Source organism: Chitinophaga sp. 01L420, from assembly GCF_056399985.1.
In genome coordinates, this window is record NZ_JBFTSK010000005.1 from 115,344 (window position 1) to 230,686 (window position 115,343).

Here is a 115,343-nt window from a genome sequence, read left to right on the forward strand (position 1 = left end):
ATACCAGCCACCTACCTGGAAGCCTATCTGATGATGGGAGAACTATCGCTGGACGGTACCATACAGCCCATTAAAGGTGCTTTGCCTATGGCTATGCAGGCACAAAAAGACGGCTTCCAGGGATGCATACTTCCCAAACAAAATGCACAGGAAGCCGCAATGGTGAATGGATTGAAAGTATATGGCATTTCACATATTTCAGAAGCCATTAACTTTTTCAATGATCCCAACACCTTGCAGCCGGTAGTACCGGCAAGGGATGAGTTTTATATTACGCAGGACCAGTTTGATGTAGACTTCAGCGAAGTAAAAGGACAGCACCAGATAAAACGTGCACTGGAAATAGCCGCTGCCGGTGGACATAATGCTATTTTAATTGGTCCGCCGGGCGCCGGAAAAACCATGCTGGCCAAACGTTTGCCTACGATCCTGCCCCCACTTACTCTGCTGGAAGCACTGGAAACCACTAAAATACATTCGGTCGCCGGCAAGCTCCCACAACATGCTTCACTGATTGTACACCGGCCGTTTCGTTCGCCACACCATACCATCAGCGATGCCGCGCTGGTAGGTGGAGGCAGTATTCCACAGCCCGGAGAAATTTCGCTGGCGCATAATGGTGTATTATTCCTGGATGAGTTGCCGGAATTTAAACGCAAAGTGCTGGAGGTAATGCGACAACCGGTAGAAGAAAGAAAGGTCACCATTTCCAGGGCCAGAATGGCGATTGACTTCCCGGCGAGCTTTATGCTCCTGGCGTCTATGAATCCCTGTCCATGCGGGTATTTCAACCATCCGGATAAGGAATGTTCCTGCATGCCCGGACAGGTACAGCAATACCTTAATAAAGTATCCGGACCTTTGCTGGATCGTATAGACTTACACGTAGAAGTTACACCCGTTAAGTTTTCTGATCTGTCATCGGTTCATGCCACTGAGAAAAGTGCGTGTATCCGTGACCGTGTTATTGCTGCACGTGGCATACAGGCAGATAGATTTGCCGGCTATCCGGGTATTCATTGTAATGCGCAAATGCATAGTAAATTACTGTCGGCGGTATGTGTGATCAGTGATCAATGCAGGGCGCAACTGGGGCAGGCAATGCAGAAATTAAAATTGTCGGCGCGGGCTTATGACAGGATACTGAAGGTAAGTCGCACGATTGCTGACCTGGAAGGGAGCAGGAGTGTAGAACCTGCACATATGGCGGAGGCCATACAGTTCAGGAGCCTGGACAGGGAAGGATGGGGTAATTAAATACTCAGATCCTCCTTATAGCTTTCACTTAATTTTTTCTGCATTTCTGCGGGTACCGGCGCATATTCTGCAAACTGGGATTTCAGTTTTGCCTTGCCTTGTGTCACGTTACGCAGAGCAGCGAAGAGCTTATCTATTTCCGCCTGGGGGGTGCGTGCTTTAATGACCTGGTAGCCATTCAGTGTATCCATCCCCGTTATGATGCTGCGATGTGTTTGCAGTTCACTCATAATATCCCCCATCATTACATCGGGAGCGATAGCTTCCAGGTCATATACCGGCTCCAGCAACTGCGGGGCCGCCTGGTGGAAGGCCTCACGGAAAGCCATCATACCGGCTATTTTAAAGGATATATCATTGCTGTCTACCGGGTGCATTTTTCCATCGTATACGCTTACCCGTATATCGCGCACATACGATCCCGTTAGTGGCCCCTCCTGCATTTTTTCCATTACGCCTTTGAGAATGGAAGRCAGGAAACGATTGTCGATGGCTCCACCTACAATGCAGTTATTGAACACCAGTTTGCCTCCCCAGTTGAGTGCTATTTCTTCTGTGTCACGCACCGTATGCTCTTTATACGGTGGTATACCCTCATACCAGGGCTCTATTTTCATATATACTTCTCCAAACTGTCCGGCGCCGCCGGATTGCTTTTTATGGCGATAGGAAGCCTGTGCGGGCTTTTGTATGGTTTCGCGGTAGGGGATTTTGGCGGTATGGAAGGCGATCTGCATTTTATAGATGTTTTCCAGCCGCCATTTGGTGACGAGTAAATGCAGTTCTCCTTGTCCATGGAGAATCACCTGTTTCAGTTCCCGGTTGAATTCTATCAGCAGGGTAGGATCTTCCATGTGGATTTCCGCTAATACTTCGCTGAGTTTTTCATCATCTCCCTTATTCTTTGCTTCAATGGCTACACGCACTTTAGGGGAGGGAAAGTCGATGGGGGCAATTTCTCCGGGGAAATTCTTTTCTGCCAGGGTATGGTTGGTGAAGGTGTTTTTCATTTTAAGGGTGCAGCCGATATCTCCTGCCTGCAGGCGTTCTATGTTGTTACGGTTTTTACCGTCTGCAATAAACAGCTGGCTGATACGCTCCGTCGTGTTTTCCTGCGCATTGATGAGTTCCATACCGCCTTTCACTTCTCCCGACATTACTTTAAAATAGGTGAGCCTGCCTATGTGTGGCTCCTGTAATGTTTTGAATACAAACAGCGCAGCAGGGCCGGCAGCATCGCAGGGAACGGATTTTCCATTGGTAGTGGTTTCTGCGGGCATTTCTACCGCAGAAGGGGCCACATTGTCTATAAAGCCCATCAGGCGGCCACTACCCATGTTCATTTTTGCGGATAAGCAGAACAGGGGGAATACCTGGTGATTGAGCATGCCTATTTTGATGCCTTTTCTCAGTTCATCCTCATCCAGGCTACCTTTTTCGAAATACAGCTCCATGAGCTGATCATCATTTTCGGCGGCTTTTTCCACCAGCTCGTTGTGCAGTTGGTCGGCGCGCTCCTTTTCACTGTCTGGAATGGGGAGTTTTTCGGGTTTACCGCCATTTTCGGGGAAACGGTACATGGTCATTTTCAGGAGATCGATGATGGCATTGAATCCCGGGCCCTGATTGACGGGATACTGCATTACCGTAACAGGGTGTCTGAGTATGCGGACGGCATCTTCCACTGTTTTATTGAAATTGGCTAATTCGGCGTCCAGTTGGTTAACCGCCAGGATGGTGGGTTTCCGGTACTTATCCACATAATCCCATACCAGCTCGGTGCCTACTTCCACGCCATATTGGGCATTAAGCAACAGGACGGCCGTATCTGAGACGCGGATGGCCGCAATAACTTCGCCTATAAAGTCTTCCAGGCCAGGGGTATCAATAATATTGATTTTATAGTCTTTCCATTCTGTGTGCATCAGGGTCGCATATACGGAGTTTCCGCGTTCATGCTCAATTTCATGGTAGTCAGAAATTGTATTTTTTTCTTCTACAGTACCGCGTTTACTGATGATGCCGGCTTCGAATAACATGGTTTCAGAGAGGGTCGTTTTGCCGCTTTTGGGTGCACCTAACAGTACGATGTTTTTGATGTGTTTTTCATCATACGTTTTCATATGTGGAGATTTATTTAGATAATCCTTTATCACCTATGCCTTAAAAAGAACTTACTATTAAGTTAACGTTTTTTGGCTAAAATAGCCAGTACTTTTCCCCGCAATATGTGGCAACATGCAGTAACTTTGCACCTCAGGAAATCGGACATATGAAACTATTACTGCATTATTTAAAGAGATATAAATGGTTGGTCGTATTAGCAATGGCTTTGGCCAGTATTAACCAGCTTTTCTCACTGATGGACCCGATGATCTTTGGATGGATCATTGACAGGTTTGCATCTCATCCCCAGGCAACTACCAGAGGGGGAACTATATTCAGGCCGGAAAACGACTATTTATGGGGCGTACTGCTGTTGGTGGGCGCTGCCATAGGTGTGGCCATGGTATCCAGGATCGCCAAAGCATTCCAGGATTATTTTGTGAACGTAATTGTTCAGAAATTCGGGGCACAGGTGTATACAGACGGCCTTAAGCACTCACTGCGACTGCCTTATCAGCAGTTTGAAGATCAGCGCAGCGGTGAAACGCTGGCTATTCTGCAAAAAGTAAGGGTAGACTGTGAAAAGTTTATTACTGCTTTTGTGAATGTGTTGTTTGTATCCATGATCGGCGTTGTGTTTGTAATGGTGTACGCAGCTACCGTGCACTGGACGCTGCCTTTCGTGTACCTGACTGGTTGTATTTTACTGACGATCCTCATGAGTTTACTGAGCAGGAAAATTAAGGTGATACAGAAGACGATTGTAAAAGAAACCACCGCACTGGCAGGATCTACTACCGAATCGCTCCGTAACATTGAGCTGGTAAAGAGTTTGGGGTTAACCAACCAGGAAATACGGCGGTTAAATTCCACTACCCTGAAAATTTTAATGCTGGAACTGAAAAAAGTGCGGAGCATCCGCAGTATCAGTTTTGTGCAGGGTACTTTTGTGAACCTGATGCGCTCCAGCATCTTGTTCCTGTTGTTATTTTACATTTATCACGGCACCGTGAGCATAGGCCAGCTGATGACATTGCAGTTGTACTCCTTCTTCATCTTTGGCCCGTTACAGGAGTTGGGTAATATCATTCTCAACTACCGTGAGGCGCAGGTATCACTATTAAACTTCCAGGGCATTCTGAGTACGCCGGTAGAAGAAATGCCGGCGAACCCGGTAAAGGTGAACCATATCAATGAACTGATGTTTAAGCAGGTAGGGTTTAAACACCTGACTGCGGCGACCAAGGCGCTTGATCAGGTAAACTTCTCTGTAAAAGTGGGCGAAACAATTGCCTTCGTAGGACCTTCCGGATCCGGAAAAACCACGCTGGTAAAGATGCTGGTAGGGTTATACAAAGCGAACGAAGGGCATATTTACTATAACGGCGTAGATGCCAATGAAGTGGATATGGAAGAACTCCGTCACCAGGTGGGCTTTGTAACGCAGGATACACAACTGTTTGCAGGTACTATCAAGGAAAACCTGTTATTTGTAAATCCAGGTGCCAGCGATGCAGAGGTAATGGAAGCACTGGACAAAGCGTCCTGTTATTCTTTACTGGCGCGGGCTGACAAAGGTCTTGAAACAGTGATTGGAGAAGGTGGTATTAAAATCTCCGGTGGAGAGAAGCAACGCTTATCCATTGCCAGGGCGCTGTTGCGCAAACCACGTTTGCTGGTATTTGACGAAGCTACATCTGCGCTGGACTCTATTACAGAGGAAGAAATTACGACTACTGTTCGCGAGGTGACTTCTACCAAGCAGCATATCACGGTGATGATTGCGCATCGTTTGAGTACAATCATGCACGCCGATCGCATTTATGTGCTGGAAAAAGGCCGTATCGTGGAAGTTGGCAAGCATGAAGATCTTGTAGATGAAAAGGGCCTGTATTACGCCATGTGGAGACAACAAATTGGTGAGCGGAAAGTAGAAGCAGTATAAAGTACGAAGCGGAAAGGCTGGCGGGGGTAGCTTCGCCAGCCGGTTCCTGATTGTAATTGATTAATTTTGTAACATGAGTACACAACAGCCCAGGCGCCCTAACTATTTTGTCAGCATGCTGACAATGAAATGTCCGAGATGCAGGAAAGGAGATATGTTCAAAGATCAGAACCCATTTCAAATCAAGTTTTCGAAGATCTTTAACATGTATGATAACTGCCCTGTATGCGGACAAAAGTATGAGCTGGRAACCGGCTTCTGGTTTGGAACTGGCTATGTAAGCTATGCGTTATCAGTAGCTTTCAGTGTATTTAACCTGATCTGGTATGCGGTGTTTTTTGGTATTACCTGGAGAGATAACAGCATATTTATATGGCTTGGTATAAATGGCGTGTTGCTGGTACTTATTCAGCCCTGGCTGATGCGATTGTCGCGGGCTATCTATCTTTACTTCTTTGTGTATTATGACGAGGATACGGCAGCATTGGAAAAACCGGTTCATCATCATCAGAAATAGTTAAAAAAGTATGGGGCTGTAAAAACAGCCCCTTTCTTTTTCAACCAAAATCTGAACCAATGGTGGTCAGAAAAATCTTAATAATACAAAAACCAATTTTTTTTGAAAGCTGAGGGAATCTGTTTTTTCTTCCTGGCAGGACATTCAGTATGACACTTACATAACGAGGCTCAAAACTACAAAATCTATACTTATTTTACTTAATTATTTACATCAATGGTAAATAGCCCAATCAATTGTACCACTAAAACGATTTTATTTATCAAGCCCGTCTGGTATGGATCTTCATCAGCTAAGGCAAATTTATATAAATTATAAAAACAAATAATGTTAAATAATTAAATAATGTATAAGTAAGCGTTATATATGAATTCGCCCAGATGAACAGATCCATAAAAATTCGATAGCTTTATCTTTCCAAACATCAACTTATCGTGTACAGAACTTTACTATTGATACCTATTTTATTGTTGAGCTGCCAGCAGTCTACTCCCGGAGAAGCTGCCAAAACAAACAGCATTGCGAAACCGGCGGAAAAAACGAAGCCCATCCCATTTAAACTGATCAGTGGAAATACGGAGAGTGACAGTGCAGTATTTGAAGCAAAAGGAATTACGGCCACTATTGTTAATTCATCGGCAGGGATGCAAACGATTCATATCACGCAAAATGGCAAGCGGCTGATCAACTATATGCGCGCAGTTGACTCCAGCGCCAAGGCCATACCGTTACCTGAACTGCTTATTACAGCAACGGATACTGCTGTAGGGTTTAACATTCCATCGCCATCTGCCAGGAAATTCTTCTTCAAAATAAAAAATAACAAGGCCACCTATACGAAAATAACAGATGCACCGGCGGGCCCGGACAGCATAAAAAAAGCCCCTGCTGACGCAGGAGCCTTTTAAAAAAGCAACCTATATTTATTTAAAGTCAATCGGAATCACCAGCTTGAGGCTGAAGTTCCGGCCTACATTATATACGCCGGATCTGCCGGTGACTTCATTGATGGGCGCATATTTCAGCCTGCTGAGGTGATTCTGGTAAGCCACATCTGTAAAGTTATTCACTGCAAAATGCAGGGAGAACAATGTTTTGTTTTTCTTATTCACGAAATCAGATCCCAGCCCTGCGTTAAATAAGGTATAACCTGGAGTAGTGGTTTCAGTTTCATATGCCGTGAATGCATTGTTTTGTGCGAAGTTCACATCCATTTGTACTCCTATGTAAGCATTCTGTAAAGGACTTTTACCTACTTTCTTAAACTTCCCTTTCAACTCGGATAACCAACGGGTAGCCGGAATATTGGGCAGGTATTTCGTAGAGTCGGTACCGTTACTGGTAGTCGCCCTTACGTAAGAAACCGTGTTTTCAAAGTGCAGCCAGTCTATCGGATGCGGATGTATATCCAGCATCAGTTCACCACCATAAAGGTTCGCATCTGTTTGCTGATATTTAAAAGCGGAATATCCTTCTTCGTTATCTGTAGCCGGGATAGAGTCGGAACCTGCCTGGTTAAAGAGTTTACGGGAGAAGATGAAGTTATTGATATGATTGTAAAAGAGACTGGCGTTTAAGGAGATATGCTGCGTATTGAAGTCTACACCAGCATCTACCTGTGTGCTTACTTCCGGCTTCAGGTCCTGGTTACCATATTCATATTTGATGGTGCCTTCGTGTACGCCGTTGGCAGAGAGTTCTGCAATATTAGGCGCCCGAAAACCTCTGGCAGCATTGAGTTTCAATACTACACGATCGCTGGCTTCATAGCTCAAACCCACGCTACCGGATACATTGGAGAAGTTGCGTTTAAACGCATCAAACTTTGCATCCCCGCTACCTGAGGGTTTGCCGGAGGCGTCCAGGAACAGGGCCTTGGAATTCATGGACCGGTTATCATACCGCACACCACCACTGAGGGTCAGCTTATTGAAGGTTTTGCTGGTTACTGCGAAGGCGCCAAAGTCGAACAGGTCATATGCCGGGATGAGGAATTCCTCGCCTTTATTTTCGTTGGTTTGCTGCATACCATTCACACCTACTGTTGTTTGCCAGCCATTCATTTCAGGCAGGTAATATTTCAGGGCGTAGTTGAATGTTTGCAGGTGCAGGTACAACCCGGGGGTATTGGGATTCAGCGGATCCCCGAATTCACGGCGCTGGTTAAGCTGATAACCCAGGGTAAGTCCTAAACGACCGCCATTATTCAGGTACAGGTTATTATCCCATACTATTTTCTGGTGATTGATCTGCTGCTTAGGCACCGTCATGCGATACGACTTGTTGTCGCTGCTGGTCACAGGCGCTTCATCTGCCACCCCATTATTGTTGATGGGCTTTACAAAACCGCCGGTGCTGTCGCGGTCACCTTCTACGAGTCCCAGGTGCTGATTAAAGGAAGAAAAGCTCAGGTGAGAATATCCCCATTGTTTATTGATACCGATAGTAGCACCATAGTTGGTGTTATTAAAGCGGGAATTAAAGACGTAGTTATCGTACTTGTTTTTATAATCGTGTGCCTGTTTCTGCGTAACGTAAGCGCCCCAGCTGAAACCATTATTATTCCCGGCGATATCTGCATGATACGCCATCAGCCCACTATTGGTTTGATAGTTGGCTTCTACATTTCCTTTTATTTTTCCAAGTGGCAGTGGTGCAGGCGGCACAATGTTGACTACCCCCGCCAGTGCATCTGATCCATAGATGAGGGAAGCAGGTCCTTTCAGGACTTCTATCCGGCTCACATTATAATCATCTATTTCAATACCATGTTCATCGCCCCATTGCTGGCCTTCCTGGCGGATACCATCTCCCACTACCACTACACGGTTGTAGCCGAGACCACGGATAAAAGGTTTGGAAATAGCCGGGCCGGTAGAGAGTTGCGTAACACCGGGTACTTTGGCAATAGCATCTATGATGTTGGTCGAGATATTATCGTCCAGATAATCACGACGGATTACACTGATCGGCGTAGGTGTTTTCTTTACAGAAGTGGCCAGGTTAGCGCCGGTAATGACTACTTCATTTTTTTCTATCAGCGTTTCTGCCAGCACAAAATCCCTGGTGGTAGCACCGGATATAGTTACTGGTTCAGTGTAAGCAGCATAACCGATATAGTGAACATCCACCAGGAATTTTCCTTTAGGAAGATTTTTGATCGTGTAATTTCCCTGTGCATCGGCAGCAGCACCTACGCGGAGATCCGGCAGGTAAACCGTAGCGCCGGGTAAAGGTGTTTGTGTTAATTTATCCACCACCTTACCCGATAATGAGTTTGAATATACCCCTTCTTCAGGGTTAACGCCGGCATAGGCAGCAGGCAATGCCAGTAAGATTACACTCCAGAGTCCGAGTATAAATACACGCAAATAATGCATATCTGAAAATATATAGAATCAGTAAAGATTGGACAGTCGCCAATATTGAATAGCAAACGCGCACAGATTGTTCACGCTGCAATAAAAAGAGGATTATGCAACGACTATCGGAGGTGCCCTGGGAGTGAGGTTATAATAAGCAGTATGCGTGGTTTCCGGTATGGACAGCGGGTAAAATACCCAAATTACTTTTTGAACCGAAGCTATATAATAAGTGACAAATGGCTCATACGGCTCTATGCCTATTTGCAGGAAATCGCAGTGACGGTGGTGTTCAGAAATGGTAGCACCATCGTGCTGGTGTACCACATCCACCGTGTCGTGATGGCCTGAAAATTCGTGTATAAACTCCCTTGGGATGGTATTTATCGCAAATACACCCAGGAGAATAATAGCTAATATTTTATGGAGATAGCTTTTGTACACGAAGGCAAAGGTAGCAAAATCCATCTATTTGCAACAGCGTTGCACGATTATTAATGAAATTATAAGGTCATTTTACTTTGAGCATAGGCCATACCTGCTGTATTGAACCATTTTGGAAACGGGCATAATAAATACCAGCGGGCAATTGCCGGCCATCGAATGTAATTTTATAGGTACCCGGTGTATGCACACTATTTACCGGTACGCTGATGAGGCGGCCGGTGGTATCAAAGATCTGGATCATGGTATTGCCACTGCCGGTGATATAGGTAATATACGTATAGTCAGCAAAGGGATTGGGTGCGTTATAGATGAGCTTTTTACCATCTGTGCTCAGATCCGGTAAACCGGTGATTGTACCGCAAGCCACGCCACTGACCAGGGGCAGGCGTTGGTAATCTTTCCCCATAATTTTTTGCAACGCGGTTTGATCCACACAAAACCATTGCTCCAGGATAGAAGCGTAGATGGATCTGAAATCGTATTGCATGGGGATATTATCAATCACAGAGGAAGTATCCGGCAGAGCAGGTGAGTTACCCAGCACGCCCTGATTGACGTAATCTCCAAAAATGATCATGGGAGCCGCGGCGCCATGGTCGGTACCCATGCTATAGTTGGACTTGATACGGCGGCCGAATTCAGAGAAGGTCATCCCTACTACTCTACGGGAAGCGTGCAATCCTTTAAGATCATCCATGAAAGCCTTGATGGCATCGGACACACCGCCCAGCAGGTTGGCGTGACCACCTTTGCTGGTATCGCCTCCTTCTGTTTGATTGGCATGTGTATCAAAACCACCGGTGCTGACCATATAAAGCCTTGTTTTGAGTCCACCGGCTACCAATCGTGCTACTATCTTCAACTGCTCCGCCAGGTTGTTATTGGCGGGATAAGCACCCTGTGCTGTCACTTTTTTAGCGGCAGCCAGGATAGCCGTTTCATAGGCGTTAGTTTGTTTGGCAATGAGGCGGATATATGCCAGTTCCTTACCTGCTTTGGTATTGGGAACGGGATCTGTCACCCCATCAATCAGGTTATAAAAATCGTCTGCGCTCGTAATGGCAATACCCATGCTGGCATTAGGTCCCTGGAAAGCAGGCGACACGATAGATCCTATCTGTATGGCCAATGGGTCCGGTGCTTCTGCATTCGGGTATCCATCGGGAAAATTATCGTATTGTGTATCGAGGTAGCGGCCTCCCCAGCCGGTAGTCAGTACTTCGTTGGAATCGGAGCCGGTGAGCCATATATCGGTGGCGCGGAAATGCGAGTAGTTGGGAGAAGGGTATCCCACACTTTGCACAATGCTGACCTTACCATCGTTGTATAGTTGCTGAATACCTTTCATCGATGGATGCAGCCCGGATTTGATGTAATTATCCAGGCGGAGTACTTTACTTTCCTGAATGGCAATATTGGTACGTGCTGCCTGGTATTTACCATATACATCGAGTGGTATCACCATGTTCAGCCCATCGTTTCCTCCTGTCATCTGGATCATTACCAGCACGTGATCATTATCTGTTGAAGCGCTGCTCAGCGCGTTCAGCATAGGAGAGGAAGCGAAGGCTTTAATGGAAAAGCCGTTAATTAAAGTAGGCAGGATAGCAGCTGGCGCTGTATATTTAAGGAAGTCTCTTCTTTTCATAAAAAGGTTTTTCAGCTATCAGGCTAATTGATATTCCGATAGGTCCATGATGTATTTATACAGTGCTTTGAGGCGGCTTTCCACGTTGTCTTTTAAGGCTGCATCTCCGGGAGATGCTTTATAGGCGTTCCAGGCATCGGTCCAGTAAAAGTTACTGTTAGGACTTTGGCCGAAGAGGATAATGCTGTTTTTCAGGAAAGCTTTCGTAGCATCGGAAACGCCTACACGATATAATATATCCAGGGAATCGCTCACCAGTGCTACCGGGTCTTCCGGGTGTGGAAGCTGGCTGGCAAAGGCGATGGTATCTATATGGAGACCGCCGAAGCCGCCCGTGCTGACGAGGGCATCACTTAGTTTGTTGCGTTTAGGGAGTGTATCTGTGTTGATCCACAATTCATGAAAGGAAGGTGCCTGGTAATAGGCATCCCATCCGGCTACCAGTGGAGGGTCACCGAAATCCTGCAGCATGGTAGCAGCTCTTCCGTGAATGGCAGTCCAGACGTTGTAACGGCTTGGATAGTCAGCAGGAAAAGTGATGCCGTATTCGCGACAAATACCAATACAAAAATCTGCCGGGCTTTTAATGAGGCAGGCCATGTTTAACGGATCAAAAAAATGTTCGCTGGTAAACAGGGCGTTGAGTGTGGTTTTTATATCGTATTGACTGCTGCGGAATATTTCCGCGAGTGGCGCTATCACGTTGGTTTCTGTGGCCTGGTCTATATCATAATAAACAAAGAAGCGGTATAGTTTCCGGCAGATAAATTTTGCAACTTCCGGTTGTGCAAAAATGATATCGAGCAGGTTATCTACTTCAGTAGCGCCATCCTGGCCGGTTTTTCCGGAGATGACTTTATTGAGATAGAAACCTGAAAATTGTTTATTGGTGAGATCATGCTGGGTGGTATCGAAGAGGCTCACGATGTTTGTTCTGTCGACCCGAAACCCGGTGAGGACGCGGGCAGTGGCTCTTACGTCATCTTCCGTATAATGGGAATCCGGTCCTTTTCCTACGGTAAAAAGTTCGTGCAATTCGCGCGCATAGTTTTCATCGGCGGCTCCTTTTGAGTTGAGATAACCGTTGAGATACACGAGCATGGCGGGATCGAGCGTGATAGCTTTTGTGAGATCCTTAAAATTGCCGAGGGCATGTTTGCGTAGGGTGAGGTTGTACTGGTAAATAAAGCGGCTGTCACCTACCATACCAGTTTCCGTAACAAAATGATTATGCCAGAAAAGCACCATTTTTTCGTGTATGCTTGCGGGTTGGTTTATCATTTGTCCGGTCCACCAGGCTTTATAGGAAGCTATTCTTTTCCTTTCCAGCATTTCATCGCCGAGCGCGGCTCTTACCCAGGTAGCGCCGGGAGCAACGCCGGTAGCATCGATACCGTAGTTATTTACGGGTGGTGCGGGATCTGCCTGTGCGGTGAGCAGGGTATCTACTGCCTGCTGCATATTCATGCTTTTAAAGGCATTGACATTAGCGGGCGAAACACCGAATAAGGTACGTTTCAGCAGGTGTATCAGTTGTAATGATTCCCAGTTGCCGGTATAGGGCGCCATGCCAGTGTCGGTACGTGCCGAAGCGACAGCATTCCGCGTATTGCTGCGATCAGGCGATAAGGTTAGGAATTGTCTGCGATCCATAAATGTGATATGGTTGATGGCTTAGGGGGCCGATTATGGAGCCAAATTAACAAAAAGTTTAATCTAATTAAAGAGAAAGACATATTATATTATAAAGAAGTATCAAAAAGATTCTTCTACTATCATTTTAAAACCAGAATTATCATTTTAACACTCTAATAATCATTCATTTACGAATAAATTTATTTGTGTACGCATTATAAAATGTCTAACTTTGGAAAATGTCTGTCGATATACAGACATGCCAAAAGGGAGCTGCCGGTTCCTGGAAAGAAAGACAGTCCCTTTGGCTTTTTCTGTTGTTACACAAAAAAAGAATTCAAAATGATTAAGTTAAAAACGGCGATTCGCCAGTTTGTATTCCGGTCCGGATGTTTTGCAAATTCCCTCACTCATCAACCACCCGATTTTTTTAACAGTCGTTAGTACCTGAAAAACGGTAGCTGATGTTTTCCCGTTTTTTACCGTCGTTGACGGTAACGGGTAGCTTTTGCTCAAAATGAAATTCTCTTTATCAAAAAAATGTCGCTCATATCAATTTAATTCAATTAATATCAACGAATTACATATTACAATACAAATATAGTCATTTATTGTTACAGCGACACAAATTTGTTACAATTTTAATCATAACGACCCATGTATCCTTACAATAAACGCTTCATTAAATTGATCCGTAAAGAACTAAAACTTACACAACATGAAATGAGTAATCTTCTTGGCATATCACGCGGGAGCTTTGTTACCTACGAATCAGGAAGATCAAAAGGAAGTCATTTTTTCCATGAAAGAATGGTCGCACTATTTGGGATCGACCTTCGGCAGCCGGCAGACTTTCACGGCATTGTGTTTAAAGATCCCCGCAAAATAAAGGCAGCCTCGTTCGCACACCTCCATCAGCTGAAAGTATACGATCAAACATAAAAAAAGGAGCCCGTGGGCTCCTTTTTCCGTTATAAAGATGAGTTGACCGTATTAACTGATATTTTCTATGATACCTGCAATGCCTTGTCCACCGCCTACACAAGCGGTTACGATACCATATTTTTTATTGAGTCGCTTTAAATCGCCCAGCAACTGAACGGTTAATTTCGCACCGGTACATCCCAGCGGATGTCCCAGTGCAATAGCACCACCATTGATATTCACAATATCCGGATTGATACCCAGCTCGCGGACAACAGCGATAGCCTGAGAAGCAAATGCTTCATTCAACTCCACCAAATCGATGTCCTGTAAGGTTTTGCCGGTACGCTGCAATACTTTCGGAATAGCTGCAACCGGGCCCACACCCATAATACGCGGATGTACACCTGCAGAAACACAACCCACCAAACGGCCGATAGGCTTCAATCCCAGCTCATTGACCATACGCTCACTCATTACTACCACGAAAGCTGCACCATCAGAAGTCTGTGAAGAGTTACCCGCTGTAACAGAACCACCTGCAGCAAAAACAGGTTTCAGTTTACCCAGCGCCTCCAGTGAAGTATCCGCGCGCGGCCCTTCATCAGTGTCCACCACATAAGAACGTTTCTGCCTCTTCCCATTACCATCTACATACACTTCTTCTACATTAATGGGCAAAATGCCTGGCTTGAAATAGCCATTCTGAATAGCATTCAATGCCTTCTGATGCGACTTAAATGAGAACTCATCCTGGTCCTGGCGGCTTACTTTGAATTCATTAGCCACTGCTTCAGCGGTGAGTCCCATGCCAATATAATAATCGGGATTAGTACTGGCCACAGTATAATTAGGAACTGTTTTCCATCCTGCCACCGGTACAAGGCTCATGCTCTCGGTACCACCGGCAATGATGCAATCTGCCATCCCTGTCTGGATTTTAGCCGTTGCTATTGCAATGGTTTCCAGTCCGGAAGCACAATAACGATTTACCGTCATGCCCGGAACATCAATACCTAATGCCCTTACAGAAATCATTCTACCAATCTGTAAACCCTGTTCTGCTTCGGGTACCGCATTCCCTACAATCAAATCGTCTACCCGCTTAGGATCCAGTTGTGGCAAGGATTGCAACAACCCGGTGATTACATCTACAGCCAGGTCATCTGGTCTGTAAAAGCGAAATCCCCCTCTTTTGGACTTGCCCACCGCGGTGCGGTATCCGGCTACTATATAAGCTTCCTGCATGAAAAAATTTTTTATAATGAGCTAACGGTTAGATTATCAACATAATGGGTATTTATCCACATTTCGTCCTTCTTATCAAATTTAATTAAATAAAGTACACGAATATTCAGAAGAACCGTTAAATTTGCACTCACGTTTTTTAACAGGAAACGTTGGAATGACTCCTTAGCTCAGTTGGTTAGAGCTACTGACTCTTAATCAGTAGGTCCAGGGTTCGAGCCCCTGAGGGGTCACCTTAAAGGACATTTCGGTATTATTACTGGAATGTCCTTTTTTTATTTCTTCAAAAGCCTCGCCCGAACTACAGATCAAACGAACGGCTTTATTGATACAAGGAGTTCGATAATTAAAAGTCAATTTTTCCGGATAGATCGAACTTACGATCAGGCGCTTTTCTAATACCGTTGACGAAATTCTTATTTCCAGGTAGCGGGCAATATACACGCTTTGTTCTCTTTTTAATCCATTATTGACACCGGAAAAACTTCATTGATTTTATGGGTCCCTTCCTTAATCAAAACCTCGTTTCCATTATCCCCAATTTTAAAATTAATCAGGTATTTATTAATCTTCGATAGCATATTAAACTCGATTTCAAATTCATTGGAGGCTTTCCAATATCCTCTTAACGCATATAGATGACCTGAACCGGCATCTTGATAAAATTTATATGCGGCACCAATTCCCAAAGGATAGATGATGGTTTGTTCCCCGGTTTGCTTTAACATAAGAGATAGACTCCCTTTCTTCCATATAATTTCGGCGCTTTTAATAGCTAAGCTGTTTGTTGGGAAAATGATCGTCTTATTAAACAACTTCCCTTTTTCTGTAGCATTGGAAATGTACCCGGGCGAATCGATAATCACTTTTGCCGCCTGAAGTTCCATTTTTTTAAAGCTATTAAAGGCTACAGGATCACTTTTCAATTTTTTATCAGAGTGAAGCGAATGACCAATAATATCACCAATCCATTCCTTCTCATCATCACCAAGTCCCCCTGCCGTGACTACGACAATTGCATTGTGTATGGAATCGATATGTAGCCTTTGTGTGCCCCTGCCTTCTGCATTGTAGCTATGATCCTTGTCGATCCAAAAACCATAGCCGTAGCCATTTCCGTTTGAAAATACCGTGTTCATCGATTTGGATTTTTTTACCCAGTCCGCGGAAATAATGGATTTATTATTCCACTTGCCACCGTCTAACAGTAGTTGGCCAATTTTAGCAAGATCATGTGATTTTAGGGCAAGATCTCCCCAACCGTAATTAATACCATGATTATTTTTCGACCAATAAAAGGACTTTATCCCTAAATCATTAAAGAGATATTTTTTAGCAAAATCTTCAGGGGATAATCCAGTTGCCCGATAAATGATTTCGGCCAATAAGTAATAATTGCAACTGCAATAAGAGAATTGGTGGCCGGGACTAGCTACAAAAGGAATATCGAAAATAAATCCGGGCCAATTGTCTGATGGAAATAATTCATTGAACAGACTATCTTCATTTGAAAAGCCACAATCAAAACCCGACCTCATGGTGAGCAGGTTTTTGATTGATAATGTTTCAAAACCCTTTCCCGTCAATTTGATCTCTGGGAAAAATGATGAAACCAATTGATCTTCACTCTTTATATAGCCTTTATCTATAGCTATGCCAATAAGTATGGATGTTATTGATTTTGTGCAAGATGCTATGTCATGCCGTAAATCTGAGCGAAAAGGATAAAAATAGGTATCAAGTACGATCTTCTTATTCCGTACGATTAAAAGGCTGTGAATATTTATTTTGTTTTCTTTCACATAAGTAAATATATCACTTAAGCCTTTTGAGGACAGCCCTTCGTCTTCCGGTGCGGAGAAAGAAAATGCTTCATCCGGGATCGCAGGTTTAGGAACTTTTGTTATTTGAGAAAAAATAAGCACTGTTTTAAACAGCAACAGTAGCAATAAAGTAATCCTTTTATGGTGGGAGCTATGCATAAATGGAAATTAATATATATGGGCGAAAATAAAAAATTGCCCTGTCAACTGATTTATCTCAGGTATTGGACGTCATACCAAGCCTGATTATCAATGCAGCGAACCGAAAACATACATCCAACCGTTACCATAAGCGTTTACCCCTACAGATTCGCTTAGTGAGCCTATTGTACAGCTACTGCAATGGACTCCGTGAGGTCTGCGAGAGGATGTTGGCCTTTGAAGGCTAGTTGTCCCATCTGAGAAACCTATACCAGGAAAAAGAGGCATTAAGGGATTGTTTTTTCAATAAAAAATAAATAATACATTTAGAAAATTTGTCAACAATTTAAACGCCCGCAATGAATTATCCGGCTACTGGTTCTAAAAAGCAACTTGAAAAAGTTTTAGATGGATTATCACTCATGATTATATTTACCATAGTATGGGTAATAATCGGCGAGGTAACATTGCATGGCCGTGATTATTGGCTTATAGGAGTTGTGTTTACCCTGATAGTTTTATCGTTTTTAGCTTTTTATGCAAAGTTCTATGCGATAGCCAAAAGATTACCCGAAGACCCAGTTGTTGTTAATGAGGATAAGAAAACGAAGAGCAAAAGATTCATTATTATTTTCATTGCCGAAGGTGTTGGCATATTGGTAATTAAAAATGTTTTGGTAAATACCGGCCACGACAACTGGTTTATCCCAGGTATTGCATTAATTGTTGGCTTACATTTTTTCCCTTTAGCCAAAGTATTCAACCGTACGTTTGATTATTTTGCGGGGGCATTTGTTTGCCTGATTGCTATAATAGGGTTTGTATTGATCAGTAAAGGATTTCCTGCTTATGTAACAACACCGGTCATCAGCACCGGATGCGCACTTGCAACGTCCGCCTATGGTACAATGATGATTCTTAAAGGAAAGAAAATACAGTCCTGATAGCAGGCTACTATTATTGCTGCTCTGCAATAGATAGTGTTATTTCAAATTGATCTATTCCTTCTATAGCAGCGCTGCTTCAATACCAGGCGATAGCTGCGGAAAGAGATATACTATTCGAAGTAAGCAGGTATAAAGGGTTTATTCAAAAGACCGGATGCAAAAGCGCATATCAGCACCTTTGCCCGCATTACTTATGAGGCATGAAGCCGCTTTGATTAACTGAATATTTTCTGCTTTTGGAGCCAGATTTGTTTATATTTCTCTTTACTTACCTCATCTAAAAAAGATGCAGTAATTAACGCTTCAACCTTATCATTCATTGAAGCAAACTTCCTAAATGTATTGTTCCTTACTTTCTCCAGGATATTTAAACTGTCTGCGAGCGTTATAAAATCTGTTAATTTGATTTTTTTCTTTTTCGCATTCAGTGTTAAGGCCAGATCCTCATCGTCAGCCGGATTAACCATATTTACATTTAGTAAATCATAGGCCGGACACAAAACTATTTCTGAATCGAGGTGAAGTACTGAAAAATTTTTCAAATGCATATCATTATTTCCTGTGAGGTATGAAAATAACACCACTTCAAAATAATTCAATAAGTCRAGTCCTTTGTTGGTGCAATATTTAGCAATCAACTTACCAATTTTCTCGTAGGAGCCTTTGTACTTGTTCTCTGTCAGAAACTCTGACAACTGGCAAAAATCCTCCATGTGAATTTTCTGTCCGTTCTTCCTGTCAAGCCTTTTTGCAATGTAAACCATACTTCCATCAGTAGCTTTCAGCAAAGTATGCTCACATACCTGTATTTTAAAAAGAGAAGCAAGATGCATGGTTAAATCTTCGTTCTCAGGCATCAGATGATATGACTGATGCTGCGGTTTGAGAATATACTCTCCCCACAACCCTACGATTGTTAGCCTGGTATCCTGCGTATTATCATCAACGCCTTCCAATGCAACAGATAACTTAGGCTGCACACCTGTAACAGCAATTCTCTGATTAATGGTTTTTTCCGCCAACTCTTTCAATAATTGCTTATCCAACAACAATTCAGGTGCTTTTTTCTTGTCGAAAAAAGTTTCACAACACTTAGTATGATACTGTTTCTCGCCTGCATCTTTATAACAAAACCAACAATTTGCCATCGTGTTAATTATTATCGTCAGGAATTATACTTACTGCCCCTATTGCATCTCTACATGTTTGCAACAATAATTCAAACCTGTCATTGGATTTTATCTTCCAATGCGTTGTGGCTATATCCAATAACCAGCCTTCCGGTATTAAGCCATCAAAGAATGCAAACAAAACCTTGCTTAAATATGCACCATCTGTTAAAGGCAACGTAAGACTAACCGGCTTTGCATTATTGCAGCTCAGGTATGTCCTATCATAAAGGAAAACATAACCGTCATCCGTTTCAGATATAATACCTGCTAGTTTTTCACCGTAAAAAACTTTTCCTTTCTTACTCATTGTGATATGTTTTAGATGCAGGAACCAATTCCATTCCGAATAGTGCAAGCAGCTGATTTACTTTATCCATCCTCATGGTTGTTTTTCCCTGTTCAATTTCTCTGATCAACCGTAACCCCAAACCTGATTTAAGTGCAAGATCATATTGCGTCATACCATGTTGCTTACGTTTGAGTTTAACTAATTCAGATAGGTTATTCATTGTATACCCTTTAGGGTATAAAGATAATAAATAAAACATTGCTATACCCCAAAGGGTATAGTTTAATTTCATACACTAGATTTTATACCCTTTAGGGTATAAATAAATTTAAAAACAGGTTACCAAATTAAAATGCAGCTCAATAAAAGCAGATTTGCAGCTCATTTTGAACTCCATTTCAATGGCGCAGGAGCTTTATTTAGCCAATAGATGGTTGATGGCAGAAAGTATTACAACCTAAGGGTGTCCTTCAACAAAACTTTCAACATTAAAAAAATTTCATTAAATTAGATAGAGGTACTAATCCCAACTTAATTAACCCAATAAAGTCAAAAGCCCGTTTATAGTTTTCCTTGGCATTGATCGCTTCACCTTATACATCACCTGTAATAAATAAGCTTAAGTATTATTAGCACATTGATTACATGCTGAACAACCGCTCCATGATGGCATTGCCCTTAGGCTAAAGACAGGAGAGGACTATTCATTAAATGTTTTCCACCATGAAACAGAACGCAACACCCAAAAAACTCCAGTTGGCGAAAGTGAAAATTGCTACTCTAAATCCACCCAAAGAGAAAGGAGCTGTTTGTCTGACATCCCTGGCGCAAACCACCTGCCCCCATTGCAATTTGTAAATGATTGCATTGAGCAAGTACGTGATAAACAATGTCAAAGGCCATCACAAAGTGTCGTTGACATTGTTTGTCCTTTAGTCTGGTTCATTTTGAGAATATCACCTTAAATCACGTCTATTCCCGCATCTGTACGACAAACTACAAATACTTCCCAATCACCACATTCTTCCTCACCCAATACCTCCCCCACCAACTCATACCAACTGCAAAAAAGAAAGTGATAAAAACTTCACCATGCCGGCAAATTAAAATCCAGCAACAAAAGCTGATACCATACCACAAAAATATAATGCACTAAATAAATGCCGTAAGCATTCGCAGCCGACGATTTCCACCAACGTTCTGTTTTATTGAATACACTTTTAAACGTAGTCAAAATGTGATACCACCTTCAAGAAAATTTCGCGTACACGTACCCGGATATTTTATATCTGTCCGGATCAGGAATTGGACAACGGTTTTCCTGCCCGGTTAAATTTCGATCCGATTCAGATAGAACAGTGGATGGTTATGGGAAGGCAGACAGCGAAGTGGATAACTATGAATAATCCCGGAGGAAATTTTTGATACCAGAAATGGATGTACGAAAATAAAAATTAACATACCGGGAAACCATTTTTGATCGTAATTCAGAATAATATATATATTGTGTCTGATAAGTCTGGACTGATAAAAAATGTACAACAACAACCTGTTCTGTGCTGGTTATATTTACTCCAGTCTCATGTTCCCTATAAACACCGAAACTCCATTAATCCATGTTACAACAAAATGTTTCCCTATTGCCATTTAATCTCCGTTCAGGTGGATGGTAAGTAGTTATATCTGTAAATACTCCGACAGATAAACACATTTGTCTTTTATTTATTCCTGTTAAAATTATTGGTTCCTATATGAAATTGCTATTGAAGTTAAGATCAGTATCACTACTGGTATGTATTTGCGTATTGCCTTTAATATTGGGCTTGCCCGGAAAGACCTACGCTCAGGCAGATAATAAGCAGGTGCTGGATTTACCGAGAATTATTCCTGCCTCTCCGGACGCCGCATCTCTGGGAAGATACGGGGACATACCGGTGGGAAAGTATACTGGTACTATTAATATCGGTATTCCGTTGCATACTTTAACACTCGGAAAGTTTTCGCTGCCTGTTTCATTAAACTATTTTTCTTCTGGATTGAAAGTGGAGGAATTATCTGGCTGGATAGGGCTTGGCTGGTCACTGAATGCAGGCGGAGTGATCACAAGATCCGTACAGGGAAAGCCTGATGAAAAAACAAACGGTTACTGGAATTACGGGCTTTTAAGTAATGATGCACTATTACATTTAGATAACTCTCCTATCAAGTCCCTTTTATGGCAGGGATACTATGATCTGGAGCCGGATATGTTCTATTATAATTTTGCCGGCAGGTCCGGGAAATTTGTTATTGATGCTACTCCTGCGCACAACGTGCATTGCATTCCTTATCAGAATATAAAAATACAGCACGATGCTGATTTGTCTGGTTTTACAATTACTGATGAAGCAGGCAACCAATACAAGTTTGAAACATTAGAGAATACCAGCGCAGAACCCAGTACATATACTTCTGCCTGGTTTCTGTCCAAAATTATCACTACATCCGGGAATATTGATTTTACTTACGGTAGTGAACTGGAATATACGAACAGGGTGCAGGTATCTTATGCAGACTATACGCGACTTGATCTCCTGGTGGGGGAGAAAGACCCTGATGTATCTATTCAGGAAATATCGATTGTGAGTAAGGTACTTCGTAAAATAACCACACCTGCTCAGACAATAGACTTCTATGCTTCCCGTAACAGGAAAGACCTGAGCATGTGTTCCATCCTTGATTCTATTGTGATCAGAGATTATGATGGTGTGAGACGAAAGAAATTCAGTCTCTCCCACAGTTATTTCGGTGACTATACGAATGTGATTGCAGATAAGGTAAGACTAAAGCTGGATACCCTGAAGGAGCATTCCGTTACTGATAATGCGGTGAAATTCCATACGTTTGAATATTACAATCCGCAGAGTGTGCCATCAATAAAATCCAATGCGCAGGATTACTGGGGGTATTATAATGGAAAAACTAATAATAGCCTGCTTCCAAAGGTAACCTGGAGTGAATATTCCTTCAGCACCATTGAACTGGATGGAGCAGATAGAACCCCCAGTGCCGATTATGCAATTAATGGCATGCTTAAAAATATAACGTATCCTACCGGCGGGAGTTCCACCTTCAACTATGAAGGGAACGATTACGGATATACGAATACTTCTCCGATTAATGATAGTGTGCTTGTTCCGGCAATAACAGAAGTGGGAGCGCAAAAGTCAGCCACCATTACAGTTTGGTCTACAACGAAGGAGTTTACCATTACTTCCTCGCAAAGAGTGGGTGTTTTTGTGAGTGCCAAAGGTCCCGACCAGGCGCCATTGGAAAACGGCCCAACCGTATACCTGGATAGGGTGAACGCCAACGGAACGTTGACTAATATTTTTTCCTGGTATGCCGTATTTAGTAACATAGATACCTATAAAGACCTGGCGCCAGGTACCTATCGGGCCAAGGCGATTGTAGATGGGGAAAACCAACGGATTTCCCTGGCACTCAGGTATACCACGAAAGGTCCCCCACTCAAAATTAAGCCCATAGGAGGATTGCGGATCAGGGAAATTGTAAACAGTGATATGATGGGAAAATATACGCGATTGTTCTATACGTATAGAAGTACGGAAGATACCGCCCGTTCCTCCGGGAGTATTATGTCTGATTACAGGAATGTAGAAATAAAGTATGGATATCTTATCAGAAGTTCTTACCCGGTTGGTCATCTCGGCACAACACAGGGTGCTTATGCAGGATATCAGACAGTAACGGAATTTACTTCTACTGATGCTCGTACTAACCCCCTGGGGAAGAAAGAATATTATTACAATGTTTATCCTGCAGATCAGTACGCCACTTTTTACCAATATATTACCCCGTTTGAATATCAGGGGACCACGGAAGGATTAACGATGGGCTCTTTCGCTCCTGACGGAAAATCGTTGAAAATGGCTTCCAACCTTGATATGTTCCGTGGATTGCTGATGAAGGAAATAGTTTATAATGCTGCAGATATGGTTGTCAAAAGTTCAGTCTATCAGTATAACCTGGAAGATGGTCTGAATCAACGCGGGCCGAATTATCTCAGGTTAAGTGCAAGGAGACCATTTGGTTTTACAAAGTGTAAGCCTAATTGTATTCCCTGTTACTTTGGCAACCCTGGAGCAGGCTGCAATGGATCGTGGCTTTTCGTGACCATGGTCGGCGCAGATGTTATCAGTCCCTGGGTCTACAAAAAAGCTGAATCCGAAACCATCTACGATGATTCCGGCAACAACCCGATCACAACGAATATCAGCTACTATTATGAAAACCCGTCTCATGCACAGGTAACGAAAACAGAAACACTGAACAGTACCCTGGATACTATTCGGGTTATCACAAAATATCCCGGAGACCGTAGTAACATAAGTGGCTTGTCATCCACTGCCAGTGCTGCATTAACTGAACTGGACGCCAACAATAATATTGCCCCGGCAATAGAAGTATCCAGATATAAGAATAATACATTACTGCATTTGCAGCGCACAGATTACCGGATCTGGGATGCCGCTAGAGATATTGTTGAACCAGAACATGTGTTGTATCAGTCCGGCACTAACCCATTGGAAAACCGGCTGGACTTTTTCAATTATGACACCACCGCTAATATCCTGGAGCAGGCGAAAGCCAATGATGTGCATACGGTATTTCTGTGGGGATATAATAACCAGTATCCGGTGGCAAAGGTAACCGGCAGCAGCTATGCAGCTGTTCTGGCTTTGGTGAGTAATAATAATATTTTAAAGCACCCTGTGAGCGACCAGCAACTGCGCGATGAAATCAATAGAATCCGTACAGGGCTTGCAGGAACAAAGGCGCTGGTTACCACCTATACTTACCTGCCACTAATTGGTCTGAGCAGTGAAACTGATCCCACCGGTAAAACAATCTATTATGAATATAATAGCTTCGGGCAGTTGAGATTGATCAAAGATCAGCAAGGTAAAATCCTGAAGCTATTCGATTACCAATACCAAACCCCTGTTACCCTTTAATCAAATAGTTATGTTTAAGCGAAACAGAATAGCATTGTTATTATGCCTGGTGCTGATTACGATACAATTGCGTGCACAGCAACCAGGAGGCACCACACGGCCTCTGGCTGCCCCCGTAACGGCTCCCTCCGGGTACACGAATACAAAGATCAATTATGTGCGGACCTGGCAACCCAGTATGCCTACCGGCGATACTGCCATCGTAACATCAGGTAGTCGTAAAATAGCAGAAGTAAAAGAAGTAACACAATATTTTGATGGACTGGGAAGGCCGCTGCAAACCGTATCCAAACAGCTAAGTTCGGCCGGCAATGACCAGGTGGCTGCTTTTGTATATGATGATTTTGGCAGAGAACAATTTAAGTACCTGCCTTATGTACCACAGAGTGGCAATAAGGCAGATGGTAAATTCAAGACAGATCCTTTTAATGCACAGCAAAACTTTTACCAGAACGGCCCCTTACCGGATACAAAGGCTGAAAGTGTGTATTACAACCGGATTGACATGGAACCTTCCCCGATTGGCCGTGTATTAAAAACATACGCACCTGGAAACAGCTGGGCGAAAAATGATCCGCTAACAACAGAACGGGGAGGGAACCATCCACTTGAACAACGATACCAGGCAAATACAAATACCGATTCCGTAAGAATCTGGGAGATGCCTGCTACCTCCCTTACGCCGGTCAATACAGGAGGAAAAATATATGCTTCAGGCCAGCTTTATAAAAGCATACTGATTGATGAAGCAGGCAAGCAATCCGTTGAGTATAAAGACAAGGAAGGGCGGCTGGTATTGAAGAAGATACAGGTGAGTAATAGTCCGGGAACGGCGCACATGGGATGGCTATGCACCTATTATGTATACGATGATCAGGGAAACCTGCGCTTTGTCCTATCCCCCAAAGCGGTAGCAGCTATCACGGCTAACTGGATTATCAATACGGCTGTTGCAGACGGTTTATGCTTTATTTACCGCTATGATGAGAGAAACAGGATGATCATGAAAAAAGTGCCCGGCGCCGATTCCACAGAGATGGTGTATGATGTTCGCGACCGGATGGTATTTTCAAGAGATGGGAATCTGAAATCAAAGAGTAACTGGCTCAGCACTTTTTATGATGAATTAAACAGGCCCGTTATGACGGCTATTTATAGCGCGCCCTGGAAAAGCCGTAGCGACCTGGCAGTGTCTATGAATACAGCGATTGGTAATTCCACCTCTCTTTCCTATGATTTCCCTGGCACAACTGATCTGGTGATGAATAGCTATGACGGAAAACCAATGTATGAAGCTACCAGCAGCATCACATTAGTAGCCCCATTTGAAACAGGAATCAGTACAGAAACATCCCTTCAGATTAATACAGCAGCAAAAAACGGAAACACTACTTTTGCCGCTGTTAATCTGCTTCCGAATATTCCCATGAGTGCATTGTCTCCTTTAACCTACACTTATTATGATAATTACAATTTTCCGGGAAAACAAGATTACATAAACAGTGATGTTAATAAGCCACAAGCCGGCAGCAATCCTTACGCAGAAACATTGCCCGGTGCTCCTTCCAGTGCTGTTAATGGGATGCTTACCGGTACAAAGGTAAGGGTATTGGGAACTGATCAATGGCTTACAGCTACCGTTTATTATAACGATAAAAGAAGAAAAATCCAGGCGATAACAGACAATCTCAGTGGAGGTACGGATATCACCACCCTGCTTTATGATTTTAATGGAAAAATACTCAGTGGTTATCTGCGTCACAGAAACCAGCGGAGCACTCTCACTCCACAGATTACCCTACTCACAATGATGCATTATGATGCAGCGGGCAGAGTGGATACCGTCACAAAAAAGCTGAATGACCTGGATTCATTGAAACGGGTGATTGCAGTGAATAACTATAATGAATTAGGGCAGTTGCTACAAAAACGTTTAGGCGTCACCGATATCGGGCAGCTGGAAACACTTAATTACAACTATAATATCCGTGGATGGCTGACAGGTATTAATAAAGATTTTGTTAATACTTCCAACAGTACCCAAAATTGGTTCGGACAAGAGCTGAGTTATGATTTCGGATTTTCGCAAAGTCAGTTTAACGGAAATATTGCCGGCTCAAAATGGAAGAGCGGAGGAGATGGTATAGCACGGGCATATGGTTATTCCTATGATATCACCAATCGCCTCACGCTCGCTGATTTCAGTCAGCAGAACGGTTCCGGCTGGAGCAAGCCTGCTATCGATTATACCACCAGCGGCCTCACGTATGATGAAAATGGAAATATTCTTTTCATGCAGCAAAAAGGGCAAAATGGTCCTCTCGATGATTTAAAGTATGGCTACATTTCTAACACAAATAAATTATTATTTGTAACAGACAGGGCTAATAATCCGCAAAGCACACTGGGAGATTTCAAGGAAATCAACAATAATGAGTCACCGGATTATGCTTACGACAACAATGGCAACCAGACGCAGGACCTGAACCGGCAACTGACAGTTAACCACTATAATCATCTGAATCTTCCGGATAGCATCATCTTATCGAACAAAGGATACATAACATATACCTACGATGCCAATGGCAACAGGCTGAGAAAGAAAGTAACGGACATCACTGGTACCGGGAAAATAACGGTCACCGATTACACCGGTGAGTTTGTTTACATCAATGATACGCTCAGTCTCATTGGGCACGAAGAAGGTCGGATCCGCACGCTGGTGAAAGCAGGCGCCCCGGTGAATTATAAGTATGATTATTTTGTAAAAGATCATCTGGGTAATATCCGCGCAGTACTCACGGAACAAAGAGATTTCAGCATGTATACTGCCACTATGGAAGCAGTCAATGCACCCGTAGAAACGGCACTGTTCAGCAATGTAGATGAAACCCGTGTGAATAAACCAGTAGGATATCCACAGGATGAAAATGATTCCAGAAATGCTTTTGTAGCGAAACTGAATGCAGCCTCCGGGGGTAAAAAAATTGGCCCTTCACTGGTGTTGCGTGTAATGACAGGAGATACTGTTCAGATCAATGCCCGCGCATTCTATAAGTCACAAAAACCGGTGAAGAGCAATACACCACCACCCGTAGAGGATATGCTGGCAAATCTGGTACAGGTTTTCAGCGGTGCCGCCCAACAGGGAACGCAACATGGTCAGGCAGCCGGTAATAACAATACCCCTTTTAACAGTAATTTTTATAATAACGATTACCAACGGTTAAAGCAGCATAACAACGACCAGCAGCTAACCAACAAGCCCAAGGCCTATCTTAATTTTGTATTGTTCGATGATCAGTTTAAATTAGTTGACCAGAATAGCGGTGTTAAACAGGTGACAGGTGAAGCAGATCAGCTGCAAACCCTGGGAACCGATAAAATGACTGTAAAGAAAAGCGGCTTTCTGTATGTATATACCAGCAATGAAAGCCCTCAGGATGTGTTCTTTGACGATGTAGTGATAACGCAGGCCTCAGGGCCATTGCTGGAGGAAACACATTATTATCCGTTCGGACTGACGATAGCGGGGCTTAGTTCTAATGCGCTCAAAGGATCGAATTATCCGGAGAACCTGATGAAGTACAATGGCAAAGAATTGCAGCATAAGGAGTTCGCCGACAGATCAGGACTTGAACAATACGACTATGGCGCGAGAATGCAAGACCCGCAATTAGGACGGTTTAAGCAAATAGATCCTAAATGTGAAATTTCCTCTCATGTTACACCTTACAATTACTGCTTTAATAATCCTATCCTGTTTATTGATCCGGATGGTATGCTGGCGCAGTATAATTGGGGGGATGGTAAATATTATGATGAAGGACAAGAGGTTAGCTGGGATGAAACCCAGAAACAGTACAATATTGGACAGTATGCGGGCAATACCAGTGTGATGCTGGCACCGGAATATGAAGATGCTTCTAAAAAAGCTCTTAAGAAAGATTTTGGAGGTGTTGCTTTAAAAACCATTGTAGAAGAAGCTTACAAAACAGGAAATATTAAAGTGCTGCATGTTAGCAATGCTGATGATGCTGCAGATCAAATAGAAGGCATTACATCATTAATCAATAATTTGTTTATTGTGAGCCATGGTAATTCTAAAAACCGTCCATTTGAGGCATATTTTGCTATTGGAGAACAAAATTTCCAACTAAAAGATATAGCTGGTTCATCTGCATTGGACAGGATAGCCAGTAAGCTTGCCAGTACACCAGGACCATTGCCGAGTGCCGCCCAGGTGTTGGTTTTTGCATGTGGTGTAGGTGGTAAGTACAATGGAGGTACCGATTTGTTGATGGCGTTGGCTAAAAAGCTGCATGCTACCGTATTTGGAAATCAAAGTTTATCAGCTTCCAGGGTAGGCATCTTTAATGGAGCCTCATTGTCTTTCACACAAAATACCTGGCCGGATAAGCATGATCCAGCCGGTCTCTTCTCGAATTCTTATAATAATGCAGGTAATTGGACAAGAGCATATATGCTGGGAAGTTCACAGGCGAATGAAACGGTACATAGCGTTACATTGGATGCCTTCGGAAAAATACATTATGAACAATAAATATCTATAATTTTATGGAGAAGAAACTTATTGCAATTATCCTTCTAGTCCTATTTTTCACAGGTATTCATCATATAAATGCGAATGGCCATCAGGGAAGTGAAGTAACCAATTTTTCAGATATGGACATGTTTTCTTTACAAGGTATAAGGAAGTTAGGACCCAATCCTGCTTATCCGTATGTAACAATCCTTGCTGAAACCAGCAATAGCAAAAAAATAAGTTATTGTGTTAACAGTAAATTAAAGATTGAAAAGACCTATAAAAAAATTAAGAATTATTGGACGACAACCTATATTGAAAAAGGAGACACCTCTACAGAGAAAGTCTTTGAATATGTACTTCCAGACAAAATAATAAAGCTTAATTATTTAATTAGTGATGAAGATCAGATTTCTTATATAAGAGAAGTAACAGTTTTTGAAAACTGGAATGAAACAATGTATCTGATTGATAGTGACCGGAAAGTAGCGCCGGGTATCCATGTCCCGGATGTAGTAATGTCTCACGCCCGGATCACCCATAAGAAGAAAATAATTATTAAAAACGGGGTATTGACTTTATCCGAACAAACGTATGAGGCAGGTAAAAAATTAGTTGCCAATAGAAAAACCTGTTATCCAGTTGGTAGTAAGTCCTACTTTCAGTGGCTTCGTTTAAATCTTGAAAAGAAAGAAATTACATGCAATTAAAGGTTTGGGCGTACAGCGGAATATCTACTGTTAGTAAAACTGCTTCGTACTGATAATAGCGAAATATTTCTAAGCAAAATCCACGGGTAATTCCTGTGGATTTTGCATTTTAGGAATGGCTGGAAAGTAAGACGATATAACTGTTGCAGTCCCCCCAACTTAATCAATAGTCCGATAAGCAATAAAGTGAATGACTACAAATACCTCCCAATCACCGCATTCTTCCGCACCCAAAACGTCACCCACCAACTCATACCAACTGCAAAGAAGAAAGTAACAAAAAACTTCACCAACGCCGGCAAATTAAAATCCAGCAACAAAAACTGGCACCACACCACAAAAATATAATGCACTAAATAAATGCCGTAAGCATTCGCAGCCAGCGATTTCCACCAACGCCCTGTTTTATTGAATATACTTTTAAACATAGTCAAAAATGCAATACTGCTCAGCGTGCAGGATAATACCCATACCGATCTGTAGATCAGCATCCCCTGCACTTCGCTTAACTGATGCTGTTGCACCATTGCTGTTAATGGTGCCGCAATAAACATCAGCAATACAAATACGGCTACACAAGCCAGCAACCATACCGGCCAACGTTTTACCCATACTGCTTCACCCGCAAATATTCCATTGCTTAATCCTGGTGCACCTATTAATATGCCAAGCAGAAAATAACCGAAATACAAAAGGAATCTGCTTATCTGAAAATCAAATGGGCCGATGCCCGTCCATGCATCGGGAGATACTAACAGTATAATGGGAACGTATATTATCCAGGTGAAAACATACCACAATAGCAGCAACTTAAAGGGTCGTTGCTTTTGCAGCGCGAGCCATTCCCCGAACTTGCTGATACCATTCTTCACAAACGGATAGCATAAAGCAAAAAGCACGTTAAACAGAAATAATACCCAGATAAACCAGGGAGGGCCAACAGGCCAGGCTTCTACCGTAAAAAAGTCACCTACGTAATCTTTTATATTAGTTTTTCCATACGCCAGGTAAAAAGCAGGATAGTAAGCTAACAACATCAGCAACGTAACACCAATAACAAACGGAATAAATAAGCGAAAAAACCTATCTCTGATAAATATTTTAACCTGTTTATTTTGAAGACTATGCATCACAAAAATGCCACTGATTAAAAACATCAATGACATAAAAAAAACGTCATTAAAAATCACCAATATATCCAGTTCTTTGGATCTTACAGCATCTACTACCGGATGCGTGGATGCGATGTATGCTGTTTTATTAAACCAGGAAAAGGTGGTGTAGGCAAGTGCCGCGTGATGAGCCACCACTAAAATGGTGATGAAAGAGCGTAAGTTATCTACCCAACTATTTCTCGTAACATTCTTTTCCATATTGTTAATACGATTAATGAGGAGCAGGTGCTCAGGGTGGTGCTACAACTAAGTTACCAGTAATTTAAGTGGTTGTGTGACAAAAACCACAATAAATTACATGATTGGTATTTCTTAGATCATCTGCTGATAAAAAAGTAATTTGCAACAGCAACACTAAACTTTTGGCAAATGAAAATAGCTATTCCGGATGACTACCAAAATATTATCAGGAGTCTTGACTGTTTCAAATTGTTAGCATCCCAGGATGTGATCATTCTCCATCAAACAGAAAAAGACCCTGCATTGCTGGCGGAAAAACTGAAAGACGCAGATATCCTTGTATTGACCAGAGAAAGAACAAAAATAAATGAAGTGTTGTTGGAAAAACTGCCTAACCTGAAACTGATCAGTCAGACCGGCAAAATAGCTGCACACCTGGATCTGGCAGCCTGTACAAAATACAAAGTGGCTGTAGCAGAAGGGATTGGTTCACCCGTAGCACCCGCAGAACTAACCTGGATACTGATTATGAATACACTCAGGCAAATTCCTRCCGCCATAGAAGGGATGAAACATGGGAAGTGGCAAATAAACATCGGCTCCACCGTTCATGGTAAAACGATTGGTATTTGGGGATATGGAAAAATCGGTAAAATGATAGCCGGTTATGCAAAAGCATTTGGCGCCAGGGTACTGGTATGGGGAAGCGATGCCTCCAGAGAAAATGCAGTCAGAGATGGATATGAAAAAGCCGTAACAAGAGAGGACTTCTTCCAAAACGCTGATGTTATTTCGCTGCATCTTCGTTTGAATGACAGCACTACCGGCATTGTGAAAGAGACAGATTTAAGTTTGATGAAACCCAGTGCTGTACTGATTAATACCTCCAGAGCTGAACTCGTTGAAAAGGGGGCATTATTAAAATGTCTCAAAAAAGGAAGACCCGGATTTGCAGGCATTGATGTATATGAAGAAGAACCTGTGCACGATACTGCATTTGAATGGCTCCATATGCCCAATGTCGTATGCACACCACACCTCGGGTATGTGGAAAAAGATAGTTACGAATTATATTTCGGCAAAGCATTTGAAAACGTGGTGAGCTTTATTAATGGGCACCCAATCAACATCGCTAACCCGTCTGTTTTGTAATCAAGAAAAGTTGATTAGTAACAACATTATGCCTATTACAGGAGTTTCCAGGTATTACAATTCCTGGTTACAATAAATTGCTGTATACTTACTAATAAGAATTCGCCATCTATGAGCAAAAAAATGAGAATAATTACCGCAGTACTGCTAGTATGTTTTGCCGTTAGTTTCTATCACAAGTTTAATCACACCATTTATGCAAGCAGGGCTATGATACTGGGAGGCATTTCCATATTGGGGCTGCAGGTTATTTTCATTATGTCTGTGATAAGGATGTTTATTGCCTGGAGACAACGATAGTAGCAGCTATTCCTGCGGCATTACACACATAGGCAGGTAAAAAAGCACCTTTACTTTTTTACCCTGCTGTCTACCTGGCTTCCACGCGGGCATCATTTTCACTGCGCGTATTACTTCCTCCTCCAATGCGTATGTACTTCTCGTGGTATCCACTAGTTTTATGTCATTTGTACACCCGAAAGTATCTATTACGAACTGGACATGGACAGAAAACCGCCCCTCATCCAGCGCCCTCTCAGTTAATCTGACATTCTTTATCAAATATTTAGATAACCCCATTTCACCACCGGGAAAAGAAGGAGGCACTTCTGCAAAAGAATAAATGCTATCCATTAGTGTAATGGCCTGCCTTTGTTGACCAGCAAGCAATAAAGGCATCGATAAAAAAATAAAAAGCAGAAATAGCTTTAATGGCATACGATAAATTTACACGCACTACCTAACCACTCTAATCAACGCCAGATCATCAGTATGATCTATACTTGTATCGCACAAAACAGGATATTTTACTTGATTTTCTTTCACAAAATTAGGATAAAAGGCATCTCTCCCCTAATAATTAATCCCTTATAAACAAAAATGGTTGCCGCGAAACGCGGCAACCATTTTTATTATTCATTCAACCGCATCAAAATGTTGGATCCGGTGGCGTATTAGGATTATCATTCCGCTCAACAAACGGATACGGGAAATAATTCCTTTTCCGCTCTGACTGAGGCCTTCCAAACCGGCGGCTATCTTCCAGCTCCTGTGCACCCATAAACAACTCTATCCGGCGATGCTGATAAATTAAATTCAGCAGCTCGGGTTCTGTAGTGGCAACAACGGGAGGCAACTGCGCACCTACTCCAAAAGGATCTCTGGAAACTTGCTTGGTAAGCACTTTATTTAATTCTATCAAACCATTGGGCACATCATGCTGACGGGCAAAACACTCCGCCTTTATCAGCATTATTTCTCCCGGCAGGTAAATAGGAACAATATTAACGTTACCCTTGAAAAAACCATTAATAATAAAACGCGGTTTCTGTGATGCGGGTCTGAGTATATAAAACGGTACCCGCTGATCTGCGAGATTCGGCTGGATGGCCACCGGTAGCCCCATAGAAGAGTCGATGACGTTATAGATATTGTTGGTGGCCGTCACTAAAGTAAAGATCGGGTTAGTGATCTGAGGATTGAAAGCATGAAAGGACCTTACACTCAGATCTACTTTGTTAGCTGCAGCCATAGCGGTAGCATAATCTCCGGCATACAGAGCATACCTCGCTTTCAGCGCATACAGCGTGTTGATGATGTTGACGCTGTCCGGTACACTCGCTGTAAAATTACTACCTATAGGCGTAGCCGTTATTGTATTGATGGCATTGTCCAGGGTAACCACTGCCAGGGTGTATCCCTGCTTGCCAGGGATGAACTTTACGTCTGTAGTAGTGGTGTCTGGCCTGCCGGTATTGGCCGGCACATGTTCCCAGAAATTAGCCTGCACACCTATTGCCAGTGCTTTAAAGATAGAAGCATAGCCAATGATACCGCTGGCAAAACCTTTATCTGTAACAATTGTATTCGTGCGACGTAAGATACTGTCTGCTTCATAGCGGATCTTATTACTAACGGCCCACATACCGGTCACTACTGCATTGGTGTTTAAGATACTGCTGCCACCGGCACCTATTTGTGCTTCATCTGTATTACCCGGATTGGTGACAAAGGTTTCCCCGGTGAGTAAACTACCGGAGGTAACGGTGGTATATAACAATCCCGTCCTGTCTTTTRCATACCATGCCCGTAGCCCTACTGCGTCACTTGCCAGCGTAGTAGGCGAACTGTATGCCTCTTCTGAAGATGGGCCGGAAGGGTCCCGGTAATCCTTTTTACAGGCGGCGATGGTGGAGAAAAATGCGGCGCTTAATAAGCTATATCGGATATATCTTTTCATGATGGATCTTGTTTAATGGGTTTAAAATTTTGCGCGAACAGACAGGTTATAACTTCTGGGAATAGGTACTGAACCAAAATCAATCCCACGCAGTACGGTACTTTGTCCTGCGGCATTTAATTCCGGATCGTATCCTTTGTAGTTATCCCAGGAAATAAGATTCCTGCCTCCCAGGCTGATGGACAAATCACTTAACCCTTTCAGCTTACCAAAGTCGTAGGTAAATGATACTTCCCGCAATTTTACAAAGGAGCCATCATCTATTCTCCATTCCTGTATGTTATAGTTACCCGCAATAAAACCACGTGGTACCTGCCCTTTATCTTCCATTTCGGCTACTTTACCATTGTCTACGCCTTGTCTTGTTCTCCAGTCCGCATTAAATACATCCACTCCCTGAACCGCATCCAGCTGTATATGTAGTCCCAGTTTTTTGTACTGAAAATCTGTGGTGATGGTACCCGTATATTTGGGATTAGGATCTCCGATTTTAGTATTTAACGCCGGCAATTTAGTATCTGGCAATCCGGTGGCCGGATCACGGTTAACCACATACGTAAGTGGTGATGTTTGTGTTCCTCTTTCTGTAACTGGAATGCCGGCTGGTGTTTTCAGGATATTTCCGTTGTTATCACGTGCAAAGAAGGTACCGTAGAAAAAGCCGATAGGCTCTCCGTTAGCGATGCCTATTGGTGCACCACCTACCGTGTTATAAAGAATCAGTGATTGTCCGATATCCACTGCTTTATTCTTATTACGGTTGTAGATGRCCGTCAGATTCCAGGTGAAGTCTTTCGTTTTCACCGGCGTAACGTTCAATACTACTTCAACACCGCTATTCTGTAAAGTACCGATATTGTCCAGATAGAAGGAATAACCATTGGTAGGTGCAATAGCACGACTGATCAACAGATCTTCCACCCGTTTTTTGTAGTAGTTAACAGATAAGGATATACGATTATCCCAGAATGCCATGTCTGTTCCAAGTTCCAGCTCCTTTTGTTTTTCCGGTTTCACGTTTGGATTGGTGTAAGTACCGGGTGACTGAAAAGAAGAAGCTCCAATAAAAGCGGTGGCGTTATAGGTATTATAACGGCCATAGGCGGGTATACCAGTCAGGTTGCCGGATTCACCATAAGCCGCGCGGAATTTCAGCAGGTTCCACCATTTGGAAATGGATGATTTTTCCCAATAATCCGTTCCTGATAATACGTAGCTACCACTTAATTTGGTGTAGAGCTGATTTCTTTCATCTACTCCAAATACAGAAGATCCATCTACCCTAAGTGCACCGGTAATAAACAASTGGTTACGGTATTTAAAATTCTGCTGAATATATTCTCCGGAAATAGATATCTCTGTCCGCTGATCGGCACCAGGTATGATAGTAGTTGTTCTGTCTGATGTTTGTACAAAAGGCGGTAAGCCTCTGCCCTGCTCCAGTGTATAGTGCATACGCTGGTATTGCACAGAATATCCTACCTGTGTAACAGAACTGAATTTGTCATTGATATCCCAGTTATAGGTAGCATTCAGGTCATGATTGATCATGAAAGAATTATTATTACCTGCGCTGGCATATCCATTCTGGGACGGATCCAGGTTAGGTCCACCACCATAAAATCCAGGGCTTACAAAATAAGCAAAGGCAGGCATGAGTGTAGTACCTTCCTGGTTATAATTATCTATGCCTAAGCGATAGTCTACGGTCAGGTTTTTAATAGGCCGAAGCTTGATCCCTGCGCCGGCAATCACTCTGCCTACATGTTGCTGTTGTTGAAAATCTTCAATAACAGATACCGGATTTACACGTCCACGTTCTCCTACTTTCAACAACTGTCCTAAACTGTTACGCTGCTGTATATCATAGTAGTTACCGATAATAGTAACCGCATTCATAGGCGAATAGAAAGTATTACCATCAGGCTTTTCATTTGATTTACTGTACACGTAGTTCAAGCTGGCATTCAAGCTGATCCAGTTATTCAGTTCCTGGTCGAGGTTAATTCGGAAACTATATCGACTGAAATCTGTATTCTTAATGATACCCTGGTTATAAAAATAACTGGCAGAAGCAAAATATTTCGTTTTGTCTTTACCTCCTGCTACAGAAATATTATTGTCGCTACCAACGCCTGTACGAAAAATGTAATCCTGGTAATCGTATCGGTTTACCGCGGTGGTGCTGACAACTGCCGGGGTGAGTATGTTTTGTGTAGAGTCATTTGGAGAGCCTCCAAACTTAAGCGGCGCCTCATTTACATCCAACTTCTTGCGAAGCTGGTTAACAGAAAAAGTGGTAGAGAAATTAACGACCGGCGCACCGGTGCTTCCTCTTTTAGTGAAAATCTGTACTACCCCGGCATTGGCGCGGGATCCATAGATCGCGGCGGCGGCAGCACCATTCAGCACTTCTATTCTTTCTATATCTGCCGGGTTTATATCCGACATGCGGTTTTGTCCTACACTACCAACAAAATTATCACCTGAAGAACTGGTTCCATAACTGGGATCTGCATTGGTAACGCGGGTGGTGGAGTTATCAATGATCACTCCATCGATAATATACAAAGGTTCTGTTGACCCTGATATAGTACTGATACCACGGAGTTTTACAGAGATACCACTCGAAGGGTCACCGGAATTCTGCGTGATCTGCGCACCGGCGGTTTTGCCTTGCAGTGCTGCCAGCACATTTCCCGTACCACCTTTGTTTAACTCATCGGCTTTCACCGTACTGATGTAGTTACCTAGTTGACGCCGGGTCGTTCCTTCTGAAGTACCTGTTACCACTATTTCGTCCAGTTTGGAAACAGAGGTGGTCAATTGTATATTTTGCGTATAAGTGCCTGCAGCATCACTTACTACGAGCACACTTTCTTTTGGTGAATAGCCAATACCGGAATAAGCCAGTGTATAGTTACCGGGTTGCAGATTTGCACTGAGGATATAGCGTCCATCAACATCTGTTTTAGTACCCAGCTTTGTGTTTTTGATAACCACTGTCATACCTGGCAGCGGCGAGTTTTGTTCGTCAGTGATCCGGCCGGAAATCTTCACTTGTCCGAATGCAGCAAAGGCAAGGAAGTTCATGAATAACAACAGCACAAGGGACCGGCCTTTGGCCATTTTCGTTACTAAAAATAGGTGCATAAAAAAGTTTTAATGAGATGTGTTGGTTGATTACAGATAATGGATTCTAAGCAAAAACAATCCATACTATTGAGTTTAGGCCGATTCAGTGTTCATATCGTTTTTTTTAATGAGTGTATCAATGTGGGTAACAAAACAGGCAGACAAAAGTTTAAATAACGTTTTTTCTCATCCGGGCATTATTTCATTTCAAAAAACAGGCAAAAAAACTTACTTACTCTAATACTTTTTCAAGTGTGTCGAAATGATATCCTTTCTTTTTAAGTGTGGCAATAAGTAAAGACAATCTGTTATAAAATTTGTCGGTGCGGCGTGGATCCGTGCCGATATGTACCAGCAACAAAAAACCATTTAACCCACCGGGGTGGCTACTTTCATATTGAATAACGGCATTGTAAATCGCCTCGGATGACCGGTACTTCTTGCCCATTTCAGGATAAGTATAATCCGCATTTGAACTCGTTCCCGGTGTAAAATTAACCAGTCTTATTCCTGCTGCAGAAGTCCACGCTGCAATGCTATCGTTATACCATTCATAAGCAGGCAAAAACCAGGTTGCCGATTTTTTGGATATACCGGCAGCTTCCATACTTTTATAATTGGCAGCCAGATCCTCCTGGAATTGTGTTTTAGTCACCAGCAAACTATCGCGCTGCTGCCAGTCACAATATAATAAATGCTGATCACCATGTGGGCCGAGATAGTGCCCGTCTGCTTTTAATTGTTGAATCAATTGCTGTGTAGCAGGCTCACGATAAAATTTCCCGGTAAAGAAAAAGGAAGCAGGTATCTGTTGTTGCCGCAGTGTAGCACGTATTACCGGCCCACCGTCTGCGAATTCATCTCCCGTAAAAACAAGTGCCAGCTGCTTGCGGCTACTATCACCACGGATGATACCTCCATGATCGTATTGCCGTTTCCCGGCCCCTTCCTGCGCCTTGGCCGCCAACAGGTATACCAGAGAAGCCGTGCCGTCCATAGTGGGCTCATTGGTGCTGTAATCACCTACATCGTCATGATACACGGCCAGATCACTCTGAAAAGCGGCATACTCATCCGGCTTTGATAAACGTATACCAATCAGATTTTTGTAGATATTGGTATACACAGGTCCATCCACTAATCCTCCATCTACCGGATAATGACCGATGGCAGAAAATGCGGAATGTGGATCTTCGGGTGTATCGCCATTAGCAGGTAAACCGTATACCATACCGGTGCCCCATGGATTGCAGCCAAACAACCAGTCGATATTTGCCTGTTCCAATGCAGCAAAATCATTGTTTCCACTTAATTGCCGGTACCAGTAACATTGTATGGCAAATGCAGCTGTCAGATTATTACTACACCAGATGAATGGCACGCCACGATAAAATGCGTTGTGCTTTGCGCGGTTCCATACTTTTTCAATACCTGTTTTATAGTAGCTGATCAGCTGTTGCTTTTCCGTACCGGAAGTTTGTTGGGCCAGTGCATAATGCCCCAGGTTAATAAAAGGATACCATTGGTAGTGATTGGCGGTATCTGCTCCCAGCCAGGGCGTTACCTTTTCCTGCTGTGCATAATCCCATGCTGCGCGTTGATACTTTTTCTCCTGCGTCATGTGATGTAAGGTGGCTGCGGCCAGTTCCATATCATCGGTCCAGTTGTCTTCTGCGTAAATATAAGGGGAGAGTGTAGAGGCGGTTTGACAAACACCGGGTTGCTTCAACCCCATACTATAGGCCGATAGCGCTCTTTTTTTCAGCAACTGCGCATAGGCGGTATCCGTTACCTTAAATAAAGAATATCCCAATGCAAAAGCACTGGAAAATTTGCCCGCCGTAGAGGCGACACCGGTAGTCTTATTTTTATATTTCCCGAGGCCCTGCGGCTGTCCGGTACAAAAATATACCGGGCGTTCGAAGCCTTTGCCATAAAAATTATCTTCACCAGGCAAGCGCATACCATGATGATCACGGTCGTCTGCTATCTGGTTAAACATAAGGTGATCACCGGGATGCATTTTCAGCAGCCAGTCCAGGCCCCACCTGGCTTCATCCAGCACATCTTTCACATGATTAGCCCCCGGTAAGCCGTTAGCAGCATATTGATCACCAAATACGCCCGGGAAATCCCGGTAAGCTGCCAGCAAATGAAATGCTGCATTAGCGGAAGTAGTGACGTATTGCAGGTAATCGCTGGCATCATGCCAGCCCCCCGCTACGTTGATATGCGTGCTGTCCGACATAGGTCCATACATGGTATAGCCATCATGCGTGTGGCAGGAGTCTTTCAAAAAAGGGTTAAATCCACTTCTTTGCTGCCGCATATAACGTAATAAAAAATCAGGTGCGCCGGCATATACGTTGTCGCCTATACGAAAAACAGGGGAAACAGTTGTTCCGGCCTTCAGGTAATATTCACCGACATCTCCAAAAGTAGTAAAATCCAATCGGCAGSTTTGACGAAAGGGACCATAAGCGCCGAATGAAGCGCCCGTATTACCGGTATACATCACCTTGTGTGAAACCGCCGCTATCAGCTGAAAGCTTTGTGGCTGCTCATTTTCCTTACTAACCCATACGGCTACTTTAACTCCACCGGGAAGATAGCCAAGCTGATTGATGCGTATCCATGCTGTGGGCTGCTGCGCCTGGCCGGGAGCTGCCAGCGACAATAAACAAAACAGATGCAATACTAAAATCGTACTATTTTTCATCATGCCAGATCCGGTTGAAATCCTACATAATAAAAATAACTTTTTTACCGGAGAGCTGGAAGAAATACTTTACTCAATCGTTTTCGTTGTTGCTAATTTTTCGTCCAGGCTCCAACGGTAGTAAGGCATAGTAGCCAGCAACAAAGCGGAAGTACAATCAACCCATACAGCATATGTCAGAGCAGAGAGTGCACCAAAAGAATAAGTCATCGACAAAGCGAATATCAACGTGAGTATAGCAGCTCCCAGTGCCACCCAACGGGTTTTGTAACCCACCAGTAGTAAAATGGCAAAAATGATTTCAAGGGCAGTAGCTGATACCGCCAGAAAAGGTATGATGGCTGCCGGTGCAAAGGAATTTACTTTTCCGGTGTAGATTACAAACTCTGCCCAGTTACCCTTTTCAGCGCCCCAAAGACCAAAGCGGATAGCTACCGCCGACAAAAAATTAACGGCAGTGGCTACCCGTAGTAGCAGCACTGCCAGATCCTGGTACTTTTTCATACCATAAAATTAACAGCTATCGGGGCGCTGCCGGTAGTCCAGATAGCGGATGCCAGGTAGTCCAGCTGCTTTTATTCCGCGCGTAAACTTTTTACCGGATTAGCCATGGCTGCTTTAGCTGCCTGATAGCTCACGGTTGCCAACGCTATCAGCAAAGCACCCGCTCCTGTTACCGCAAAAATCTCCCATACGATGGTGGTATGGTAATAATACTGCATCAACCATTTATGCAAACAATACCAGGCTACCGGGATAGCCAGACAGCAAGAGATGCTCACCAGTATGACAAAATCTTTGGATAACATCTGCCATAGCTGGAATACAGATGCTCCCAGCGCTTTGCGGATACCTATTTCTTTGGTTCGTTGCTCTGCTAAAAAAGAAGCCAGCCCAAATAGTCCGAGGCAGCTGATCATAATGGCCAGTACCGCAAAGAAAGTAGACAATTGCCCGATACGTTCTTCTTCGCTGAACTTCTTGGCATATTCCTGGTCGGCAAATTTGTATTCAAAAGGAGCAGCAGGATTATACTTTCTCATCACCTGTTCAATCGCTGTCAAAGCCTTCGTGGTGCTCATTTGCGGATTAACCCGCATATTAATAAAATTACCTCCCTCTTTCAGCAGATAATAAATGCCCGGACGCACCGGCTCATAAGGAGACGTCATGATCATATTTTTCACAACCCCTAGTACGTGATAGTCCATACTATCTTTCCTGATAATTTCACCCACCGGATTTTCCAGGCCCATATATTTTGCGGCAGCTTCATTTAGTATCAGCCCCATCGAGTCTGTTGCAAACTGTTCCGAAAAATCACGACCAGCCACAAAGCGCCAGTCTACCACTTTGCCGTAGCCGAACTTTGCGCCAATAACAGAAAACCCCTGCTGCTGATCCGGCTTACGCCCTTTCCACTCAAATCCGCCTGCACTGGACCATATATCGGTTACAGGTCCCTGCGACTCCGACATTTCTGTAATAGCACCGGTGCTCCGCAATTCAGTACGGATAATATTATAGTTGCTATAGATTTCCGGTGTTGTCATTTGTATAGAAAGCAACCCGTTCCGGGTATATCCAACAGGCAAATCCTTTGCAAACTGTATCTGTCGATAGATGACAATAGTGCCGATAATCAAAATAATAGATACCGTGAATTGTACTACTATCAATGTTTTGCGGGGAACAGCTGCCAAACGGCCTACACGGAAAGTTCCTTTCAACACTTTCAACGGCTGAAAAGAAGACAAATAAAGCGCAGGATAGCTCCCCGCCAGCAAACCGGTGAACAGGCTGAAACCAATACCACATAACCAGAAACCAGGACTGCTCCACAGGATACCAATGTGTTTATCAGCCACCTGGTTAAACCAGGGCAATACTATTAACACCAGCAATAAAGACAATACAAATGAAAAGCCTGCCACCAGTACGGATTCACTTAAAAACTGTGAGATCAGCTGTCTGCGCATAGATCCGATAGCTTTGCGGATACCCACTTCTTTGGCGCGTTTTTCTGAGCGGGCAGTACTCAGGTTCATAAAATTGATACAGGCCAGCAACAACACAAATATGCCAATCATACCAAACAATCTCACATAACGGATTTGTCCGCCTGTATTCACCCCATTTTCAAAGGTGGAATAGAGATGCCACTTACCCATTGGATGTAAGAAAAGGTCTACCTTAAAACCCGGCTCCGGCTTGGCATGTATGGTTTTAACATCCTTTATCTTCAGGGAAACTTTATCGAGATCTGTATTATCTGCCAGCTGTACAAAAACCCGCATCGAATTAAAGGACCAGTTGTCTTTTGAATTCTTCACCCAATCCCACTTGGAAACAAACAGCTCCCAGGGAATAATATAGTTCATGCCTGCTAACGTGGTATTATCCGGTAAATCCTCATATACACCAGTTACCTTGATATTCAGCTGACTGTTATTATCCAGTTTGATCAGCTGATCCATCGGATCTTTATCTCCAAAGAGAGATCTGGCAAAAGAAGCTGACAACAACACACTCCCTGGTTCTTTCAGGGCTGCCTGGCTGCCTTTCAATATTTTCAGGGAAAACAGTGCGGGACCACCACTTTCCATAAAAGCACCCATACTGGTAAACTTCTTATCCCCAAATGATACCGTATGTGTACCGAGAGAGGCGAGTACTACCTGCTTAAAATCATTGGCATAAGAGGATCTCAATTCTGCTGCCAGAGGTATGGGCATGGCATTATAGGCATCTGATTGCTCACCTGTTGTTTCCCGCTGCCAGACCTGGGCAATCCGGTCGTAATGCACATGGTATTTATCGTAAGACAGTTCATTCCATATCCAGAGTCCTATCAGCATAGTAACGGCCATGCCGGCAGATAAACCAAAGATGTTGATAAATGAAATTCCTTTGTTCTTAAACAGATTCCTGATAGCAATTTTCAGGTAGTTCTTTACCATGGCAGCTGGATTTAGAGATGGATATGGTAAAGACACAAGAAAATTGCCATAGTTGCATGACCTGCCTGATAAAGGTTTACCTGCCGCCTGTTATGGCCGTTTGTTCATAAGTGAACAGGAAACGACCGGAAATGAACAATCAGGATACAAGTTCTGTGAGCTCTTCAGCAATCATATCAAAGGTATGTTCTCCGATTCCGTCCCTGGTCAGGTGGATTATTTTTTCCCGGCCGTTGTATAAGTCGATGTAAGGAATAAATCTTTTGCCTTCTTTGCCGGTTTTATACCTGACATCTATGAGCGGGATATGTTGTGTTTTTTCTTTAGTGAATAGGGTAACAGTAGTAATCTCCATTACCTGTAACTGGTAATCAAAACAGATCCACACCAGCATTTTATCAAGTACTGTTTTCACTAAAAAGTAAACCGCCAGCAAGCCAAAGCAGGTCCAGGTAATTACATCATCATTAAATTTACGGGACCCAAGAAAGCCTGCCACTCCCAGTACCAGGAACAGCAAAGCAAAAAAACCTGCCAGTCTGGTTATTCTTTCGGAAGGGCTCCGTAGTTTTTCATTGTACAGTTTCTGTGATACTTTAATCATATAGGATAGATAACCATTAAATACGATCTTATTCCGGTTGCTGTATAATCACGCACACGTCTTCACTGTCTCTGAGGGCAAACTCCAGGGCTCCCCAGGGTTGTGGGCGAACTTCCGGTAAATTAGGGTGCAGCAGTTCCGGATGAGCTGCTTTTACCTGTGCATAGGCGGCTTCAATATCATCTGTTTCCAGCCGTATTTCAGGCCGGTCTTTAATCGCCCATTCATGGCTTTCTATCAGGTGAATCACCAGGGTGTCCCGTTTGATGATACAGAAAGGCTGTTCTCCGCTATCATCTCTGTAAGCGATTATAAAACCAAGTGTGTCTACAAAAAGTTGCAAACCCACATTCATATCCGAATAAAATATATTTGGGATCAGTTTGGTAAATTGCATACACTCAATTTTTATAGAAAAGTAAATAATAATTCATCAATTCAGTAGCTTTGAAACCATGAAAGATTATAAAAAACATTTTATACTGTCTGCTCCGCCGGAAGAAGTATACGCCGCCCTCACCAATCCCGCTACCATTCAGCTGTGGACAGGTGAAGTAGCAGAAATGTCTACAGAACCCGGTTCTGAGTTTGCTTTATGGGAAGCAAGTATTGTAGGCAAAAACCTGGAATTTGAGCAGGACAAGAAAATTGTGCAGCAATGGTATTTCGGGGAAGATGAAGAAGAGGAAGCAGAAAATCCTTCTATTGTTACCATTAAACTGCATCCATCGCCCAAAGGCACCGATGTGGAATTAAAGCATACCAATATTCCGGATGAGGCTTATGATGATATTACTTCCGGCTGGAATGAACAGTATTTTGGATCACTGATTGATTTTTATAAAGAGTAGATATCATAAGAAAGCCGCTATGAGAGCGGCTTTCTTATGATATTATTATCCTTTCACCTGGTAAGGAAAACTGCTATCCAACCATTCGAAATTCATTTCCTTCTCTACGATTTCATGTAAGGCTACATTGGTGAGCCTTCCAAAATCATATACCGCCTCAATAATCTGCGCCTGATGGGACGTAAGATAGGGAGCATGGGTACGCAGAAAGTTCGCGCAATTCTCTTTCATATTACCATGAACGATCAGGGATGGATATTTAGGATCCAGGTCTGTTACCGCTTCCAGCATTTGAAGAAATATAAAGTCCTGCAGGTTTTTAGCCAGTATACAGGCTTCATTCACATCATGAAATACCTGTACAATGGGCACATCATCGCCATCCTGCAAATTGAAGTAAAACGCGAACCAGTCGCCGGCACCACTCATAGCAAAAGGAACAAACTTATGAACAGGATCGGCAAACAGCAGTCCTTCATCCATTTCTTCATCCACTGTTGTCAGCGCCATCATTTCAAGATCATTGGCATAGAGCAGTAAGGGCGGAGCTGTTTTTATTGCTGGATATACCTTGTCCAGCCACTCTTCACCAAACTCTCCCCAGTCCAGCATTCCATCTTTATATAATTGTTTATAGAGCGTTGGATAGGTAAATCCATAGTCTTTTTCAAGTTCCTCCAGCATAGTTTTTCTTTTAGCATCCCGAATGTACCGGCAAAATAGCTAAACTTTCGGAAATACGCGTTCGTTCTGGCGCGTAAGCGGGTTCATGATAAAGGAGAGGAGGCTGCCATCTTCCTTTAATTCCACTACGCGAAAGCCGTGATAGCCTACACCCCAGCTACCGCCAATATGTCCGTCGAATAGGAAAGGTATTTTGGAGTCATCCAGCATTTTCACACTATCCTGGTCATGGTCATGTCCGTYAAAGATGGCCCTGATATTCGGGTATTTTTTAATCAGCGCCTGAAATTCGGTGCAATCCAGCCCGTTATCGGTCCATTTTACCGGGGTGATATGTAAGAAGATGAATATATTGGTGGCGTYCTTGTATTGCTCCAATTTACGGGCAAACCAGGGCACATCGGGACATAGGTACTTCCCTTTCTCATCTGCCGTGTTTCCCAGCAAAATCACCTGCTTTCCTACTACCACATCGTGATTCAGGGAATAGCCCCAGGCTTGTTCCCAGTCGGCAGCCGTTACCATGTCATGATTACCATGGGTAACAAACAATTTTGGATGCAATTGCTTTAATTTGGCGGCAGCAGGCAACAGGAGGGCGGGATCATTGTGGATAATGTCTCCGTTGAGCACAAAAAATTCGCAGGGATACTGTTGCTGGTACTGGTTAAAAGCATCTTGCAGGTCCTGGAAATATTGCTCCGACGGCGTTTTGGGTTCTCCAAAATGCCAGTCAGACCCTACCGCAAAGCGGAAAATTGTTTTGCTGTCGAAATGCCGGTGAGTAACGGCGGATACTATTTTACCACAGGCAGATATGACTACGGCAGCGGATATTCCCTTAAAAAATGCACGTCTGTTCATCATAAAATAAAAATAATATTTCCCGGCAGTCAATTATTTAATTACCAGATGCTTAACCAAAATATAAAATTATATATACTTCTCCATGCATTCAAAACTTTCAATCCGTTCAGAAAGAATTGTAATAGTATTGTTAAAGTGTAGCAAACGAGCAATTTAATCACCCTGCATAATTGTTTTGATTGTAACTTTGCACCTCGAATAAAAATGGGGTTATGTTTAGAAGCAAGAGTACAGCTGGAACAGGTCCGGATGTGGTTTTAATCGGCGCCGGAATTATGAGCGCCACACTGGGAATGCTCCTGAAAGAGCTGGAACCTGAGTTAACCATTGCAATTTTTGAACGACTGGATGTGGCTGCAGCAGAGAGTTCCGATGCATGGAACAATGCCGGTACCGGTCACTCTGCATTTTGCGAGTTGAACTACACGCCACAGAAACAGGATGGATCAGTAGACATTAAAAAAGCGGTGAACATTGCAGAGCAATTTGAAGTGTCCCGTCAATTCTGGTCCTACCTGGTAGAAAATAACATCATTTCCAATCCGCACAACTTTATACAAAGTATTCCCCACATGAGTTTTGTTTGGGGAGAAGAGAATGTGGATTATCTCAAAAAAAGATACAAAGCCCTGCAGCAGTGTCATCTTTTCAAAACAATGGAGTATTCGGAAGATCCCGAAAAGCTGAATAGCTGGATGCCCCTGGTGATGAAAGGTCGTGATGCGACTCAAAAAGTAGCGGCTACCCATATGGAAATGGGGACAGACGTGAACTTTGGGGCTTTGAGCCGCGCCCTGTTTAACCACCTGGAAAAACTGGACGGCGTATCCCTTCACTTCAATCATGACGTACGTGATTTCAAAAAAGAAGCGGATGGCAGCTGGGTGATCAGGGTGAAAAACCGTGAAACCCGCGAAAAACAAAGTGTCAAAACAAAATTCGTATTTATTGGTGCTGGTGGCGGTTCTCTGCCATTACTGGAAAAGTCAGACATTCCGGAAGGAAAAGGTTTTGGCGGTTTCCCGGTAAGCGGACAATGGCTGCGTTGCAACAATCCGGAAATAATTGAACAACACCGCGCAAAAGTATATGGCAAAGCCTCTGTAGGTGCGCCTCCTATGTCGGTGCCTCACCTCGATACCCGCATGATTGACGGACAAAAAGCCCTGCTGTTTGGACCTTATGCCGGGTTCTCCACCAAGTTCCTGAAAAACGGTTCTTTCATGGACCTGCCTTTATCTATCAAAGCCAATAACATACGCCCTATGGTGTCTGCCGGCCTGGATAATATTCCGCTGACCAAATACCTGATTGCACAGGTAAGACAGAAGCCGGAAGACAGACTGGAAGCGCTGCGCGAATATTTCCCGGAAGCTAAGATGGAAGACTGGGAACTGGAAATTGCCGGACAACGTGTACAGGTGATCAAAAAAGATCCTGAACATGGTGGCATCCTGGAATTCGGTACAGAAGTAGTGAGTGCAGCCGATGGCTCCATTGCTGCGCTGCTGGGAGCATCTCCTGGTGCATCTACCGCCGTTTCTATCATGCTCAACCTGCTGAAACGCTGCTTCAAGGAAGAAGTGGAAACAGAAGCATGGCAGATCAAACTGAAAAAAATGATCCCTTCCTACGGACAGTCCCTGCTGAACAACCCTGCACTGGTAGATGAACTGCGTGTATGGACCACCCAGATGCTGGAACTGCGTGAAGTAGAAATGGCCTGATGATAACTATATTTATGTAGATATTTTGTTTTTGAAGCACAAATCTTCCCAAACAAAATATCTACATAAAAAAATATTAGCTTCTGGTAAAATCAGTCCATTCTGGTCCGTTTTTTTTATAGACATTAGTAGGTAATTAGGAAGATAAGAGCGCCCTGCGCTTATTTTTTACCCGTATCATGCAAACGATTGCATAATATGCAACATCCACATTATGTTTATGAAAAAAGGGATTCTGTTCCTGGTGGCGCTGCTGATTCCGGCATCCATCCTATTCGCACAAAATACACTGACCCATGATCAGCGCATGCAATGGTGGCGCAATGCCCGTTTCGGCATGTTCATTCACTGGGGCGACTATGCCCAGCTGGCCGGCAACTATAAAGGACAGCAGGTAGCCCGCGGCGGCGAATGGATTATGAACCGCGCCAAAATACCCGTTACTGAATATCAGCAGTTTGCCAAACAATTTAACCCTGTTAAATATGATGCAGACGCCTGGGTGAAAACAGCCAAGGATGCAGGTATGAAATACATCGTAATCACAGCCAAACACCACGATGGATTTGCTATGTTTAAATCCAACGCCAGCAAATGGAATATCGCAGATGCCACCCCATACGGCAAAGATGTGCTGAAGCCACTGGCAGCTGCCTGCAAAAAATATGGTATTAAACTGGGCTTCTACTATTCACAGGCACAGGACTGGAATAACCCCGGTGGCGCTGTTGCCCGCAAAGTAGCGACTGAAGGCTGGCCTAATCCGGATTCCGCACAAATAGATGCTTACACACAAGCACACAGCGGTCATTGGGATCCACTGCAAACCAGTGCTACCATGTCCGATTACATTGATAAAGTAGCAGTACCACAGGTAAAGGAACTGCTGACCAACTACGGCGAAGTAGCTGTATTATGGTGGGATACCCCTACCAATATGACAGATGAATATGCACAAAAGCTGCAGGATGTACTCGCACTGCAACCCAATATCATCACCAACGACCGCCTGAAACGCCCCAACTTCGCAGGCGACTATAAAACACCGGAACAAAAAATCCCTAACCAGTCAGAACTGGACGGACGTGACTGGGAAACCTGCATGACCATGAATGGCACCTGGGGATATAAAAGTTTTGATAATAAATGGAAAAGCACGGAAACGCTTATACGTAACCTGGTAGACATCGCCTCCAAAAACGGTAACTACCTGCTGAATGTAGGCCCCGATGCCAGCGGTCAATTCCCCGAAGGCAGTCTCACTGCACTGAAAGGCATAGGCCAGTGGATGAAGGTAAATGGAGAAGCCATTTATGCCACACAAGGCAGCCCGCTACCAGCCATAGACTGGGGTCGTTGCACCCAGAAGAGAAATGGTAACAATACCACGCTGTACCTGCATGTGTTCAACTGGCCTGCCAATGGTCAATTGCATGTACCTGGCGTAAAAGGAAAAGTAAACAGTGCGAAGTTACTCGCAAACGGTAAAAAGCTCATCACTACCACCGGTACAGATGACCTGTTGATCAACGTGCCTGAGCAGGCGCCTGATGCGATATCTACCGTCATAAAACTGGAAATTTCTAATGCCGGATAATTAAAACAGCCGTTGGCTGTTAGTGTTTCAGATAAGCAATGCTATCTGAAACTACTAACAGTTAACGGCTAATTAAGAAAGGCTATCCCGCCAATCCTCCCAACATACTGAATAAAATAATCCCCAGCACGATCAACGTAATCACCACATACAGGTAATCTTTCTCTATGAGGAAGGCTATAACAGAAAAGGCTATACGAATAATAGGGGTAGCAATCAGTAATACTACTCCCAGCTGAATGATATTCATTCCTCTGTTTTCCATCACGCCCTGCCAGATACCCGGCAGATTGGTCAATCCTTCCCGCACCCCGGTAAAATCGCCATAGGAGGGCTGTTCGTGCCCATGACGGATCAGGTAAATGATGCCACCAATAAATACAATGATACTGGAAGCGATCACGCCCACGCGTAATTGTTTTCCTATCAACTGCTGAATATCCTTGTCCCGGAAATAATTTGAAAGTTGTTTCATCGTTTATAATTTTCCGGTAACACCATTAAAGATCATCTGCAGCGCCAGGAAACCGATTACAACGCTAAAGACTATACGCAACCACTTCACATTGGCACGGGTCAGCAATTTAGAGCCGGCAAAAGCTCCTGCCAGCACGCCCAGTACCACCGGCATACATAATCCGGGAGAGATGTAACCCCGCTGCAGATACACGACCGCACTGGCAGCTGCTGTTACCCCAATCATAAAATTGCTGGTAGTTGTAGATACTTTAAATGGGATACGCATGATGTTATCCATGGCCAGTACTTTTAACGCGCCGGAACCAATCCCCAGCAGGCCCGACATCACGCCGGCAAAAGTCATCATGAAATAACCGCCCGGCACATGGTGTACCTCGTAGTTAACCGTTCCTTCTGCAGTAGGGTAGCTACTGTTAAGCCGCAGCTGTGCCGCCAGTTTACTCTGTTGTTCCCCGGTAGGTACGGCTATCTTTTTGCGGAAAGACATCAGCGAGGAGAAAATGAGTACCAGCCCAAAAATAATCGCTACCACATTGGTAGGCATGTATACCGCTATCAGCGCCCCCACCACAGCACCTGTGGTAGTGGCAATTTCGAGGAACATGCCTAGTCGGATGTTGGTAATTCCTTCTTTTACATAGGCAGAAGCCGATCCGGAAGAAGTGGCAATAGAAGCCACTAACGCAGTACCAATGGCATAGCGGATGTCTGCATGAAATACAAGGGTCAGCAAGGGTATGATCACTACGCCGCCACCTAAACCGGTCAGCGACCCCAGCAGTCCAGCCATAAAGGCTCCGCATAGGAGGATCAGGGTGAATGATAAAATCGTCATAAGATGGTTTGGTTGGTTTAGATCAGTCATTCCGGAATTACAGTACTCACTGAATAGCTGATGATTACAAAAGTAAGGAGAATATGATTCTCGCAATCCGGCAATCTATAAGTAACTTGCACCCTGACAATTAATCGAATTTTTATGATAAAGGTGGGTGAATACAACCAGTTAAGGGTAAAAAAGGAAGCTGACTTTGGTGTATACCTGGAAGGAGTAGATCAGGAAATCCTGCTCCCTACAAGGTTTGTACCAGCAGGTACACGGGTGGGCGATGAGCTCGAAGTGTTCCTGTATCATGATTCTGAAAACCGCCTTATTGCTACCACCCAGCGTCCTTTCGGTATTGTAGGGGATATTGTACTGCTGAAAACCGTGAGCGTCACCAAACAAGGTGCATTTCTCGACTGGGGACTCATGAAAGACCTTTTTGTTGCCACCTCTCAGCAATTGACCCGTATGGCACCAGGACAGGAATACCTGGTGAAAATATACATCGATGAGCAAACCGGTCGCCTGGCAGCCACCGAAAAGCTGGATAGGTTCCTCAGCAATGAAAACCTCACTGTAAAAGAAAAAGACCCCGTAGACCTGGTCATCTATCGCCGCACCGACATCGGCTTTGTTGCCATCATCAATAATCTGCACACTGGAATCCTGCACCACAACGAAATTTTCCGTTCCCTGGAAATTGGCGACAAAATGAAAGGCTTTATCCGTCAGATCAAAGAAGATAAAATAGACCTGATCATCGGCAAGCCAGGATTTGAAAGGGTAGAAGATGAAGCAGAGAAAGTACTGCGGCTCCTGCAGGAAAATGATGGCTACCTGCCATACCATGATAAATCATCTCCGGAAGAAATTCAGGAGTTCTTTGGTATGAGTAAAAAAACATTTAAAATGACTATCGGCAACCTGTACAAACAACGCAAAATCATCTTTACACAAACAGGTATTAAGGCAGAAGAAAATATATAAACCTATTTATAAAGCAAGAACGGCGGCCTGCATAAGGTCGCCGTTTTTTTTATGACTGTTTTTCTTCTATCGGGAAACTAATCAGGAAACTGGTACCTTCTCCCAAAGCACTGTCTACTGTAATGCTGCCATGATGCTGCAAAATAATATTCTGGGTGGCAGTAAGTCCAAGCCCTGTACCTTTCGTTTTATTGGTAAAAAATGGTTCAAATAATTTAGCCAGGTTCTGCTCAGATATACCACTACCGTTGTCGGATATACGAATAAATACACGTTCTGCGTCCTGCCAGGAATGAATACCCAGGCGGCCTTCGCCCGCCTTCATGGCTTCAATACCATTGATAATAATATTCAGAAATGCAATAAGGATTTTGTCTTCATCCGCCAGGATCTTACAATCCGGCTCGCAGAGTTCCTTTACCACCGAAATATTATTCAGTTGCAACCGGTCGGCCGCCAGGTGCAATGCCTTTTCCACGAGTATATTCAGCCCCAGTGGCAGCATGTTTAACTCAGACATGCGGGTAGACTGTAACAGCTCTGTTACCAGGTGATTTATACGATGACAGTTGCGTTCCATGATATCCAGGTACAACTGTGCATCTTCGGTTTCGGCCAGCGGTTCCATTTTAATCTGGGAAACCGCCAGTAAAATATTGGTGAGCGGATTGCGTACTTCGTGGGCTATTAAGCGGGCTATACGACCGGTTATCGCAAACTTTTCCTGTTGCTGTTTCTCCCGTTCCTTGCGTTTACGGGCAGTAATGTCCTGGATGATACATAAATACAGCTGTTTTTTCTCATCTAACAAAGATGCATTGATCATTACATCCAGCTGCTGGCCTGATTTTCCGCGAAAAACATATTCCTTTTGCACCACCCCCTCTTCAGAACAAATCTGTTCCAGAAAATCCTTAATCACCAGTTCTTCCGCAAACAAACCCTGGAGATGGCTGTTGTACAGCTCCTCTTCATTATAGTTCAACACATGAAGGGCAGCAGGATTGGCCGCCACAATTTTGTGTTCACAGTCTGCCAGCAGAATAAGATCATTGGATTTTTCGAAAATGCTGAAGTAGCGTTTTTCACTTTTTTCAATGGCGAGGAGGTGATTAAACTTATCCAGGGTGTAACGAATAGCTCTTTCCAACAAGGCGGCATTGATTTCGCTTTTCACGAGATAATCTGCCGCACCGGCCTGCATAGCTTCCTTATCTATGTGATAATCCCCTTTTCCGGTGAACAGGATTACAGGGGCTTTATATCCCAGATTGCGGAAATGATGCAACACATCAATCCCTGTATGCGATCCCAGGCGGTAGTCTACCAGGTAAAGATCGTGTGAGCGTGCTTCTATTGCCAGCAAACCTTCTTTATAGGAAGATACCCATTGCAATACATATTGATCCGGTGAAATATCCTGTAGCAAAGAATTTACAAGGAAAAAATCATCTTCATCATCATCAATCATCAGGATATGCTTCTTACCAATTGTTGCCATAAGTACCGAAAAAGTTCACCGATATTAACCAATAATCATGCAGTAAAAAAATCAGGTATCTATATGCGCATCGGTATCTTTTAACACCACATTTCTACGGGGCAGGAACCAGGCTGGGATCAGGGTTACCAACAATATGATCAGGGAAATATGAAATCCTTCCCGCAACGCTAGGTGATGCGCAGGCATGTTGGACATACCGGCCAATACATGCTTATTATAAGCCGCCTGTGTAATAATGGCCAGTACTGCAATACCAATGGCACCGCCCACCTGCTGCATCAGCGTACTGATGGAAGAGGCCATCGTTACCTCGCTGGGCCTCACCGCACTCAGGGTAGCGGCATTCAACGGCGCGAGTAATAGTCCCATACCAAGTCCCCGTACCACCATCGCAGTAATGACGCCGCTGATACTGCTTCCCCGGTCCAATATGGAAAACAGGTACATAGAAACAGCCAGCAAGGTGATGCCCAAGATAGAAATTTCCCTGGAGCCATGCTTATCGGACCAACGGCCCGCAAAAGGCATCAATGCTGCCATAAAAACGGAATTGGGCAATATGAGCAACCCGGATATACCTTCAGAAAAGCCCATTTGTTCCTGTAGCAGGAAAGGCATCAGAAAGAGGCCGCCAAACAAGGCCGCAGACCGGGAAATAGTGACGAGGATACAACTCACAAATGAGTAATTGGTAAACAGTGCCAGGTCCATAATCGGATCCTTTTTCTGTTTGTCTATCCATATAAAAAATGCAAATGCCAGCAGCGACACTCCCAGTGTAGCCAATATTTCGGGAGAAGTAATTCCCACCACTTCCGCCCTGGCAATACCGTACTGCAAACATACCAGGAAGATGGTAAGCGCTACAAAACCGGTCAGGTCAAAGGGTAGCTTGAGCTTGGGCTGTTTACGTAATACGCCCAGGTACCGGAAAGCCAGGACTACCGTTATTATACCTATAGGCAGATTAATATAAAAGATAGAAGGCCAGCCGAATTTCTCCGTAAGAATCCCCCCTAAAGTAGGTCCCAGCGCAGGCCCTACGAGATTACCCAATCCCCACCAACCTAATACAGTGCCGCGCACCCTGGCTGGAAATACATAAGAAATGATGGCCATGGACGTGGGCGCCATAGCACCGCCTCCCAGCGCCTGTACCACCCGTGCGGTCAGCAGGGAATCCAGGTTGGTAGACAGGGCGCACATCAGCGAGCCTAATGTAAAAAGAGAGATGGCGCCGATATAAAGATTAAAAAAACCTATCCTGTTTTTCAGCCAGTTGGTCAATGGCATTAATACAGAAAAACTAAGCATGTATACTGTAATCACCCATTCTATTTCCGACAGCGTACAGTTAAACTGCTTGCTCATAACGGGAAGGGATATATTTACAATACTGGAATCTATTCCGGCCATGGTAGTGCCCATAATAACCACTATCAGGATACCGGTACGGTTGATATCTCTCATACTCGGTCTTTCATCATAAAGATCAGTTGTGCTTTAGCCACAAAAGGATTCAATGGATTACAATTGATCATAAACAGGTAAGTCGCCAGTTCTGATAATTGCCAGTCCGTGGTTAGTTCACCGTCTTTAAAACAAAATACTTTCTTGAAATTAAAGTCCACCGGGATATTCAATGCAGCACAGGCGTGCATTGCCCTGTCCAGTGGCTCCTGTTCCATTCCGGACTGGCCATAGCCCAGTTCCTGCATGATTTCGCTGGCGGTATATAACAGCTTGGGGTTGTTCGGCTGTGAAATCCGCTCAGTAGATATGACTTCTTCCAGGTAATCAAAAAGTTTAAGCATCGCCATTCTCATTTAATTGTGAAAGTTGCTGAAACAGTTCTTTTTCCTTTTCGGAAAGGTTTTTTGGTATATGTACCATTGCTTTGATATATAGATCTCCCGCCGTTCCGCTGTTATCGTAGGCTGGCATTCCTTTACCCTTTAAACGAAACACTTTCCCACTGTCTGTGCCTGCCGGAATATTCATATTCAGGTCGGCGCCGGGTGTATATACGATCGTTTTACCACCCAATACAGCGGTATACAAAGGCAAGGCCAGATCTGTATAAATATCCTGTCCTTTCAGTTCAAATTTAGGATGTGGCGCCAGATGAATGCTGATCAGCAGATCGCCGTTTTCTCCGCCTTTGCGGCCGGGATTACCTTTCCCTTTCAACCGGATCACCTGACCTTCGTATAAACCAGGCTTCAGCTTAATGTTCAGCCGGCTGCCATTTACTTCTACCTGCCGGGTAGCACCGGCATAAGCATCTTCCAGCGATACTTCCATAGTGGCCTGCACATCCCGGCCGCGGCCAGGTCCCTGTTGTTGCCGGCGCCCTCCGCCACCGCCGGAAAAACGGCTACCAAAAAGTTGTTCAAAGAAATCAGAGAAATTACCCTCCCCTCCGCCAAACATATCATCCATATTGCCACTGCTATAGGAACGCGTGCGGCCCTGTCCGCCACCACCGCCATATTGCGACCAGTCATAATCTTCCGGCCGGCCACCATGCTGTTCGTAATATTTATAATTTTCCCCGAACTGATCATATTTCTTACGCTTCTCTGCGTCGCTCAACACTTCGTAGGCTTCATTAATCTCTTTAAATTTATCCTCCGCGGCTTTATTATCGGGATTCTTATCCGGATGATACTTCACCGCCAGTTTACGGTAGGCCTTCTTAATCTGTTCAGCTGTTGCCGCTTTCTCGACTCCCAGTACCTTATAATAATCCTTGACATCCATAGCTCTAAAACATGTTAATGTGATAACTTGTTTTATGAATTTACGAATTAACCTCGAAAAATAATTGGTGAACAGCCACCGGAACTCCCGGTACTGTTCACCAAATTTGCCATACAGAGATGATAATTATTTCCCTACATACACATTGGCTTCCAGCTTATCGGAAATATATTTGATCGCTTGCTGGGCACGTACGCTATTACCGGCTTTATCCAGTGGAGGAGAAAAAACAGCAACCGCAAACCTGCCGGGCACTACGGATATAATACCACCCCCAACACCGCTTTTACTGGGTAACCCTACCTTAAACATCCAGTCGCCCGTAGTTTCATATAATCCTGTTGTCCCCATAATGGCCAGTACTTTGGGAACATATTTTTCGCGGATCAACCGTTCTTTGGTGATAGGATTCACACCACCATTTGCCAGCGTGCCCGCCATAATACCCAAATCCCGGGTATTTACGCCATAAGAACATTGTTTGGTATAAAAATCACAGGCATATATAGGATCATCATACATATATCCATATGATTTCAGCAACATCGCAATAGCCTGATTATGCTGATTGGTAGCGGCTTCTGATTTATACAGCTCATCCAGCACGGTTAGATTACGACCAGCAAACCTGGCGAAATATGCATTCACCTTATCCCAGGCATCCGCATGACCAAAGTGACTGGTGAGCAAACTGGAAGTAGCCATGGCGCCTGCATTTACCAGGGGATTTGATGGCTTTTGTCCATTCAGTTCTATAGCTGGTACGGAGTTAAAAGGCAAACCCGTTTGATCAGCGCCCACTTTTTGCAGGATTACGGAATCGCCCACAATTTCCATCGCCATACAAAGTGTAAATACTTTTTCTATCGACTCAATACCAAATTCAAACTTTGTTTCTCCTACCTGGTACACTTGTCCTTCCGTAGTCACCAGCACAATGCCATACATGTCGGAATCTACTTTGTCGAGGTAAGGAATATAATCTGCATTCTTTCCTCCCTTTTCATTTTTATATAAATTAAATGCCTCGTTAATGACAGCATTGTAATCAACTGGTTTCGCACGCTTCTGGGAATAAGCATCTGTAACACCCAGTGTCAGCAGCATGACTAATCCAATTATAATTTTCATGGTGTATGATTTTATGCAGATGATCAGAATTTGAAGAACGCACTGAACTGCGCACGGACATCTTCTCCGTAGGTATTATCCCTGTTCTCCCTTTTCCCATACAATACTTCTCCTGCTATTTTAAAGAAGGTGGTGAAGTAATAAGTGGTATTGAAAGACGCATAGTGTGTGGCTTTAATGGCCGCATCGGGTAATGCCAGATCCGGGGTATTCAGGCGAAGATAGCCATATCCGATAGTAGATCCCAGACTTTTAGTCCAGAAGTGATCAAAGTACAACCAGGTGGCGAGCATATTGATATTTTTGATGCTCTTATCATTCATACCTGCAAACCCATCATATCCCTGTCCACTGATATCTTCACTGTATTTCGCATAGCCGCTACCGTAGGCAAACTGGAATTTCACGTCATCATTTTTACCCAGATCAATATTACCGGACAGGTTAAAAGCGCCACCTATATTGGTTTTGTTGTCTTTGTCTGCGTTTTTGTAATCCATCGGATGCATCAAACCGGATAAGCGTACATGACTGCCATTATTTTTGCCAAAATTCTTTTGAAAAGCGGCCGTTACATCCGGGAAGTTCGTTCTGCTTTTCCAGATATCTGGTATAGACAAATCTCCTCCCGGCTGTTCTGCAGATACAGAAAATTTCATGGAAGTACTGATCTGTTGTGTAAACCGCAACTGTATCTGTCGCGTCCATACGTAGGAGTTAGGGCCCCAGTAGTCCATGATGTTAGGCCAGTTATCATCATCCATGAAGTTGCTCCAGTATTGTCCGAAGGTCCATTTGCCGTGTTGTATATAAGCGTGGCGCAACCTGGGTGCGCCGGAAAGACTACCCCATAGATCAAATTCGAGTACGGCTTTTAATGCGCGTCCTTTTGCATCGGGTGCTCCAAAAGCCGTAAAGGCAAAGCGTGACTGGCGAACCGTAAAGGCGGTGTTGCCTTCTGTAACCGTAGGTACCGTAATCGTAGAAGGCTGCATCGCATGTATGTTGCTGATCTGCATAAAGTCGTGGATATAATCTGCCTGCACATAGCCACTGAATTGCAACCGGATGCCTTTTACATCGGTGAACAGGAAGCCCTGATACTTTCCACCTTCAATCATATTACGGGTCAGACCTTTACCATTCTCTGTAGTATCCTTTTGCGCCAGGGCATACGAAGATGCCACAGACATACATATAACGCAAATGAATACACGTAAATAACGGGTAGATTTTGCTATCACGATATATTTCATTTATGATGAATAGTTTTCACTACGGATTTAAGTCATCAGTATCACAATCACTACTCCCCAGATGATCAGGAGCGTATTTCCTACTGCGTATGTGATAGTATATCCCAGCGAAGGAAGGTTACTCTGTACCTCATCCTGTATAGCAGAAAGCGCCGCAGTAGTTGTTCTGGCGCCGGCGGTACATCCCAGGATCAATGCAGGATGAAATTTAAAAATATATTTAGCCATTAACACGCCCACAATCAGCGGAATACTCGTAGCAGCAATACCAACTAAAAACAATCCCCAGCCCACTTCTTTGAAACCAGCCACAAAGCTGGGTCCCGCGGTAATACCCACCACAGCAATAAAGGTATTCAGTCCCACATTATTCATCACCCACAAAGCTGGTTCAGGAATTCTGCCAAAGGCCGGGTGCCGGGAACGTAACCAGCCAAACACCAGTCCCATGATCAACGCGCCACCACTGGTACTTAAGCTGAGCGGCACTCCTCCCACACGAATACTCATCGCACCAATCAAGCCACCCAATACAATACCCAGCCCCACAAAAATCATATCTGTTTTGTCGGTAGGAATATCGGCGTAACCAATATGTGCGACCGCTCTGTCCATATCTCTTTTATACCCCACCAACTGTATATTATCACCTCTTTCCAACACCGCTTCAGGATATACAAGCATCGCGATACCCGCACGCCGTATACTTTGTACCGGTATGCCGTGCATATAATCCATTGCGCGTAGTTCCCTGATCGTTTTGCCAATCGCTTCTTTATTAATCACAAATACCATTACATTCTCCACCGGAAAATTCAGCAGGTCTAGATCTATAATTTCTTTACCAATATTTTCTTCTTCGCCCAGGATAAACTCTCTGCGGCCACTGAGTACAATTTCATCACCGGCTTTAATCACGTATTCAGGAGTGGGCTCCGTTATTTTCTTATCTGCTGTCTGACGTATACGTTCTACAAACAACCGGTGTTCACGTCCCATTAACTCATCTTCCAGTTGCTTTACAGACTTCCCCGCAGCAATAGATTTTTCGCTGATAAGATAAGCCCGGAAGGTGACGGAAATAAATGCGGAGCGCATACCCGGGTCCTGGGAAGGATCTCCGGCCCCCATTGTTTTTTCCAGCTCCTTGCAGGCCGCCCTTACTTTGTCAATACCACCCAGCATCATAGGCGCCACACTTGACAGCAACCATGCGGAACCCGCAGTACCAAAAATGTAAGTCACCGCATAACAAACCGGCATTGCATTTATCATCAACTGTTTCTGATCAGGGGAAAGATTTACCTGGTTAATGGTATCTGCGGCCACACCCATTACAGCAGATATGGTTTGTGAACCGGCAATCAAACCGGCCGCCTGTCCTACGTTATAGCCCATCAGGATAGACAATAACCAGGGAGCAATCAGGCATACCACACACATGAGCACTGCAAACAATACCTGCGGCAATCCATCTTTTTTGAGGCCACGGAAAAACTGCGGACCTACGGCATACCCTACTGTAAACAGGAACATCAGGAAAAAAACTGATTTCACGTTGGCAGATACCTGTATATCCATCTGCCCCACCAGTACACCCATCAGCAATACACCTGTTACGGATCCTAACGAAAATTTACCGATCTTGATACTGCCTATAAAATAGCCCGCTGCCAATGTGAGGAACACGGCTAACTCAGGATACTCCTGGAATGTATGATGTAACCAGTTCATTTATATCTGTATTATAAGAAGAAGAAAATGGTCATAATTTAGGTCGTAATAGGTAACACAGGTCATTCCCCATTTGTTCAGTGAAATTCAATTTATATAGCATCCGCGCTATTTTTCTATTGATAGCTGAACAAGTGTTCCATCACGTTGTTAGACATCAAAAGAATTTCTAACAATTAAGCCCATATTGTTATGCCATTATTCACCAAGAAAAAAGAGAATGAAAATTCCCGTTTAGGGTTGTACGCATCTGCAGACAGCATGGAAAGCATTCCTAAATACAAGATACCTGGTGAGGCGCAGGACATGCGTACAGTGTATCACCTGGTACATGATGAATTAATGCTGGATGGCAATTCCAGGATGAACCTCGCTACTTTTTGTCAGACGTGGCTGGACGAATATGTACATAAATTAATGGATGAATGCCTGGATAAAAACATGATCGACAAGGATGAATATCCGCAGACTGCCGAGATTGAAGACAGGTGTGTACATATTTTAGCTGATTTGTTCAATGCTCCGGAAAGTGCCATCACTATGGGTTGCAGCACTACAGGATCCAGCGAAGCAGCTATGTTGGGCGGCCTCGCATTGAAATGGCAATGGCGCAAAAGAAGAGAGAAAGAAGGTAAATCTACTGATAAACCCAATCTTATTTGTGGTGCGGTACAGGTGTGCTGGCATAAGTTTGCCAGATATTTTGATGTAGAACTGCGTGAAGTAGGAATGGAACATGGCCGTTATAATTTAACGCCGGAAAAAGTACTGGAACTGGTAGATGAAAATACGATTGGTGTAGTGCCTACTTTCGGTGTTACATTCACGCTGATGTATGAGCCGGTATTAGACATTGCGAATGCACTGGATAAACTGCAGCAGGAAAAAGGCTGGGACATTCCTATCCATGTGGATGCTGCCAGTGGCGCTTTTATATCACCATTTGTTTCGCCAGACCTGGTGTGGGATTTCCGTATTCCACGTGTAAAGTCTATTAATGCATCTGGTCATAAATATGGGCTGAGTCCATTAGGTGTGGGTTGGGTTATCTGGCGTGAAAAAGAAGATCTGCCGGAAGAATTGATTTTCCGGGTAGATTATCTGGGCGGCGACATGCCTACTTTTGCGTTGAATTTTTCGAGACCAGGTGGACAAATAGTAGCACAATACTATAATCTCCTGCGTCACGGCAGAGAGGGATATAAAAAGTTACAACAAGCTTGTCTGGACCATGCTTCCTACATAGCAGAAGCCATAGAAAAACTGGGGCATTTCGATATCCTCTACAATGGTAAAGGAGGATTACCAGGCGCCTGCTGGACATTAAAGCCGGGCGATCATGGGTTTACGCTCTATGACATTACTGATAAAATCCGCTCACGTGGGTGGCAGATCGCATCCTATCCCCTCACCGGTGATGCCAGAGACATAGTGGTGCAACGTGTATTAATACGCCATGGATTTAGCCGGGATATGGCAGATATGCTTATCCAGGATTACACCCGTTGTGTAAAATACTTCGAAGAAAATCCGGTAAGAAAACCACTGACGCAGAAAGAAGGCGGTGGCTTCCATCACTAATCGGCACTAAGGAATCCGGAAGATGTTTCCAGGATATCATACGTGTGCAGCAACGCCTGCACTTCCGCTGTCATATTCGCCAGGGTGCATATTTCAGCGGGAGTTACCAGCATCATTACATGATCAGCTGGCAAAGGCAAACAAATCATCTTTTCATTTTCTGTTGAATAACAATGGTCATCCGCCAGTCGGGTGACCATCTTTTTGAAGCACTCAAACTCTGTAATATCAAGGTTAACAACCGTGGTACCAAAAGCAAGCTGAATTCCTTTACAATGGGGGCAACGGATAACATATCCTGCCGAACCGTGATACAATGTCTGGTAATTACACATGGGCCTATGGGTTTGTGCCTCCAGCGGCCGCATAACGGCCGCTGTCAGGACTTAATTCATCACTCTTAACTATCTATCTGAATATTGTGGTGCAAACAACGGATGTATTTTTTAGCTATAAATTACTCCGGGGTATTATTTACATGGCACAAAAGTAAAGCAGGAAAAATGGGGACAATGCTCGGATCAGGAAAACGAGTTACGCAAAAGGGAAAAGTATTGAAACAGCTATTAGGCATTAGCTTTTAGCTTTTAGCAAAATGCAGCGAAGATATTAGCGTGACTCGTGTTAAAGCTTTGCTAATAAATGCCTTGCCCTAACGCAGGAAATATTTATCAGCCAAATTGGGATGCAAACCAAGCCAGGAAAACTGGTTTCCTTTACTCTGGCTGTTATCATAAGGGAGGGCCAGGATTGCCCTCTCTTCAGTGTCAACGAGCCATAGTCATATAGTTCAAATCCGGGAAATCTATGATAAATCGGGGAAATCTAAAAAAAATTAGTTCGTGGTGCAACTAAATCGATTTCTACGTGTTTATAACTGCAATAAAATTATTTTTCATGGATTGGGAAGAGTTACTGGACCCACTATCGCCAATGTATAAAGATACTATGCAGGAACAAATCAGAATTGTAAACTTACAGGATGGACTCATTGAAGCTGCTAAAAAGCTCGCAGCGGAAAACTATCCGACGCTCAGCACTGCCACACCAGGCATTCACAAAGCTTTAAACAGCGTAATTATCAAGCATTCCATTACGATGTCTGTAGACATTAACAACGCCATCGCAGGAGGAGAGGCGGAGGATTTCCAGTTTTAATAACTATGCCATTTTATCATGTATCGCTGATGTAATGCGGGGCTTCACTTGTTCAACAGCTATTCAACCTTAAACAACATTTTTCTTGTATTGATGCCACCTACAATGCCGTAGCCATTCGTGACATTGGTAAAGACGCGTATGGGGTTGCCAATCGCGACATTGCCGCCTTCCTTTTGTGCAGTAATGGTACTGAAATATTCATAGGAAGCACGGGTGAGGGTACTAACTTCCACCGTCACCTGGCTCAGTGCGGCGATAGGTTCTGCTGTTTGCAATACAAAGTTGACTTCCTTGCCATCGAAGCGTTCATCACTCATTACAAGGCTGTTATAACTGCTTTTGGTGAAGAAATCCACCAGGTTATTATTGAAGGCAGGATCTAACCGGAAAAGCCGGAAAGCTCCCTGCCCACCAATATCATCCGTTACATAGATCCGTATCCGGTAATAGTCTCCCGCGCCACGGCCATCTTTTAATGTAAACTGTACGCGGTTGCTATTTCTTTGTGCACCGGCATTTTTCACATCAGGTGCTACCGGTAGTGTATCCGTAGCCGTTACTGAGGTGAGTCCTGGTGCAGCCACCTGTACTGTGTATTGTTTGCCTCTCACGGCTTTCTGCTCAGATACAAAATAGGAAAAGCCATTGATCTGCTGTACGCGTAATGGGGTAAGCGACACGCCATCAGCCGATAACGTTACTGTACTGCCGGGAATATCTTTATAGCCGTTGTCATCCAATACATTGGATGGTATACTACGGGTTACGCGGATATATACCACACTATCCGGTTGGATAAGTGTGTTCACCACTATTTTGTCGCCTTCATAAGGCAACTTAATTTCTACTCTTTTGGAACATGCACTCAAAAGCATGACAAACAATACCGTACCTACGGAAAAATGTTTCCTGCACATCTCTTTAAAATTTAATAGCGTATGTGACACTGGGCAATATGGGCAAAATAGTAGCCTGCGAAAGATATCTCTTCTGCTCTGATGCATCATCCATCATTGTATAAAAGAACGGGTTCTTCCGGTTATACACATTAAATATGCTCAGGTTCCAGCTTCGGCTCCAATGCTTCTTCTGTTTGGTATGCGTAATTCCTATATCCAACCGATGGATATCTGCGCCGCGATAATTATTCCAGTTGTCATAACGATCAATGGAAGTATGACCACCACCGGGATCCCACGGCGACGCACCGCCAACACCGGTATAACTGGAAACAGGAATAGTGATGGGCGTACCGGAGTTATAATGCCAGGACGCAGAGAATTCCCAATGTTTACCTAAACGTTGCATCAGTACCAGCTCAAGGTCGTGACGGTGATCATATTTATAAGGATAAATTTCATCGTTGTTCACACCTGGGAAACGGCGTGTAGACCACGACAACGTATATCCAATCCAACCGGTAGTAGTTCCTTTACGTTTCTGCAACATCACTTCTGCACCATAGCTCCAGCCTTTTCCTACTGTCACATTTTCATCCCAGCGTGGCACCAACTGGTTAACAATATTATTGCTCTCCTTATTTTCAATCATGTTGTGCATGGATTTGAAATAGCCTTCCAGCGTACATTCGTACATGTTGTTGGCCGATGTTTTAGCTACACCCAACGTCACCTGTTTCGAAAACATAGGCGCTACACGCTGGGTAGAAGGCACCCAGATATCTGTAGGTAACGAAGTTCCATTACTCGACAACAGGTGAATATACTGGTTCATATGGGTATAGGCCGCCTTTACCGCCCAATTGCGTGGCAGCACGTAACGCAGTCCCAGTCTGGGTTGTACGGAGTAGTAAAAGCGCCCTTGCACCAGGAAGGCAGAAGCATGCACACCAATATTGGTGAACAGGTTTGGCCGCAGCTGCCAGTCATCCTCTGCGTACATCGACAATTCGGCACCCGTTACCCGCAGCACCGACTGTAATGTATCCAGCGGTTTTACCGGGCTGCCCTTATCTTGAAAAGAGGAGTTCCCGGGCTTAAAATAGTGCATGGTAGTAATGGCGCCAAACCGGAAAGAATGCTTAGGATTAGGGCGGAAATCAAAATCAATTCTTCCTCCACTGTTCTCCATCATGGAGCTATATTTTCCATATACATCCGACAGCTCCGCGGAAGGAGATACTACTGACTTATTTTCATACTGTGTGAAGAAAGAATACTGCGAATAGTTCACAGTAATATTCGAAAATAAGCGGGGGCCGTAAATATGATTCCAGCGTAAAGCGGCAATCGTATTACCCCAGCCTAACTGAAATTTTGAACTTTCCCCACTTTTCGCAGGGTCGTTTGCCAACACACTGTCGGAGGGTGTCTCTTTCAGCAAAAGATTATCTTCTCCTTTATAAAAACTAAGGAACACCCGGTCTTTGGGAGAAAAAATATGATTCACTTTTGCATTGATATCATAAAAATAAGCCCTGAAATCACCACCGCTTCCCAGCGCATTTTCCGRCTTCATCGCTGCATTCAGCAGCAGATCCGGATAAGAGCGGCGGGCAGATAACATAAAAGAAGTTTTACCCTTAACAATAGGACCTTCTACATTGAATTTGGCCGCAATCAACCCTATAGATATATCACCGTGATAATTGTTCATATCCCCTTCCTTCATGGCAATATCCACCACAGAAGATAAGCGCCCGCCAAAACGTGCCGGGAACGCGCCTTTATACAGGTCAGTCGTTTTTACCACATTGGCATTTACCAAAGAGTACACACCAAAAAAATGGGAAAAATTAAATATCGGTGTTCCATCCATCAGCACCAGGTTCTGATCCGGGCTACCTCCTCTTACATACAATCCTCCGGCACCATCCATACCACCACTTACTCCTGGCATCGACTGCAGTGTGCGCATTACATCTACCTCTCCCAGCAGCCTCGGCATGGCCTGCAATTCCGAAGTGGAAAGGGTCACCTTGCTCATCTGGGTTTGTTCCTGTAGCTTACTTTTTTCTCTGCCACTGATCACCACTTCTTTTAAACTGCCCACTGGCTTTAAGGAGATATTAAGCAGCTGATCTCCCTTCTGGGGAACAGGCTGTAAACGGGGAGCATAGCCAATATAGGAGATGATCAGGCTATTGGAATCCTTTACGGTAGTGAAACTAAAAAAACCATATTGATTAGTGGTAGTACCCTGTTTTAATGCAGGCGAATATATAGTGGCGCCAATCAGGTTTTCACCACTCACCGCGTCTTTTATATAACCGCTGATCGTGCATGTAGTGCGCTGGTCCGGCAATAGCACCACCTGGTCACCCACACGGGCAAACCTGATACCATCGGGGGCAAATAGTTCTTCCAGTACTTTTCTAAGGCGCTGGTTATGGGCTGTTAACGTAACTTTCCGTGACAAGTTGACAAGTTCCCTGCTATATGAAAAATGAATACCATACTCTCTTTCCAATAATCCACATATCATTTCTATCGGCTGGTCCTTTACTACTACGGTTACTCTTGTTTGCCAGTCCCACCCAAAAACGTTTAGTGGGAAACATAGTATAAATATTCCCGTCAGCAGTTTTACGGCTAACGACATAGTATAGTTAAATTGAAAGGGTGACAGTAAGCAGCCATTAGCCGTTAGCTTTTAGCTTTTAGAAAATGCCGTGTGGACCATTTGTGATCTTCACGGCATTTTCTAAAAGCTAAAAGCTAACGGCTAATGGCTATTTCAATTTGTATTGTCTATCGTTCGTTTTTTCGTACCCCGCATTCAGCATCAGTGCCAGCGTTTTAATCACATCATCCGTAGACTCTCCTGTAAAGTCAGCACGAACCGGCAATTTAAGCAGGTCGGTGTTCATGACTTCTACTTTTATGTCGTACACTTCTGTAATGGTATGTAATACTTCTTCCAGTGGTGTATCATAAAATGACAGTGATCTTTTTCCCATGTCAGTAACGTGGGAAGCTATACGAAATGCGGGTCTTTCATTATCTTTCTGTAACAGCATACCATCTGTGAGAATAACGCTATCCTCTTTATCATGATCTATCACCATTACTTTACCACTGCTTACATGTACTTTCAACATGGCGGTGCCAGGCTGATAATTGATCATGAACCGGGTACCCAGTACTTTCACTTCTGTGCGGCCCAATGTAATTACAAATGGGTTGGCAGCACTGCCGCTTACATCAAATGTGGCGGTACCGGTGAGGCTTACTTTCCTGTTACGGTCATTAAAGCCCCTGGCTACTTCCAGCCTGGAAGCAGCCGATAACTGCACACTGCTGCCATCCTGCAGCGTAGCCTTTACAGGGCCTGAATATGTTTGTTGTGGATGATTACCTGCCAGGAACCACCATCCGGCGCCAAATACCACCAACAATACCGCAGCAATTTTCAGCCAGATAAAGCGGCTTTTAGACCTGATGGCAATTAATACCGGTTTGTCATCCATTTTTTCACTCAGCTGAGACCAGGCGAATTCGGTATCTGCTGCCACCACTTTTTCGTTGGCTGCTGCAGTATCCAATACTTTAGCCAGTGAGGTAAGCAGGGCCTGGTTACCAGGATCCGTTCCTTTCCATGCTTCCACCCACGCATGCTCTTCCGTATCCGCTTCATTCAGCAGGTACTTGCAGAGCAAGGTATACAGTGCCTCATCAGGCATTGCCTCATTGGGAAAAGATGGTGTCATTAGTTGTTGTAAGTTTTTACAGTCTGCGCCTTAAGGCGATTATACAATAATAAGACGCATGGGAAATATCAATGCCCCCATGCGACCCGAAATTTTTTTAAAACAAAAAACCTGTCAGCAAGGGCAGGTATTCCTTCAGCTCCTGATGCAGGATCTTTAATGCTTTCCCCATCTGATTTTCTACCGTTTTCACGGAAATATTCATGGCAGCCGCTATTTCTGCATATTTCATGTTCTGCTGCCGGCTGAGCACAAATACTTCCCGGCAACGTTCCGGTAACCGTTCCAATGCCTGCCGGTAAAGTCTTTCCAGCTCCTTCACCTCTTCCCCTGCACCAATCGTTGTTTCTGATACCTTCCCATAACCGGTTTCCTTTTCCGTACGCACAACATCCTTCCGCCATTGACTAATGGCGGTATTACGAATAGCAGAAAACAAATATGCTTTCACGGGTCCCGTAATGGTAATGGTTTCCCGTTTCTCCCACAAACGCAGGAATACCTGTTGTACAATCTCCTCCGCTACATGGGAATCTCCCGTGTAGTGAGTGGCAAATGCCAGGCAATGAGCATGGTTTTCCCTGAATAATGCTTCAAATGTTTGCAGCTCCAGCATGATGAGCAGCAAATATAGTTATGATTTATTTGATTTCTACCATTCTGCACATGGGTAAAAATCTTTACGTACAAATACTGAAAAATGCCATCTACAGCCATTATATGAAATTTGAATAGGGGGGAAATACCACTTTCTGCGTCAGGAGAATCACCAAAATCACATAAATCCTGATTATCTTTGTCCCCGCAATGTACAACCTGATCAAAAATTTCCTTTTCCGCTATCCGCCGGAAAACATTCACCACAGCGTAATGCGTGGTATGAAAACAATATATTCTTTGCCCCTGGGCAAAACCGTGCTGAACGCCTTCTGCGGTGTAAAAACCAAAGGACTGGAACGTGAACTGTTTGGACTGAGGTTTTCCAATCCCGTAGGACTGGCAGCCGGTTTTGACAAAGATGCAAAGTACATTGACGAACTGGCCTGTCTGGGCTTTGGCTTTGTAGAAATAGGCACGGTGACTCCACAGCCACAACCAGGTAATGAACAGCCAAGACTATTCCGCCTGCCGGCAGATAAAGCCCTCATTAACCGTATGGGCTTTAATAACGAAGGTGCGGTGGCAGCCGCCAAACGCTTACAACGCAAAAAATCCAATATCATCGTAGGAGGAAACATCGGGAAAAACAAAATTACCCCGAATGAAGAAGCCGTGAGCGATTATGAAAAGTGTTTTCATGCGCTGTATGATGTGGTAGACTACTTTGTAGTAAATGTAAGCTCGCCTAATACACCCAATCTGCGTGCATTACAGGAAAAAGAACCATTAAAACAACTCCTGCATCACCTGCAGGTGCTGAATACACAGAAAGTGAAACCCAAACCTATCCTGCTTAAAATAGCGCCGGATCTGACAACAGAACAGCTGGATGATATCATCGAAATTGTGACAGAAACGAAGCTGGCAGGCATTGTGGCTACCAATACCACCATCAGCCGGGCAGGATTAAAAACGCCTGCGGCGGAAGTGAATGATATCGGCGCCGGTGGTTTGAGTGGATTTCCTGTGAAACGCAAAGCCACAGAAGTAATCCGTTATATTCACACCCACAGCCAGGGCAGCATACCTATTATTGCGGTAGGTGGCATTTTCACAGCCGAGGATGCCCAGGAAAAACTGGATGCCGGGGCCTCCCTGGTACAGGTATATACAGGCTTCATTTATGAAGGTCCTACCATTGTGAAAAAGATCTGTGCCGGATTACGTCAGTAACATCGCATCATCTCTATCTATTCAACCTATATGGAACAGTTTCTAACAGCGGAATCGCTCATCAGTTTATTGACACTGGTGCTCATGGAAATCGTATTGGGCATCGACAATGTCATCTTCGTTTCTATTGTACTTAACAGACTAACCCCTGAAAAAAGGCCTGCAGCCCGTCGCGTATGGATGTTTGCCGGTATGGCCATCCGTATCGTCCTCCTGCTCTGCATCGGGTATATCGTAAAAGCGGTAAATCCCCTGTTCAGCATCGGCAGCCATGGCTTTAGTCTCCGTGACCTTATCATGCTGGGAGGCGGTATCTTCCTGCTGATCAAAACCACCCTCGAAATCCATCATAAGCTGGAAGGAGAGGAAGAGTCCACTGAAATTAAAAACGGTGGCAAACCTGCCGCATCTTTCCTGAACATCGTGGGTCAGATTATCCTGATAGACACTATCTTCTCTTTCGATAGTATCATCACCGCCGTAGGACTCGCCAAACAGGTACCTGTAATGATTGTGGCTGTTATCATTGCCATGATTGTGATGTTCCTTTTTGCACCACGTATCAGCGATTTTATCCACAAACACCCTACGCTTAAAATGCTGGCACTGTCATTCCTCGTAATGGTAGGCGCTATCCTCATCATTGAAGGATGGGATGCAGAGAAAGCACATGATATGCACCTTAAAAACTACGTGTATTTTGCGATGGCTTTTTCCTTTGGTGTAGAAATGCTGAATATGCGGGTAAGAAAACCGTCTAAAGAAAAGCCGGTGGAATTGAGGGAACCGCACTAGCCTTTAGCTTTTAGAAAAAATGCAGCGAATATGAACTGGTATACTGTTTCATATTCGCTGCATTTTTTCTAAAAGCTAATGGCTAAAAGCTAAACGTTATTCATCAGCGTTACCGCTACCATACCAGCTGTTTCTGTACGTAAACGGGTATTACCCAATGATACTGGCACAAAACCCTGTTCCAGCGCCAGTTTAATTTCGTCCGGCGTAAAATCACCTTCCGGCCCTATCAGTATCAGCGTATCTTGGCCGGGCTGCATAGTCTGTTGTAATTCCTGCTTTTGTTCCGGCAAGCAATGCGCGATCAACCGCTGCGGGTCCTTATTGCTTTTTACCAGTTTATCAAATGCCTGCGGCTCCTGTAATTCCGGTAAATAAAACTGTTGCGATTGCAGCATTGCGGATACCAGTATATTTTGCAGCCGTTCTGCTTTTATTTTTTCCTTCTCTGTACGCTGACTTACCAGGGGAATAATAGTTTGAATACCTATCTCCGTGGCCTTTTCCAGGAACCATTCAATACGCGAAGCGTTTTTGGTAAACGAGATCCCTATACGAAGCGCCCGGGCAGGAGGTGACACCGTTTCGCAAACCAGTATTTTCACCACACACTTCTTGCGGTTATCGTCGGTAATAGCAGCCGTAAACTTATGCCCACGGCCATCTGCCAGCAACACTTTATCGTCCTTCTCGTGACGGAGCACCTGGATACAGTACTTGGACGTATCCTCATTCATTGTATATGCAATGGCATCCGGTTGTATATCCGGTGCGTAAAAAACTGGCAGATCCATGCGCGCAAAGTTAAGCAGAAAGTTTTTTTGTTTTGATGTGAAACCGCACAAACAGCAACACAGAAGCTACCAGCAAGCCCAATAACAGTGCCCACCATACACCTTCTACACCAAAACCCAACTTAATCCCCAACAGGTAACCCAAAGGAAGACCCAGTCCCCAGTATGCCAGCAGCGTAATCAACGTAGGTATACGCACATCACCCAGACCACGCAAAATACCCAGCCCTACTACCTGCATCCCGTCAAATAACTGAAAGAAGGCGGCAATGATCAGTAATCCGGAAGCAATCTTTATTACCTGCGGGTCCTGAATGTAAAAAGAAGGAAGCAGGTGATTGCCCAGCGTAAATAACAGCGCTGCGCCCCCCATCAGTAACAGCACCATATGATAACTGGCAATAGCGGATAAACGGAGTTCCCCGAAATTCTTCTTACCAAAATTATTACCACTTTTAATACCTGCTGCTGCAGAAATCCCACTGGCCATCATGTAAGTCATCGAAGCTAAACTCAGCGCTATCTGGTGAGCTGCCAACTCGGCTGCGCCCATCCAGCCTACCATTACAGCGGCCCCACTGAAGGCGCTCACTTCAAATAAGTATTGCATGGCTACCGGCGTGCCGATGCCCAGTATTTTTTTAACGGCAGCAGCCTTCAGATTTTTGAAACCGAATGATTGCAGGTAAGGCTTAAAGCGTGGTGCCCTCAACACATAGAACATCATAGTAATTCCCATGATCAGTCTGTCTGTGAACGTGGCAATACCCACACCTATCACACCCATTCTGGGCATACCAAACAAGCCGTATACCAGGGTAATACCAATGATAATGTTAATCACGTTACCAATGATACTGATGTTCATCGCCTGCCGCGTAAATCCAAGTCCTTCTGCAAACTGCTTGAACGATAGGAACAGCATCAGCGGAATAAACGAAAACCCCAGGAAACGCAGGAAGGGCCTGGCCTGTTCGGCTACATCGCCTTCCTGGTGCAGGAGAGACAAATGGCTACTGCCAATATAAATGACAGCAGATAATAATACGCCCACCACCATATTGATAATCAGGCTATGACTCAGTAAATACCCGATGGCATTTTTGTTGCCTCGCCCGTTTTCCTGGGCAATCAGCGGCGTAAGGCCATAGGACATGCCGATGCCTGCCACCATAAAAACGGAAAACAAACCATTGCCCAGTGATACCGCTGCCAGCGGTACTTTTCCTGTATGTCCGATAATAATACTATCCGATAATGCTACCAGGGTATGACCCAATTGAGAGATAACTACGGGGTAGGCTAAACTGAAATTGTCTTTGTAATGACCTTTGTATTTTAAGTACAGCTGTTTCATTGATTAATCTTATTATTCTTTATGTATTTAGGTTCCCATTTAAGTAAATACTTCTACTGTATTTACTATGCTGACAGTTACGGGAGGGATAAAAGCTAAAAAGCCGGCGATCGATATCGATGCCGGCTTTTTAGCAAAATCTTTTATGCGTTAAAAGGGTGCATCTTCAAAGCCTTCATCGAAGTTCATATCATTCATCTTGGATCCTTTCTGTATGTACAGTTTGGCTTCATCGTTGCCGCCACCGCCGCCTTGCTGCGAGCGACTGATACCTGCGAAAGGACTACCACCACCACCGGGATTTTCAAGACTTCCATCATCTTCAAATCGCTGGTATTCCAGTACAGCTCTCAGTTTGATGGTATCCAGCTGACCATTACGGTGCTTGGCTATACGAACGTGGGTTTCACCTTTATTGGATTCACCCATTTCATTGGTGTTGATTTCATAATATTCAGGACGATAGAGGAACATTACCATATCCGCATCCTGCTCGATCGCTCCGGATTCACGGAGATCACTCAGCTGCGGCATTTTGTTACCGTCTTTTCGTTTTTCCACATCACGGCTCAACTGCGAGAGGGCGATAATAGGTACCTGTAACTCCTTTGCCAATCCTTTCAGGTCACGGGAAATTTTACTGATTTCCTGTTCACGGTTGGATCCTTTACCATCACTGCTACCACTCATCAGCTGCAGGTAGTCGATGATGATAACACCTACACCGTGGTTGTGTACCAGCCTGCGGCACTTGGCGCGCAACTCAAAGATGTTGAGTGCCGGGGTATCATCAATGAAGATGGGTGCTTTTGCCAGGCGTTCAATACCGTGGGTCATCAGCTTCTTCATTTCATACTCTTCCAGTTTACCACGGGAAATCTTTTCCAGCTTTATTTCTGACTCGGCCGAGAGAATACGTTGTACAATCTGACCGGAGGACATTTCCAATGAGAATACCGCTGCTCCTTTCGGGAAGCGGGGGTGAAGCGCCGCATTACGCGCAAGGTTCAGCGCGAAGGCGGTTTTACCCACAGAAGGACGAGCAGCTATGATGATCAGATCCGTAGATTGCCAGCCATAGGTGACCTTATCCAGTGAAGGAAAGCCGGAAGGCACTCCGGTAATATCATCTCCTTTGTTACGCAGATCCTCAATACGCTTCATGGTATTTACCAGTACGCGGTCAATAGAATCATAGTTTTTACGGAGGTGATTATTGGTTACCTCAAACAATTTAGACTCCGCGCTGTCCAGCAGATCAAATACATCGGCCGTGTCTTCATAAGACTCCGTCAGTATTTCTCCGGAAATACGGATCAGTTCACGCTGTATAAATTTCTGGAGAATAATACGGGCATGTGCTTCAATGTTGGCCGAAGACACCACCATATTCGTGAGTTTCATCACGGTAAACGGGCCACCGATTTGTTCCAGGGAGCCCATTGATTTGAGCTCTTCTGTTACGGTGAGGATATCTACGGGCATTGACTTACCTGCCAGGCGAGTCATGGCGCTAAATATAATCTGGTGTGCTTCTACATAAAAGCACTCCCCTTTTAATATCTCGATTACGGAGTCAAAAGCTCCTTTTTCCAGCATTACGGCTCCCAAAACAGCTTCTTCCAATTCTTTAGCCTGTGGTGGTATCTTGCCATACACCAAGGATGACACATCAATGGACGGTTTTCTACGCACATTGCGGTCCTTCTTAAGATTGAGATCCATTTATGGTTAGTGTATTAAAAAAAGTTAATAAAAGGTTACTGTCAATGGGCCCTTCCAGTTGTTTTTACAATCGATATCTGCATTTTTCCCGCATTCATCAGGGTGATAGCTACTTTAAGAAATTGTAAACTTTTGCAAGCCGTACAAACTAAGGTAAAGGCATTTTTTCGATTAACACCCTTCCTTTAGTTATTAAATTTATTAAGCCTCATACACAGGTTATCCACAAGCAAAATGTCAGTTATCCACTGACAGCATCATGGTTATCCACCAAAACACCAGAAATTCCCAAGCAAAGGTCCGATTATTCACACACATTGTGTAAAAAGATTTTCCACATACTGCAAAAACATCGCACCAGAGCAAAGGATAAAGCATAAAGGAGAAAGCAAAAAGCTATTGTAGCGGAGATTTAAGGGGATTACAGAAAACTTTAGCCGGCTGGAATATTCGCTCAAATCTCCGCTACAATAGCTTTTTGCTTTCTCCTTTATGCTTTATCCTTTGCTCATTAGTTGTTAACTTTACGCCACTTATATAAACCGAGCAGATAAATGACGATTTCATACAACTGGCTATGTGATTATTTACCGGTGAAGCCTACACCGGAGGAACTATCTACCATTTTAACCAGAATTGGTCTGGAAGTAGAGAACCTGGAAAAATTTGAAGCTGTAAAGGGAAGTCTGGCTGGATTGGTGATCGGAGAAGTACTGACGGCAGAAAAGCACCCCAATGCGGATAAACTGAGACTGACTACCGTTAACACCGGCAACGGTGAGCCCCTGCACATTGTATGTGGCGCGCCTAACGTAGCGGTAGGCCAGAAAGTAGTGGTAGCCCCCATTGGCACCACCATCTATCCACTGGGTGGAGAACCGCTGACCATGAAAAAAGCAAAGATCCGTGGAGAAGAAAGCCAGGGAATGATTTGCGCCGAAGATGAAATAGGACTGGGCAACAGTCATGACGGCATCATGGTACTCGATGCCTCCCTGCAACCCGGCACCCCTGCCAGCGAAGTGTTTAAACCTGCTAACGACTACATCTACGAAATAGGACTCACTCCTAACCGTATGGACGCTATGAGCCATATAGGCGTAGCTAAAGATGTATGCGCTTTCCTCAATAACATAGAAAATACGCATAAATACCAGGTAAAATTACCGGAAATAAAGGCCCTGCCTAAAGCAGCTACTCCTTTACCCATCAGCGTTACCGTTGAAAATACAGATGCCTGCCCCCGTTACAGTGGTATATCCATTACCGGTATACAGGTGGCGCCATCTCCTGAATGGCTGAAAGCCAAGGTGACCGCCATCGGTGTTCGTTCTATCAACAACATCGTGGATATCACCAACTTCATCCTGCATGAAACCGGACAACCGCTCCATGCGTTTGATGTGGCAGCCATCAAAGGCAATGCAGTCGTAGTAAAGAACCTGCCAACCGGCACACCATTTATTACTCTCGATGAAAAAGAAAGGAAACTGGACGCTACAGACCTGATGATCTGCAATGGTGCAGGCGAAGGCATGTCTATTGCCGGTGTATTTGGCGGTTTACATTCAGGCGTTTCTGATACCACCCACAGCATTTTCCTGGAAAGCGCCATTTTCAACGCCGGTGGCATCCGTACCACTTCTTTCCGCCATGGATTACGCACCGATGCGGCCTCCCGCTTCGAAAAGGGGGTGGATATCTCCAATGCGGTATTTGCCCTGCAACGTGCGGCCGATCTCATCTGCGAACTCGGCGGCGGACAGGTAGCATCCGATATTATTGATATATACCCTGCCGTAAAAATAAAAACACAGGTAGAGACTACGTATAGCTATATCCGGAAGCTCAGCGGCAGCAACTATCCGGAAGATAAAATCAAAAACATCCTGCGCAGCCTCGGCTTTGAGATCCTGTCTGAATCCGCGGAAGGATTTCGTGTATCCGTACCATTCAGCAAACCGGATATCAGTCTCCCGGCCGACCTGGTAGAAGAAGTTATGCGGATAGATGGATTGGACAATATCGAGACCCCTTCTAAAATTGCCATTTCTCCCGCCCTTTCTGCCCAACCAGATGCAGAAAGTGTAAAGGAAAAAGTGGCCGATTATCTCGCTGGCAACGGTTTCAACGAAATTTTCACCAATTCCATTACTAACAGCAAATACTATACGCCGGAAGTACTGGAAACTGCGGTAAAAATGATGAACAGTCTCACTGTTGAACTGGACATCATGCGCCCTTCCATGCTGGAAACCGGTCTGGAAAGCATTTCACATAACCTGAACCGCAAAAACGAAGACCTGATGTTCTTCGAATTCGGTAAAACTTACCAGGTGCTGGAAAAGGGCTATGGTGAAAACAATCACCTGGTACTCTATCTGACAGGTAAACAAACGGCCGAAACCTGGATGCATGCATCCAGGCTGGTAGACTTTTACTTCCTGAAAGGTTTTGTTATTAACATACTCAAACAACTGGGTTACAAGCAGCTAACCTGGGCAGAAAGCACAGAACCGGGTTTACAACCGGCCTGGGAAATCAAGGTAAAAAACCAGGTGGTAGTAACCCTCGGAGGCGTTCCCACAGCGAAACTCAAGCAATTTGACATCAGGCAGGCCGTATGGTTTGCTACCTTCAATTGGGATAAAATACTGGGACTCTTGCAAAAAAGTGATAACTTTTACAAAGAAATCCCGCGTTTCCCGGCAGTTCGCAGGGACCTGGCACTGGTACTGGACAAACAGGTGAAGTTTGCCGCAGTAGAAGCAGCTGCCCGTAGCGTGAAATCCGGCCTGTTACAACAGGTGAATCTGTTCGATGTATTTGAGAGCGAAAAACTAGGCACTAACAAGAAGTCTTACGCAGTAAGCTTTACCTTCCTGGATGCTCAGAAAACACTCACTGACAAAGAAATTGATGGTGTAATGGAAAAACTCATCAAAACATTCGAAACGCAGTTACAGGCAGAGATTAGAAAATAAGATATTGAAATGGTTTTAGAGCAATACATTCAACGCGTAGAAGAGAAACTGCACCTGCTGGTAAAAAAGCTCCAGCAGGTGCAGGCGGAGAATGTATTGCTGAAAGACGAAGTTAAAGTACAACAACAGGAGCTGCAACAGCAGCAACAATCGTTACAGGTACTGGAGGACAGGCTGCAACTCATGAAAATTGCATCCACCGCCCAGGGAGGTACCACCATAGCAGCAGAAGACGAAGCTTTCAAAAAAGAGATCCGTGGCAAAATCAATGATTACATTAAAGAAATTGACCGTTGTATCGCTTTGCTGAACAGCTGATATAAAATCATACATGATGGAACAACTCATTCCTATTAACATAATCGTATCGGACCGCTCTTACCGGATAAAGATAAAACCGGAAGAAGAAGCGGAAGTACGTCGTATTATGAAAGAAGTGAATGAGAAAATTGTCGATTTTAAAACTTCTTATGCAGGAAAAGACCTGCAGGACTATATCGCTATGGCCCTTATCATGTACGCAACACACCCTGTAACCAGCGGCGGAAAAGCCCAGGCAAGCACTGCACCTTTTTTGCAGGAAAAGCTGGAAAAGCTGGAAGAAATTATCAACCAGGCATTGGGTTGATCACGTTACCCATTGCTAAACAATGAATTAGCTAATTGGCTAATTATCACGTATCAAAGACGCTTTAACTGCTATTTTTTTGTATTTTCGCGGGTCAGTTCTCGCCCCTGTTGTGTTTTAGCAGCGACATGGGTATGAGGATACTACATAAATCAAGTATAAATAATTCATATGGATGTTACACTTATCACGACAATAGCTGCAGTAGTGGCATTGATCATTGGGATTGTGCTAGGTAAGGTGATTTTTGCCAAAAATACACAGCATAAAATAGATGAAGCTGAGAACCAGGCTAAAAAAATCATTGCAGATGCACAGATTAGTGCGGAAAATCTCAAGAAAGACAGACTGCTGGAAGCAAAAGAAAAATACCTGCAATTAAAAAGCGAGTACGAAAAAGATGTACTGCAACGTAATCAGAAACTGGGGGAGTCGGAAAATCGCATCAAACAGAAAGAACAAGCCATCAGCCTCAAAAACGAGCAACTTCAGAAGCAATTAAACGAAAACGATGCTATCAAAGAAGGCTTGAACCGTCAGATGGAACTGGTGACCATTAAACGTACAGAACTGGAAAAGCACCAGGAAGAACATATCCGCCGTCTTGAAAAAGTAGCCGGATTAACCGCTGATGAAGCGAAACACCAACTGGTAGAAAGTCTGAAAGAAGAAGCCCGCTCACAGGCACTCTCTCATATACAGGAAATCATTGAAGACGCTAAATTAAAAGCGAACAAAGAAGCCAAAAAAATCATCATACAATCTATTCAGCGTACTGCTGCTGAACAAACCATTGAAAATACCATCACTGTATTTACCCTGGAAAGTGATGAAATCAAAGGTCAGATCATTGGTCGTGAAGGCCGTAATATCCGCGCCATTGAAGCGGCTACCGGTGTGGATCTGATCGTAGACGATACCCCTGAAGCTATTGTATTATCTTCCTTCGACCCATTGCGCCGTGAAATAGCGCGTTTATCTCTGCAACGCCTGGTACAGGATGGACGTATTCACCCTGCCCGTATTGAGGAAGTGGTAGAAAAAACCAAGAAACAACTGGAAGAACAGGTAATGGACATTGGTGAAAGAACCGTGATAGAACTGGGTATCCATGGCCTGCATAAAGAACTGGTGCGCCTGGTAGGTAAGATGCGTTTCCGCTCTTCCTACGGACAAAACCTGCTTATGCACTCCAAAGAAACTGCGAATCTTTGCGCAGTGATGGCAGCTGAGCTGGGCTTAAACCCTAAACTGGCCAAACGTGCCGGCTTACTGCACGATATTGGTAAAGTACCTGATGAAGAAACTGAGCTGAGCCACGCCCTCTTAGGTGCTAAACTCGCTGAAAAATATGGTGAACACGCTGCGGTAGTTAATGCCATCGGTGCTCACCACGATGAAATGGAAATGCAATATGTCATTTCTCCGATCGTTCAGGCCTGTGATGCGATCAGCGGTGCCCGCCCGGGTGCGCGTCGTGAAATCATGCAAAGCTACCTGCAACGTATCAAGGACCTGGAAAACCTGGCCCTGGCTCATGATGGTGTGGAAAAAGCATACGCTATCCAGGCTGGTAGAGAACTACGTATTATCGTAGAAAGTGATAAGGTATCCGATGGCGATGCCGATCGTTTATCATTCGAAATTGCCAATAAGATACAGACAGAAATGCAATATCCTGGCCAGATTAAAGTAACGGTCATCCGTGAAAAAAGAGCGGTGAACATTGCGAGATAATTTTCTGATTTAGAAATCCAGGAAATTGAACTTATATTGGAGTCCTCCGGTTTTACCGGGGGACTTTTTTTATGAATTAAACTGGTCTTCAATCAATAAATGCAGTGTTATGAAAAAAACCTTCATTAAATTCCTGCTGGGTGCCGCCTTGTTACTGGGCACCGGCCAAGTGTTTGCACAAAAAACGCAATCATTATTCAACGGGAAGAACCTGGATGGATGGAAAATCTATGGTACCGAAAAGTGGTATGTAGAAAAAGGGGAACTCATCTGTGAAAGCGGCCCTGACAAAGAATACGGTTACCTGGGCACTGATGGTCAATACAAAGATTTTGAACTGACAGTACAATTCAAACAGGAAGCCAATGGCAACAGCGGTGTATTCTTTCACTCCTCCCTCGATGGAACTAAAATTACCGGCTGGCAGGCAGAAGTAGCCCCTCCCGGCATGCATACCGGCGGTATTTATGAATCTTATGGTCGTGGATGGTTGATACAACCCGACAAGGAAAAAGAAAAATACCTGAAAATGGGAGAATGGAATACCATGAAAGTGCGGGTACAAGGCGACAACGTAACGACCTGGCTCAATGGACAGGAAATGATCACCCTGAAAGACGATAAAATAGGCGCTGCCAATGGCCAGATCGCTCTGCAGATCCATTCCGGCGGTGGTATCAAGGTAAGATGGAAAAATATCAAGCTAACACCCCTGAAATCGTAATTCAAACTGCTTAAATGCATTTTACGGATAAAGTAATACTTATTACAGGCGCCAGCTCGGGTATAGGCCATGAGCTGGCGCTTTTACTGGCAAAAGAAAAAGCCAGACTAATTCTGGCCGCTCGTAACCAGGCCGCCCTCGAAGCGGTGCGAAACCAGTGCCTGTTATACACTCCTTACTGCGAAATTGTATTGATGGATGTAACAGATGAAGCCCAGGTAAATGAAGGTGCCCACCGCGCTTTACAATTTTTTGGGAAGATAGATGTACTTGTGAATAATGCCGGCGTAACCCAACGGTCAAAGCTTATAGATACCTCTGTTTCCGAGGTCCGACAACTGATGGAGGTGAATTTTTTTGGCGCCGTCATGCTCACCCAGGCCCTGTTACCCCATTTCAGGGAACAAGCAGGCGGACAAATCATTATTATCAGCAGCATGGCCGGATTAATGGGTTATCCCTGGCGTTCCGGCTACAATGCAGCCAAACATGCCCTGCAGGGATACTTTGAAACCCTGCAAACAGAACAACCTATTCCCCATTTATATACCACCATCGTTTGTCCTGGAAGGATACACACCCCCATTACCTATTCTGCCATCACGGCTAACGGTGACGCCTATGGTAAAATGGATCCTAAACAGGCAAAAGGATTATCAGTTGCTTTCTGCGCCCGGCGTATACTAAAGGCCATGCATAAACGAAAAAAAGTAGTGCTGATTGCCAGAGAAGAACGGATACTATTGTGGTTCAAAAGATATTTCCCACCCCTGTTTTATGTGGTTGCGCGCAAAGGAAATTGATTGGTAACTCTTTTCCTTATTCAAACATTTACCTACTGTATAAAAAGCAAATATGTTACTCAAAAAGAATATCCTGTTATTACTAACCACGGCCTTGTTTTCCTGTAATAACGGCAGTACCATCACGGATGAACAACGGATAACAGATGTCCCCATGGCGTTTTCTTTCCTCAGTACGCTTCCCCCTTATGAAGAGGACATTTCAACTACTATTTTAAAAGTGCTCAATACCGGCAGCATTAACCATGCGGCGGCTAACCGGGAAGACAGTGCCCTAGTGTTTAAAAATGCAAATACCGGTACGGTTCCGGTATATGCCGATATATCCTTTTTTCCGGTACAAAATAAAGACACGCTTGCAAAGGCATGTAGCGGCAGTTTTAGAAAACAGGCAGACCTGGACAGTATCGCTGTCATAGATTTCAGCCAATATTTCACGATGGTTGTTACACATCCGCCTTCCGGGGAGCTGTCTTATTATGACATCCTTTCGCAGGAGCATCGGCCGGGGGACACGGTTTTTCTTTCCTTAACATCCCGCCCTACAAGCAATGCTGACGGATCTTCTGCGGTGGTAAATAATTTCTGGRGCACCTGTGTATATAAGACGCCAAAGGAGCATTACCGCGTACTGGCACTTGCCTTCAGGAATGACACTACTTTTTATAAGTTGAAATAAACCAGTAATTAAAAGCAGCGGCTGCACCTTAAATCAGTGCAGCCGTTGCTTTAATTATAATATAGTGATTCACTATTTCCAGAAGCCTTCATCTTCCTCATCATCATCTTCCTCTCCCTTCTCTTTATCATTTTCTTTCTTATCTTTTTCTTCCTCCTCTTCCTCTTCTTCCTTCTCATCATCATCCGCTTCACCACCACCCACTACCAGTAGGTTTTCTCCAAGGATGGCATCTTCTACCATGTCATCCGGATCCTTATCGCCGTCATCCTCCTCGTCATCTTCATTATCATCTTCTTCGTCATCTTCATCGTCGTCATCCTCCTCTTCTTCCAACGTCGCTTCTTCTGTTTCTTTTCCGGAGATGCTAGCCTCTATTATGCCATCCGGATCTTCATCTTCTGTACCATCGTTTTCATCTGACACTGTATCCACTGGCGGTTCGGCCGGATCTTCTGTAGTCGTGATGTTATCTTCGACCGTATCTTGTTCTGTAGAAATAGTATCTGTTGTAGTTGCGTCCGGATCTTCTTCACCGCCGAGTTCTTCGTTTACTTCTTCTATGATATCATCAAAGCGAACGATTTCGTCATCGGGTTCCACTTCTTCATCTTCTGAGGCAGGTTGTTCTTCCTCAGGTGGTGTAAGGGTAATATCCAGTTTATGATCGGGGTCCAGTAGTTCTCCATCTTCAGACACCATCAGGGAATGTGCTGTTTCAGCAGCGTGGGTGCTATGTTCACCACGACCCAGGGTCGCTGTTTCATCGCTGATGAGGGTAGGTTGTACCATTTCTTCGTCAAACAGTTCCTTCAGTTTAGGCAGATCTGCTACGGAGCTGATACCGAAATAATCCATAAAGGAGCGGGAAACGGCATATAGCAGGGGTTTACCTGGCTGATCTTCACTACGACCTGTGATAACGATAAGTTCTTTTTCCAGTAGTTTTTGAATAGAATAATCGGTGCTGACACCACGGATATATTCTATTTCCCCTTTGGAAATAGGCTGACGATAAGCAATAATGGCCAATGTTTCCAGAGCAGCTGTTGATAAGCGCTTCAGGAATTTGTCACCATTCAGCTGGGCTACTGTCTGATAATATTCTTTTTTGGTAAGGAATTGATAGCCGCCGCCACTGCTGCGCACTTCAAAGGCATAAAATTCAGAGCTGTATTTTTCCCTGATGGCCTCCATAGCAGCTTCTACCTGATCCAGGGTAGTACGGTCTTCCAGGAAAGCCAATGCATTGTTGAGCAGATCCACTATTTCCAGCAAAGGCAATGGCCTGTCGGCCGCAAAAATTAATGCTTCCACGTGCGGGATGATCTGTGATATTTCCATACGTTAACAGGAGGTGTGGATGTTACAAAAAAGGTCAAAGACCGAAAATACAGTCTTTGACCCTAATCTGAAAATATTAATTCAGTTGTTGACTTAGTGCTAAAAATTGCCTTACAGTACTTAACTTCCCAACGCTGCAGCACCGCTCACGATTTCCGTCAGCTCGGTGGTAATGGCTGCCTGACGTGCACGGTTGTAAGAGATTTTCAGGGAACGCAACATTTCGCTGGCGTTTTCTGTTGCCTTATCCATCGCTGTCATACGGGCACCATGCTCGGAAGCATGAGAATCCAGGATGGCTTTGAAGAACTGAGTATTCAGGATCTTAGGCATCAGTTCTGTAATCAGTGTATCTTTTTCAGGCTCGAAAATGAAGTCTGCTTTCAGACCGCTATTTTCCTGGTTTTCTACTTTTGCAATTGGCAGGAACTGTTCAGTAACAAATACCTGGGTAGCTGCATTTTTGAATTCGCTGTACACGATTTCAACTGCATCATAGGTACCGTCTGTGAAACCTTTCAGGGCTACAGCAGCTGCTTCTTTCACGTGATCGAAAGTCAGACTACCAAAGATCTGCCAAAATTTATCGTTTACTTTATATCCGTTCTGTACAAAATGATCGTAACCTTTTTTACCGATCGGCAGGATTTCTACATTGCCCTGTTCAAACTGCTCAGCATACTTTTCGCGAATAACGCGTTTAGCTGCCYTGATCAGGTTGGAGTTGAAAGCACCGCACAAACCTCYGTCTGAAGTAATTACCACAATCAGTACTTTTTCAACGGGGCGTTGTGCCGCCAGTGGCGTATCAATATTGCCTTCACTGTTGGAAACAATATTCTGCAACATTTCCTGGAGCTTTACTGCATAAGGGCGCATCAGCAGGATAGCATCCTGTGCACGTCTTAATTTAGCAGCACTCACCATTTTCATGGCTTTCGTGATCTGCTGACCAGATTGAATAGATTTGATTCGGTTACGAACTTCTTTAAGCTGTCCGGACATATATAAAAATCAATTACGAATTACGAATTATCAATAGCCAAAGCAGGGATAGCCTCCTGAATTTGGCTGCAAAGGTAAGCAATGACAGTTTAATTTGAAAATCCGTAGAGAGATAATTTAAACTTTCTTTAAACTATTGATAATTAAATTTTTATAAATTATTAAATACTAAAGTGTAATGCTCGTTCCCAGTACCTGTAAAAAGGCCGCCATCCATTGCGGATGAGCTGGCCATGCGGGCGCTGTCACCAACTTACCGTCTACCACTGCCTCATAAACATTCACAGAAACATAAGTGCCCCCGGCGGAGGTAACTTCAGGTGCTACTGCCGGATAAGCCGTTAATTTTTTGCCCCTTACCACATCGGCTGCAGTCAGGATCTGTATACCATGACAAACAGCTGCTACCGGTTTATCCTCCAAAAAGAAATGTTTTACCAGTTCCAATACATTCTTATTTAACCGCAAGTATTCCGGCGCACGGCCACCGGCTATTACCAGGGCATCATAATCGGCACCGGCAATATCATTAAAGGTGGCATTGAGCACAAAACCATGACCTGGCTTTTCACTATAAGTCTGGTCACCTTCAAAATCGTGAATCGCTGTTTTGATCTTATCGCCAGCCGCCTTGTCGGGGCATACGGCATGTACATCATGACCTATCATCTGCAACATCTGGAAAGGAACCATCGTTTCGTAGTCTTCTGCATAGTCTCCGGTCAGTAACAATATCTTCTTCTGTGCCATAGGAATCAAAAGTTTTTTGAGTTAGAAAAGGTAGTTGAAGATAAGAAATTCACTTTAAGCAATCAGCCTTTAGTACACATAGCGAATGTTAAATCTCGTTATGTGTACTAAAGGCTGATAAACTTACATTAAAGGCTGCTACTAGTACCCCGGATTCTGGGGAAATTCATTCGTAGTTCTATCAATCTGGTCCTGCGGAATAGGGCGCAATACATGGGTTGGCTTAATATTGTTCCGGGCCTCCTCATTATGCAGCTTTACTCTTTCCAGCAGCTTGTGGGTGCGGGTCAGATCGAACCAGCGCATTTGTTCTCCTACCAGCTCCCGGCCTCTTTCATCCAGGATAAAATCGATGGTCATATCTGCGGCGGATACGGTCATGGCATCGCGGTTGGCCTGTGTTTCTGCCGGGGTGGCGCCAATACGGGCGGATCTCCAGCGGATCACATTTAGGAGATCAGCGGCGGCCTGTTTTTTCCCATCCATCATCAGCGCTTCTGCTTCTATCAGGTAAGTTTCCGCCAAACGCATGGCTATAAAAGGCCTTACACCGGAAGCCTGGTTATCAGGACGCAGTGCATCTGCAAATTTATTCAGCGAAGGATACAGCTTTTCTGTATACTGTCTTGGAGGTACCAGCAGATAAGGCTTGCTGGCAATCACAGCATCAGATACATCATAACCGGGCAGGTAAACAGCGGTATCACCCAACTTCAAATTGTCAATAGGTGCATTGGTTGTCCATAGTGTGGTGTAGAATTTCTCGTAACGCACATCATGTATCCTGTCTTTATACAGCGTATCGATCAGGAACTTTGTAGGTCTGAAACGCTTCCAGGGCGTACCATTTGGCAAATCACGTTTCATTCCTTTCAATACATCATACTGCATCAGGAAAAAGCGGCAGGCGTTGTTATCCGGGTAACCATAAATTGGATCGGTGGTATATTGCGCGGCAAAAATAGTTTCATCATTATTTTCTTTACCCTGTGCCCATACCTGTCCAATGTCGGTGAGTAACTTAAATCCATAGTTCTTAATTACCATGTCAGCATATTTGGCTGCGTTCGCATAATCGCCTGCCTTTGCCTGCGGAGAGGAAGCACGGGTCAGGTAAACCCTTGCCAACAAGTGTTCTGCGGCTGGCTTGGTAGCACGGCCCCATTCCGCCTGTGTGGGAGGCAAGTCAGTTTCTGCAGCCAGCAGATCGTTGATCACCGCATCGTAGATCGCGGATACGGAATCGCGATGCGCCTCTCTTGAAATTTCAGTGTTTTCGTGCAGGCGCAAGGGTACGGCACCAAATAGCTGCATCAGCACAAAATGATAATGCGCCCTGCAAAACAACGCTTCAGCTACTCCTTTTTTCTTGGAGGCTTCATCCAGGTCGGCAATCTTGCCCGCCCGGTCTATCGCAACGTTACAGGCGTTGATCGTTTGATAGAAACTGTTCCATACTTCACGGATATGGTCATAACGGGAGTCCAGCTGTGAAGTATACTGGCTCGTAAATTTGAAGTTCCCATCGGAACCATTTGTAATAATATCTGTACCGGTTTCGGTAAGTGTCATGCCCCGTTCTGTGCTATAAAAATTACGTATAGACACGTAGGAACCGTTTACAGCCGTCTGAAAACCGGCCTTTGTATTATAGAAATCATCCGTTACGTTGGTGACTATCTTTTCATCCAGCATTTTATTACAGGAAGTAGCAGCAACGGCCAGCAGCATGATGACAGGAATTATATATCTCATAACATTTTCTTTTTAAGATGTTTAATCAGGACCGGTTGATTTAAAATTTGGCACTTACTCCGAATTGTAACATCCAGGTAGCGGGAGCATCAATGCCGATCACATTTACGTCTTCCGGATCAACTCCTTTCCAGGTTTGGCGATAGGGCGCCAGGATCATTGGATTTTTAACACCCACGTTCACCCGGAGATCCTGCATTCGCATACTTTTCACCAGCGCATCCGGGAAGGCGTAGTTGAGTGTAATACTCCTGATCTTAAAGAAAGAACCATCGAAATAACTCAGCGACTGGTAGTTGCTTGGTCTTTCCTGGTTGGCGTTGGGCCGTGGAAAATCGTTGGTAGGATTAGCCGGTGTATTATAGTCGATATTCAGGTTGTTATAACGTCCAAACAGGGTGTTATAATTCTGGTAGAAATCACTTTTAATCATGCTTCCTACACGTGCAAAGGCAACGATCGACAATTCAAATCCTTTATAGGAAAAACGCTGGGTGGTACCTGCAGACCATTTAGGCTCAGGAGATCCCAGGATCTGCCGGTCGTTCTTTGCATCGATCAGTGTATCGTTATTCACATCTTCCAGCCTGATCTCACCCGGTTTCAGGTTATAGTGTTTAGCCAGCTGGGCATCTTTATCCTGCCAAACACCGACCTTCTTAAAATCATAGTATACATAAGTAGGCTGACCTACAAACCAGGCATTTCCAACATCTGCGGTTCTGCCATCGCCAAGCGACAGGATCTTCGACCGGTTAAAGAACAGGTTAGCGTCCATTTTCCAGCTAAATCCTTTCGGATTGTCAATGATGGTGGCACTCACTCCAAATTCAAAACCACGGTTCTGGGAAGAGCCCAGGTTCATCAGCACTTCATTAAATCCATTGCTGAACGGGAGTGATTGAGGCATGAGCAGGTCAGTGGTATGTTGGTTATACCATTCCATCACACCGGTGATACGTCCATTCAGGAATCCGAAGTCAATACCAATGTCGGTAGAAGTAGTGGACTCCCAGGTAAGGTTTGGATTGCGCAGATCGAGTGGTACAAAGCCCAGTACGCCTTTATTTCCGAAGGAATAGGGAATCCGGCTCAGGTTACCCTGTGTTGCATATGGATTAATACCAGTGTTACCAATACGGCCGTAGCTTGCACGCAGTTTCAGGTTATCCAGGATATGCTGACCTTTCATCCAGCTTTCATTGATCATGTTCCAAGCTACTGCCACAGAAGGGAAATAACCCCATTTTTTACCGGGTGCGAAACGGGAAGATCCATCAGAGCGCAGGGTAAGGGTAGCGAGATAGCGGTCATCATAGCCATAGTTCAAACGACCCATGTAGGAAAGAATGGTCCAGGAACTGAGACCACTGGTTACCCCTGTTACGTTGAGTGACTGTCCCAGGTTGTAATACTGTTGCGATTCTACCGGTATACCTCTTACGTTGGTAGTAGAAAAATCGAGGTTCTGACGTTGAACACTGTATAAGCCGGTAAAGCCGATCGTATGTTTTTTGATCTCCTTGTTATAGGTCACAATGTTTTCGATAGTGTACGCCATGGTAGACGCATTTCCTTTGCTAGCCGTTGCATCGCCACCGCCAATCAGTAGGTTGGTATTGTTTTTACCCTGGAAAAGGCCATAGTTGTAATTCTGGATATCCGGCCCCACATTCAGGCGATATTTCAAACCATCTATGATTTCTACTTCAGCAAACAGGCTGGTGAAAATGCGGAAGCGTTTCATCAATTCAACACGGTTGCCAGGCACATAATCCAATAGCGGGTTAGGTTGCTGACTATCGCCGGTTGGATAAGTGATCAGTTTTCCGTTATCATCGTAAGGAGTGGCAATCGGCAGCATCTTCAGCGCATTGTCGATCCCGTTATAGGTTTCGCCGTTACGTTCACTGTAAGCGCCCAGGAGGGTAGCTCCTACACGAACACGATTGCCGATCAGCTGGTCGATCCCAAAATTGAAATTATAACGCTCATAACTTTGCAGTTTCAGTACACCCTGGTCCTTGAAGTAACCTAATCCTACGGTGTACTTCGTTTTATCTGTACCACCGGCTACGCTGAGACCGTGATTGGTTTGATATCCCGGGGAGATCATCAGTTTCTGCCAGTCTACGTTTGTACCTTTCTGGATATTGGCATATTCAACTGTGTTGAATATTTTTTTGTCTGATGCATCCGGATTGGCATCATCGTATTTGCCGATAGTGCGGTTGGCTTCACGGCGCATATCAATGAAGCGTTTGGCATCCATCATATCTGATTCCCCGAGCTGTTGCACATATCCATAGGAACCGGTGTAGGAAACTACTGGTTTTCCTTCCTTGCCTTTCTGGGTGGTAATGAGTACCACGCCATTAGCTCCTCTGGAGCCATAGATGGCCGTTGCGGAAGCATCTTTTAAAATATCCATCGATTGTATTACCCCCGTACCGATATCGCTAAGGGTCCCTGCGTATGGAATACCATCTACTACATAGAGGGGATCGTTGCCGGCGCGGAGGGAGCGACTACCGCGGATACGCACAGTGGGCTCATCACCGGGTTTGCTACTGTTGTTGAGTACTTCCACGCCGGGTGCGCGGCCCTGCAAAGCCTGCTGGGGGTTGGTTACCGGTACATCCTGTATAGATTTTGTGCCTACAGAGGAGATGGAGCCGGTTACATCCTTTTTCTTTTGCGAGCCGTAGCCCACTACTACGATTTCCTCGAGTTTTTTACGGTCTTCCTCCATCACCACCGAAATAGTCTTGTTGCCGGTGTAGGGTTCTTCATGTGAAGTAAATCCGATAAAAGTGAATACCAGTACAGCATTGGCAGGCTCTTTAATTTGCAGGCGGTAATGTCCTTTGGCATCAGTTTGGGTACCGGTATTTTTGCCTTTCAGTGACACCGTAACTCCGACGAGTGGAGTTTTCTGGGCGTCCAGCACATTGCCTTCTACAGTAATGATGTTGCCCTGAGACATGGTAAGTTGATGGAATAGCAGACAGGCTACCATACAGACCATACGTGAAAAATACTTTTTCATAACGTTGTTTAATGTGATTGTGGAATAAAGGGTACTTAAGTTAGATTATTGGCTGTCTCTTCAGGTTCTTCCTGGTAGCCAAAATAAGATAATTTTAGATTATTGCAATCGTTTGCATGTATTATTTTCGTGTCAATTACTGCAAATGCCCCAGTGGCCGGATTATCATTCAGTTAAAAAATAAAATCTTTTGCAATCGGTTGTAAAAATGAAATTCATTGATTATTTTGGACACCTTATTCCGTTTAAGTTATGAAAAAGACGATCCTTTTATGTGGCTCCCTACTGTGCATGTACGGTAGCCTTTTTGCTCAGAAAGCCCAGTGGCAGCAGCTTTTCAACGGTAAAGATCTGAAGGGCTGGAAACAGCTGGGGGGTGAAGCAAAATATAATGTGCAGAACGGTGAAATTGTGGGTACTACAGTACTGAACACACCGAACTCTTTTCTGGCAACAGACAAGGAGTATGGAGACTTTATCCTGGAGCTGGAATTCAAGCTGGGAAAGGAATTTAATTCCGGTATACAATTCCGCAGCCAAAGCAGATCCGATTATCAGAATGGCCGTGTATTTGGCTACCAGATGGAAATAGATCCTTCCGACCGTAAATGGAGCGGAGGTATATATGAAGAAGGTCGCAGGGGCTGGCAATACCCGATGGAACTGAATCCGGCGGGGCAGAATGCCTTCAAAAAGGATGGCTGGAATAAATACCGTATTGAGTGCCGCGGCAATGAAATGCGTACCTGGGTTAATGGTGTACCTACCGCTCACCTGGTAGATACTGCGCTGCCAAAGGGTTTCATCGCATTACAGGTACATGGTATCGGTAAAAATGCAGCAGATGACAACAAAAATATCTACTGGAAAAATATCCGCCTGATAGAAAATCCCGCGGCGTCCCAGTATTCTTCTTATGACAACATTTATGTAGTCAATAATGTAGACAATACCATTTCCGGTCAGGAAAAGAAAAACGGGTACCAGTTATTATGGGATGGCAAAACCAACAAAGGTTGGAGGGGCGTTTACAAAAAGGATTTCCCTACCAAAGGCTGGCATATGGAGAATGGAATATTAACCATTGGCCATTCTACAGGAGATGAAGAAGGCAGCGGCGGAGACATTATCACAGATAAACAATACGGCGCTTTCGAGCTGGAATTCACCTTCAAACTCACGCCAGGTGCGAACAGTGGGGTAAAATACTTTGTAAGCGAAACCTATGAAACAGGGGGTAAGTCGGCCATCGGGCTGGAGTACCAGGTACTGGATGACGAAAAGCACCCGGATGCAAAATTAGGACGCGACGGAAACCGCACGTTAGCAAGTCTTTACGACCTCATGACAAGAAAACAGGAAAAACGTGCCATCAACCCTATTGGAGAATGGAACAAAGGTCGTATTATTGTGTATCCAAATAATCACGTAGAACATTGGTTAAACGGGTTTAAGGTGCTGGAATATGAGCGGGGCTCCCAAGCCTTCAAAGATCTGGTGGCGATCAGCAAGTATAAAGACTGGAAGAATTTTGGCTTGTGGCCCGAAGGGCATATCCTTTTACAGGATCATGGTAATGAGGTTTCTTTCAAGAGTATTCGAATAAAAATTCTTAAATAATATTTTTTATCTTTTTTTTCATTGTTCACTGTTCTAAATAAGCATTCCGATTCTTCGGAATGCTTTTTTTCTTTAGAGAAAACGGTAAATTACTCCTTATTCACAACCCATCATCATGAATATGTTACAACAAAAAGGCTACCTGTTCCTGCTGGGAACCCTGCTTGCGGGGGCATGTCAGCAACAAAGCAGCCACAGTAATGCTTCGGCTGTGCAGGACTCCCTGCACCAGCTGGCCGCCCGTTACTATGACGAAAACATGGCCCTCAATCCTTTGCAGGCCACGCAAAACGGGGAAAATCAGTACAATGATCAGCTGCCTATAGACATCAGCGAAGGATTCCGTGCAAAAGCAGATTCCTTCTATGCCAGCTACCAGCAAGCCATCAAAGCCATTGACACTGCTGCACTTTCCGGCAATGACCGCATTACCTACGACATGTTGCAACGGGAGTTCAACATTAACCGGGAAGGACTGCGCTTTCATGATCACCTGATGCCGGTACAACAGTTTACCTGTTTGCCGCTCACCCTGGCGCAACTGGGCTCCGGATCTTCGGCCCAGCCTTTTAAAACGGAAAAGGACTATCACAACTTCATGCACCGTATGGAACAATTTGCCATATGGACAGATACCGCTATTGCCAATATGCGCCAGGGCATTGCCACCGGGTACGTATTGCCTAAAAGCCTGGTGGTGAAGGTAATTCCCCAGGTAGCTGACCTGGCAAAGAAAGATACTGCCAACAATGTATACTATGCCCCGATAAAAACTATTCCGGATTCACTGGGCGCTGCTGTAAAAGCGGGTCTGCGTACTGATTACGCCGCTGCCGTTGAAAAATACATCCTGCCATCTTACGCTAAACTGCGTGATTTCATGCAACAGGAGTATCTACCTAAAGCCCGTACCAGCAGTGGCATTGAAGCAATTCCGGATGGTGTGCCATACTATGCGTTTCTCATAAAAAGCTGGACTACTACCAATATGAAGCCTGAGGAAATTTATGCCCTGGGTGAAAAAGAGGTCGCCCGTATCCGTGGCGAAATGGAAACCGTAAAAAACAGCACCGGGTTCAAGGGTGATCTGCCAGCTTTCTTTGCATCTGTGCGTTCCGACAAAAAGCTGCGCATCTTCAAAACCCCTGCTGCGATCCTGGATTCTTTCAAAGCAATTGAAAACAAGATCATGCCTGGCGTTAAAAAGATGTACGGTCATCTCCCTAAAACAAAATTCGAAATCCGTCAAACGGAAGCCTACCGGGCTGCCTCTGCTTCTGCAGAATATATGCAGGGTAGTGCAGATGGCACCCGTCCCGGTGTATTTTACGTACCCATCCTGGATGCGGCTACCTTTTCCTACACCGGCATGGAATGTCTCTTTTTGCATGAAGCCATTCCTGGTCACCATTTCCAGATCTCCCTGCAGCAGGAAAATGATTCCCTGCCTAAGTTCCGCCGTTTCTCGTGGGTTGGCGCCTATGGTGAAGGATATGCCCTGTATTGCGAAAGTTTAGGAAAAGAGCTGGGCCTGTATACTGATCCATATATGTACTTTGGCCGATTAACCGATGAAATACACCGCGCTATCCGTTTAGTCGTGGATGTTGGTTTACATGCCAAGGGCTGGACCCGCGAGCAGGCCATCAAATATATGATGGACAACGAACCGTTATCTGAACAGGAAGCCACCGCTGAAATAGAGCGCTATATGGCTATTCCGGCGCAGGCGCTTTCCTATAAAATTGGTGAGCTGAAGATCCGTGGCCTGCGGAATAAGTATGCCAGCGAATTAGGTGGTAAATTCAACTTATCTTCTTTTCATGATGAGTTGCTGAAAGATGGTTGTGTACCACTTTCTGTGCTGGAACAAAAGATGGCCCGCTGGGCGGCAGCACAACATTAAGCATAAAGCAAAAGGCATAAAGCAAAAAGCCATTGAAGCGGGTACAGTATCCACTTCAATGGCTTTTTGCTTTATGCCTTTTGCTTTACGCTCTTCAGATACTGATTAAATTTTGATTAAGAAAAAAATCAGTATTCCGGTAAAAGGCGCACTGATTGAGGGTGACACTATTCTCTTGCCTGCAAACTGATACTTTTTAACATTCAGTATTGCGTTTTATTTCCTATTTTTATATGGCAGTTTCATTCACTATTTACAGCTTAGATTTACCTAAACCACACATACTTCATATTTTAATATGTTAGTCTGTGCATGTAAACTATTCGGCAAACTTGTCGTTCTAAAAAACGGCGTTATATAATATTCTTTAAAACCTGCTGTTATGTTTGATCACACCCTCGATTTATGCCGGTCACTCCCGGCGGTCATCACTGAAAAAAAGTGGGACAATGAGCTGCGCTTTTATGTAGGCGAAAAATTATTCTGCATGATTTCTCTGGAGCCACCGCACCGGGTGTCATTTAAATGCAGTCAAACGCAATTTCATCAGTTGATTTCAAGACCTGGCATTGTGCCTGCACCTCATCTGGCGCGGTATCACTGGGTACAGTTGAAACAGGAAGATATGTTGCCGGAGCCAGAGCTGGAAACTTTTCTGCATAATGCTTATGAGATCATCGTGAGCTCCCTGCCACCATTTGAGCAGGAAGCCATCCATAAGATGAAGGCACACGCCTGATTATTTCCAGATGGTAAAGAAGATATCGTATACGCCGAATACGATAAGGGTGAGTGCAAATAATTTTTCAAGGGCAGGTGTTTTCATTTTAACAGCTGTTTTGGCGCCCAGGTAAGAAGCAGGAAAAGCAGTGAGCGATAACAGCAGAGCAATATTCCAGTCTATATGACCCAGCCACCAGTGTGTTAATGCACCTGGTACCGATAAAACAGCCGACAACACTACTGCACAGGCAAGTGCCTGCTTAATCGGCATTTTCAATTTTTTAATAAAGAAGGAGCTGAATAAGATACCTCCTGCATTTGCCAGCAATCCCGACAAAAAGCCGATGAATAAAGCGGCTATGATCAGTTTACCTGCTGGCACATCTCCACTTTCCACCCGTACATCTCCAACAGGTTTACCCCGCATAAAGGAATACATCAGGGAAAGGCCGGTAGCCATAATAAACAAGGCAGTCATGATCATCAGTGATTTCCCGGGCAAATAACTACTGAGCCAGGAACCAATAATCGTGGCAGGGACGCCAAAAGCAGCCCCCAGCAGGATCACCCGCTTGTTGAATAACTTCTCTTTGCGGTACACTGCCGTAGCAGACAAAGTACTGGTAATAGACGCCGGTAAAGGCGATGCCAGTGCAAAAAAAGGATTAACGCCGGCAAATATCTGCAGGGCGGGTGTGCTGATGGCACTGCCTCCTTTACCCAATAAACCAGATAAATAGCCTACTACTAAGCCTATCAGTAATACTGACAGGTATTGAGATTGTTGTAAAAACTCCATTCAATCATCCCTCCGGGAACGCGCAACTTCGTGGTTGGTGTGGTTGGTTATAAAAAATTACAGGTACACCAAAAATAGGCTAACATCATTCCACGAACAAATAATACGGATAACTAAAAGTTATGGGAGATAACAAGATATTATATTTATTGCTAGTCTATAAACGTAATAGGAGAAAGGGTTTGAAGATATGTGAAGATACGGAATTTTGAGATCCGACAATTGAAAGGAATCGTAATTTTTTCAAAAACAACTTTTGCTTTCTTATCACCGACACTCAAAATTCCGTCATTATTTATGCTTTGGGAGCCCAGCCTTTTTCATATTCTCTTTCCCACATTTTCATGGCTTCTTTATCATTGAGGATATGACCATTGGTAGGATCGGTATGAAGAATACGGCCGGAACGCTGTGCAATATTACCGAGCAAACAGAGCAGGGTGCTGCGGTAACCGATATTGATTTCGGAATTAAGCGAGGCATTCCCACGAATGCTTTCCAGGAAATTACTGATATGCACAGCATCGTAGAATTCACCGGCAGGACTAACGGTATTGGTTACACTCTGATTAGGATTAGCTGCCTGTTTTACTTCTTTGATCACTTTGCCTTTAGGGTCGATGAGTTTGTAGCTGTCGCCACCTGAGTTATACAGACTTCCGTTTTCACCGAACAATGCAAATCCGCGGCCACTGCCTTCCAGGTTAAAAGGGCTGCAGCTGCGGCCTTCCCAGGCAATTGCTTTGCCGCCTTCAAATTCGAAGTTGAGGGTTTGTGTATCTGGTGTTTCCCAATCGTCTTTCGGATAAGCGTAACGCCCCCCTGCAGAAGTTACTTTTGTGGGGAATTCCACGTCCATAAACCAACGGAGACAGTCCAGTTCATGGGTGGCATTATTGCATGTTTCAGAGGTGCCCCAGTTCCAGCGCCAATGCCAGTTGTAATGCACAATATTATCCAGGTAATCGCGGCGTGGCGCAGGGCCCTGCCATAAGTCCCAATCCAGTGTAGCAGGCACCGGGATCTTTTTACCGATACCAATAGGTTCCCGGCTATTTACATACCATCCCCTTCCATAATATACTTTTCCTAGTACCTGTTGCTCTTTTACTTCCTTTACTGCCTGTTGGAGGTTAGGCCAGGAACGGCGCTGGTTCCCCATTTGCACGAGGCGGTTGTATTTTTTGGCAGCGGCTAACAGTATTTCTCCTTCGCCAGGATTGTGTGCACAGGGCTTTTCCACGTATACATGCTTACCTGCGGCAGTAGCCATTATGGCTGCCGGTGCATGCCAATGGTCTGGTGCTGCTACTATCAACGCATCAAAATCTTTCCGTTCCAGTAATTTGCGGATGTCTTTAATAACGGTGGGCTTCCTATCCTGCGCGCCTGCAACGGCTTTGAGCCCCTTTGCAATAGCGCCGTCTTCCACGTCGCATATATAGCCAATTTCAGCACCAGGCAGTTTAGCCGCACATTGTGCCAGCCAGTTTCCCCTGGAGTTGACACCCATTACTCCCAGCACCAGTTTATTACTGGGTGCATTTTTCCCGAAAACAGGAAAGTTGAGAATGGTGAGTCCTGCTCCTAAACCGGCCATGCTACCGGTTTTCAGAAAATCTCTTCTTTTCATAACGACAGATATTTATTCTTGGTTGTTCTAAAAAGCAATCGGTTGCATGAATGTAAAAAATTAATTCCCGGAATTATAGAAATTTTGATGAGAGGAAGGAAGGGGATTTTTTAATGATCAGCGTAATCCTGAAAATCAGGAGAAGTCAACATCCTTGGCTATACTAAAAGGTTAAGTTCGCAGCAACACGCCCCGGTGCAAAGGTCACCTGCATGGCATCAAACTTTTGATAGAGGGCTTTCCCATGGCGATGGTGGATCGTGAGGTTCACCGCATCATATAACAGCAGGAAACCGCCCTGCAGGATGATAGAAGTACCATAGCCTTTCCAGCGGTGCTGTTCTTTACCGCTTTGATTTTTTCCGTATTCCCGGGCATAGAGCCCGCCCAGGATGTAGGCAACGTCCAGTGCGCCGTTTACCAGGTATATCTTTTCTATCTTGTTTTGTTCTTTAATGCTGCCCTGCATATTATAGTCACCGGGATTGAGTTTGCGGTTGCCGAGGTAACCGGCGGTGGCGATACTCAGGTTCACCACATTCCAGATGGCATTCATCTGATAAAAGTATTTGGCTTCCCCACTGGTTTGCCCCATGGCGATCAATCCTGTAGCGATATTGGCGACAGCCCAACCTTCCAGTACGATCATGGCGGTTTTAGTAGTTTGTATGCGTTCCCGGTTAAATTTTTCTAGGTACAAACTATCCTGCGCCATTAGCCTTGCAGCCAATAGCAGCAAGATTATCAGGGCACCACCATATTTATGCATACAAATTATTTACCTGTCAGCTGATTCCATATCACCTCATATACGTCAGTTGCCTGCAATTGGGTTTTGGAAACAGGATTAGGGCTGATGACCACTGCGTGGTAGTCAGGATTCTCCTCCAGACGGCCGTGGGAGCCTTTAATCAGGGTAGCATCCAGCGGTATCACATTCATCAGGTAACGGAAGCCCAGCTTCTTTTTCAGGAGCTTGCCGGCAGCCTTCAGTTTGATGAGCGGATCTGCAGGATCCATGAACATCTCCACCGGGTCATAGCCTGGTTTACGGAAGATATCCACGAGACGCGCAAAGTCAGGTGCTTTGACATCATCCATCCAGTAGTAATAAGTAAACCAGCTGTTGGCATCTGCCACGGCTACCAGGTCACCGGTACGGGCGTGGTGCAGCTGATGCTGACGTTTACCTTCCCTGTCCAGCACCAGTTGTACTCCAGGCACATTTTCCAGGATGGTACGTACTTTTTTGTAACAGGATGGATCGTTGATATAGATATGAGCAATCTGGTGATCCGCTACTGCAAAAGCTTTGGAAGCGCCTGCATCCAGCAGTTCCAGTCCATTTTCTACGCGCAGCGCCAGGAGGCCTTCCTGTCTTAAAATCCTGTTCAGGTGGATAGGATTATTCACATTCGTGATTCCGTATTCAGACAATACGATCGGATCACAATTTTGTTGCTGATAGTAGGTAATTAACTGTTTGACTACCGCATCTATTTCGCTTAATTCCTTTGCATTGCGCACCGGATCCTGTCCGAATTTCTGTAGACAGTAATCCAGGTGAGGCAGGTAGATGAAGGTAAGCGTAGGATTATATAATTTATCAGTGAGAATAGATGCATCAGCTATCCACTGGCTGGATTTAATGCTGGCTGTTGGGCCCCAGTAATTAAACAGGGGGAACTTGCCCAGTTGCTCCGTCAGGTAATCCCTTAGGGTAGCCGGAGAAGTATAACAGTCCGGTACTTTACGGCCATCAGAAAGATAGTTGGGACGTGGAGTGAGAGAGTAATCCACATTGGCATACATATTATACCACCAGCACATTTGCGAACAGGTAAAGTAAGGATCCAGCTTCCTGGCGCGGTCCCAGATCTTAGGTGCGTCTACCAGTTTGTTGGATTGTTTCCAGAACTTTACTTCCGCATCTGTTCTGTCGTACCAGCCATTGCCTACAATTCCATGCTCACTGGGCCATTGGCCGGTAAGATACGTACTTTGCACCGACGTGGTGAGTGCCGGTAACATGGGTTTCACCGTAGCCAGGTGGTGCTGCTGCGTATAAGCCTTTATAAAAGGCAGGTGCTCCAACAGAGAAGCGGAGAGCCCCACTACATCAATTACTACTGTCTTTCTCATAGATTCAATCGCTGTTACAATTCCGGCATAAAGCTATCATTCCCGATGGACAATTCCAAGAGGCGGTTGCCTTGGCTTTTAGCCGTTAGCTTTTAGCGAAATGCAGCGAAGTTGATGATCTATAATGTTGTCTTCGCTGCATTTCGCTAAAAGCTAAAAGCTAACGGCTAAAAGCTGCTCTTTAATCCAGTTTAGTTCCCGGGAAACAGATAGCGACATCTCCTGTTTTAATTCAGGTGGTAGCACATCCCAGGTGTATGTTTCTACTTCCAGGTGCGATGTAAAAGGTTGTTGTTTTTGTAACGCCAACACCTGTTTAATATCTTCCTGGGTAGATTGCAATACTCCGAACTTGTCAAGAAATACCGGTACATGAAAATGGGAGCGCCATTCTGTTACGGCCGGATTATCCTCATCAGCCAAGGCTTCCGGCAGATCAGGATAATGAATAAAGGTGCCATCATTTTTCCTGGCAATTACCTGGTGCAAATATACCGGCTCATTAAATTTACGAAAAGCATTGGTCACTTCTTTTCGTGCAGCCGTATCCGTTGGCATGCCGGCTTTCAGTGCAGCACTGATCTGTAGCTTACCTACTTTCAGGCCATGGTGTTGCAGGCGCTCCAGCACACGATGTGGTGGTTCATATACCAGTGCAAAATGACAAACATCATAGCACAATTGAATATGCGATTTGATGATATCTGCTGCCTCCTGATCTTCTACATTAAATTTCTCTTTAATAAACGGAATACCTGCCGGCAATAATTCCTCGAAATACCAGCTGATATATTCGCTGGTATTTTCCATCAGTCCATCTGGCTCCGGTTCTACATCCAGATGCATCAAAGGTCCGCCACTACGGTGAATACGCACCAGTTGCTCCAGTACCAACAGCATATTTAACGTGGCGCTTTCTGTAAAGGAGTTTTTCTCCTCTTCACAACGGTTGCACCAGAATTTATAGGTAAGGGGGTTGGTAGAAATACCGCCTTCCATACCGGCAGGTAATAAAGCAGCCAGTATGCGAAACAGGCGAATGGTATAGGCTACCCGATCGGCGCTGGTCCAGTCGGGTGCATGTACTTGGTCTTTCACCACTACATTGTGAAAGCCGCCGTACGGAAAACCATTCATGGTAAACACATAACAATCTTCTGCCTTCAGCCATTGCTGAAATTCCCTCAATTGCCCTTCCTTACTCAGTTCCAGGCTGGCGGTATTGGCCAGGCGCAGGCCTATGCCGAAAGGCTGATCAGGAGATACCTGTTGTTTGATAGCAGGTATAAATTTTTTCAGCTGCGCAAAATGATCACCCCAGTTTTCGCCGGGATGAATATTTGTGCAGTAGGTAAGATGCCCGGCTGCTGTTTTCATTATTGATTATTTTTACAGATATCCACTGCTTTGTATAGCAGCTCCAGATCCATTTCGTGTACTTCTTCTCCTTTACCGACAGTACGCAACAGGGAAATTGTTAAGCGTCCTCCGAGGTGTTCACGGAATTCTTCCAGGCCCACTACAACCGGAGACGGTTTGCCATCCTGCTTTTCCAGCAATGGATGCCAGATGGGCAATTTCATATTTTTTAATACTGCGAGAATGCGTTGCATGTCTGATTCCGGCAGCCAGCCTAACAGGAACGAATATACGCTGTCTACCGCGATACCGATAGATACTGCTTCCCCATGACGTAATTCGAAGTTGGTGAGTTGCTCCAGTTTATGCGCACTCCAGTGCCCGAAGTCCAATGGACGGGACGAGCCGCTTTCAAACGGATCACCGGCGCCACCTATATGTTGTACGTGGAGTTCGGCGCAACGGTAAATCAGTTCCTGCATAGCAGGCATATCACCGGCGGTCATCGCCACTGCATTTGCCTCTATCCGGTTAAAGAAAGCCGCATCTTTTATGAGGGCCACTTTCACCGCTTCCACCATACCGGAGCGCCAGTCGCGGGAGTCCAGCGTGGTTAAAAATACAGGGTCATTAAACACCGCAGCCGGCGGCGCAAAGGAACCCAGGAAATTTTTCTTCCCCTTATAGTTTACGCCGTTTTTTACGCCTACACCCGAATCATTCTGTGATAATACGGTAGTAGGTATGCGGATATGCTTTACCCCGCGATGGGAAATCGCCGCCGCAAATCCTACCAGGTCCAACAGAGAACCTCCACCGATGCCGATCACATAAGAGTGACGGTCAATGCCATATTTATCAATGGCATCTACCAGGCTGAAAAGCAATGGCAGATCATTCTTTACGCTTTCTCCACCGGTGATGGTAACAATTTCCGGGGCCAGCTGAAAGCCGCGCACCTGTTGGAAATAAGTGTTGATTTGCTGTGTGAGCTGTGGGTGGTGTGCCGCTACACCTCCGTCTAATATTACGAGTAACTTTTTAACATACGCTTCTTCTGCTTTGGATTCCAGAAAAGAAGCTAAACATGCATTGGCAGGATCAAATAAATTACTGCTAAAGAAAACTCCGTAAGAAAAGTTTACATTGAAATTTTGTTGAATATATTCCATGGCTTATTCCGCATCGTCTGACTTTAAAAAACTATAGCTTTTAAAAGTACATAGAAAAATGCGATTTTTCATAAAGAATAAGGCTCCGGGAACGGAGCCTATTCCTTGGGGTTAGCCGGTAGAATCTTTTATCGGTATGCAAAGAAATCAGTTTTTAGCCCGATAGCCAACAGTACAAACCGTCATTTTACAAATTGCGTAGTTCTACTGGCATAAACCATTAGTCGAAAAACGCTTTACTACAAAGGGTTTCAGCGCTACCCCCCTATATCATTCATGGTACCTGTAGCCGTTCAGCCATACCCTATTGCGTATTAAAACAGAATTAATGACCTTTATGCCACTGTAGAATAATTGTCAGTTCTACAGCCCAAAAATTAAATTGTTTGACCCAAAACCGGAACATGGTACTCCCATGTTGTAAACCCCTGTAACATTGGTTGTTATTCACATCTTTTGTTGCATGCTGAATATTTGTCGCGCACCACGCTGACAGGGATTGCTATTCGGTCACCTGCCGGGATTATTTATTATGCTAACCAATAAACATTGGATTATTAACAATGCAACCCCATGGTTGTCAAAGTGTATCAGAGATGTTGAGAATATTATTATTTGTTTGTTGTATTGCCTTATGTAGCAGGCAGTCTTTATCGGCACAATCGCCCGACAGTATATTGCGGATGCGCAAATCTTATAAAGCGCTCAACGATTCACTGGCAGGAAATGTGATGCGCAGTAATGTGCAACAGCTGGAAATGCAGTACCAGAGAGAAAAGAAAGATCGTGACCTGGCGGTAAAAAAATGGCAGCTGGCACAAAAAGATCTGCTCCTGCAACAAAAGAATACCTGGATCGGTGTTTTCCTTTCAGGAGGGCTCCTATTACTCGTGGTAGCCTTATTGATATGGCAGAAGTTACAACACCGACATCATTTGCAGCAGCAACAATTACAGACGATGGAAATAGAAAAAACGGTGCAGGTACTGGAAGCCATGATGCACGGCGAAGAAAAGGAACGTACCCGGCTATCGAAAGATCTACACGATGGGATAGGCGGTTTATTATCGGCGGTGAAGATGCATTTCTGCGCACTCAAATATGAACGTACTTATCTACAGCAGGACAAAGGATTTAACCATGCACTCGGGATGCTGGATGATGCGATTGGAGAAGTRCGTAAAACTGTCCATAACCTGATGCCGGAAATACTGGCGCGTATGGGGCTTGCGGGAGCACTGGAATTTTTCTGCAACAACGTAAGTCACTCCCGTCAGTTACAGATCAGTTGCTATACATCCGGTAATATGCAACGGTTCAAGGGAAATTTTGAACTTTCTGTTTACCGGATTGTGCAGGAACTGATCAACAATATTATCAAACACGCACATGCCACGGAAGCCTTGGTGCAGATCACACAGCATGATCAACTGCTCAGCATTACAATAGAAGACAATGGCGTTGGCTTTGAAAATATAGGAAAAAGTACGAATGGTATGGGATTAAAAAATCTGCATACAAGGATCAAGTCATTAAACGGACACCTCACCCTGACTGCTACACCAGGTTGCGGCACTACCGTGTATATAGAATTTAACATTGCCATTATGCAGTTGATGGAAATGGAGCCTTCGTTTTAATACCAGATGATATGCAAATCAAAATCGCTATTACAGATGACCACCTGTTGGTTATCAGCGGACTAAAAGCCATGCTGGCACCGTATTCCCATATTTCAGTAGTATATGAAAGTAATATGCCTGGTGCGCTGATGGCTGCATTACCTGCCGCACAACCGGATGTGTTGCTGCTGGATATCCAGATGCCGGAATTAGATGGCATGGAATTATGCAGGCAGGTAAGAAAAACGCATCCGGCGATTAAAATTATTGCACTGAGTACTTTTATGGATTCGCACTATATCCGGCAGATGATGCGCAATGGTGCTACCGGCTATTTGCTAAAAAATACCGATCCGGACAAACTAGTTAACGCTATTGAGAAAGTGAATGCAGGGGAACAATTTCTGGACGACCTTATCCAGCATCAATTGCTGCAGGAAATGATTACTGGTCAAAAGCGGTTGGGGTACGACATTCCGCTTACCCGCAGGGAAAAGGAAATTTTAAAACTGATTGCGGAAGAACATTCCAACCAGGAGATTGCCAACCTGTTGTTTATTAGTTTACGTACCGTAGAAACGCATCGGCTTAACCTGACACAGAAACTGGCCGTAAAAAATACAGCCGGCTTAGTAAGAGAAGCGATAAAAAGAGGAATAGTGGAATAGCTTTTAGCCATTAGCTTTTAGCTTTTAGTCATTAGCGTTTAACCATTAGCTTTAAACCATTAGCTTTTAGCGTTTCAAATCAGCGGTACTAACAGCTATACGCTAATGACTAAAAGCTAAAAGCTAATGGCTAAAAGCTGTTTCATGTTACTGCGAAAAGTTTCCCCAGCACCAGTGATACCGGCAGGAATAATAGTACAATCAATGCAAATGGTAAAGTAGCAAAAGCGGCAATCCATGCGGCATTCATGGCAATGAGTGCAATGATGCCTCCTTTTACGGCTTTTCCTATATTAGGGCCGGAAGGATCTTTCATTGCTTTGAACAATGGTACATTGATCATTATTGCAAAGAGCAGAATGAAAGGCAGGGCAGTCCAGATGCGATGATGGAGGAAGGCGAGCAATCCCATAGTAATGTATACTACAGCATAGCCAACAGCAGTGAGGCGTAGGCTTTTTACGCTGCCTCCATGTACTTCTCCTCTGCTGATATTGGTAACAGCTGCAATGTACAGAATGGGAATAAAGCCCATCCACCAGTAGGCTTGCAGTGCATCGGGAACGATGCTGATGCCCAGCAGCAGATTAAGTCCGCGACACAGACCCATGTTAAACGGGCCTAAAAAATGATGATGTTTCCCCCATTTGTTATATATGAGGGCGCTCGCCGCCACACCTATGGCCAACCAGCCGGAATAACCGGTGAGGCGTCCTACTGAAAAAGCGGCCAGTATACCTACCAGGAGTAAGTAACTACCGAGTATGATGGCCTGGGTTTTGGATATCACACCGCTTGGAATCGGTCTTTCCGGGCGTTCGGTACTATCCAGTGTTGCATCAAATACATCATTGAATACTACGCCACCGCCGTACAGGCCAATGGTGGCCAAGCAAAGACAAACTACGGGCAGTGTAAAATCCAGAGTGAGCGTGTCGAACGAAACATTTATGAAATAGCCGGATATAGCTACGCCCGCCAATATATCTGCAATTGCAGTGACGATATTGGCTGGTCGCATCAGGCGCAGGTATCCTATCAATTTGCTAGCAATATAACTCACCGTATAATTAGGTTTTCATGGTTCATTGCCAGCAGAGACGAATCTGTCAGGCCTTTACCGGATGATGGTCGTGTTTTTGTTAATTCGAGGTTGCTGTCCTCCACGTAATACAGAGCTTCCGTTGAATTTCTCACTTTGATCAATATTTCCTGCAATTTCAAAATCTGCTTCATTAATCTGGCCGCTCTGAGCAAAGGCTTTTACAGCATTGGTGTAAGTTACCAAATGAATATCATTCAAGTCAATACCACTTTCGTGCATTAAGGCAGCGGTTTTAGGAACAGCCAGCGGATCGCTGATACCCCAGTCTGCAGCGGAGTTGACCATGATACGTTCACTTCCGTACTGCTTAACCACCGCTACCATGCGTTCATTCCCCATTTTAGTGAATGGATAGATCGTAAATGCAGCCCAGAAGCCACGATCGAGTACTTCTTTCACTGTTTCCTCGTTATTATGATCTACAATGATCATGTGAGGCTCGAGTCCATGCTCCAGTGCAATATCCATACTGCGCTGGGTTCCTTTTTTCTTATCGCGGTGAGGTGTATGGATTTGTACCGGTAAACCCGCTTCCTTGGCCAGTTCCAGCTGAGCACGATAATATTTTTCTTCCAGGGGCGTCTGATCATCAAAGCCTATTTCGCCTACACCCACTACGCCTTCCTTGTAAATGAACTGCGGAAGTATTTCCATCACAGCTTCCGCCAGCTTTTCATTATTGGCTTCTTTGGAGTTGAGTCCAATGGTGCAATAGTGTTTAATGCCAAACTGGGAAGCGCGGAAACGCTCCCATCCCAGCAGGCTGCTGAAATAATCGCGGAAGGTATCTACCCCGGTTCTTGGTTGTCCTAACCAGAATGCAGGTTCAATAATAGCCACTACACCGGCATCGGCCATTGCCTGGTAATCATCGGTAGTACGGGCAGTCATATGCACATGCGGATCAAAAAAACGCATGCCTTTTATTTTATCGAGGAAAGCAGGTGTATAAGTGAGGGGTTGAAGATCTTTTTCTGTTAAATCATGAATTCCGCACATATCAAATCAATTTTATTATTTTATTTTAATATTTTTTGCGCCAATGTATTCCAGGTAAGGCTACCATCCTCAATTTCCGCCTGCAATGCGGGAGATTGTGCCAGCAATTCCTTTGCAGGAGCGTAGTTACTTTGTGCACATACCAGTGCAGCAGCTTCTTTTTCAGTACTATTCAGAGAATGCCAGATGCGGGTAACATCTCCCAGATTATCTTCATTCACAAAATTTACCAGTAAGCGCCACTGCATGGGATCCACTGTTCTGCCGGCGGCCCAGCGTTCGTGGGCAAAATCCACGAGGATGTTTACCAATGGGAGGTTAGACCGTTCATCCAGGCCTATAATGAGGTGTAATGGTTTATCGGTGAAGATCGCCTTCATAACCAGCTGGTTCCAGGCGGGTTCCGGAAGATATTTTGCGGGATAGGGATTACGAAGCATGATAGCTTCCTGTACAATACCTATATTAGACCTGATCCCTTCGGAGGTGCGGGCAATCCACTCTTCCGGCCATGGGAGCAGCGGCAGTGCACTGTATAAAGCGGCCAGCTCATTCATTTCAGCAGCATTAAACAGTTTTTCCAGGGTATCCATGTAAACCAGCTTATCCGTTACCGGTAGCTGAAGGAGCCACCAGACACGCGCAAGGCGATCTAACGTCCACCCCTCTACGAAGAATGAAGGCAACAGCTGTTGCAACTGTTCATTTTCCAACGGTGAAAGTGTAATGATTTCTTTACCTGTGAAGCGTGGAATAGCTGTAAAAGTTTGATTGAACTGGGGGATGCCACCGGATTGTTGCTGCAATTGCAAGCGTTGCTGCAGCCAGATATTTGCTTTCTCGTTACCCTTGTTCTTAATGATCGTACTAAGCAGCGTGCTCACTTTATCCTGATCGTATACATATTCAGCCACTGATATATCCTGTTTAAAATAATAATGCTGATTTCCCACTAAAATTAACCCCTAATAATGGGATTTTCAGAATTCGCCTGCTTTTTTATGATAGGTGGCAAAAAAAGAATATTAAACCGTTTACCTGAGCGGTTGAGCGATGGGTATATAAATAAAAGAGAGGCATTACTGCCTCTCCTTCCGCCATTCTAAAACCTGATTATGCATCAGGATTTCTTCATATCACCGGGCCTTTGACGGCAGGCACAGTGCAATAAGGTGTATGTGGGAAAACGCTGATCAAGAACGATTGTACATTATTAACTAAAAAACATATGAATATTATTCCCTAGCCTCTGATCTCAATAAGCAATATTGTATGTAGCAATAAAATACGGCCGTAAGATACATATTTCTGCTTTCATTCCAAATAAACAAACCATTTTTACGTTGCAATTAATGCTTCGAATTATTCTGTAATACTATAAAGGGCTGATATTCTTTCCAGTCCGGCTTATAATGATCAAGTATGATGAATCCCCTCGCATAGTTTCCTAGTACTATATCAAGGTCACCATCGTGATCATAATCCTTTACATCCATACAAATCCACCGGCCTTCTTTTTCAATGGGCGGTGCATGTGGTGTAAATGTAAGTGGTGTTTTGCCTCCTTCAAAAAAAATAAATTTCTCCGATGGATTATGTTGAAAATCCGCGAAAAAGGCAATGGCAGCGATATCTGGTTTACCATCCTGATTAAAATCTCCTGCTACAGCTTTAGTACATCCATTGACCGGATAGTTCCATGCTAGCCTGTATTTATTATTTCCTTCATTTACATAGACGTATAAACCGTGGTAAGGTTTAAGCACCATAGAAAAATCCATGTTATCTCCACAGGTATATAGTATATCAAGTTGTCCATCTCCATTAAAATCCATCAGTTGAAAACTGGTAGAACCGTTGAGTGGCGGAAATCTCAGGAGATTCTTTGATATAAAGCCGCCTTTTTTGTCATTTTCAAATAACCAGATGCCTTCGTCACCGGCAGCAAATAAAACCATAATGTCCGTATAGCCGTCATGGTTAAAGTCACCGGTTTCCGCATGAATGGCACCCGGCACCTCCCATATAGGCAACTGTTTCCAATGATGGTCTGGTAATTGTTTCAGCCAGTATAAACCACCCTGATTATGCCCAAATGCACATACCAGCAAATCTTCCAGCCCGTCTTTGTCAAAATCTGCAGATAAAGTTTGTACCGGACGTTTCAGGAATGGCATGATGTCGGCCTGTTTTCGTTGCGGATCATCGGGATTAATACTGGTAATAATTCCAGCAGGCACATCCAATGCACGCAGGTTTCCTATTTCTGTCTGGGTTGTCTGCGTTCTGCCGGCAGAGTCTTTTGTGTATAGTACGTCTGTAGCGGGAGATGGTAGTTTTCGTGTATTTACTGCCGTCAATGCCGTATCCCATTTTGTCAGGGTATTATCTGCATCGCTTGTCAGCAGGCCACCAGTGGGAAGAAACGACACCATGGTAGTAGCCGCCACCAAATGGCTGTCTTTCAGCGCTGGTAATTTCAGTGAAAAAACAGCCCAATCATGCTGTAAAGGAACAGGAGGTTTGGCTGGTGTTAGTTTTTCCGGAGCGGTACGTTGATAGTAGTCTACCAGCTCTGTCCATTCTTTAATGGAAATAAGGGCCGGTTTATCGCCCGGCATTGGTGGGTAGTATTTGCTTCCGCTCCACACTTTGATGCCTAATTTGGGCGCCATAGCAGGCAATACGTGGTTTGCCCAGGTATCTTTGTCGAGCAAAGCTGGTGACACAGATAAATGACAGCCGGAACAATATTTGTCTGCCAGTGCTTTTCCGGCTTCTTCTTTAGTGGGTGTATGGCAACTGCTGTTGATAATGATGCAGGAAGTGATTGTAAATAACAATGCCAGACAATATCGTTTCATTCTTGGTTGATCGGTCATCAGGAAAATAATTTTAACGGGCATTGTAAAGTACTAAAAATGTCCGCGCAAAAAACGAATGCAGCGAAATGATCCGCTGCATTCGTTTTTATGAAAAGCTCAAGCTGCTTATTAATAGTTTGGGTTCTGGTCCAATACTCTTTGTCCACCTACAATGGTCAGGTCAATCTGACGTTGCGGGATAGGGAAATACTCATTCTTCCCTTTTGTAAAATGTCCGCCTTTCAAGTCGTTCGTGATACCTGATTCATAGGTAATGAAGGCATTCAGTGCCGTATCAGCAATGCCCCAGCGTACCAGGTCGAAAAAGCGGTGACCTTCTGTAGCCAATTCCAATTTGCGTTCAAAATAGATCGCTTTCAAGGCGAAATCTTTACTGGCAAAAGTGGCGGTATATCTACCGATTTTATAATTGGCGGCCATTTTAGCAGGATCAAAGCCAAGTAAAGGTTTTGCATCATCCAGATATTTGTGCAACCAGTTTTCAGGATGGTTGATAATTCTATCCCGGATCTGGTTTACCAATGCCGTAGCCCCTGGCAGATCGCCGTTTTGGGCATGACATTCAGCATCCATCAGTATTACATCGGCAAAACGGATCAACAGTACGTTAATAGCTGATCCCGGTGCCCAGGAGTGTGCGTCCTTGTATTTATCCTGGTTAAACTGCCAGTACACCATTTTCTTAGGAGCATAAGGACCTGCATAAGCCTGATCTCTTATCCAGCTTGCGCCCGGGTGATTTCCCCAGTCGTGATAAGGAAGCCCACGGCGGCCAACGGTCCAGTCCAGACGAGGGTCTAGCGAGCCTGTTTCGGGTGTAAAAGGAGTAGAAGATAAAATTCCCTGGTCATTTTTCACCGGGGTTGTATTATAAGTGTCCAGGTTAGGCAAGCCGGTAGTGGGATCTGTACGGTAAGAATTTACCAGATCCTGTGTAGGCTGATAAAATCCGCAGCATCCAAAAGGGCTGTTGTACGGAAAGTTCAACATTTCTCCCTGATTAGCATTGGCAATGGTGTTGGTACCATCGTTGGCGTCCATCTGAATGGCAAATACTGACTCGGAATTATTCTTCCTGGCAGCATCAAAGTTATCCTCAAACGCATCGGTCAATTTGTATTTAATACCGTTGGAAGTAACCCCTGAAGCAATGGCTTGATCAAATAATGGCATTGCTTCGGTATATTTTTTCTGATAGAGGTAGGCTTTGGCCAGGTAGATCTGTGCAGCCCACTTATTAGCGCGTGCCACATCGCTTTGAGTGGCGGGCAGGTTATCTGCCGAAAATTTTAAATCAGCTTCAATAAATGGCCAGATATCTTTATCATTTTTGACACGAAGATTTAGCGTTGTGTCGGAGATATAAGGTACTTTATTGAACATTTTTTTCAGCTCAAAATAGTAGTGACCGCGCAGGAAACGAGCTTCTGCTTCTACTTGTGTTTTTTCAGCGGCGGTCATGTCTGTTGCCTTCCGCAATTTTTCCAGGACGGTATTGGTACGGGTAACCCCTTCATAGACAGCTCTCCATTTGGTGTTAAAAAAACCGTTACTAGCATCAACTGTAAATTTCGCGATAGGATCAATACCTGGCTGGTCACCGCTGAAGCTACCTTTATGCGAATCGCCACCAGCAACGCTGCCATAGATCCAGTTGGTAGGAGAGGCTTCCCATGGGCCGCCACCACCAAGGGCCGCCTGGGCTGTTTGCTGTCCATCAAGGGCTGCATATGCACCCACCAGCAAATAATTTATACCGTCTTTATTAGCCACTATTTCATCACTGAGTGATCCGATAGGTGCCCTTTCCAGGAAGCTCTTTTTACAAGCACTTATTCCTACTGTTACCAGGGCAAGCATGACACTTAAATATCGTAATGTTTTCATTTTTCTCAATTTTGCTTTTCAGAAAAAAATTATCAGAAGGTAACATTCACACCAAGCAGGTATTGACGCTGATTAGGATAGGCTCCTTCATCCACACCAAAATTGCTGGTACCACCGGTAACTTCAGGATCAATACCGGAGTATTTCGTAATTGTAAACAGGTTTGCAGCCTGTGCATATATCCTGAACTTTGTTATGCCGGCTCTTCTTAATACAGCGCCTGGTATAGTATAACCCAGCAGGATATTTTTTGCGCGCAAGTAAGAACCGCTTTCAACAAAATATGAGTTAGGCACATTGGAAGTACTAAAAGACGGTGAAGTTTCCTGAATAGGCGCCTTCGCGTTCTGGCGGGTTGGCAGCCAGGAATCATACAGGGCTGTTTTACTCTTCGCCCCTTCAAAAGAAGGATAGAAGTCCGTCCACCATTTTACCTGATTCCAGATCTTGTTTCCCTGCACACCGTACAGGAATAAGCTGAAATCCCAGTTTTTATAGGTAAGTCCTATATTCAGACCATAGGAAAATTTAGGATTTGGATTACCCAGGTAGGTTCGATCTGCTTCCGTGATCCTGCCATCGCCGTTAACGTCTGCATATCGGAAACGGCCTGGTTTTGTATCTGTCTGATACACAATGGAATTATCATTAAATTGTTTTTGGGCAGCTGTATTAGCGTCATTTATTTCAGACTGGCTGTTCCAAAATCCGTCTACCTTATAACCATAGAATTCACTGATAGAATGGCCAACGGCATTTCGGATAATGAAAGTACCATTAAACCGGCGCTGCTCCTGATCAAAATAAGGCGCTGCATCTGATATCTTTATGATCTCATTATGGTAGGTGGTTAAGTTACCATTCAGGTCCAGTTTAAGGTCTTTGGAAAGATTTAATTTTGCTGTAGCGGAGAAATCAAATCCCTTATTTTTCATTTGTGCGATATTTACAGAGGGAGAAGCAGCTATTCCATAAACACCTGGTAATTCAGGATTATAGAGCAAATCTTTTACATCTTTGCGATAGTAGTCTGCTGTTATTTCCAGCGCGCCTTTGAACAATGTTGCATCAATACCAATATTGGTGTTTATGTTACTTTCCCATTTTGCATCGGGGTTACCGATTCTACTACGGTAGAATCCTTGCTGGATAATATTTCCAGCTCCTTTCAGGTCATAAAATGAATTTCCTCTTTCAAATCCGTAAGCGGTAAAAGCGTTACCCGGATCCACATTGATCTGATTACCCATGATACCGTAGCCTCCTCTGATCTTAAGATCCGAGATCCAGCTGACATGTTTCATGAACTCTTCCTGGGAAATACGCCATGCTCCACTTATCGCCGGGAAGTTACCATATCTGTTATTTGCACCGAAACGGGAAGAACCATCCCGGCGGATCAGTGCACCAATGAGGTAGCGGTCTTTAAAGGTATAATCCACCCTTGCAAACAGCGAAAACAGGCCATCTGTGAAGCTGTTGCTATAGTTGGTAGGTGTACCGGTACCCGTGCTCAGGTTGGTAAAGTTAGGATCAAATGTAAAATAGTTCAGAGAAGTTCCACCTACAATACGTCCCTGATTATTAAATGCTTCCGTACCCACCAATACTTTCACGTCATGTACCTGATTAAAGTTCTGATGATAACTCAGGGTATTCGTCCAGGTCCAGTCATAACCGCTTCCGGCATTTTCTGTATATGAGTTTACTTTATTATTTTCTGCATTCTCATATTCAGGAAGTGTAAAACTGTGATTATTGAAAGAATAAATTTCACCACCGAAACTGGTACGGAGAGTAATGTGGTTGAAGATATCACCCTCTGCATAAACATTACCCAATAAGCGGCTGGCTAATGTTTTGGTGGTACCGAAACGATCCTGGATAGCTATCGGGTTACGCGCGTTACCCAAGCCCTTACCGAAGCTACCGGCATAATTGCCTTTGATATCGTACACAGGGATAATAGGCATTTCACGGAAAGCCATACCAATACCACTACCTTCGGTAAGTGCACCAATCTGCGGATTGTTGATAATAGAATATTCAATATTTTCTCCCACTCGTATGTGATCAGTAACATTATAGCTGCTATTGGATCTTACAGCATAACGTTTGTTATAAGTGTTCTTTAATGTACCCTCCTGGTTAAAATAGTAGAAAGAGAAGAAATAGCTTCCCATATCTCCGCCACCTGCTACTGAAATATTATGACTGGTGATAGGCGCCGGTTTGAATATTTCATGAAACCAGTCTGTACCTGATTTATTGGCTTTAACAATGCGGTGAAAACCATCCACGTCACTTGCCACCTTATAGTTTGGATTTACAAAATATGTAGATGGATCAGTTCCAGGATCGCCTTCCATGGCGCCTACGGGTGCAATATAATCCGGCAGGCGCGGTGTGGCACCGGAGCCATATTGTTCATCCGCATACGTAGGATTAGGCGTAGTGTTGGCAATAGCCATCCATTTCAGGTTGGCCTGTTCCTGTGGGCTCAGGATATTCCATACGTTGCCGCCTTTGGGGCGTTGTGTTCCGTAATAGCCATCGTAAGAAACTTTTACTTTACCGGTACCTCTTTTAGTGGTTATGATAATTACGCCGTTGGCTGCACGTGCTCCGTAGATAGAGGCTGCGCCAGCATCTTTCAACACCTGCATGGTTTGTACATCATTGGGATTTACATCCGTTAGATTGGAAATAGGTACACCATCCACCACATACAATGGGGTATTGTTTCCAAAGGTATTAACGCCGCGGATCTTTACCTGCGGCTCCTGTCCCGGCTGCCCGGAACCGAGAATGGTAACACCGGATACCTGTCCTTGTAGTTGATTGGCGATTTGCGAGGTAGGCTGTTTGGTCAGATTCTCCACTTTTACAATGGATACCGATCCGGTGAGGTCTTTCTTTTTCTGGCTGGCATAACCGGTTACGACTACTTCTTCCAATGATCCTACTTTTTCACTGAGTGCAACATTCAGCGGGCCGGAGCCGACCACTACTTCCTGGGGATCGTACCCGACAAAAGAAAAGATGAGTATTTCTCCTGATTTTGCCTGCAGGGAAAAATTTCCGGCGGGGTCTGTAGCGGTACCGCGGTTGGTACCTCTTATAGACACTGTAACACCGGGGAGGGCGTTGCCTGAGGCCTTGTCAGACACTTTTCCCGTAATTTTCGTTTGTGCGTAAACGTTGCTGCCGGCCAACAGCAACAGGATGCCACATAGCGCGGCGATGGCCTGGTAGAGTTTCTTTTTCATAACGTGATTTAAGCGTAACGTTTAAGAAAAATTGTTTAAAAAAAGGGTACCTGTGTGCATATTTCCGTGTTGTACAGATACGACATTGCATACGAACTCCTGCCCCGCTATGAAGTGTTCACAGCAGGTTCATTTATACAGCCCGTATATTAAGCATAGGAATTTCAGCCCCGTTATGATGTACTCATAGCAGGTTAATTTATACAGCTGGTATAAAACATAAAACTCCAGCCCCGTTATGATATACTCATAGCAGGTTAATTATACAGCTGGTATGTAAAGCATTAGTTACTCATCGCCTGTGCAAGATGCGCTACACAGTGAGAATAAGAAATAAGTGTCTGCACAACAGTTAAAATATAACGATTGAAAATGAATAAGAAGACTAACTAATTGTGCCTGGATCAGATGATGATTAAATCATATCAGCTCATAGTTTAATTGTTTACGGATATGTATTCGAATCAATAATGGTGTGAGAAACTTTGTTACTTGTAACAAACATTTTCAAACTCAGATTTTGGTTCTCACGTGGAATTGTGCTATTGATTTCGAATATATAACAATATTTTAGCCCAGACAAATGCTCTTTTAACATTTTCTTCAAAAGTGCCAAATTTGCAGGCTGTCATTCCACTATTCCACACTGTTGGGATAAAATAATATAAGGAATATGCTTTTGAAATAGTTTTATGTATGTTTAAGCCCTAATTGTTGTGTCATGAAAATATTGAATATTGTCTTTTGCCTGATGTTTGTCGTGTTTGCGGGCTTACAGTACAATGATCCCGATCCGTACGTATGGATGCCTATCTATCTTTATTCCGCGGCACTTTGCGGGCTGGCAGCCCGTCACCGCTTCTATCCAAAATGGTATCTGGCCGGCATAGCGGTATACCTGGCCTATGCTATCTATAAATTTTTTGATCAGAACGGCGTGGAAGACTGGTTTACCAAACATAATGCGGAGAACCTTGCAGAAACCATGAAGGCGGCCAAACCCTGGATTGAAGAAACCCGGGAATTCTTTGGGCTATTTATCTGTATTGGCGCATTGGGGATTAACTATTTTTACAGCAAGCGGAAAAGAGCGTAGGTGGTCTTTTTCCCGATTGCTATTTTCTGATTCTGAAAGATTTAAAAAGATGAAGGGAGATATAAACGGAATTATCCGCATATATCTCCCTTCATCTTTTTATCTCCACATTACATATTGATCTTCTGAGGTCCCCCATTTAACGTTACTTCCTTACCTCTCCAGCGGAACCGTCCGGTTACGCCAAAAGGCAGCTTAACGGTACCGGTTACACGATTATTTATGAAAGACAGGTCTACTTCCATGAGTTCTCCATCCGGATGTACCATCGTTGCTTTCACATGTGGTGAGGCTCCCGGATCCGGCGCTATCAACACTGTTCTGAAGTCAGGTGAAGTGGATTGAATGCCTGCGGTAATGCCCAGCAGGAAGAGGTTTGCGACAGCAGCAGCAGACTGATACATGACTGCACTGTTTTGTGCTTTCAAAGCGGACAAGCGCTGCAGCTCTGCTGCAAAAGTGCCGGTTACACCGGTTTCCTGCATCGCCTTAAAGATGTAGTACTTTTCACGCAGGGATTCTTCCGGAGATGGCTTTTCATTCAGCAACCGTTGCATGATGCTTTTCACCTGCCGCGGTGGTACTGCCTGTGCCAGTACAACCATCGCGTTGGTATAGCGGGAAAACGCTTTCCTGGCAGGTGTTTCTGCATACCATCCTTTTTCTCCATCAAAACATTGCTGATACAATACCTCCCGCAATTTGTCTGCCGTGCGGATCCATGACAGGGAGTCGGCGGGTTTATCACAGTAACCGGCGATGGCCGCTGCCTGCCGGAG

Annotated in this window: 88 protein-coding genes and 1 tRNA gene (2 of these 89 cut by a window edge); 33 read left to right on the forward strand and 56 right to left on the reverse strand. The window is 44.4% G+C overall.

Features of this window, described 5'->3' with window-relative positions:
- Window positions 1-1,257, forward strand: partial view of a YifB family Mg chelatase-like AAA ATPase gene (locus tag AC1DP6_RS06920; RefSeq protein ID WP_477054163.1) — the 3' portion only. Its footprint begins 282 nt before the window's first position; the window shows 1,257 of its 1,539 coding nt (coding positions 283-1,539); the start codon falls outside the window, past its left edge; its stop codon occupies window positions 1,255-1,257.
- Here AC1DP6_RS06920 and AC1DP6_RS06925 read toward each other — a convergent pair.
- Complete coding sequence (locus tag AC1DP6_RS06925; protein WP_477054164.1) at window positions 1,254-3,380, reverse strand: elongation factor G; 2,127 nt, start codon at window positions 3,378-3,380, stop codon at window positions 1,254-1,256. The two genes, AC1DP6_RS06920 and AC1DP6_RS06925, sit on opposite strands and share 4 nt — an antisense overlap.
- Before the next feature lie 149 nt (window positions 3,381-3,529).
- Here AC1DP6_RS06925 and AC1DP6_RS06930 point away from each other — a divergent pair, with 149 nt between their 5' ends.
- The 3 genes from AC1DP6_RS06930 (at window position 3,530) to AC1DP6_RS06940 (ending at window position 6,733) form a co-directional block, all read left to right on the forward strand.
- Window positions 3,530-5,308: an ABC transporter ATP-binding protein gene (locus tag AC1DP6_RS06930; protein ID WP_477054165.1), complete on the forward strand. Its 1,779-nt coding sequence runs from the start codon at window positions 3,530-3,532 to the stop codon at window positions 5,306-5,308.
- Between the two features lie 73 nt (window positions 5,309-5,381).
- Window positions 5,382-5,825, forward strand: coding sequence for a DUF983 domain-containing protein (locus tag AC1DP6_RS06935; protein ID WP_477054166.1), 444 nt, complete (start codon window positions 5,382-5,384; stop codon window positions 5,823-5,825).
- A 434-nt stretch (window positions 5,826-6,259) separates the two neighbouring features.
- A complete protein-coding gene (locus tag AC1DP6_RS06940) occupies window positions 6,260-6,733 on the forward strand; it encodes a hypothetical protein (protein ID WP_477054167.1) in 474 nt (157 codons plus the stop codon).
- A 15-nt stretch (window positions 6,734-6,748) separates the two neighbouring features.
- Here the strand turns inward: AC1DP6_RS06940 and AC1DP6_RS06945 are convergent, their stop codons facing one another.
- The 4 genes from AC1DP6_RS06945 to AC1DP6_RS06960 form a co-directional block, all read right to left on the reverse strand.
- Complete coding sequence (locus AC1DP6_RS06945) at window positions 6,749-9,205, reverse strand: TonB-dependent receptor (protein ID WP_477054168.1); 2,457 nt, start codon at window positions 9,203-9,205, stop codon at window positions 6,749-6,751.
- Between the two features lie 93 nt (window positions 9,206-9,298).
- Complete coding sequence (locus tag AC1DP6_RS06950; protein WP_477054169.1) at window positions 9,299-9,655, reverse strand: hypothetical protein; 357 nt, start codon at window positions 9,653-9,655, stop codon at window positions 9,299-9,301.
- 43 nt (window positions 9,656-9,698) lie between these two features.
- Window positions 9,699-11,282 carry a DUF1501 domain-containing protein gene (locus AC1DP6_RS06955; RefSeq protein WP_477054170.1) on the reverse strand — a complete coding sequence of 528 codons (1,584 nt, stop codon included), beginning with the start codon at window positions 11,280-11,282 and terminating at the stop codon, window positions 9,699-9,701.
- 18 nt (window positions 11,283-11,300) lie between these two features.
- A complete protein-coding gene (locus tag AC1DP6_RS06960; RefSeq protein WP_477054171.1) occupies window positions 11,301-12,935 on the reverse strand; it encodes a DUF1800 domain-containing protein in 1,635 nt (544 codons plus the stop codon).
- 639 nt (window positions 12,936-13,574) lie between these two features.
- Between AC1DP6_RS06960 and AC1DP6_RS06965 the strand changes: the two genes are divergently transcribed.
- Window positions 13,575-13,859, forward strand: coding sequence for a helix-turn-helix domain-containing protein (locus AC1DP6_RS06965; RefSeq protein ID WP_477054172.1), 285 nt, complete (start codon window positions 13,575-13,577; stop codon window positions 13,857-13,859).
- A gap of 51 nt (window positions 13,860-13,910) precedes the next feature.
- Here AC1DP6_RS06965 and AC1DP6_RS06970 read toward each other — a convergent pair whose 3' ends face one another.
- The gene (locus AC1DP6_RS06970; RefSeq protein WP_477054173.1) at window positions 13,911-15,089 is read right to left on the reverse strand and encodes a thiolase family protein; all 1,179 of its coding nucleotides are present in this window, start codon (window positions 15,087-15,089) and stop codon (window positions 13,911-13,913) included.
- Window positions 15,090-15,248: 159 nt separating this feature from the next.
- Here AC1DP6_RS06970 and AC1DP6_RS06975 point away from each other — a divergent pair.
- A tRNA-Lys gene (locus tag AC1DP6_RS06975) sits at window positions 15,249-15,322 on the forward strand.
- Between the two features lie 225 nt (window positions 15,323-15,547).
- Here AC1DP6_RS06975 and AC1DP6_RS06980 read toward each other — a convergent pair.
- Window positions 15,548-17,071, reverse strand: coding sequence for a serine hydrolase domain-containing protein (locus tag AC1DP6_RS06980; protein WP_477054174.1), 1,524 nt, complete (start codon window positions 17,069-17,071; stop codon window positions 15,548-15,550).
- Window positions 17,072-17,412: 341 nt separating this feature from the next.
- Between AC1DP6_RS06980 and AC1DP6_RS06985 the strand changes: the two genes are divergently transcribed.
- Complete coding sequence (locus AC1DP6_RS06985; protein ID WP_477054175.1) at window positions 17,413-17,997, forward strand: hypothetical protein; 585 nt, start codon at window positions 17,413-17,415, stop codon at window positions 17,995-17,997.
- A 218-nt stretch (window positions 17,998-18,215) separates the two neighbouring features.
- Here AC1DP6_RS06985 and AC1DP6_RS06990 read toward each other — a convergent pair whose 3' ends face one another.
- From AC1DP6_RS06990 to AC1DP6_RS07000, 3 genes are read right to left on the reverse strand one after another with little or no spacing between them, the layout of a single operon-like run.
- Window positions 18,216-19,148 carry a HipA domain-containing protein gene (locus AC1DP6_RS06990; RefSeq protein WP_477054176.1) on the reverse strand — a complete coding sequence of 311 codons (933 nt, stop codon included), beginning with the start codon at window positions 19,146-19,148 and terminating at the stop codon, window positions 18,216-18,218.
- Between the two features lie 4 nt (window positions 19,149-19,152).
- A complete protein-coding gene (locus AC1DP6_RS06995; protein WP_477054177.1) occupies window positions 19,153-19,479 on the reverse strand; it encodes a HipA N-terminal domain-containing protein in 327 nt (108 codons plus the stop codon).
- A complete protein-coding gene (locus AC1DP6_RS07000; RefSeq protein WP_477054178.1) occupies window positions 19,472-19,753 on the reverse strand; it encodes a helix-turn-helix transcriptional regulator in 282 nt (93 codons plus the stop codon). Before AC1DP6_RS07000 ends, AC1DP6_RS06995 begins: the two co-directional genes overlap by 8 nt.
- 431 nt (window positions 19,754-20,184) lie before the next feature.
- On the opposite strand from AC1DP6_RS07000, the gene AC1DP6_RS07005 reads away from it, so the two are divergent.
- The 4 genes from AC1DP6_RS07005 (at window position 20,185) to AC1DP6_RS07020 (ending at window position 29,735) form a co-directional block, all read left to right on the forward strand.
- Window positions 20,185-20,319, forward strand: coding sequence for a hypothetical protein (locus tag AC1DP6_RS07005; protein ID WP_477054179.1), 135 nt, complete (start codon window positions 20,185-20,187; stop codon window positions 20,317-20,319).
- A gap of 893 nt (window positions 20,320-21,212) precedes the next feature.
- Window positions 21,213-24,479, forward strand: a complete 3,267-nt coding sequence (locus tag AC1DP6_RS07010; protein ID WP_477054180.1) for an RHS repeat domain-containing protein — start codon at window positions 21,213-21,215, stop codon at window positions 24,477-24,479.
- A 10-nt stretch (window positions 24,480-24,489) separates the two neighbouring features.
- Complete coding sequence (locus AC1DP6_RS07015; RefSeq protein WP_477054181.1) at window positions 24,490-29,043, forward strand: DUF6443 domain-containing protein; 4,554 nt, start codon at window positions 24,490-24,492, stop codon at window positions 29,041-29,043.
- Window positions 29,044-29,057: 14 nt separating this feature from the next.
- The gene (locus AC1DP6_RS07020) at window positions 29,058-29,735 is read left to right on the forward strand and encodes a hypothetical protein (protein ID WP_477054182.1); all 678 of its coding nucleotides are present in this window, start codon (window positions 29,058-29,060) and stop codon (window positions 29,733-29,735) included.
- Window positions 29,736-29,929: 194 nt separating this feature from the next.
- Here the strand turns inward: AC1DP6_RS07020 and AC1DP6_RS07025 are convergent, their stop codons facing one another.
- Window positions 29,930-31,108, reverse strand: a complete 1,179-nt coding sequence (locus AC1DP6_RS07025) for an acyltransferase family protein (protein WP_477054183.1) — start codon at window positions 31,106-31,108, stop codon at window positions 29,930-29,932.
- A gap of 171 nt (window positions 31,109-31,279) precedes the next feature.
- Here AC1DP6_RS07025 and AC1DP6_RS07030 point away from each other — a divergent pair, with 171 nt between their 5' ends.
- Window positions 31,280-32,242: a D-2-hydroxyacid dehydrogenase family protein gene (locus AC1DP6_RS07030; protein WP_477054184.1), complete on the forward strand. Its 963-nt coding sequence runs from the start codon at window positions 31,280-31,282 to the stop codon at window positions 32,240-32,242.
- 306 nt (window positions 32,243-32,548) lie between these two features.
- On the opposite strand, the gene AC1DP6_RS07035 is transcribed toward AC1DP6_RS07030, so the two are convergent.
- The 8 genes from AC1DP6_RS07035 to AC1DP6_RS07070 form a co-directional block, all read right to left on the reverse strand.
- Window positions 32,549-32,920, reverse strand: coding sequence for an energy transducer TonB (locus AC1DP6_RS07035; RefSeq protein ID WP_477054185.1), 372 nt, complete (start codon window positions 32,918-32,920; stop codon window positions 32,549-32,551).
- Window positions 32,921-33,170: 250 nt separating this feature from the next.
- Window positions 33,171-34,481, reverse strand: coding sequence for a RagB/SusD family nutrient uptake outer membrane protein (locus tag AC1DP6_RS07040; RefSeq protein ID WP_477054186.1), 1,311 nt, complete (start codon window positions 34,479-34,481; stop codon window positions 33,171-33,173).
- A gap of 21 nt (window positions 34,482-34,502) precedes the next feature.
- Complete coding sequence (locus AC1DP6_RS07045; protein WP_477054187.1) at window positions 34,503-37,634, reverse strand: SusC/RagA family TonB-linked outer membrane protein; 3,132 nt, start codon at window positions 37,632-37,634, stop codon at window positions 34,503-34,505.
- Between the two features lie 214 nt (window positions 37,635-37,848).
- Window positions 37,849-40,338 (reverse strand): bifunctional glycoside hydrolase family 9 protein/polysaccharide deacetylase, encoded by a 2,490-nt coding sequence (locus AC1DP6_RS07050; RefSeq protein WP_477054188.1) that lies wholly within the window; start codon window positions 40,336-40,338, stop codon window positions 37,849-37,851.
- Window positions 40,339-40,404: 66 nt separating this feature from the next.
- Window positions 40,405-40,839: a DoxX family protein gene (locus AC1DP6_RS07055; protein WP_477023149.1), complete on the reverse strand. Its 435-nt coding sequence runs from the start codon at window positions 40,837-40,839 to the stop codon at window positions 40,405-40,407.
- A gap of 71 nt (window positions 40,840-40,910) precedes the next feature.
- Window positions 40,911-43,295, reverse strand: a complete 2,385-nt coding sequence (locus AC1DP6_RS07060; protein ID WP_477054189.1) for an ABC transporter permease — start codon at window positions 43,293-43,295, stop codon at window positions 40,911-40,913.
- Between the two features lie 139 nt (window positions 43,296-43,434).
- On the reverse strand, window positions 43,435-43,899 hold the full coding sequence (locus AC1DP6_RS07065; protein WP_477054190.1) for a hypothetical protein: 465 nt from the start codon (window positions 43,897-43,899) through the stop codon (window positions 43,435-43,437).
- A gap of 28 nt (window positions 43,900-43,927) precedes the next feature.
- Entirely contained in the window at window positions 43,928-44,296 is a 369-nt protein-coding gene (locus tag AC1DP6_RS07070; RefSeq protein ID WP_441573462.1) for a VOC family protein, read from the reverse strand.
- A 58-nt stretch (window positions 44,297-44,354) separates the two neighbouring features.
- Here AC1DP6_RS07070 and AC1DP6_RS07075 point away from each other — a divergent pair, with 58 nt between their 5' ends.
- Complete coding sequence (locus AC1DP6_RS07075) at window positions 44,355-44,750, forward strand: SRPBCC domain-containing protein (RefSeq protein ID WP_477054191.1); 396 nt, start codon at window positions 44,355-44,357, stop codon at window positions 44,748-44,750.
- Window positions 44,751-44,795: 45 nt separating this feature from the next.
- Here the strand turns inward: AC1DP6_RS07075 and AC1DP6_RS07080 are convergent, their stop codons facing one another.
- A complete protein-coding gene (locus AC1DP6_RS07080) occupies window positions 44,796-45,434 on the reverse strand; it encodes an SMI1/KNR4 family protein (protein ID WP_477054192.1) in 639 nt (212 codons plus the stop codon).
- Between the two features lie 39 nt (window positions 45,435-45,473).
- The gene (locus tag AC1DP6_RS07085) at window positions 45,474-46,301 is read right to left on the reverse strand and encodes a metallophosphoesterase family protein (RefSeq protein WP_477054193.1); all 828 of its coding nucleotides are present in this window, start codon (window positions 46,299-46,301) and stop codon (window positions 45,474-45,476) included.
- 212 nt (window positions 46,302-46,513) lie between these two features.
- On the opposite strand from AC1DP6_RS07085, the gene AC1DP6_RS07090 reads away from it, so the two are divergent.
- Window positions 46,514-48,028, forward strand: a complete 1,515-nt coding sequence (locus tag AC1DP6_RS07090; protein ID WP_477054194.1) for a malate:quinone oxidoreductase — start codon at window positions 46,514-46,516, stop codon at window positions 48,026-48,028.
- Between the two features lie 220 nt (window positions 48,029-48,248).
- Window positions 48,249-49,625 (forward strand): alpha-L-fucosidase, encoded by a 1,377-nt coding sequence (locus tag AC1DP6_RS07095; protein ID WP_477054195.1) that lies wholly within the window; start codon window positions 48,249-48,251, stop codon window positions 49,623-49,625.
- Window positions 49,626-49,707: 82 nt separating this feature from the next.
- Here AC1DP6_RS07095 and AC1DP6_RS07100 read toward each other — a convergent pair whose 3' ends face one another.
- Both AC1DP6_RS07100 and AC1DP6_RS07105 read right to left on the reverse strand, forming a co-directional pair.
- Window positions 49,708-50,100, reverse strand: coding sequence for a DUF1634 domain-containing protein (locus tag AC1DP6_RS07100; RefSeq protein ID WP_477054196.1), 393 nt, complete (start codon window positions 50,098-50,100; stop codon window positions 49,708-49,710).
- Window positions 50,101-50,103: 3 nt separating this feature from the next.
- Window positions 50,104-50,940: a sulfite exporter TauE/SafE family protein gene (locus AC1DP6_RS07105; protein WP_477054197.1), complete on the reverse strand. Its 837-nt coding sequence runs from the start codon at window positions 50,938-50,940 to the stop codon at window positions 50,104-50,106.
- Window positions 50,941-51,084: 144 nt separating this feature from the next.
- Between AC1DP6_RS07105 and AC1DP6_RS07110 the strand changes: the two genes are divergently transcribed.
- Window positions 51,085-51,918 carry a CvfB family protein gene (locus AC1DP6_RS07110; RefSeq protein WP_441573454.1) on the forward strand — a complete coding sequence of 278 codons (834 nt, stop codon included), beginning with the start codon at window positions 51,085-51,087 and terminating at the stop codon, window positions 51,916-51,918.
- Between the two features lie 49 nt (window positions 51,919-51,967).
- Here AC1DP6_RS07110 and AC1DP6_RS07115 read toward each other — a convergent pair whose 3' ends face one another.
- The 7 genes from AC1DP6_RS07115 to aspT form a co-directional block, all read right to left on the reverse strand.
- Entirely contained in the window at window positions 51,968-53,419 is a 1,452-nt protein-coding gene (locus AC1DP6_RS07115; RefSeq protein ID WP_477054198.1) for a two-component system sensor histidine kinase NtrB, read from the reverse strand.
- Between the two features lie 51 nt (window positions 53,420-53,470).
- Complete coding sequence (locus AC1DP6_RS07120) at window positions 53,471-54,892, reverse strand: DHA2 family efflux MFS transporter permease subunit (RefSeq protein ID WP_477054199.1); 1,422 nt, start codon at window positions 54,890-54,892, stop codon at window positions 53,471-53,473.
- Window positions 54,889-55,236, reverse strand: a complete 348-nt coding sequence (locus AC1DP6_RS07125) for a hypothetical protein (protein WP_477054200.1) — start codon at window positions 55,234-55,236, stop codon at window positions 54,889-54,891. The genes AC1DP6_RS07120 and AC1DP6_RS07125 overlap by 4 nt, the downstream gene beginning before the upstream one ends.
- On the reverse strand, window positions 55,229-56,185 hold the full coding sequence (locus tag AC1DP6_RS07130; protein ID WP_477054201.1) for a DnaJ C-terminal domain-containing protein: 957 nt from the start codon (window positions 56,183-56,185) through the stop codon (window positions 55,229-55,231). Before AC1DP6_RS07130 ends, AC1DP6_RS07125 begins: the two co-directional genes overlap by 8 nt.
- Before the next feature lie 126 nt (window positions 56,186-56,311).
- On the reverse strand, window positions 56,312-57,316 hold the full coding sequence (glsA, locus tag AC1DP6_RS07135; RefSeq protein ID WP_477054202.1) for a glutaminase A: 1,005 nt from the start codon (window positions 57,314-57,316) through the stop codon (window positions 56,312-56,314).
- Between the two features lie 23 nt (window positions 57,317-57,339).
- Window positions 57,340-58,572 carry a DcaP family trimeric outer membrane transporter gene (locus AC1DP6_RS07140; protein WP_477054203.1) on the reverse strand — a complete coding sequence of 411 codons (1,233 nt, stop codon included), beginning with the start codon at window positions 58,570-58,572 and terminating at the stop codon, window positions 57,340-57,342.
- A gap of 27 nt (window positions 58,573-58,599) precedes the next feature.
- Window positions 58,600-60,306 carry an aspartate-alanine antiporter gene (aspT, locus tag AC1DP6_RS07145; protein WP_477054204.1) on the reverse strand — a complete coding sequence of 569 codons (1,707 nt, stop codon included), beginning with the start codon at window positions 60,304-60,306 and terminating at the stop codon, window positions 58,600-58,602.
- 192 nt (window positions 60,307-60,498) lie between these two features.
- On the opposite strand from aspT, the gene gad reads away from it, so the two are divergent.
- Window positions 60,499-61,887, forward strand: a complete 1,389-nt coding sequence (gene gad / locus AC1DP6_RS07150) for a glutamate decarboxylase (RefSeq protein ID WP_477054205.1) — start codon at window positions 60,499-60,501, stop codon at window positions 61,885-61,887.
- Here gad and AC1DP6_RS07155 read toward each other — a convergent pair.
- On the reverse strand, window positions 61,884-62,222 hold the full coding sequence (locus AC1DP6_RS07155; RefSeq protein ID WP_477023166.1) for a DUF6686 family protein: 339 nt from the start codon (window positions 62,220-62,222) through the stop codon (window positions 61,884-61,886). The two genes, gad and AC1DP6_RS07155, sit on opposite strands and share 4 nt — an antisense overlap.
- 562 nt (window positions 62,223-62,784) lie before the next feature.
- Here AC1DP6_RS07155 and AC1DP6_RS07160 point away from each other — a divergent pair.
- Window positions 62,785-63,045: a hypothetical protein gene (locus AC1DP6_RS07160; RefSeq protein ID WP_477054206.1), complete on the forward strand. Its 261-nt coding sequence runs from the start codon at window positions 62,785-62,787 to the stop codon at window positions 63,043-63,045.
- A gap of 59 nt (window positions 63,046-63,104) precedes the next feature.
- On the opposite strand, the gene AC1DP6_RS07165 is transcribed toward AC1DP6_RS07160, so the two are convergent.
- The 4 genes from AC1DP6_RS07165 to AC1DP6_RS07180 form a co-directional block, all read right to left on the reverse strand.
- Entirely contained in the window at window positions 63,105-63,965 is an 861-nt protein-coding gene (locus AC1DP6_RS07165; RefSeq protein ID WP_477054207.1) for a DUF4249 domain-containing protein, read from the reverse strand.
- Between the two features lie 4 nt (window positions 63,966-63,969).
- Window positions 63,970-66,609 (reverse strand): carboxypeptidase-like regulatory domain-containing protein, encoded by a 2,640-nt coding sequence (locus AC1DP6_RS07170; protein ID WP_477054208.1) that lies wholly within the window; start codon window positions 66,607-66,609, stop codon window positions 63,970-63,972.
- Between the two features lie 130 nt (window positions 66,610-66,739).
- Window positions 66,740-67,717, reverse strand: a complete 978-nt coding sequence (locus AC1DP6_RS07175; protein WP_477054209.1) for a FecR family protein — start codon at window positions 67,715-67,717, stop codon at window positions 66,740-66,742.
- A 97-nt stretch (window positions 67,718-67,814) separates the two neighbouring features.
- On the reverse strand, window positions 67,815-68,345 hold the full coding sequence (locus AC1DP6_RS07180; protein ID WP_441573440.1) for an RNA polymerase sigma-70 factor: 531 nt from the start codon (window positions 68,343-68,345) through the stop codon (window positions 67,815-67,817).
- A gap of 179 nt (window positions 68,346-68,524) precedes the next feature.
- Here AC1DP6_RS07180 and AC1DP6_RS07185 point away from each other — a divergent pair, with 179 nt between their 5' ends.
- Window positions 68,525-69,550 (forward strand): quinone-dependent dihydroorotate dehydrogenase, encoded by a 1,026-nt coding sequence (locus AC1DP6_RS07185; protein WP_477054210.1) that lies wholly within the window; start codon window positions 68,525-68,527, stop codon window positions 69,548-69,550.
- Window positions 69,551-69,580: 30 nt separating this feature from the next.
- The gene (locus AC1DP6_RS07190; RefSeq protein ID WP_477054211.1) at window positions 69,581-70,345 is read left to right on the forward strand and encodes a TerC family protein; all 765 of its coding nucleotides are present in this window, start codon (window positions 69,581-69,583) and stop codon (window positions 70,343-70,345) included.
- Window positions 70,346-70,434: 89 nt separating this feature from the next.
- Here the strand turns inward: AC1DP6_RS07190 and AC1DP6_RS07195 are convergent, their stop codons facing one another.
- From AC1DP6_RS07195 to dnaB, 3 genes are all read right to left on the reverse strand, one after another.
- Window positions 70,435-71,139: a 16S rRNA (uracil(1498)-N(3))-methyltransferase gene (locus AC1DP6_RS07195; RefSeq protein WP_477054212.1), complete on the reverse strand. Its 705-nt coding sequence runs from the start codon at window positions 71,137-71,139 to the stop codon at window positions 70,435-70,437.
- Window positions 71,140-71,149: 10 nt separating this feature from the next.
- On the reverse strand, window positions 71,150-72,496 hold the full coding sequence (locus AC1DP6_RS07200; RefSeq protein WP_477023173.1) for an MATE family efflux transporter: 1,347 nt from the start codon (window positions 72,494-72,496) through the stop codon (window positions 71,150-71,152).
- 150 nt (window positions 72,497-72,646) lie between these two features.
- The gene (gene dnaB / locus AC1DP6_RS07205; RefSeq protein ID WP_441573435.1) at window positions 72,647-74,221 is read right to left on the reverse strand and encodes a replicative DNA helicase; all 1,575 of its coding nucleotides are present in this window, start codon (window positions 74,219-74,221) and stop codon (window positions 72,647-72,649) included.
- A gap of 554 nt (window positions 74,222-74,775) precedes the next feature.
- Between dnaB and pheT the strand changes: the two genes are divergently transcribed.
- The 7 genes from pheT to AC1DP6_RS07240 all read left to right on the forward strand — a co-directional run bounded on the left by pheT (window position 74,776) and on the right by AC1DP6_RS07240 (window position 81,776).
- On the forward strand, window positions 74,776-77,205 hold the full coding sequence (gene pheT / locus AC1DP6_RS07210) for a phenylalanine--tRNA ligase subunit beta (protein ID WP_477054213.1): 2,430 nt from the start codon (window positions 74,776-74,778) through the stop codon (window positions 77,203-77,205).
- A gap of 9 nt (window positions 77,206-77,214) precedes the next feature.
- Window positions 77,215-77,523, forward strand: a complete 309-nt coding sequence (locus AC1DP6_RS07215) for a hypothetical protein (RefSeq protein WP_477023175.1) — start codon at window positions 77,215-77,217, stop codon at window positions 77,521-77,523.
- Window positions 77,524-77,536: 13 nt separating this feature from the next.
- Window positions 77,537-77,833, forward strand: coding sequence for a cell division protein ZapA (locus AC1DP6_RS07220; protein WP_477023176.1), 297 nt, complete (start codon window positions 77,537-77,539; stop codon window positions 77,831-77,833).
- Between the two features lie 171 nt (window positions 77,834-78,004).
- Window positions 78,005-79,570: a ribonuclease Y gene (gene rny / locus AC1DP6_RS07225; RefSeq protein ID WP_441573431.1), complete on the forward strand. Its 1,566-nt coding sequence runs from the start codon at window positions 78,005-78,007 to the stop codon at window positions 79,568-79,570.
- 109 nt (window positions 79,571-79,679) lie between these two features.
- A complete protein-coding gene (locus AC1DP6_RS07230) occupies window positions 79,680-80,294 on the forward strand; it encodes a 3-keto-disaccharide hydrolase (protein ID WP_477054214.1) in 615 nt (204 codons plus the stop codon).
- Window positions 80,295-80,308: 14 nt separating this feature from the next.
- Window positions 80,309-81,097 (forward strand): SDR family oxidoreductase, encoded by a 789-nt coding sequence (locus AC1DP6_RS07235; RefSeq protein ID WP_477054215.1) that lies wholly within the window; start codon window positions 80,309-80,311, stop codon window positions 81,095-81,097.
- Between the two features lie 52 nt (window positions 81,098-81,149).
- Complete coding sequence (locus AC1DP6_RS07240) at window positions 81,150-81,776, forward strand: hypothetical protein (RefSeq protein ID WP_477054216.1); 627 nt, start codon at window positions 81,150-81,152, stop codon at window positions 81,774-81,776.
- 72 nt (window positions 81,777-81,848) lie between these two features.
- Here the strand turns inward: AC1DP6_RS07240 and scpB are convergent, their stop codons facing one another.
- From scpB to AC1DP6_RS07265, 5 genes are all read right to left on the reverse strand, one after another.
- A complete protein-coding gene (gene scpB, locus AC1DP6_RS07245; protein ID WP_477054217.1) occupies window positions 81,849-83,120 on the reverse strand; it encodes an SMC-Scp complex subunit ScpB in 1,272 nt (423 codons plus the stop codon).
- A gap of 120 nt (window positions 83,121-83,240) precedes the next feature.
- Window positions 83,241-84,125, reverse strand: a complete 885-nt coding sequence (atpG, locus tag AC1DP6_RS07250; protein ID WP_477054218.1) for an ATP synthase F1 subunit gamma — start codon at window positions 84,123-84,125, stop codon at window positions 83,241-83,243.
- A 168-nt stretch (window positions 84,126-84,293) separates the two neighbouring features.
- Complete coding sequence (locus AC1DP6_RS07255; protein WP_441573425.1) at window positions 84,294-84,875, reverse strand: DJ-1/PfpI family protein; 582 nt, start codon at window positions 84,873-84,875, stop codon at window positions 84,294-84,296.
- A 141-nt stretch (window positions 84,876-85,016) separates the two neighbouring features.
- On the reverse strand, window positions 85,017-86,630 hold the full coding sequence (locus tag AC1DP6_RS07260; protein ID WP_477054219.1) for a RagB/SusD family nutrient uptake outer membrane protein: 1,614 nt from the start codon (window positions 86,628-86,630) through the stop codon (window positions 85,017-85,019).
- A 40-nt stretch (window positions 86,631-86,670) separates the two neighbouring features.
- Window positions 86,671-89,679, reverse strand: coding sequence for a SusC/RagA family TonB-linked outer membrane protein (locus tag AC1DP6_RS07265; RefSeq protein WP_477054220.1), 3,009 nt, complete (start codon window positions 89,677-89,679; stop codon window positions 86,671-86,673).
- Between the two features lie 252 nt (window positions 89,680-89,931).
- On the opposite strand from AC1DP6_RS07265, the gene AC1DP6_RS07270 reads away from it, so the two are divergent.
- The 3 genes from AC1DP6_RS07270 to AC1DP6_RS07280 all read left to right on the forward strand — a co-directional run bounded on the left by AC1DP6_RS07270 (window position 89,932) and on the right by AC1DP6_RS07280 (window position 93,944).
- On the forward strand, window positions 89,932-91,299 hold the full coding sequence (locus AC1DP6_RS07270; protein ID WP_477054221.1) for a 3-keto-disaccharide hydrolase: 1,368 nt from the start codon (window positions 89,932-89,934) through the stop codon (window positions 91,297-91,299).
- 115 nt (window positions 91,300-91,414) lie between these two features.
- On the forward strand, window positions 91,415-93,205 hold the full coding sequence (locus AC1DP6_RS07275) for a DUF885 domain-containing protein (RefSeq protein ID WP_477054222.1): 1,791 nt from the start codon (window positions 91,415-91,417) through the stop codon (window positions 93,203-93,205).
- Between the two features lie 382 nt (window positions 93,206-93,587).
- Window positions 93,588-93,944 carry an MmcQ/YjbR family DNA-binding protein gene (locus AC1DP6_RS07280; protein ID WP_441573420.1) on the forward strand — a complete coding sequence of 119 codons (357 nt, stop codon included), beginning with the start codon at window positions 93,588-93,590 and terminating at the stop codon, window positions 93,942-93,944.
- On the opposite strand, the gene AC1DP6_RS07285 is transcribed toward AC1DP6_RS07280, so the two are convergent.
- The 6 genes from AC1DP6_RS07285 to AC1DP6_RS07310 form a co-directional block, all read right to left on the reverse strand.
- Window positions 93,945-94,727 (reverse strand): sulfite exporter TauE/SafE family protein, encoded by a 783-nt coding sequence (locus AC1DP6_RS07285; protein ID WP_477054223.1) that lies wholly within the window; start codon window positions 94,725-94,727, stop codon window positions 93,945-93,947. It lies immediately after the preceding gene.
- A 295-nt stretch (window positions 94,728-95,022) separates the two neighbouring features.
- Window positions 95,023-96,360, reverse strand: coding sequence for a Gfo/Idh/MocA family protein (locus AC1DP6_RS07290; protein WP_477054224.1), 1,338 nt, complete (start codon window positions 96,358-96,360; stop codon window positions 95,023-95,025).
- A gap of 163 nt (window positions 96,361-96,523) precedes the next feature.
- Window positions 96,524-97,129 (reverse strand): DUF6992 family protein, encoded by a 606-nt coding sequence (locus AC1DP6_RS07295; RefSeq protein ID WP_477054225.1) that lies wholly within the window; start codon window positions 97,127-97,129, stop codon window positions 96,524-96,526.
- A gap of 5 nt (window positions 97,130-97,134) precedes the next feature.
- Entirely contained in the window at window positions 97,135-98,502 is a 1,368-nt protein-coding gene (locus tag AC1DP6_RS07300) for an alkaline phosphatase family protein (RefSeq protein ID WP_477054226.1), read from the reverse strand.
- Window positions 98,503-98,655: 153 nt separating this feature from the next.
- Window positions 98,656-99,879 (reverse strand): metabolite traffic protein EboE, encoded by a 1,224-nt coding sequence (gene eboE, locus AC1DP6_RS07305; RefSeq protein ID WP_477054227.1) that lies wholly within the window; start codon window positions 99,877-99,879, stop codon window positions 98,656-98,658.
- Window positions 99,879-101,033 carry a 3-dehydroquinate synthase gene (locus AC1DP6_RS07310; protein WP_477054228.1) on the reverse strand — a complete coding sequence of 385 codons (1,155 nt, stop codon included), beginning with the start codon at window positions 101,031-101,033 and terminating at the stop codon, window positions 99,879-99,881. Before AC1DP6_RS07310 ends, eboE begins: the two co-directional genes overlap by 1 nt.
- Before the next feature lie 596 nt (window positions 101,034-101,629).
- Between AC1DP6_RS07310 and AC1DP6_RS07315 the strand changes: the two genes are divergently transcribed.
- Window positions 101,630-102,673 (forward strand): sensor histidine kinase, encoded by a 1,044-nt coding sequence (locus tag AC1DP6_RS07315; protein WP_477054229.1) that lies wholly within the window; start codon window positions 101,630-101,632, stop codon window positions 102,671-102,673.
- An 11-nt stretch (window positions 102,674-102,684) separates the two neighbouring features.
- A complete protein-coding gene (locus tag AC1DP6_RS07320) occupies window positions 102,685-103,323 on the forward strand; it encodes a response regulator (protein WP_477054230.1) in 639 nt (212 codons plus the stop codon).
- Window positions 103,324-103,465: 142 nt separating this feature from the next.
- Here the strand turns inward: AC1DP6_RS07320 and eboC are convergent, their stop codons facing one another.
- From eboC to AC1DP6_RS07350, 6 genes are all read right to left on the reverse strand, one after another.
- Window positions 103,466-104,386, reverse strand: a complete 921-nt coding sequence (gene eboC / locus AC1DP6_RS07325; protein WP_477054231.1) for a UbiA-like protein EboC — start codon at window positions 104,384-104,386, stop codon at window positions 103,466-103,468.
- Between the two features lie 54 nt (window positions 104,387-104,440).
- Window positions 104,441-105,427 (reverse strand): TatD family hydrolase, encoded by a 987-nt coding sequence (locus AC1DP6_RS07330; RefSeq protein WP_441573410.1) that lies wholly within the window; start codon window positions 105,425-105,427, stop codon window positions 104,441-104,443.
- A 20-nt stretch (window positions 105,428-105,447) separates the two neighbouring features.
- On the reverse strand, window positions 105,448-106,341 hold the full coding sequence (locus AC1DP6_RS07335) for an EboA domain-containing protein (protein WP_477054232.1): 894 nt from the start codon (window positions 106,339-106,341) through the stop codon (window positions 105,448-105,450).
- 435 nt (window positions 106,342-106,776) lie between these two features.
- Window positions 106,777-108,309 (reverse strand): FG-GAP repeat domain-containing protein, encoded by a 1,533-nt coding sequence (locus AC1DP6_RS07340; protein ID WP_477054233.1) that lies wholly within the window; start codon window positions 108,307-108,309, stop codon window positions 106,777-106,779.
- 111 nt (window positions 108,310-108,420) lie between these two features.
- The gene (locus AC1DP6_RS07345) at window positions 108,421-110,199 is read right to left on the reverse strand and encodes a RagB/SusD family nutrient uptake outer membrane protein (protein ID WP_477054234.1); all 1,779 of its coding nucleotides are present in this window, start codon (window positions 110,197-110,199) and stop codon (window positions 108,421-108,423) included.
- Between the two features lie 32 nt (window positions 110,200-110,231).
- On the reverse strand, window positions 110,232-113,468 hold the full coding sequence (locus tag AC1DP6_RS07350) for a SusC/RagA family TonB-linked outer membrane protein (RefSeq protein ID WP_477054235.1): 3,237 nt from the start codon (window positions 113,466-113,468) through the stop codon (window positions 110,232-110,234).
- Between the two features lie 721 nt (window positions 113,469-114,189).
- Here AC1DP6_RS07350 and AC1DP6_RS07355 point away from each other — a divergent pair.
- Complete coding sequence (locus AC1DP6_RS07355; RefSeq protein ID WP_477054236.1) at window positions 114,190-114,564, forward strand: transmembrane 220 family protein; 375 nt, start codon at window positions 114,190-114,192, stop codon at window positions 114,562-114,564.
- Window positions 114,565-114,674: 110 nt separating this feature from the next.
- Here AC1DP6_RS07355 and AC1DP6_RS07360 read toward each other — a convergent pair whose 3' ends face one another.
- Window positions 114,675-115,343: the 3' end of an alpha-L-rhamnosidase N-terminal domain-containing protein gene (locus AC1DP6_RS07360; protein WP_477054237.1), read on the reverse strand. Its footprint extends 1,578 nt past the window's final position; only the last 669 of its 2,247 coding nucleotides appear in the window; the start codon falls outside the window, past its right edge — the gene reads right to left on this strand; the stop codon is at window positions 114,675-114,677.

What these genes read in the sequence shown, in the direction of transcription:
- AC1DP6_RS06930 (WP_477054165.1), top strand. Translation starts at nt 3,530, where the DNA reads ATGAAACTATTACTGCATTATTTAAAGAGATATAAATGGTTGGTCGTA.
- AC1DP6_RS06945 (WP_477054168.1), bottom strand. Translation starts at nt 9,205, where the DNA reads ATGCATTATTTGCGTGTATTTATACTCGGACTCTGGAGTGTAATCTTA.
- AC1DP6_RS06950 (WP_477054169.1), bottom strand. Translation starts at nt 9,655, where the DNA reads ATGGATTTTGCTACCTTTGCCTTCGTGTACAAAAGCTATCTCCATAAA.
- AC1DP6_RS06955 (WP_477054170.1), bottom strand. Translation starts at nt 11,282, where the DNA reads ATGAAAAGAAGAGACTTCCTTAAATATACAGCGCCAGCTGCTATCCTG.
- AC1DP6_RS06960 (WP_477054171.1), bottom strand. Translation starts at nt 12,935, where the DNA reads ATGGATCGCAGACAATTCCTAACCTTATCGCCTGATCGCAGCAATACG.
- AC1DP6_RS06965 (WP_477054172.1), top strand. Translation starts at nt 13,575, where the DNA reads ATGTATCCTTACAATAAACGCTTCATTAAATTGATCCGTAAAGAACTA.
- AC1DP6_RS06970 (WP_477054173.1), bottom strand. Translation starts at nt 15,089, where the DNA reads ATGCAGGAAGCTTATATAGTAGCCGGATACCGCACCGCGGTGGGCAAG.
- AC1DP6_RS06980 (WP_477054174.1), bottom strand. Translation starts at nt 17,071, where the DNA reads ATGCATAGCTCCCACCATAAAAGGATTACTTTATTGCTACTGTTGCTG.
- AC1DP6_RS06985 (WP_477054175.1), top strand. Translation starts at nt 17,413, where the DNA reads ATGAATTATCCGGCTACTGGTTCTAAAAAGCAACTTGAAAAAGTTTTA.
- AC1DP6_RS06995 (WP_477054177.1), bottom strand. Translation starts at nt 19,479, where the DNA reads ATGAGTAAGAAAGGAAAAGTTTTTTACGGTGAAAAACTAGCAGGTATT.
- AC1DP6_RS07000 (WP_477054178.1), bottom strand. Translation starts at nt 19,753, where the DNA reads ATGAAATTAAACTATACCCTTTGGGGTATAGCAATGTTTTATTTATTA.
- AC1DP6_RS07005 (WP_477054179.1), top strand. Translation starts at nt 20,185, where the DNA reads ATGAAACAGAACGCAACACCCAAAAAACTCCAGTTGGCGAAAGTGAAA.
- AC1DP6_RS07010 (WP_477054180.1), top strand. Translation starts at nt 21,213, where the DNA reads ATGAAATTGCTATTGAAGTTAAGATCAGTATCACTACTGGTATGTATT.
- AC1DP6_RS07015 (WP_477054181.1), top strand. Translation starts at nt 24,490, where the DNA reads ATGTTTAAGCGAAACAGAATAGCATTGTTATTATGCCTGGTGCTGATT.
- AC1DP6_RS07020 (WP_477054182.1), top strand. Translation starts at nt 29,058, where the DNA reads ATGGAGAAGAAACTTATTGCAATTATCCTTCTAGTCCTATTTTTCACA.
- AC1DP6_RS07025 (WP_477054183.1), bottom strand. Translation starts at nt 31,108, where the DNA reads ATGGAAAAGAATGTTACGAGAAATAGTTGGGTAGATAACTTACGCTCT.
- AC1DP6_RS07035 (WP_477054185.1), bottom strand. Translation starts at nt 32,920, where the DNA reads ATGCCTTTATTGCTTGCTGGTCAACAAAGGCAGGCCATTACACTAATG.
- AC1DP6_RS07055 (WP_477023149.1), bottom strand. Translation starts at nt 40,839, where the DNA reads ATGAAAAAGTACCAGGATCTGGCAGTGCTGCTACTACGGGTAGCCACT.
- AC1DP6_RS07060 (WP_477054189.1), bottom strand. Translation starts at nt 43,295, where the DNA reads ATGGTAAAGAACTACCTGAAAATTGCTATCAGGAATCTGTTTAAGAAC.
- AC1DP6_RS07065 (WP_477054190.1), bottom strand. Translation starts at nt 43,899, where the DNA reads ATGATTAAAGTATCACAGAAACTGTACAATGAAAAACTACGGAGCCCT.
- AC1DP6_RS07070 (WP_441573462.1), bottom strand. Translation starts at nt 44,296, where the DNA reads ATGCAATTTACCAAACTGATCCCAAATATATTTTATTCGGATATGAAT.
- AC1DP6_RS07075 (WP_477054191.1), top strand. Translation starts at nt 44,355, where the DNA reads ATGAAAGATTATAAAAAACATTTTATACTGTCTGCTCCGCCGGAAGAA.
- AC1DP6_RS07080 (WP_477054192.1), bottom strand. Translation starts at nt 45,434, where the DNA reads ATGCTGGAGGAACTTGAAAAAGACTATGGATTTACCTATCCAACGCTC.
- AC1DP6_RS07090 (WP_477054194.1), top strand. Translation starts at nt 46,514, where the DNA reads ATGTTTAGAAGCAAGAGTACAGCTGGAACAGGTCCGGATGTGGTTTTA.
- AC1DP6_RS07095 (WP_477054195.1), top strand. Translation starts at nt 48,249, where the DNA reads ATGAAAAAAGGGATTCTGTTCCTGGTGGCGCTGCTGATTCCGGCATCC.
- AC1DP6_RS07100 (WP_477054196.1), bottom strand. Translation starts at nt 50,100, where the DNA reads ATGAAACAACTTTCAAATTATTTCCGGGACAAGGATATTCAGCAGTTG.
- AC1DP6_RS07105 (WP_477054197.1), bottom strand. Translation starts at nt 50,940, where the DNA reads ATGACGATTTTATCATTCACCCTGATCCTCCTATGCGGAGCCTTTATG.
- AC1DP6_RS07110 (WP_441573454.1), top strand. Translation starts at nt 51,085, where the DNA reads ATGATAAAGGTGGGTGAATACAACCAGTTAAGGGTAAAAAAGGAAGCT.
- AC1DP6_RS07115 (WP_477054198.1), bottom strand. Translation starts at nt 53,419, where the DNA reads ATGGCAACAATTGGTAAGAAGCATATCCTGATGATTGATGATGATGAA.
- AC1DP6_RS07120 (WP_477054199.1), bottom strand. Translation starts at nt 54,892, where the DNA reads ATGAGAGATATCAACCGTACCGGTATCCTGATAGTGGTTATTATGGGC.
- AC1DP6_RS07125 (WP_477054200.1), bottom strand. Translation starts at nt 55,236, where the DNA reads ATGCTTAAACTTTTTGATTACCTGGAAGAAGTCATATCTACTGAGCGG.
- AC1DP6_RS07130 (WP_477054201.1), bottom strand. Translation starts at nt 56,185, where the DNA reads ATGGATGTCAAGGATTATTATAAGGTACTGGGAGTCGAGAAAGCGGCA.
- glsA (WP_477054202.1), bottom strand. Translation starts at nt 57,316, where the DNA reads ATGAAAATTATAATTGGATTAGTCATGCTGCTGACACTGGGTGTTACA.
- AC1DP6_RS07140 (WP_477054203.1), bottom strand. Translation starts at nt 58,572, where the DNA reads ATGAAATATATCGTGATAGCAAAATCTACCCGTTATTTACGTGTATTC.
- aspT (WP_477054204.1), bottom strand. Translation starts at nt 60,306, where the DNA reads ATGAACTGGTTACATCATACATTCCAGGAGTATCCTGAGTTAGCCGTG.
- gad (WP_477054205.1), top strand. Translation starts at nt 60,499, where the DNA reads ATGCCATTATTCACCAAGAAAAAAGAGAATGAAAATTCCCGTTTAGGG.
- AC1DP6_RS07155 (WP_477023166.1), bottom strand. Translation starts at nt 62,222, where the DNA reads ATGTGTAATTACCAGACATTGTATCACGGTTCGGCAGGATATGTTATC.
- AC1DP6_RS07160 (WP_477054206.1), top strand. Translation starts at nt 62,785, where the DNA reads ATGGATTGGGAAGAGTTACTGGACCCACTATCGCCAATGTATAAAGAT.
- AC1DP6_RS07165 (WP_477054207.1), bottom strand. Translation starts at nt 63,965, where the DNA reads ATGTGCAGGAAACATTTTTCCGTAGGTACGGTATTGTTTGTCATGCTT.
- AC1DP6_RS07175 (WP_477054209.1), bottom strand. Translation starts at nt 67,717, where the DNA reads ATGACACCATCTTTTCCCAATGAGGCAATGCCTGATGAGGCACTGTAT.
- AC1DP6_RS07185 (WP_477054210.1), top strand. Translation starts at nt 68,525, where the DNA reads ATGTACAACCTGATCAAAAATTTCCTTTTCCGCTATCCGCCGGAAAAC.
- AC1DP6_RS07190 (WP_477054211.1), top strand. Translation starts at nt 69,581, where the DNA reads ATGGAACAGTTTCTAACAGCGGAATCGCTCATCAGTTTATTGACACTG.
- AC1DP6_RS07195 (WP_477054212.1), bottom strand. Translation starts at nt 71,139, where the DNA reads ATGGATCTGCCAGTTTTTTACGCACCGGATATACAACCGGATGCCATT.
- AC1DP6_RS07200 (WP_477023173.1), bottom strand. Translation starts at nt 72,496, where the DNA reads ATGAAACAGCTGTACTTAAAATACAAAGGTCATTACAAAGACAATTTC.
- dnaB (WP_441573435.1), bottom strand. Translation starts at nt 74,221, where the DNA reads ATGGATCTCAATCTTAAGAAGGACCGCAATGTGCGTAGAAAACCGTCC.
- pheT (WP_477054213.1), top strand. Translation starts at nt 74,776, where the DNA reads ATGACGATTTCATACAACTGGCTATGTGATTATTTACCGGTGAAGCCT.
- AC1DP6_RS07215 (WP_477023175.1), top strand. Translation starts at nt 77,215, where the DNA reads ATGGTTTTAGAGCAATACATTCAACGCGTAGAAGAGAAACTGCACCTG.
- AC1DP6_RS07220 (WP_477023176.1), top strand. Translation starts at nt 77,537, where the DNA reads ATGATGGAACAACTCATTCCTATTAACATAATCGTATCGGACCGCTCT.
- rny (WP_441573431.1), top strand. Translation starts at nt 78,005, where the DNA reads ATGGATGTTACACTTATCACGACAATAGCTGCAGTAGTGGCATTGATC.
- AC1DP6_RS07230 (WP_477054214.1), top strand. Translation starts at nt 79,680, where the DNA reads ATGAAAAAAACCTTCATTAAATTCCTGCTGGGTGCCGCCTTGTTACTG.
- AC1DP6_RS07235 (WP_477054215.1), top strand. Translation starts at nt 80,309, where the DNA reads ATGCATTTTACGGATAAAGTAATACTTATTACAGGCGCCAGCTCGGGT.
- scpB (WP_477054217.1), bottom strand. Translation starts at nt 83,120, where the DNA reads ATGGAAATATCACAGATCATCCCGCACGTGGAAGCATTAATTTTTGCG.
- AC1DP6_RS07255 (WP_441573425.1), bottom strand. Translation starts at nt 84,875, where the DNA reads ATGGCACAGAAGAAGATATTGTTACTGACCGGAGACTATGCAGAAGAC.
- AC1DP6_RS07260 (WP_477054219.1), bottom strand. Translation starts at nt 86,630, where the DNA reads ATGAGATATATAATTCCTGTCATCATGCTGCTGGCCGTTGCTGCTACT.
- AC1DP6_RS07265 (WP_477054220.1), bottom strand. Translation starts at nt 89,679, where the DNA reads ATGAAAAAGTATTTTTCACGTATGGTCTGTATGGTAGCCTGTCTGCTA.
- AC1DP6_RS07270 (WP_477054221.1), top strand. Translation starts at nt 89,932, where the DNA reads ATGAAAAAGACGATCCTTTTATGTGGCTCCCTACTGTGCATGTACGGT.
- AC1DP6_RS07275 (WP_477054222.1), top strand. Translation starts at nt 91,415, where the DNA reads ATGAATATGTTACAACAAAAAGGCTACCTGTTCCTGCTGGGAACCCTG.
- AC1DP6_RS07280 (WP_441573420.1), top strand. Translation starts at nt 93,588, where the DNA reads ATGTTTGATCACACCCTCGATTTATGCCGGTCACTCCCGGCGGTCATC.
- AC1DP6_RS07285 (WP_477054223.1), bottom strand. Translation starts at nt 94,727, where the DNA reads ATGGAGTTTTTACAACAATCTCAATACCTGTCAGTATTACTGATAGGC.
- AC1DP6_RS07290 (WP_477054224.1), bottom strand. Translation starts at nt 96,360, where the DNA reads ATGAAAAGAAGAGATTTTCTGAAAACCGGTAGCATGGCCGGTTTAGGA.
- AC1DP6_RS07295 (WP_477054225.1), bottom strand. Translation starts at nt 97,129, where the DNA reads ATGCATAAATATGGTGGTGCCCTGATAATCTTGCTGCTATTGGCTGCA.
- AC1DP6_RS07300 (WP_477054226.1), bottom strand. Translation starts at nt 98,502, where the DNA reads ATGAGAAAGACAGTAGTAATTGATGTAGTGGGGCTCTCCGCTTCTCTG.
- eboE (WP_477054227.1), bottom strand. Translation starts at nt 99,879, where the DNA reads ATGAAAACAGCAGCCGGGCATCTTACCTACTGCACAAATATTCATCCC.
- AC1DP6_RS07310 (WP_477054228.1), bottom strand. Translation starts at nt 101,033, where the DNA reads ATGGAATATATTCAACAAAATTTCAATGTAAACTTTTCTTACGGAGTT.
- AC1DP6_RS07320 (WP_477054230.1), top strand. Translation starts at nt 102,685, where the DNA reads ATGCAAATCAAAATCGCTATTACAGATGACCACCTGTTGGTTATCAGC.
- AC1DP6_RS07330 (WP_441573410.1), bottom strand. Translation starts at nt 105,427, where the DNA reads ATGTGCGGAATTCATGATTTAACAGAAAAAGATCTTCAACCCCTCACT.
- AC1DP6_RS07340 (WP_477054233.1), bottom strand. Translation starts at nt 108,309, where the DNA reads ATGACCGATCAACCAAGAATGAAACGATATTGTCTGGCATTGTTATTT.
- AC1DP6_RS07345 (WP_477054234.1), bottom strand. Translation starts at nt 110,199, where the DNA reads ATGAAAACATTACGATATTTAAGTGTCATGCTTGCCCTGGTAACAGTA.
- AC1DP6_RS07350 (WP_477054235.1), bottom strand. Translation starts at nt 113,468, where the DNA reads ATGAAAAAGAAACTCTACCAGGCCATCGCCGCGCTATGTGGCATCCTG.
- AC1DP6_RS07355 (WP_477054236.1), top strand. Translation starts at nt 114,190, where the DNA reads ATGAAAATATTGAATATTGTCTTTTGCCTGATGTTTGTCGTGTTTGCG.